Genomic DNA, 112689 nt, shown 5'->3' with positions numbered 1-112689 from the left:
AACTCCAACAGCGCGTTGCCGTGGTACTACAAATTCAGCGCCGTGTGGGGCGCCCACGAAGGTTCGTTGCTGCTCTGGGCACTGATCCTCGGTGGCTGGACCTTCGCCGTGTCGGTGTTCTCCCGGCAGTTGCCGCAAGTGATGCTGGCGCGGGTGCTGGCGGTGATGGGCATGATCAGCATTGGTTTCCTGCTGTTCCTGATCCTCACCTCTAACCCGTTCGAACGCATCCTGCCGCAGATTCCGGCGGACGGTCGCGACCTTAACCCGCTGCTGCAGGACATCGGCCTGATCGTGCACCCGCCGATGCTCTACATGGGCTATGTCGGTTTCTCCGTGGCCTTCGCCTTCGCCATCGCCGCGCTGCTGGGCGGTCGCCTCGATGCGGCGTGGGCGCGCTGGTCGCGTCCGTGGACCATCGTCGCCTGGGCCTTCCTCGGTATCGGTATCACCCTCGGCTCGTGGTGGGCCTACTACGAACTCGGCTGGGGCGGCTGGTGGTTCTGGGACCCGGTGGAAAACGCTTCCTTCATGCCTTGGCTGGTGGGCACTGCGCTGATTCACTCGCTGGCGGTCACGGAAAAACGTGGCGTGTTCAAGAGCTGGACCGTGTTGTTGGCCATTGCTGCGTTCTCGTTGAGCTTGCTGGGGACTTTCCTCGTGCGCTCCGGCGTACTGACGTCGGTTCACGCCTTTGCTTCCGATCCCGAGCGCGGCGTGTTCATCCTGATTTTCCTGCTGTTCGTGGTCGGCGGTTCGCTGACGCTGTTCGCCCTGCGTGCGCCGGTGGTCAAGAGCCAGGTCGGCTTCAACCTCTGGTCCCGGGAAACCCTGCTACTGGGCAACAACCTGGTGCTGGTGGTGGCGGCTTCGATGATTCTGCTCGGCACCTTGTACCCGCTGATTCTGGATGCGATGACCGGCGCCAAGCTGTCGGTCGGCCCGCCATACTTCAACGCGCTGTTCATTCCGTTGATGGCGTTGCTGATGCTGGTGATGGCGGTCGGCGTGATCGTGCGCTGGAAAGACACCCCGGTTAAGTGGCTGCTGAGCATGCTGACGCCGGTACTGCTCGGCAGTGCTGCGCTGGCGGTGGTGGCCGGTGTCGCTTACGGCGATTTCAACTGGGCGGTGCTGGCGACCTTCATGCTCGCGGCCTGGGTGTTGCTGGCCGGTGTGCGAGACATCTTCGACAAGACTCGCCACAAAGGCCTGATCAAAGGGTTGCCGACCCTGACCCGCAGTTACTGGGGTATGCAGGTCGCGCACCTGGGCATCGCGGTCTGCGCCCTGGGCGTGGTGCTGTCGAGCCAGAACAGTGCCGAGCGCGATCTGCGCCTGGCACCGGGCGAATCCATGGCGTTGGGCGGTTATCAGTTCGTGTTCGAAGGCGCCAAACACTTCGAAGGCCCGAACTTCACGTCCGACAAGGGGACCGTGCGAGTGATCAAGGACGGCCAGGAAGTCAGCGTGCTGCACCCGGAAAAACGCCTCTACACCGTGCAGAACTCGGTGATGACCGAAGCCGGGATCGACGCCGGTTTTACCCGTGACCTCTATGTCGCCCTGGGTGAACCGCTGGGCGATGGTGCCTGGGCGGTGCGCGTTCACGTCAAGCCGTTCGTGCGCTGGATCTGGTTCGGCGGCTTGCTGACCGGACTCGGCGGATTGCTGGCAGCGCTGGACCGGCGTTATCGGGTCAAGGTGAAGAGCCGCGTGCGTGAGGCGCTGGGCATGTCGGGAGCTACTGCATGAGACGTTGGTTGATGCTGTTGCCACTGGCGATTTTCCTGGTGGTCGCTGTTTTCCTGTATCGCGGTCTGTACCTGGACCCGGCCGAGTTGCCTTCGGCGATGATCGGCAAGCCATTCCCGGAGTTTTCCCTGCCGGCGGTGCAGGGCGACAAGACCCTGACCCGCGCCGATATCCTTGGCAAACCGGCGCTGGTCAACGTCTGGGGCACCTGGTGCATTTCCTGCCGGGTCGAGCACCCGGTGCTGAACAAACTGGCCGAGAAGGGCGTGGTGATCTACGGCATCAACTACAAGGACGTCAACGCCGACGCCTTGAAGTGGCTGAAGGATTTCCACAACCCGTATCAACTGGACATCCGCGACGATGAAGGCTCCCTGGGCCTGAACCTCGGTGTATACGGCGCGCCGGAAACCTTCTTCATCGACGCCAAGGGTGTCATCCGCGACAAGTTCGTCGGGGTGATCGACGAGCAGGTCTGGCGTGAAAAACTGGCGGCCAAGTATCAGGCGCTGGTCGACGAGGCCAAGCCATGAAGCGCTGGATCGCCGCTGTCGTTCTGGGCTTGAGCATGGCCGGGGTGGCTCACGCCGCCATCGACACCTATGAGTTTGCCAAGGAAGGGGATCGCGAGCGTTTTCGCGAGTTGACCAAAGAGCTGCGTTGCCCCAAGTGCCAGAACCAGGACATCGCCGACTCCAACGCACCGATCGCCGCCGACTTGCGCAAAGAGATCTTCCGCATGCTCGGCGAGGGCAAGGACAACCAGCAGATCATCGACTTCATGGTCGATCGCTATGGTGATTTCGTCCGCTACAAACCGGCCCTGAACGCCAAGACCGCACTGCTCTGGTTCGGCCCCGCCGGCCTGTTGCTCGGTGGTGTTGTGATCATCGCGGTGATTGTCCGCCGTCGGCGCGTGCAACGCACCGCCACCAAGGATGAGCTTTCTGCCGAGGAGCGCGAGCGCCTCGACCACCTGTTGGATAAAACCAAGAATGATTGATTTCTGGCTTGCTGCTGGTCTGCTGCTTCTGGTGGCCCTGAGTTTTCTGCTGATCCCCATTCTGCGCAGTCGTCGTGCCCAGCTCGAAGAGGATCGGACCGCCCTGAACGTGGCGCTGTATCAAGAGCGCGTGGCTGAGTTGCAGGCTCAGCAGGAGGAAGGCGTTCTCGATGCCGCACAAATGGACGCCGGTCGTGCCGAAGCCGCCCGGGAGTTGCTCGCCGATACCGAAGGCGTTGCCGCGCCACGGGTATCGCGCCTGGGCAAACCGGCGCCGTTGCTGGCGGCGATCCTGGTCCCGGTCCTGGGTCTCGGGTTGTACCTGCATTTCGGTGCCAGCGACAAAGTCGAGCTGACGCGGGAGTTCTCCCAGGCGCCACAGTCGATGGAAGAGATGACCCGGCGTCTGGAGCGCGCGGTCGCGGCGCAGCCGGATTCCGCCGAGGCGTTGTATTTCCTTGGCCGCACCTACATGACTCAGGATCGTCCGGGCGATGCGGCGAAAATTTTTGAACGCACCGTCGCCGTGGCCGGTCGCCAGCCTGAACTGTTGGGGCAATGGGCACAGGCCCAGTACTTTGCCGATGGCAAGAAATGGTCGGACAAGATTCAGGCGCTGACCGACGAAGCGTTGAAAGCCGATCCGAAGGAAGTCACCAGCCTAGGCCTGCTGGGCATCGCGGCGTTCGAAGGCCAGCGTTATCAGGAGGCCATCGATTACTGGAATCGTCTGCTGGAACAATTGCCGCCGGAAGATCAATCCCGCATCGCCCTGCAGGGCGGTATTGACCGCGCCACCGAGAAGCTGGTGGCCAGCGGTGGCAAGGTGGCGGTGGCTCCGGTGGTCAAGACTGCCGCATTGCTCAAGGTCCGGGTGGATCTGGCGGCTGACCTGAAAGCCAAGGTCCAGCCGGGTGACAGCGTGTTCATTTTCGCCCGCGCCACTTCCGGTCCACCTGCGCCGCTGGCGGCCAAGCGTCTGACCGTGGCCGACTTGCCGGCAACCGTTGAACTGGGCGATGCCGACGCAATGATGCCGCAGTTGAAACTGTCGAACTTCCCTGAAGTCCAACTGGTTGCGCGCATCTCCCGTGCCGGCAAACCAACGGCCGGTGAGTGGATCGGCCGCAGCCAGCCTCTGGCCAGCAGCACCACCGCGCCGCAAAAACTGACCATCGACAGCCCGGACAAATAACAGGAAATGCCTCTATGACCGCCATCGCTCGTATCACTCTGCTCAGTATGGTTTTAGGGTTGAGCGCTTGTGCGGTCCAACGGCCCGAGCCGACGCCACTGCCACCGATCCCGCCGTCGCAGCCAAAGCCTACGCCGTCTACCTCACCGACGCCGAGCAAACCGAGCATTCCAGCCAAGCCCGCCAAACCGTTGCCGCGTACCTCCGCCAGCTTCGCGCCACCGCCGGGGGGCAATAGCCATTGGGATCCGAAACTGGGTGTGTATGTGCTTGATGACCAGCCCAATACCTTTTATCGGCAGCGTACTTACTACCGCTGGGATAATGGCTGGAGCCGGTCGATCAGTCCGAAAGGGCCTTGGGAAGAGACGGATATCCATGGGGTGCCGGGTGGGTTGGGACGGCAATTCGGGCAGTAGTGCAAGAGGCGACCTTCGGGTCGCCTTTTTCTTGGGTGCAGAAATGTGTTTGCTGTGCCACCGCCGAATACTGTGGGAGCTGGCTTGCCAGCGAAGGCGGCCTGACAGCCGACCTATATTTTGTTGACTGCGTACATATCCATTCCTGCGGTAACGGCCACCTATGGTTTCGCCCTTACGGCGAGTCCCTTTTGGCAAACGCCGGAGTGCCGGCCCAGCCCAAAGGAACCAAAAGGTCTCGCCCCGGCGTCCGGCCCCTCGCTAAGGCTCGGCGTTCCTTCGCTCCGGCATTAATCCTTCCGAAGGGGCGGGTGAATCAAGATCAAAAACCAAAGCCAAAGCAGTGCCCCTGTGGGAGCGAGCCTGCTCGGGAAAAACCCCGGACAACGCGTTGATTCAGACAGGGCGCGTTATCGTTGACGTCCTTCGCGAGCAGGCTCGCTCCCACAGGATTCCCCACAGGTTCTCCATCGCTCCCAGCCGCTCAACCTTTCACAAAACCTTCATCAAATAGTTAATCCAGCGACATGTGCGAGTCATAGGGCTGACATGCCCCGTGCCTAAAGTCGGTTGAACTCAAATACGGCCATGGACGGCTGTTCAACCAGACAGAGAAGCCCATGAACGCAGCTATCCATGTCGATCATCTGAACAAGACCTTTGCGCGCAAGACCGCACTGGTCGACCTCGAACTGACCATCGCGGCCGGTGAGATGGTCGCGCTGATCGGCGCGTCCGGCTCCGGCAAGTCCACTTTGTTGCGCCACCTCGCGGGCCTGGCCTGTTGCGATCGCAATAACGGCGGCAGCATTAAGGTGCTGGGGCGGGAAGTGCAGGCCAGCGGACGGCTCAATGGCAAGGTGCGGCGCCTGCGGGCCGATATCGGTTACATCTTTCAGCAGTTCAACCTGGTCAATCGCCTGAGCGTGCTCGACAACGTGCTGCTCGGTTGCCTGGGTCGCATGCCGCGCTGGCGTGGCAATTTGTGCCTGTTCAATGCCGAGGAGAAACAGTTCGCCCTGGAGTCCCTGGACCGTGTCGGCCTGGCCGATCTGGCTTTGCAGCGGGCCTCGACCCTTTCCGGCGGTCAGCAGCAGCGCGTGGCGATTGCCCGGGCCCTGACCCAGCGTGCTGAAGTGATCCTGGCGGATGAGCCGATTGCCTCGCTCGATCCCGAATCCGCACGCAAGGTCATGGAGATCCTCGCCGACATCAACCGTCGTGACGGCAAGACCGTGGTCGTGACCCTGCATCAAGTCGATTACGCCACGCGCTATTGCCCGCGTGCCGTGGCGCTCAAGGGCGGGCGGATTCATTTCGATGGCCGCGCGGCCGAGCTGAGCAGCCAGTTCCTCAACGATTTGTACGGTGCCGACATCGACACCAGCCTGATGTGTTCCGATCAGATTCGCCCCGTTGAAGCCGCGCCCCGGCTGGTGCTGGCGCGTGCGTGATGACCTCGAATTTCCCAACCGTTCACCCTCAGGAAACCTTTCCATGTTGAACCGTATCGGTCGCGTTTTTGCTGGCGCAGCACTGCTCGCCGGCTGTGTGCTGGGCACCGCCCAGGCTGAAGAAAAAGCCATCAACTTCGGCATCATGTCCACCGAGTCGTCGCAGAACCTCAAGAGCATCTGGCAGCCGTTTCTCGATGACATGCAGAAGCAGACCGGCCTGAAGATCAACGCCACCTTCGCCTCCGACTATGCCGGCCTGATCCAGGGCATGCGCTTCAACAAGGTCGACGTCGCCTGGCTGGGCAACAAGGCCGCCATCGAAGCGGTGGACCGTTCCAACGGCGAAATCTTCGCCCAGACCGCTGCTGCCAGCGGCGCCGCCGGTTACTGGAGCGTGTTGATCGCGCGCAAGGACAGCCCGATCAACTCCGTCGACGACATGCTGAAAAATGCCAAGACCCTGACCTTCGGCAACGGCGACCCGAACTCCACCTCGGGCTACCTGGTGCCTGGCTACTACGTGTTCGCCAAGAACAACGTCGATGCGGCCACCGCGTTCAAACGCACCCTCAACTCCAGCCATGAGGTCAACGCTCTGAGTGTGGCCAAGGGGCAACTGGACGTGGCGACCTTCAACACCGAAAGCTGGGATCGCCTGGAAGTCACCCAGCCTGACAAGGCTGCACTGCTGAAAGTGATCTGGAAGTCGCCGCTGATCCCGGCTGATCCATTGGTGTGGAGCAAGGCTCTGAGCGACAGCGAGAAAGCCAAGATCCGCGATTTCATCTTCAGCTACGGCGACACCGACTCCGAGAAAGCGGTGCTGGCGGGCATGCAGTTGGGCAAGTTCCTGAAATCCAGCGACGACCAGTTGTTGCCGATCCGCCAGCTGGAACTGTTCAAGCAGCGCACCACGATCAGTGCCGACACCAAGCTCGAAGCGGCGGACAAGGCCAGGAAACTCGCCGAGATCGATGCCGAACTGGCCAAGCTGCAAGAGCGCATCACCTTGCTCGAGAAGACCGACAAAAAGACTGCCAACGCTGGTTGATCCACCGCAACTCAGCTGTGGGAGCGAGCCTGCTCGCGAATGGCGCTGTGTCGGTCGACATCGATGGTGTATGTGCTGCCGTCTTCGCGAGCAGGCTCGCTCCCACAGGTTTGGTATCAGGAATGCATCAGGAAAATTTTAGAGAACCCTTATGACCACACTGCACGCTGAAGCTGTCGGCAAGCGCACCTGGCCGCAATACGCCGGTTGGGGCCTGTTCCTGGTCCTGCTGGCCTGGGCCTGGCACGGCGCCGAAATGAATCCGATGGCGCTGTACCGCGACTCGGGAAACATGGCGACCTTCGCCGCGGATTTCTTCCCGCCGGACTTCCATGAATGGCGGGCTTATCTCAAGGAAATGATCGTCACCGTGCAGATCGCCCTCTGGGGCACTGTGTTGGCGATTGTCTGCTCGGTGCCGCTGGGCATTCTCTGCTCGGAAAACATCACCCCCTGGTGGATTCACCAGCCACTGCGCCGGGTGATGGATGCCTTCCGATCGATCAACGAAATGGTCTTTGCGATGTTGTTCGTCGTGGCAGTCGGGCTCGGACCGTTTGCCGGTGTGCTGGCGCTGTGGATCAGCACCACGGGGGTACTCGCCAAGCTGTTCGCCGAGGCGGTGGAAGCGATTGATCCAGGTCCGGTTGAAGGCGTTCGCGCCACCGGAGCCAGTGCCTTGCAGGAGGTGATCTACGGCGTGATTCCGCAAGTGATGCCGCTCTGGGTTTCCTATGCGCTGTACCGCTTCGAGGCCAATGTGCGTTCGGCGACGGTGGTGGGGATGGTCGGTGCCGGCGGGATCGGCGTGATCCTGTGGGAGAACATCCGCGCCTTCCAGTTTGTGCAGACCTGCGCCGTGCTGCTGGTGATCATCGTCGTGGTCAGCCTGATCGACATCCTCTCGCAACGCCTGCGCAAGCAGTTCATCTGATTTTCGGAGGGGTGCCCTTGGGCGCTTTTTTTAAGCATGCAGTTGTCTAGACAAGATGAGCCGGTGTACCGCGAGTTGGCCGACATCCTGCGCCGCGAGTTGGCTGACTACCGCGCCGGAGACTTCCTGCCCGCCGAGGTGCAGTTGGCCGAACGCTTCGGCGTCAACCGCCATACCCTGCGTCGCGCCATCGATGAGCTGGTGTTCGAAGGCAGCCTGTTGCGCCGCCAGGGCAAGGGCACCCAAGTGCTGGAGCGACCGCTGATTTACCCGATGGCCGCCGACAGTGCCTACAGCCAGTCGTTGTCGGCCCAGGGTTTGGGGGTCGAAGCGGTGCTGCTCAAGCGCCGTTACTGCTTCGCCAGTCGTGAAGAGGCGCAGCATCTGGGCCTCGTCGAAATGGCACCGATGATCGAATTGCAGACCTTGCGCAAGCTCGACGGGCAACCGGTCAGCCTGATTCGCCATCGCTACTGTGCCAGTCACGCGCCACTGCTGGCGGACTACACCGGCGGCTCCCTGCGCCAGTACCTGAGCGAGCGCGATCTGCCGCTGACCCGTACCCAGAGCCTGATCGGCGCCCGTTTGCCTAATCGCGAAGAGGCGGCTTTGCTGATGATGCCCCGGCACTTGCCGGCGCTGAGTGTGTTCACCCTTTCCCGTGATCGCGATGGCCGTGCGGTGGAGCTGGCGCAGTCCACCAGCCGTTCGGATCGCTTTCAGTACCAGGTCGTCACCTGATGGAGAACCAACCGATGAACTCTGCTTCTCACACCGCCCGGCAGCACTGGATCGGCGTGCTGGCCCGCGCCCGTCGCAGCGAACTGCAGCCCCATGAAGACGCGCTGCGCGACGTTGAGTACCAGCTGATACGCGCCCCGGAAATCGGCATGACCCTGGTCCGTGGCCGCATGGGGGGCAACGGCGCGCCGTTCAACGTCGGCGAAATGAGCGTGACCCGTTGCGTGGTGCGCCTGGCTGATGGCCGTACCGGCTACAGCTACCTGGCGGGGCGCGACAAGGTGCATGCCGAATTGGCCGCGCTCGCCGACGCGCACTTGCAAGGCACGCAGCAGCGCCATTGGCTCGACCAGTTGATCTCGCCGCTGGCCAACGCCCAGGCCGAACGCCGCGCGCGGAAAGAGGCGGAAACCGCCGCCACCAAAGTCGAATTCTTCACCCTCGTGCGAGGAGAAAACTGATGAGCGCACAGCTGTTGCAACCGGCGTTCGCCGACCCGGTGCTGGATGCCCAACGCGGGTTTCGCGCGGCACTCAAGGCGCTGGCCGGCCCCGGTCTGATCCAGACCCTGCACGCCACGCCGAGCCTCGAGGGCCTTATGCCTGCGACCTACGCGCTGTGCCTGGCGTTGCTGGATGTCGACACACCGCTGTGGCTGGCGCCGTCCTTCGACACGCCGCTGATCCGCGCCAACCTGGCGTTCCACTGCGGTTGCCCGCTGACCGCGAATCGTGAAGACGCACGCTTTGCCTTGCTCGCCGCCGAGGATCTGCTCGACCTGAGCGGCTTCGATCACGGCAACGACCGTTACCCCGATCAGTCCTGCACCTTGCTCGTTCAACTGCCGAGTCTCGATGGCGGGGCAGGGCTGTGCTGGCGCGGGCCGGGGATCGAAAGCGAACACGGCGTTGCGTTGCCGGTGGCCGATGGCTTCTGGCGCGAGCGTGAACGGCGCAATGAATTCCCCCGTGGACTGGACCTGTTTTTCACCGCCGGCCACGGCCTGATCGGCCTGCCGCGCAGTACCCGCATTGCACAGGAGTGTGTCTGATGTACGTAGCCGTCAAGGGTGGCGAACAGGCCATCGACAATGCCCACCGTCTGCTGGCGAAAAAGCGCCGGGGTGATACCTCGGTTACTGAATTGAGCGTCGAGCAAATCCGTCAGCAACTGCCGCTGGCGGTGGCGCGGGTCATGAGTGAAGGCTCGCTGTACGACGAAGAACTGGCGGCGTTGGCAATCAAGCAAGCGGCGGGGGATCTGGTCGAAGCGATCTTCCTGCTACGCGCCTACCGCACCACGTTGCCGCGCTTCAGCCCGAGCCTGCCGATCGACACCTCGACCATGCAGCTGAGCCGACGTCTATCCGCCACCTTCAAGGACGTGCCGGGTGGGCAGTTGCTGGGGCCGACGTTCGATTACACCCATCGACTGCTCGACTTCGCGCTGCTGGCTGAAGGCGATTATCCGGGGCCGCAAACGACCCCTGACGCCAGCCTTGAAGCGTGCCCCCGGGTCCTGGGTTTGTTGGCCAGGGAAGGCTTGATCAAGAACGAGTCCGACAATGGCGACAGCGTCGCCGACATCACCCGCGATCCGCTGGAGTTGCCCGCCAGCCGCGCCGAGCGCCTGCAGGCCCTGGCCCGTGGAGATGAAGGGTTTCTGCTGGCGCTGGGCTACTCGACCCAACGCGGCTATGGCCGCAACCACCCGTTCGCCGGGGAAATCCGCATCGGTGAAGTCGAGGTGTGGATCGACCCCGAAGAGCTGGGCTTCCCGATCAATCCGGGCAGCATCGAAGTCACCGAGTGCGAGATGGTCAACCAGTTCGTCGGCTCGGCCACCGAACTGGCGCAGTTCACCCGTGGCTATGGCCTGGCCTTCGGACATGCCGAGCGCAAGGCCATGGGCATGGCGCTGGTCGACCGCGCCTTGCGTGCCAAGGAGTTCAACGAAGAGATCGAGTCCCCGGCGCAGCAGGAAGAGTTTGTGCTGATGCACTGCGACAACGTCGAGGCCGCCGGTTTCGTCTCGCACCTCAAACTGCCTCACTACGTGGACTTCCAGGCCGAGCTGGAACTGATCCGCAAACTGCGAAAGCCTGCCGAGGGCAGCACCCATGAATGACTTGAGCCAGGTACCCGTGCGCGACGCGGCGTACAACTTCGCCTACCTCGATGAACAGACCAAACGCATGATCCGCCGCGCCTTGCTCAAGGCCGTGGCGATCCCCGGTTATCAGGTGCCATTCGGTGGCCGCGAGATGCCGTTGCCTTATGGCTGGGGCACCGGCGGCATGCAACTGACCGCGGCGATTCTTGGCGACGATGACGTGCTCAAGGTCATCGACCAAGGCGCTGATGACACTACCAATGCCGTGTCGATCCGCCGTTTCTTCGCTCGCACCGCCGGCGTCGCCACCACCGAAATCACCCCGGACGCGACGGTGATCCAGACCCGTCACCGCATTCCGGAAACGCCGTTGCACGCCGATCAGATCATGGTCTACCAGGTGCCGATCCCTGAGCCGCTGCGCTTTATCGAACCGTCGGAAACCGAGACCCGGACCATGCACGCCCTCAACGATTACGGGGTAATGCACGTCAAGCTCTACGAAGACATCGCCACCTTCGGCCACATCGCCACCGCCTACGCTTACCCGGTGATGGTCGACGAGCGCTACGTGATGGACCCGTCGCCGATTCCCAAATTCGACAACCCGAAACTCGACATGAGTCCGGCGCTGATGTTGTTCGGTGCCGGTCGCGAGAAGCGTCTGTACGCGGTACCGCCGTACACCAGAGTCACCAGTCTCGACTTCGAGGATCACCCCTTCGAAGCACAGCAATGGGACGCGTGCTGCGCCATTTGTGGCAGCCATGAGTCGTTCCTCGACGAGCTGATCATCGACGATGCCGGCACCCAGAGCTTCGTCTGTTCCGACACCTATTACTGCGCCCAGCGCGTCAGCCAGCAGGAGCAGGGCCAATGAACCAGGCGCTGAAAAACGAACTGTCGGTGTCCACCGAGCCCTTGCTGCAAGTGCGTGACCTTTCGCTGTTGTACGGCCCGGAAAAGGGCTGTCAGGACGTCAGCTTCGACCTGTATCCCGGTGAAGTGCTGGGGATTGTCGGTGAGTCCGGTTCCGGTAAATCGACTTTGCTTTCACTGCTCAGTGGAAGGCTGCCGCCGCAAAAAGGTCTTATCGGTTATCGCGACAAGCAGGGCCAATGGCTGGACCTGTACAGCGCCAGCGAAGCCGAACGCCGCACCTTGCTGCGCACCGAATGGGGCTTTGTCGAGCAGAACCCGCGTGACGGTTTGCGCATGGGTGTGTCGGCCGGGGCCAACATCGGTGAACGGTTGATGGCGCAAGGCGTGCGCAATTACCAGCAGCTGCGTGGGGCGGGGCTGGACTGGCTGAGCCAGGTGGAAATCGATCCGCAGCGCATCGACGACTTGCCCCGCACGTTCTCTGGCGGCATGCAACAGCGCCTGCAGATCGCCCGCAACCTGGTGTCGAGTCCGCGCCTGGTGTTCATGGACGAGCCCACTGGCGGCCTCGACGTCTCGGTGCAGGCGCGGTTGCTCGACCTGCTACGCGGTCTGGTACGTGAACTGGATCTGGCGGTGGTGATCGTCACGCACGATCTGGCGGTGGCGCGGTTGCTGGCCGATCGCCTGATGGTGATGCGTCGCTCGCGGGTGGTGGAAACAGGTCTTACCGATCAGATCCTCGACGACCCGCAGCACCCTTACTCTCAACTGTTGGTGTCTTCGGTGTTGCAGCCATGATGAATACCTTGATCGAGGTCCGTGACCTCTCGAAAACCTTCACCCTGCACCAGCAGAACGGTGTGGTCCTCAATGTGCTGCGCGGGGTGGATTTCAGTGTGGCGGGCGGCGAATGCCTGGTGCTGCACGGCCAGTCCGGTGCCGGTAAAAGCACCTTGCTGCGCACCCTGTATGGCAATTACCTGCCGGCGGGCGGCAGCATCCGCGTGCAGCACGACGGGCAGTGGCTGGAGCTGGTGGACGCCGAGCCCCGGGACATTCTCCAGGTGCGTCAGCGCACCTTGGGTTATGTCAGCCAGTTTCTGCGGGTCATTCCACGGGTGGCCTGCCTGGACGTGGTGATGGAGCCGGCGTTGGCCCGTGGCTGGTCGAAACATCTGGCGCAATCCCGTGCCGAGTTGCTGCTCAGCCGCCTGAACATTCCGCCACGCCTGTGGCAACTGGCGCCCGGTACCTTCTCCGGTGGCGAGCAGCAGCGGGTCAACATCGCCCGGGGTTTTATGGTGGCGTGGCCGGTGATGTTGCTCGATGAACCCACGGCTTCCCTGGATGACAGCAATCGCCAAGTGGTGCTGGAACTGATGAACGAAGCCAAGCAAGCCGGTGCCGCGTTGATCGGCATCTTCCACGACCGCGTCGCCCGCGAAGCGGTTGCCGATCGTCATCTCGACATGACCCCAGCAGCGAATCAAGAGGAATACGCCGATGCCCGTTGAACAGATCCTCAGCAATGCCCAACTGGTCACCGCTGACCGCGTGTTCTATGGCACCGTGCTATTACGCGACGGCTTGATCGCCGACGTGGCCGAAGGCCCGAGCCGCTTGCCCCAGGCCCAGGACCTCAATGGCGATTACCTGCTGCCCGGCCTGGTGGAACTGCACACCGACAACCTGGAAAAACACATGACCCCGCGCCCCGGCGTGGACTGGCCGTCGCGCCCGGCGGTGCTCAGCCACGATGCGCAGATCATCGCGGCCGGCATCACCACGGTGTTCGACGCGGTGTCCATCGGTGACGTGAATCCCAAGGGCAACCGCATGCAGAAACTGCCGGCGATGCTGGAAGCGATCTCCAGCGCGTCCGACGCCGGGCTGACCCGTGCCGAGCATCGCCTGCACCTGCGCTGTGAGCTGTGTCACCCCGACACGCTGAGCGTGTTCCGCGATCTGGTGGAGCATCCGCTGGTGCAACTGGTGTCGGTGATGGACCATTCGCCGGGTCAGCGCCAATTCGTGCTGGAGTCCAAGTACCGTGAGTACTACATGGGCAAGTACCACCTGACAACGACGCAAATGGATGAATTCATCACGTTACAGATGGCCAATTCCCGCGAGTACAGCGACCGCTATCGCGCGGCGATTGTCGAGCACTGCCTGGCTCGCGGCCTGTCGGTGGCCAGCCATGACGACGCAACCCTGGCCCACGTCGAGGAGTCGGCACGCTACGGGATGACCATCGCCGAGTTCCCGACCACCGTCGAAGCGGCGCGTGGTTGCCGGCAGCAAAACATGAAAGTGTTGATGGGCGCACCGAACATCGTGCGCGGCGGTTCGCACTCGGGTAACGTGGCCGCCGCTGACCTGGCGGATGAAGGGCTGCTGGATATTCTGTCCAGCGATTACTACCCGGCGAGCCTGTTGCAAGCAGCGTTTGCACTGGCGGCGCAGAGCGAGCGGATCGATCTGGCCGCAGCGATGCGCATGGTCAGCCTGGCCCCGGCCCGCGCCGCAGGGTTGAGCGATCGCGGCGAAATCGCCCCGGGCCTGCGCGCCGATCTGGTACAGGCACGCAGTCAGGACGGTTTGCCGGTGGTCCAGCAAGTATGGCGACAAGCGAAGAGGGTGTTTTGATGTCCGGCAGGTTGATCTATCTCATCGGGCCTTCAGGTTCGGGCAAGGACAGCCTGCTGGATGCCGCACGAACGCGGTTGGCCGAACGCGGCTGTCGTATCGTGCGGCGAGTCATCACCCGTTCGGCGGAAGCCGTGGGCGAGGCGGCGCTGGGCGTCAGCATGCAGCAGTTCACCGAGATGCAGGCCCGGGGCGCATTTGCCCTGAGCTGGCAGGCCAATGACCTGGCCTATGGCATCCCGCGGGAAATCGATGATTGGCTGGCGGTGGGGGACGACGTGCTGGTCAACGGTTCACGCGGGCATCTACCGCAAACCCGTGAGCGCTATCCGGATGTGTTGGCGGTGCTGCTGACCGTGGACCAGACAGTATTGCGCCAGCGCCTGCTGGCGCGCGGGCGTGAGTCCGTGGCCGAGATCGATCTGCGACTGGCGCGCAATGCCCGGTTCAATGAGCGTCTGTTGGCCGATGACCCCAAAGTGCATGTACTCGACAACTCCGGACCGCTGGAGCGCACTGTCGAGTACCTGCTCGCCTGCATCGATGAGCCTGCCGCATGCGCCTGACCCTGCTGGGCACCGGTGATGCCCGACAGGTGCCGGTCTATGGTTGCGAATGTCAGGCCTGTGTTCGTGCGCGTTTCGATGAACGCTTGCACCGTCGACCGTGCTGTGCGTTGATCGAATGCGGCGACCAGCGCTGGCTGATCGACAGCGGCCTGCCGGACTTGACCGAACGCTTTCCGCCACGCAGTTTCAACGGCGTCCTCCAGACCCATTACCACGCCGATCATGCCCAAGGGCTGCTGCATCTGCGTTGGGGCCAGGGCCTGGTGATTCCGGTGCACGGTCCGGTTGACCCGGAAGGCCTGGCGGACCTCTACAAACATCCGGGCATTCTCGATTTCAACCAGCCGTTCGAAGCTTTTGAAACCCGATCCTTCGGCACGCTCAACGTTACCGCGCTGCCATTGCTGCACTCCAAACCAACGCTCGGTTACCTGCTCGAAGGCGAAGGACGTCGCATCGCCTACCTGACCGACACCGTAGGCCTGCCACCGGCCACCACGGCGTGGCTGCAACGTCAGCCGCTGGACGTGCTGGTGCTTGACTGCTCGATGCCACCGCAACCGCAGGCACCGCGCAATCACAACGACCTGAACCTGGCTATGCAATGCATTGACGAATTACAACCTGAGACGGCGGTGTTGACCCATGTCGGGCATACGTTTGACGCATGGTTGATTGAGCATCTCGGTGAGCTGCCGGGCAATGTCAGTGTGGGGTGGGATGGGTGTGTGTTGTAGGAGGGACTGACTTGCCCACCCTATATTGGCCCGAAAGGCGAGTCGGGGTTTATGGATACACCCGATCACCTTGTGGGAGCTGGATACGATCTTTTGATCTTGATTGGGAGGGCGTTCAGACGTCCTTTAACAACCCCCGCACATACTCCACAAACGCCCGAGCCTTGGCGCTGACCATCCTGCCCGTAGGAAAAACCGCCCACAGGTCCTGGTTCGGCAACGTCCAGTCGGTCATCACTTCCCTGACCGAACCGTCGGCCAGCTCCGGTGCAAACATCCATTCCGAGGCCATGGTCAGCCCCTGATGGGCCAGTACCGCAGCCCGCAGACCCTCGGCGGCGTTGACTCGGATGCGGCCGCTAATGACGACGGATTGTTCTACGTCAGCCCTCTTGAGCGACCAGTTGGCACCGCCACTCAGGGTGTAGACGACCGCCTGGTGCTTGCTCAGGTCAGCGGGGCAGGTGGGCTCACCGTGTTGTTCGAAATACGTCGGCGTACCCAGCACCACGCGCCGGCATTCGGCGATCTTGCGGGCGGTGAGGCCCGAGTCGCTCAAGGCGCCCATGCGCAGGGCAACATCGACGCCTTCTTCCACCAGGTTGACGTTGCGATCGTCGAGCATCAGGTCGATGTTCAGTTCCGGGTTCTGTTCGAGAAACGGCCCCAGGTGCGGGACGATGTGCAGCCGGCCGAAGGTCACGGCGGTGCAGATACGCAGGTTACCGGTCAGTCCACTTGCCGCGCCGCGAGCGGCGTTGTCCGCCTCGTCGGCTTCTTCAATGGCGCGCTTGGCCCGTTCGAAAAAGGCCAGGCCTGCTTCGGTGGGTGTCAGGCCACGGGTTGAGCGCAACAACAACCGCACCGCCAGACGCGATTCGAGCTGTGCGATGGTTTTCGATACCGCCGGCTGACCGATATTCAGGCGTCGTGCGGCGGCGGAAAACGAGCCGGTTTCTACCACGTAGACGAAAGTTTCCATTGCGGCGAGACGGTCCATCGTGGGTCCTTGTACAAATGACACTGTGGGAGCGAGCCTGCTCGCGAAGGCGTCAGGTCAGTCAGCATCCATGTTGAATGTTACGCCGTCTTCGCGAGCAGGCTCGCTCCCACAAAGGGCAGTATTCAATCACACCCGGTAAAACAACCGAACGTCGAGTTGCAGGTTTTTGTGCTTGAGTAAAGATAACTCTGGAGTTACTTTTATTCATGCCGGAGCAAGGAGGCGGATGGTGCAGAGCAGGCTACTGATCAAGGAGTTGATGGAGGCAGGTTGGACATTGGATCGGATCACTGGAAGTCATCAAATCTTCACCCACCGTTACAACCCATACACGATTCCCGTTCCCCATCCGAAAAAGAATTTGCCGGTCGGGACGGTCAAGAGCATCAGGAGGCGAGCCGGGCTTTTTTGCCCGCTGGCCAGTTACGCAGGAGATCCATAATGCAATATCCAATCTGTATCGAGTGGGGCGATGAGAACACCGCCATCGGTATCCAGATCCCCGATATTCCAGGCGCGGTAACCGCCGGGGATAGCTTTGAAGATGCCTACAACGCGGCGGTCGAGATTGCCCACATCCTGCTTCAGGAGATCGCGGCGGACGGGGGGACGATTCCGATGCCGACTTGCGCAGCCGAGCACCGTGGCAATCCGGTGTTTGCCGATATGGGGTGGGGGATGCTGGAGCTGGATATCTCGCCGTATCTGGGCAAGACCGAGAAGGTCAACGTGACGCTGCCGGGCTATGTCATCCAGCGAATTGACCGCTATGTGCGTGAACACAACGTCAAAAGCCGTTCGTCGTTTCTGGCGGATGCGGCGATGGAGAAGCTGGTTCGGTATTGAGTGGTGTCAGTTACATCGCTATCGCGGGCAAGCCACGCTCCCACAGGTTATTCACTAACCCTGTGGGAGCGTGGCTTGCCCGCGAAGCTTTTGAGGGGTTACGCGGTAGCCAGCGAACGCTTCTCCGAAACACTCAAAAACCGCACCAGCGCCACCAACGGAAACGCACTGCCGACAATCACGATCCAGAACCAGCCGCCATGTTCATACACTGCGCTGGCCACAGAGGAACCAAACGCACCGCCGATAAAGATGCTGGTCATGTACAGCGCATTCAGGCGGCTGCGGCTTTTGGCGTCGAGGGCGTAGACCGCGCGTTGGCCGAGGACCATGTTCATCTGCACGCAGAAATCCAGCACCACCCCGGTCACGGCCAGGCCGATGACGCTGTAGACCGGATGAATAAAGGCCGGCAGGAAGCTCAGGCTGGCAAACAACAGCGCCAGCAACGACGCGATGCGGGTGTGGCCGGCATCGGCCAGGCGACCGGCGATGGGCGCAGCGATGGCACCAATGGCACCGACCAGGGCGAAAATCGCGATCTGCGATTGCGACAAGCCATGATTGCGCGCCAGCTCCAGCGGCACCGCGGTCCAGAACAGGCTGAACGTGGCGAACATGCAGCCTTGGTAAAACGCGCGCTGACGCAGAACCGGTTGCTGGCGCAACAGTGTCCAGAGCGAGCCGAGCAACTGGCCATACGACGCACTGTGATCAGGTTGGCGCTTGGGAATGGTCACGGCCAGCACGATACTGATCGCCGCCATCAGCAGCGCCGCGATCACAAACATCGCCCGCCAGCCGAGGTGGTCAGCGACCACGCTGGACACCGGTCTCGCCAACAGAATCCCCAGCAGCAAACCACCCATGATCCCGCCGACCACGCGACCGCGAGATTCTTCAGGTGCCAGATGCGCGGCCAGCGGAATCAGGATCTGTACCGACACCGAACTGAAGCCCACCAGCAGCGAAATCAACAAAAAGACATTCGGCTGATCGGTGAATGCAGCGCCCAACAGACTGGCAATCGCCACCACCGTGGTGATGATCATCAAGCGGCGGTTCTCCAGCAAATCCCCCAACGGCACCAGAAAGAACAGGCCAAGCGCATAACCGATCTGGGTCAGCGAAACGATGAAGCTGGCCAGGGTGCTGGTCAGGCCGACGTCCGGCGCGATCAGGCCGATGATCGGCTGCGCGTAGTAGATGTTGGCCACGATCGCGCCGCAACAGAAGGCGAACAGCAGCACCATGCCTCGGGTCATTGTGGCGGTGCCGTGGGGCACCTGAGTCGCTGGATTCATAACGTATCTCGCTGAACAAAAGGGAATGCGCGCAGGCTAATGGCCTGATCAAAACGGCGGAAGAGAGATTGGAGTGATAGCAGTCATTCCGTTGCGGAATGAGTGACGAGCGAGCGTGCCGTTCGCCGATGTCCGTCGAATCAAAATATCAGGGGCTGATGATACATTCACTTACATCTTTTTCGATAGCATGCTTATTTTCTCGCACATCACAAGCGACCGACCATCCGAAGAAATACCGGCTTTTGGGAGATAGCTAAAATCTACAGGGGGATCACTTCAACGCGTCCTTACAAAGCGGGAGTATCACGATGAAAATCGTATCTTCGCTGGCGTTGGTGGTAGCGGCTGGGACGATCTCCGGGTGTTCGACAGTGCCTGATCGCCAGGTCACCAACGTTCCCTTGAACGCTACTTCCATCAATGCCGGGAATATCGCCCGGCCAATCATGATGCCCGACGGGCAAACAACCGTGTTCTGGTTTGCTGTCAGTGGAGAATCCATGGGTAGCGCATTACCAGGTCGTTTGCAGGCCTACATCTACCCGGGAAGCTGTGGAAGTCTGGGTGCCAAACCCGCCTACGACATGAATGACGGCCCGAATGCGCGGTTCTATTCGCAAGCGTCCATGCAATATTTCTGGAAAAGCGCACCCGTACCGGTCGAGACTTTTCGAGCGGGGGGCTATGCGTTGGTGGTGCGTGAAAGCCCGGCCGATGGTCACCAGGCGATTTTCTGCGGGAATCTGAGCTGAAAACCTACCGAACCGGTCATTGCGTAGCGATTGCTGCATCCCAAAAAAGGCGACTCCAAGGTCGCCTTTTTCATCGAATAAAAAAAACGCCATCAATGTAGGACGCTTTTTTCAAGCTGCACGTTCTTTGAGGTTTTTTTCCATCGGCAGAACTCTGGTTTCCGACTTGATTGCAGGAACCGTCCGTCAATACAGCTTGAGTGGTCTGTTCTAGATTCAGCTCTCAGCAGGAGGGCACAAGCCGTACTCCCGAACCCGGCGGTCGTCTGTGTTTTCGAGCGTTGATTCTCACACAGGCTTATCAAGGAAAGAATTAACGATGAGGCTTTTCAAAACCTTTGCAGTGTTCAGCCTGACGCTAGGGATTGCGGGTTGTACCTTCACACAACAGAAAACCCTCAGCCACAGTGACTACATTGAACGGATGGCGACTGCCAGCGCAGTGTCCTGGCCTGAATTGGCGACGCTGGAAGAAATGAAAGAACAGACCGGGTTCTTTGCTGATCTTCAAGTGCTTGTTTACGACGGTGTCAATGCCTGGCTGGTAGATGCAAAGGGTTATCGTGCAATCGCGCCGGAGCCGGTCGAGGCACTGGGCTTGCCATCGGACTTCGGAAAATACGAGAAGCTTTCGTGGAATGGGCGCCCAACTGTCTACATGGGGATAGGGACAGCTTTACCGGAGGTGGAAATGCAAAAGCTGATCACGCAACCGGCGGCAGTCCCTGAATTGTTTTTATTGGCAACCCATGAGGCGTTTCATTTTTATGGCCAGCAAAACTGGCCAATGAATGACGGGTCGCGTGCCGAGCGTTTTCCAATCCAGATACCCCCCCGGCAGTATCGCAAGCATTTAATTGAAGCCTTGCATGCTGCCGTGAGGGGTGGGGTCGAGGAATTAGGCAAGGCCCGCTACTGGTATGACCGTTGGCGGACTGAGTATGCGCGAGAGGCGGTGGAGATTCACGATAACGACATCATTGAAGGAAGCGCCAAGTACGTTGAAGTGCTTGCCGAGATGGTCGCTACCGGCGCTGTTGATCAATCTCAGGCCTGGAATACCGCTGTCATGGCGCGTTCTCCCAATGCTGCAGATACTCCGGCTGATGGCGAAAGCTACCTGATAGGCGCTTTGGCAGGTTACTTGCTGGACCGGCAAGGTACGCAGTGGTGGCAACGTGTCACGCAGGGGGATACACCATTACAACTGTTACTGGAGCCAATGGCAGCGATTGTCGATATTCCTGACCCTGAGTTGAATCAACGTATAACCCAAGCGTTGAACGATCGTAATCAGAGTCTGGAAACCATCATTGGCCCGTTTATCGGACAACTGAGGCATCCTGATACAGTGCGTTTGCTGGTGCCTTCCGTTTCGGCTGCGGGTTCCCTTTCAACGAGTGGTCTTTACCGTGTAGAGGATCTATCGGGAGAAATCCTCACCCACTATTCCCAGCAGTTCTCACCTGCGATGGGGCGCATCACGATGGATAACGTAGTTGCCGCAGCGATTATCAGCGAGTCCTGCGGCGAGATTGGCGGTTTTATAATGGTGCCGATCACGGCCCGGGAACTTGCGGAGGCGCGGGCGGAGCGTCTGCGGATAAACAGAGAAGGAGTGGAAATTGACGTACCTTTTCCCGTCAAGGGCGCTGGCAATGACTGGTGCGTGCGTGACAAGGTAACGACGTAAAAGCCTTGAGTAAGGTAAGGCTGTTCACTTAAGTGTGACACTGAACCCGTGGCGAGGGAGCTTGCTCCCGCTGGACTGCATAGCAGTCCCCATTTTTGGGGCCGCTGCGCGACCCTGCGGGAGCAAGCTCCCTCGCCACGGGCATTTCATTCGTCTCGAAGTTTTCTTGAGTGAACAGCATTACCTGAGTAAGGGGCTTTTACAGTTGCGGTTACTGCCCGCTATAGATCTGGTCAAACACCCCGCCATCGTTGAAGTGGGTTTTCTGCACGGTGCGCCAGTCACCGAAGGTCTTCTCGACCGACAGGAAGTCCACTTTCGGGAAGCGGTCGGTGTACTTGGCCAGCACTGCCGGATCACGCGGGCGCAGGTAGTTGGCGGCGGCGATTTCCTGGCCTTCCGGCGACCACAGGTACTTCAGGTATTCCTCGGCGGCGGCGCGGGTGCCTTTCTTGTCGACCGATTTGTCGACCACCGACACCGGTGGCTCGGCTTCGGCGGAGACGCTTGGGTAGATCACTTCGAACTGGTCGCGACCAAACTCGCGGGCAATCATTTCCGCTTCGTTTTCGAAGGTCACCAGCACGTCGCCGATCTGGTTGGTCATGAAGGTGGTGGTGGCGGCGCGGCCACCGGTATCGAGCACCGGTGCTTGCTTGAACAGCTTGCCGACGAAATCTTTGGCCTTGTTCTCGTCGCCGCCATTCTTCAGCACGTAGCCCCAGGCCGACAGATAGGTGTAGCGACCGTTACCCGAGGTTTTCGGGTTCGGCACGATGACTTGTACACCGTCCTTGAGCAGGTCAGGCCAATCTTTCAAGGCTTTCGGGTTGCCCTTGCGCACGATGAACACGGTGGCCGAGGTGAAGGGCGCACTGTTGTTCGGCAGGCGCGTGACCCAGTTGTCCGGGACCAGTTTGCCGTTGTCCGCCAGGGCATTGATGTCAGTGGCCATGTTCATGGTGATGACATCAGCCGGCAAGCCGTCGATGACCGAACGCGCTTGTTTGCTGGAACCGCCAAAGGACATCTGCAAGGTGATGTTTTCGTTGTGCTGGGCTTGCCAGTGTTTCTGGAACGCAGTGTTGTAGTCCTTGTAGAAATCGCGCATCACGTCGTAGGACACGTTGAGCAGGGTCGGTGCGGCTTGAGCCACGCTGGTCAGGGCCAGGCCAGCGGCCAGGAGTGAGGCGCCAAAGAGTTTTTTCACTGCGCATTCCTTGTTCGAGACATTTTTATTTAAAGATTGAGGCAATTTGCCAGCGACTATAGCCGGGCTCGCATAGGCCTTTAAAGATTAAAAAGCTCTTTGCTTATTCCAGTTTCTTGAACAGTGCATTGCCGCAACGAGAACAGAACGCAGCGCCATGTTCATGGTTGTTTTTCCGGCACACCGGGCAGTCGTGTTGCAGCTGTTCGCCGCGCATGGCATTGGCCAGTTCAGCGGTGAAAATCCCGGTGGGCACGGCGATGATCGAATAACCGGTGATCATCACCAGCGACGAAATCACCTGGCCCAGCGGGGTTTTCGGCACGATGTCGCCAAATCCCACGGTGGTCAGGGTCACGATCGCCCAATAGATGCCTTTGGGAATGCTGGTGAAACCGTGCTCCGGGCCTTCGATCACATACATCAGGGTGCCGAACACCGTCACCAGGGTGCAGACGCTGACCAGAAACACCACGATCTTCTGCTTGCTGCCGCGCAGCGCCGACATCAGGTAGTTGGCTTGCTTGAGGTAAGGGCTGAGTTTGAGCACGCGGAAAATCCGCAGCATCCTGATGATCCGGATAATCAGCAGGTACTGCGCATCGGCGTAATACAGCGCAAGGATGCCGGGCACGATGGCCAGCAAATCCACCAGGCCATAAAAACTGAAGGCATAACGCAGCGGTTTGGGCGAGCAATACAGGCGCAGGATGTACTCGCCGAGGAAGATAACCGTGAAGCCCCACTCGATGTAGGCCAGAACATCGGCGTAGTTCTGGTGGATGGTGTCGATGCTGTCGAGCATCACGATCACCAGGCTGGCGAGGATGATCAACAGTAAAATACCGTCGAAGCGCCGGCCGGCCTTGGTGTCGCTCTGGAAAATCATGACGTAAAGCTGTTCACGCCAGTCTTTGCTGCTGTCCATGGATAACGCCCGACTCAATGATCAGCGCAGCCTAGGTTGATTGTCCCCGTGAGCGCAAGACGCGCTGTCGACAGTGGTTTTGCCGAGCATCTGAATACCGGCGCGGATCAGCCAGCAGGCGAGAATAAAGGGTGCGGTGAGCGTGGCCAGTCCGGCGGCGGCAAAGATTGGCGTCAGCAACAGCGCCAATACGATGCCCAGCAGTGGCAGCCAGGGTTGCTGGCGTTGTGCGCTGAAGGCGAGGGCGGCCAGCACGGCGTTGTAGCCGCCCAGGCCGAGCAGGGCGGTGTCGGTCTCGTGGTGCAGCAGACTGGAACCGAGGCCGAGGATCGAGGCCATCAGCGCCCAGCAGAACGCTCGGCGATCGGCGATCAGCAAACCGGCGGCAATCATCGCCCCCGCCAGTGGATGGTCGAGGAACATCACCTGGCCAATACCTTTTAGCAAAGCGGCAAGCAGGTTCGGTGTGTTCAGTTCGATCAGGGGTGTCGGTATCGACGGTGTGGCGAAACACAGCAGCAACCAGCTCAGGCCCACGAAGGGCGCGGTGTAGGCGGGTACGTACTGGTTGACGCGGGTACGCTTGAGCCATTGTTGAGTGATCATCGCACTCAAGCCGCCGGCAGCCAGAATCAGTGGCGGCATCATCGCCGACCACGGGAAGTACAGGCTCAGTAACAGGCCAATCAATACGCCGTTGTAGCTGAACAATCCCGCCTGGCGATCGGCCTTTGCATAGTTGCGCCGTTGCGCCGTGAGCAAGCCGGCGACGCCCCCTAGCAACGCCCCGCCAAGCAGCGCAGGCGCAGTGAACAGGATGGCGCAAAGGCACAGCAAGCCGCAGAGCGGATGGCGCTGAAGGAATATTTGACTGAAGCCGTTGAGCAAAGCCTCGGCCCAGTCGGGGCAGTGGGTGTTGAAGTGGTTGGCAGGCATGGCAGTTCTAAAAAGTCAGTTAAACCGTGTCGCCGCCTTCGCGAGCAGGCTCGCTCCCACATTGAATCTTTGTTCGGTCATTGAGTTTGTGGCGTACACAAATCAACTGTGGGAGCGAGCCTGCTCGCGAAGGGGCCGGTATGGGCGCTCTAGATCAACGTCTCGATACGCAGAGAATTAGTCGACCCCGGCTGCCCAAACGGCACACCCGCCGTGATCAATAGCGTGTCGCCACGCTGCGCCATGCCTTGGGCCTGGGCGATTTCCAGCGCCGTCGAGCACACTTCATCCACCTGGCGCAGACGATCATTGACCACCGAATGCACCCCCCACGCCACGGTCAAGCGGCGCGCGGTCGAAAGGTTCGGCGTCAGGTTGAGGATCGGTACGGTTGGCCGTTCCCGCGCCGCCCGCAGGCTCGACGTGCCCGACTCGCTGTAGTTCACCAGCACCGCCACCGGCAGCACGTTGCTGATCCGGCGGATCGCGCAGCTGATTGCATCGGAAACCGTGGCTTCGGCTTTCGGTCGGCTGACGTCGAGCTGGGCTTGATAGTCCGGACCGTTTTCCACCTGGCGGATGATCTTGCTCATCATCTGCACGGCTTCCAGAGGGTACTCGCCGGACGCGGTTTCCGCCGACAGCATCACCGCGTCAGCCCCTTCGGCCACGGCGTTGGCGACATCGGTGACTTCGGCGCGGGTCGGTGCCGGGGAGAAGCGCATCGATTCGAGCATCTGCGTCGCCACCACCACCGGTTTGCCGAGCTGGCGGCAGGTACTGATGATGTTCTTCTGAATTTGCGGCACGCTTTCGGCCGGTACTTCCACGCCCAGATCGCCGCGAGCGACCATGATCGCGTCGCTCAGCTCGGCGATTTCCCGCAGCTGGGTCACCGCCGAGGGCTTCTCGATCTTGGCCATCAAAAACGCTTTGTCGCCGATCAGTGCGCGGGCTTCGCGAATGTCATCCGGACGCTGCACGAACGACAGTGCCACCCAGTCCACACCCAGTTCCAGGCCGAAGCTCAAGTCACGGCGATCCTTGGCGGTCAGCGGGCTCAGGTCGAGTACGGCTTGCGGCACGTTCACGCCTTTGCGATCCGACAGTTCGCCGCCGTTGAGCACCGTGGTGTCGATGGCGTCGGCGTACTTGGTGACTACCCGCAGGCGCAGCTTGCCGTCATCGAGCAGCAAGTCCATGCCCGGCTCCAGCGCGGCGATGATTTCCGGGTGCGGCAGGTTGACCCGGCGTTCATCGCCCGGCGTGGCATCCAGGTCCAGACGCAGGGCCTGACCGCGCACCAGTTGCACCTTGCCCTCGGCGAACTTGCCGACCCGCAGTTTCGGGCCCTGCAGGTCCATCAAAATGCCCAGCGGATAATTCAACTGGCGCTCGACTTCGCGAATCCACTGATAGCGCTGGGCGTGATCGGCGTGATCACCGTGGCTGAAATTCAGGCGAAAGATGTTGACCCCGGCCAGCACCAGTTCACGGATGTCGTCGATCCCGCCGATGGCAGGCCCCAGGGTGGCGAGGATTTTGACCTTCTTATCAGGCGTCATGTTTAGGGTTCTCGAGAATCAGGATGGCGCGGAAGTCATTGACGTTGGTACGGGTCGGCTCGGTGACGATCAGTGCGTCCAGCGCCTCGAAGTAGCCATAGCCGTTGTTGTTGTCCAGCTCATCGCTGGCGCTCAGGCCCAGTGCGGCGGCGCGGGCGTAGCTGTCCGGGGTCATGATCGCGCCGGCGTTGTCTTCGGAGCCGTCGATGCCATCGGTATCGCCGGCCAGGGCGTAGACGCCCGGCAAGCCCTTGAGGCTGTCGGTCAGGCTCAGCAGGAATTCGGCGTTGCGTCCGCCTCGGCCATTACCGCGCACGGTGACGGTGGTTTCGCCGCCGGAGAGAATCACGCAGGGCGCCGCCAACGGTTGACCGTGCTGCACCACCTGACGGGCGATGCCGGCGTGGACTTTCGCCACTTCGCGGGATTCGCCTTCCAGGTCGCCGAGGATCAGCGGGCTGAAACCGGCCTGACGGCATTTCACCGCCGCCGCTTCCAGCGATTGCTGCGGACGGGCGATCAACTGGAAGTGACTGCGGGCCAGGCTCGGGTCGCCGGGTTTGACGGTTTCCGATTCCGGGCTTTGCAACCAGGTACGCACCGAGGCGGGTACTTCAATGTCGTAGCGCTTGAGGATCGCCAAGGCTTCGGCCGAGGTACTTGGGTCGGCCACGGTGGGGCCGGAAGCGATGACCGTGGCGAGGTCGCCCGGTACATCGGAAATCGCATAGGTGTACACGGTTGCCGGCCAGCAGGCCTTGCCCAGACGTCCGCCCTTGATCGCCGAGAGGTGCTTGCGCACGCAATTCATCTCACCGATGGAGGCGCCGGATTTGAGCAGGGCTTTGTTGATCGACTGCTTGTCGGCCAGGGTGATGCCGGCGGCCGGAAGTGCGAGCAGCGCCGAACCGCCACCGGACAGCAGGAAGATCACTCGGTCTTTTTCGCTCAGGTCGCTGACCAGTTCGAATACCCGTTTGGCGACGGCTTGTCCCGCGGCGTCCGGGACCGGATGCGCAGCTTCGACCACTTCGATTTTTTCGCACGGCGCGCCGTGTCCGTAGCGCGTCACCACCAGACCGTACACTTCTCCCTGCCAGCAACGCTCGACCACCTGGGCCATGGCGGCCGCGGCTTTACCGGCACCGATGACGATCACCCGACCGCTGCGATCGGCGGGCAGGTGGGCTTCGAGGACTTGTTGAGGATGGGCCGCGTCGATGGCTGTGGCGAACAGCTCGCGCAGGAATTGTTGCGGATCGACCGACATGGCGGGCTCCCGGAATTCTTGTTATTTGAAGGGAAGACAACTCAATCCTGTGGGAGCTGGCTTGCCAGCGATTCAGGCACTGCGGTCGTTCAGGCAGACCGCGTCGATGCCATCGCGGGCAAGCCCGCTCCCACAGAGAGCGAGCCAGGCAGGGCTTACTTCTTATCGCGAATCGAGAAGTTCGCCATGTGTTCCAGGCCTTTGATCAGCGCCGAGTGATCCCAGTTGCTGCCACCGATGGCCGCGCAGGTGCTGAACACTTGCTGGGCGTTGGCGGTGTTCGGCAGGTTGATGTTCAGTTCCTTGGCACCTTGCAGGGCCAGATTCAGGTCCTTCTGGTGCAGGCTGATGCGGAAGCCCGGATCGAAGGTGCCTTTGATCATGCGCTCGCCGTGCACTTCGAGGATCTTCGACGAAGCGAAACCGCCCATCAGCGCTTCACGCACCTTGGCGGGATCGGCGCCGTTTTTCGAGGCGAACAACAGGGCTTCAGCCACCGCCTGGATGTTCAGCGCAACGATGATCTGGTTGGCCACTTTCGCGGTCTGACCGTCGCCATTGCCACCGACCAGGGTGATGTTCTTGCCCATGGCCTGGAACAGCGGCAGGGCGCGTTCGAAGGCATCGGCGTCGCCGCCGACCATGATGCTCAGCGTCGCGGCCTTGGCGCCGACTTCACCACCGGACACTGGCGCGTCGAGGTACTGCGCGCCTTTTTCGTTGATTTTGGCAGCGAAGGCTTTGGTGGCGGTTGGCGAGATCGAGCTCATGTCGATCACGATTTTGCCTTTGCCGATACCCGCGGCAACACCGTCAGCGCGGAACAGCACGTCATCGACTTGCGGGGTATCCGGGACCATGACGATGATGAATTCGGCTTCTTGCGCGACTTCTTTCGGGTTCGCCAGGGCAACGGCGCCAGCGGCGACCAGGTCGGCAGGCGCGGCGTCGTGGTGCGCCGACAGGAACAGGCTGTGACCGGCTTTCTGCAGGTTCGCCGCCATTGGGTGGCCCATGATGCCGGTGCCGATAAATCCGATTTTAGCCATGAGAAAATCCTCTTGTTTTTATTGCTGCTTCAAGCAAATAGGGGAGTGCTTCTATGTGGGAGCGAGCCTGCTCGCGAATGCGATAGAACATTCAATATCCGTGTTGACTGAACCACCGCATTCGCGAGCAGGCTCGCTCCCACAGGTATCGCGTTAAATCGCGTTATGGGTTTTCAACCAGCCCAGACCCGCTTCAGTAGTGGTCAGCGGCTTGTATTCACAGCCGACCCAACCCTGATACCCGATGCGGTCCAGGTGTTCGAACAGGAAGCGGTAATTGATTTCACCGGTGCCCGGTTCATTGCGCCCCGGGTTGTCGGCGAGCTGCACATGGTTGATCTCGCCCAGGTGCGATTGCAGGGTGCGGGCCAGATCGCCTTCCATGATTTGCATGTGATAGATGTCGTATTGCAGGAACAGATTGGCGCTGCCGACCTGTTCGCGAATCGACAGGGCTTGCGCCGTGTTGTTCAGGTAGAAGCCCGGGATGTCGCGGGTGTTGATCGCTTCCATCACCAGTTTGATGCCCGCCGCTTGCAGCTTGTCGGCTGCGTACTTGAGGTTGGCGACGAAGGTTTTTTCCACGGTGGCATCGTCGACGCCTTGTGGGCGGATGCCGGCCAGGCAGTTGACCTGGGTATTGCCCAGCACCTGCGCGTAAGCGATGGCCAGGTCGACCCCGGCGCGGAACTCATCAACGCGGTCGGGCAGGCAGGCGATACCGCGCTCGCCCTTGCCCCAGTCACCGGCCGGCAGGTTGAACAGCACTTGGGTCAGACCGTTGGCGTCGAGCTTGGCCTTGATTTCGGCAGAGCTGAAGTCGTACGGGAACAGGTATTCGACACCCGTGAAGCCGGCCTTGGCGGCCGCTTCGAAACGGGCGAGGAAATCCTGTTCGGTGAACAGCATGGACAGGTTGGCTGCGAAACGCGGCATGGTGGTCTCCCGTAAATATGTGATGACCCCTTGTGGGAGCAGGCTTGTCGTGGCGAGGGAGCTTGCTCCCGCTGGGTCGCGAAGCGGCCCCAAAAGCTTTGCGACTGCTTCGCAGCCGAGCGGGAGCAAGCTCCCTCGCCACACAGGCTCGCTCCCACAAGGGGAACGATCAATCGAGCAACGAAATCGCAGTCGGTGCGTCGTTGCCGACCAGCGCCAGGTCTTCGAATTCGTTGACGGCGTTGATCTCGGTGCCCATGGAAATGTTGGTCACGCGCTCCAGGATAATCTCGACGATCACCGGAACCTTGAACTCTTCGATCATCTCCTCGGCCTTGCGCAGGGCAGGGGCGATGTCAGCCGGCTCGAACACACGCAGTGCCTTGCAGCCCAGGCCTTCGGCAACCGCGACGTGATCGACGCCATAACCGTTGAGTTCCGGTGCGTTCAGGTTATCGAAGGACAGCTGCACGCAGTAGTCCATCTCGAAACCGCGCTGTGCCTGACGGATCAGACCCAGGTACGAGTTGTTCACTACCACATGAATGTACGGCAGCTTGAACTGCGCGCCCACCGCCAATTCTTCGATCATGAACTGGAAGTCATAGTCGCCAGACAGCGCGACAACCTTACGCGTCGGATCAGCCTTGACCACGCCCAGCGCCGCGGGAATGGTCCAGCCCAACGGACCTGCCTGACCGCAGTTGATCCAGTGACGCGGCTTGTAGACGTGCAGGAACTGCGCGCCGGCAATCTGCGACAGACCGATGGTGCTGACGTAGCAAGTGTCTTTGCCGAACACCTGGTTCATCTCTTCGTAAACCCGCTGCGGCTTGACCGGCACGTTGTCAAAGTGAGTCTTGCGCTGCAGGCTGGATTTGCGTTGCTGGCAGTCTTGCAGCCAGGCGCTGCGGTTTTTCAGTTTGCCGGCGGCTTGCCATTCGCGAGCGACTTCGATGAACACGGTCAGCGCAGCAGCGGCGTCGGACACAATGCCCAGGTCCGGGGTGAACACGCGGCCGATCTGGGTGCCTTCGATGTCGACGTGAATGAACTTGCGGCCTTCGGTGTACACATCGACCGAACCGGTGTGACGGTTGGCCCAGCGGTTACCGATGCCCAGCACCACGTCAGACTTGAGCAGGGTGGCGTTGCCGTAGCGGTGCGAAGTCTGCAGGCCGACCATGCCGACCATCAGCGGGTGGTCGTCGGGGATGGTGCCCCAGCCCATCAGGGTCGGGATGACCGGAATCCCGGTCAGCTCGGCGAATTCCACCAACAGGTCGCTGGCATCGGCATTGATGATGCCGCCACCGGCCACCAGCAACGGACGTTCGGCCTGATCCAGCAGCGCCAGGGCTTTTTCTACCTGAATGCGGGTCGCGCTCGGTTTGGCCAGTGGCAGCGGCTGGTAGGCGTCGATGTCGAATTCGATTTCCGCCATTTGCACGTCGAACGGCAGGTCGATCAGCACCGGGCCTGGGCGGCCGGAGCGCATTTCATAGAACGCCTTCTGGAACGCGTAAGGCACCTGGCCCGGTTCCAGGACGGTGGTCGCCCACTTGGTCACCGGCTTGACGATGCTGGTGATGTCGACAGCCTGGAAGTCTTCCTTGTGCATACGGGCGCGGGGTGCCTGGCCGGTAATGCAAAGGATCGGAATCGAGTCGGCCGAGGCGCTGTACAGCCCGGTGACCATGTCGGTACCGGCAGGACCGGAGGTGCCGATGCACACGCCGATGTTGCCGGCCTTGGTGCGGGTGTAGCCCTCGGCCATGTGCGACGCGCCTTCAACGTGGCGAGCGAGGACGTGATCGATGCCGCCGACCTTTTGCAGGGCGGAGTACAGCGGGTTGATGGCGGCACCCGGGATGCCAAAAGCGGTATCAACCCCTTCACGGCGCATCACCAGAACGGCGGCTTCGATTGCTCTCATTTTGCTCATGGTTTTGTGCCTCTTTACGTTTTGTAATTGTATACAAGTGGCTTTGCGCAGAGTGTATTCACGGTGGACGGCGCAGGTCAATCCATTTTCTCAAGCGGTCGTTTCATTCGTCGGAAGCCCGATTCACTGTGGCTTTTCGTCGCATGTGGCGCTTTTCGATAATTATTGTATACAAAAAAATAATTCATTGTGTTCTATTTGTTGCATCGGACTGCGGCACACACGCGCAGTCCATCGGCTTTCCGAAAAACAAAATGAGGACGGCACCATGAGCGCTTTAACCTTGAAAGTCGCAGTCAACCTGGTCAACGAAGCCATTAACGCCGGGCGGGCAATCTCCGCCGCCCCCCTGACCATCGCGGTGCTGGATGCCGGCGGGCACCTGATCACCCTGCAACGCGAAGACGGCGCCAGCCTGCTGCGTCCGCAAGTCGCCATCGGCAAAGCCTGGGGCGCCATTGCCCTGGGCAAAGGCTCACGCCTGCTGGCGCTGGACGCTCAACAACGCCCGGCGTTCATCGCCGCCTTGAACAGCCTGGGGCAGGGCAGCGTCGTACCGGCACCGGGCGGTGTGCTGATTCGCGATCAGGGCGGGAACGTACTGGGAGCGGTGGGGATCAGCGGGGATCTGTCGGATGTTGATGAACAGTGTGCGATCAATGCGATCGAGGCGTTGGGGTTGAGGGCGGATGCGGGGGTTGCTGCTTGATCAGCTGCGCCTGAGTGAATGCCATCGCGGGCAAGCCCGCTCCCACAAGGATTGGCGGTGTAAGTATATTTTGCATACACCAGAAGACCCTGTGGGAGCTGGCTTGCCAGCGATTGCTATCTGCCAGACACATCCTGCTAAAAGTCTGCATTATCATCCAGCATTTCCAGGTCTAGCCTTTCATGAGTTCATCATGAAAGAGGCAAAGGAATGCCCGATATACCCGCTTCACATCGCCTGCGAACGGGTCGCTATGCCGATCCCAATCGAATCTATTTGCTGACTACCAATACCCTTCATCGAGAGCCGGTTTTCGCCGATTTTGCTTTGGGCAGATTGGTTGTTGGCCAATTTCGCCGGGCGCAAAATCTCGGGCTGGCGAACTCTCTGGCCTGGGTGGTCATGCCTGATCATTTTCACTGGCTCGTCGAGCTGGAAAACTGCTCCTTGCGCAGATTGATGCGCGAGACCAAGTCCCTGATTACTCGAGAGGTGAACCATTGCAGTGGCAGGCGCGGACCACTATGGCAGCAGGGTTATCACGACCGGGCACTGCGTCGAGAGGAGGATTTGGTGAAATTGGCGCGGTATGTGGTGGCCAATCCATTGCGGGCGGGTCTGGTGGAAAAGCTCGGCGACTATCCACTGTGGGATGCAGTTTGGATCTGACAACTTTGAACCGTGTTGCCTTCATCGCTGGCAAGCCAGCTCCCACAAGAATTTGTGTCGTTCACAGAGTCTGAATTCGACACAGAAACCTGTGGGAGCTGGCTTGCCAGCGATGCAGTCAGCGCGGTCTACCGATCCGGCTCACACCCCTTGAGCACCAACCGGATGATCGTCTGCGCCGCCGCTTCATAGTCCTCTTCATCCAGCCTGGCCTTGCCGGTGATGGCGGTGATTTGCCAGTCGAAGTCGGCGTAGGTCTGGGTCGCCGCCCAGATGCTGAACATCAGGTGGTTGGGGTCGATGGGGGCGATCTGGCCGCGGTCGATCCAGGTCTGGATGCAGTCGATATTGTGTTTGGCCTGGCTGTTGAGCTGTTCGACCAGATCGGCGCTCAGGTGTGGGGCACCGTGCATGATTTCGCTGGCGAACACCTTGGATGCAAACGGCAGATCGCGGGAGATACGGATTTTCGAGCGAATGTAGCCACTCAGGACTTCGCTGGGCACGCCCTCAGGGTTGAACGGGGTCGAGGCCTGGAGGATCGGCTCGATGATGCTTTCCAGCACCTCGCGGTAGAGGTTTTCCTTGGATTTGAAGTAGTAGTAGACGTTGGGCTTGGGCAATCCCGCCTTGGCTGCGATGTCGCTGGTTTTGGTCGCAGCGAAGCCCTTGTCGGCAAATTCCTCACTGGCGGCACGCAGGATCAGTTGTTTGTTGCGCTCGCGGATAGTGCTCATAAACCAGGTGGTTCCTTGCCTGTTCTGGCGGTTGCGCATGGTAGCACCGGCCTTTGGCGGCGCTCAAGAATGCTCCGTGCGGCGCCGGGCCGCGCTATGCTGCACGGCATTCATTGCAGAAGGAAACCCGATTCATGGCAGGAAGCAGTTTGCTGTTGCTGATCGACGACATCGCCGCCGTGCTGGACGATGTGGCGTTGATGACCAAAATGGCCGCCAAGAAGACGGCCGGCGTGCTCGGCGACGATCTGGCACTCAATGCCCAGCAGGTCAGCGGCGTACGTGCCGAACGGGAAATCCCCGTGGTATGGGCCGTTGCCAAGGGCTCGTTCATCAACAAGCTGATCCTGGTGCCGTCGGCATTGGCCATCAGTGCGTTCATTCCGTGGCTGGTCATACCGTTGTTGATGGTTGGTGGCGCATACCTGTGCTACGAGGGTTTCGAGAAGCTCGCCCACAAGTTTCTGCACAGCAAGGCTGAGGATCAGGCTGAACATGCCGAACTGGTCGAGGCGGTGGCAGACCCTTCAGTCGATCTGGTGGCGTTCGAAAAGGACAAGATCAAGGGTGCGATCCGCACCGACTTTATTCTTTCGGCGGAAATCATCGCCATCACCCTGGGCGTCGTGGCCGACTCGGCGCTGACCCAGCAAATCGTCGTGCTCTCGGGCATCGCCATCGTCATGACTGTCGGCGTCTACGGGTTGGTGGCGGGTATCGTCAAACTCGATGACCTGGGTCTGTGGCTGACCCAGAAGCCGGGTCAGCTCGCCAAAAGCATTGGCGCAGGAATTCTGCGAGCGGCACCGTACATGATGAAAAGCCTGTCGGTGATCGGCACGGCGGCGATGTTCCTGGTCGGTGGCGGCATCCTCACCCATGGTGTGCCCGTGGTGCATCACTGGATCGAGAGTGTCAGCGCGGGGGCGGGTGGTGCCGGGTTTATCGTGCCGACGTTGCTTAATGGGCTGGCAGGGATTGTGGCGGGCGCGGTGGTGTTGGTGGGGGTGATGGCTGTCAGCAAAATCTGGAAAGTGTTGAAGGGCTGAACCTGGCAGTACGATCCAATGTGGGAGCGGGCTTGCCCGCTCCCACAGTGTTTTGTGTTCGCAGGATTACTCGGCAATCTGCAACTTGCGCGACTCGGTGTACACGTAACGCACCTTCTCATACTCGAACGGCGAGTTTAGCTGGCCATAACGGAAGCTGGTCTGATAGCGCTTGTCGACGCCACGCAGAATCCACACCTCGGGATGGTTGGAGCTGACTTCGGCAACGTTGAGGAAGTTGATGGCTGATTCGGCGCTGAAGTCGACCACCAGCCCGCCCGTGTCACGCAGGTTCGACGGACCGAGGATCGGCAGTACGAAATAGGCGCCGCCTGGAACACCGTAGAAGCCCAGGGTCTGGCCAAAGTCTTCGTTCTGGCGTGGCAAGCCCATGGCGGTGGCCGGGTCCCACAGGCCGGCGATGCCGATGGTGGTGTTGAGCAGCAGGCGCCCGGTAATTTCCATCGAGCGCTGGCCCTTGAACTGCAGCAGACTGTTGAGCAGGTTCGGCACGTCGCCGATGTTGTTGAAGAAGTTGCTGACACCGGTGCGCAAGAAGCTTGGCGTGATGTAGCGATAGCCATCGACCACCGGCAAAAACACCCATTGGTCGAAGCGATAGTTGAAGTGGTAGACGCGGCGGTTCCACTCTTCCAGCGGGTCGTAGACGTTCAGTGCGCTGAGCGTCGAGCGCTCGAACTCGCGCTGATCCAGACCCGGGTTGAACTTGAGTTTGCTCAGTGGTTCCTTGAAGCCGTCACTGTCGACGACCACGGGGGCGTTGGCTTTACTGTTGTCGGCATTGGCAGCGGTTGCGCAGAGTAACGCGGCGATAAGCAGGAGGTATTTAGCCACGGAAGAACTCCAGCATGGCGTCGCTGTTGACGCGGTAGTTAAGGTTGCCGCAGTGGCCGCCCAGCGGGTAAACGGTCAGGCGATCACCAAAGGTCTTGCGCAGGAAGCCGAGGTCCCCGGGGCCGAGGATTACGTCGTCGGCGTTGTGCATGACGGCAATTTTCGGGCTGTCGTGCAGGTAGTCCTTCAGCGCATACAGACTCACCTGGTCGATCAGTTGCAGCAGGCTGCCGCCGTCGGTGCGGGCGCGCCACATCGGGATGACCTGCTCGGTGATGTAGCAGTCGAAGTCACATTGCAGCGCACGCTTGAGGTACGGCGTCATGCTGGTGCCTTCGGTGATCGGCGTTTTCGGTGGGGTGATGAGGCCGCGGCGGTTGATCAGGTCCGACGTGAAGGCGATGTCGGCCGCCGAGAAACGGAACGACGTGCCGATGAGCATGGCCATCTGTTCATTGGTCAGATGCTGCTTGGACTGTTGGAAGTCGTAGAGCAGTGCATCGTTGAGATCGATGTAGCCTTTCTGCTGGAAGTAACGGGTCAGTTTATTCAGCACCAGCTCGTAGAAGGTGGTCGTATTGGTGATGCCCTTGACTTCGGTTTGTACAAGCTTGTCCAGGTTGGTGATCGAGGTGTACAGGTTGACCGGAGGATTGAGCAGCAACACTTTCTTGAAATTGAAACTGCGGCGGGTTTCGTCCAGATGGGCCACGAATGCCGCATCCAGCGCGCCGAGGCTATAGCCTGTCAGGTAGTACTCAGTGACCGGCAGCTTCGGGTTCTGCGCGCGCACCGCCTGCATCACCCGGTACATGTCTTCGGCGTCGTCCTTGGTGATACCGGGGGTGGCAAAGCGTGAGGCGGCGCTCATGAAGTCGAAGCTGGTGGGCGATGACAATTGCACCACGTGATAGCCGGCCTTGTAGTAAAGCTTTTTCAGGTATTCGTTCAGGCTGCTGTCATAGCGCGCGCCGGTGCCGGCGATCAGAAAGATCAGCGGTGCGGCTTTGTCTTGCGTGGCGATGCGATAGGTGAGTTTCTTGACCGGCCAGAAGTTGTCTGGAAGCTCGAATTGACGCTCCGGGCGCAAGGTGAGGCTGCGGTCCGACTGATCGATGTCATCGTCCAGCGGCAGGTCCGGGCGCAGATCCGGAGGCGTCGTGGCGATGGTCGCCTCGAACGGGTTGGTCAGTGGATAGCCATAACTGGCGGCATCGATATCCACCGCCAGCGCGGACGCACTCAAGATAAGGCCGCCAAACAGGGCGGCGAAGCGCAAGGAACGGAGCATGACTGGATCCCTTAAAGGAAGGTGCCGAATGAAGTTCGCAGGCTATGACCACTGGATTTGCGCCAAAGTGCCACGCATCGGCACCAAACAGGCCTAATTCGAAGTAATAGTAGCTGGACGATACACTTTGCAGCGATTGCATGACCAGTTAACAGTTGTTAGTGCTTGCGTAAGGCGGCCGTCCGATTAAGCTGGCCGCCGTTTTCGTTTTATTGGAGTGTTTCATGTCCCGCCGTCTGCCCGTGATTTTGCTGCTTGTTTTGCTGCCGTTGTGGCTGGCCGCCAGTTATGGCGCGCGTTATGGCTTCATGGAAGATGCGCAATGGGTGGGTATCTGCGTGGATGAGGCGAACCGTTGGGAATGTCAGGTTCGTTCGAACCTGGGGCTGATGATTCACTTCGCGATTTTGGGCTGGACTGCGTTGATCGCTGCGTTGATCGGCTTTGTGATGCCAGGGCGGGCAGGGTGGTGGCTGGCGGTGCTGGCGCTGGTACTCGGTTTCCCGGCGCTGGCGTTGTACAACACGACGTTGGCGGTGTTTGCGGTGGTGATTGCGGGGTTGCGATTGGTCAGGGCATCCCGTAGCGCCTGATAATCAGTTTTCGCGAGCAGGCTCGCTCCCACATTGGATTTTGGCCATACACAAATAATGTGTTCGATGGAGATCACTGTGGGAGCGAGCCTGCTCGCGAAGGGGCCGGCAAACTCGCTGAAAGATTAAGCCTTGCGAACCCGCAAGCTGCGCCACAACGCCATCACCATCAACCCGCTCACCAGCGCCCATCCCCAGGCCTGCTGGTTCTCCAGCCCCTCACGGTACAACTGCGGCGCAATGCCCGCGCCGATGATGAAGGTCAGCAGCGCAATCTCCCGGCGCGGTACGCTCACCGGACGGCACAGATAGACCAGCGCCGGCACGATGAACGCCACGCTCGGGAAGCTGCGATAACGCGGATCGAACACCAGTTCCAGCATCATCACCGCCGCCGCAAAACCTGTTATCGCCAACAACCAGCCTGATCGACGTTCGAGCGCATTGAATGCCCATCCACGCCACCCGGTGCGTGGGCTCAATGTCAGTGCGGCGTGAGCCAGTATCAACAGGTTCAGCGCCGTCAGCAGCGCGACCCACAGCCATTCACTGGCAAAACGCGTGGTGACGCGGGCCAGATCACCCCAGGCGCCAATCGCGCAAGCCGCCAGGGCGCCCAGCAACGGCAGCACCAGCGCCGCGCGAGTACTGCGCATGCGGCCGCCGAGGATCAGCGTACCGAGGAAGATCAAGCCGCCCACCATCAGCCACTGGGACCAGTAAGGTACGTTCGACACTGGCCCGGCCAGCACACCTTTGTCCTGACGGTCGGCATCGAACAGCCCCCAGTAACCACCGACCGCACCCTCGCTGGCACGTTTCCACGGTTGGTCGAAGGCTTCGATCAGGTTGTAGTGCCAGCCTTGCTGTTCGGCCAGGGCGACAAAACCACGAATGAATTTGGCTTCGTTGACCCGGCTCGGCAGGGCGGTTTCACGCTGGCGGCCTTCGCTTGGCCAGCCGGTTTCACCGATCATCACGTCCTTGGGCGCAAACTTGTTGCCGAACACCTGACGCACTTGCGCCACATGTTGCAGGGCGGCGTCGATGTTCGAGGGATCGTCTTCCCAGTACGGCAGCAAATGGATGGTCAGGAAATCCACCGCCGGCGCGATTTCCGGGTGCTTGAGCCAGAACTCCCAGACGTCGGCATAAGTGACGGGCTGCTTGACCTGGCTTTTGACCTTGGTGATCAACCTGGCCAACTGCGCGCCGGTGACTTCCTTACGCAGCAGGGTTTCGTTGCCGACGATCACCGCAGTCACCACGTCGGCATTGGCGTTGGCCGAGGCGATCAGCAAGTCGACTTCTTTCTCGGTGTCCACCGGATTGCTGTTGACCCAGGCGCCGATCATCAGCTTCAACCCATGCTTGCGCGCCAGATCGGGCAAGGCGTCGAGACCGGTCATGGAGTAGGTGCGGATACATTCGAAGCTTTTGGCCAGCAGCGCGAGGTCGGCGTCCATGCGCTCGGGGCGCAAGTTGAACGGCACATCGAACGGCGACTGGTCTTTGTCGAACGGGGTATAGGAGGCGCATTGCAGCTTGTGCGTCGGGGTGGCGGCGTCCGGCAGGATCACCGGTTTGCCCAGGCCGTACCAAAAGCCGCCAAAGGCAAAAAGCCCCAGCAGGCAGGCGAAAAGATAGGCAAAAAAAGGAAAGCGGGATGTCGCGGGCATGGTCAGGCCGTCTGGGAGCAAAGCGGCGCATGTTACCTGCATTTTCCGCGTGCTTGGTGACCTGCATGATTTTGACATGCAAAGTTCGAGCGGATTGCCCGAAGCGTTTGTCTGGCGCGGGTTTAATGGCGTTCTGATGTCGTTTCTCGATGCCTTGAGGTCGCTGGCAGAGCAGGTCGCAATGACTGTCAGGTTGATTATCGAAGGCGTCAGTACTCCGCTGATGATCGAAAGAGTTTGCGGTGGGCGTGATGGGGGCGCTGTGCACCATAACAATACGTTGAAGCGACTCGGCACCCGTCGAGCGCAGCACTTTCGGGGAAGTAACGATGAAGATGCGACGACTTTTAGGCGCAGGTGCCGCTCTGGCGCTTGCGATGGGCTCCACATTTGCCAGCGCAGCAACCCAGACCCTGAGCATCGGTTACGTTGACGGCTGGTCCGACAGCGTCGCGACCACTCACGTAGCGGCTGAAGTGATCAAGCAGAAACTCGGTTATGACGTGAAGCTGCAAGCGGTCGCCACCGGAATCATGTGGCAAGGCGTGGCTACAGGCAAACTCGACGCCATGCTGTCGGCCTGGCTGCCGGTGACCCACGGCGATTACTGGACCAAGAACAAGGACCAGGTCGTCGACTACGGTCCGAACTTCAAGGACGCCAAGATCGGCTTGATCGTGCCGGAGTACGTCAAGGCCCAGTCGCTTGATGATCTGAAGACCGACGATACCTTCAAGAAGCGCATCGTCGGCATCGACGCCGGTTCGGGCGTGATGCTCAAGACCGAGCAGGCGATCAAGGACTACGACCTGACCGGTTATCAACTCAAGGCCAGTTCCGGCGCCGGCATGATTGCCGAGCTGACTCGCGCCGAGAAGAAAAACGAATCCATTGCCGTGACCGGTTGGGTGCCGCACTGGATGTTCGCCAAGTGGAAACTGCGCTTCCTCGAAGACCCGAAAGGCGTGTATGGCGCGGCCGAAACCGTGAACAGCATCGGCAGCAAAGAACTGGCAACCAAGGCGCCGGAAGTGGCCAAGTTCCTGAAGAACTTCCAGTGGGCCTCGAAAGACGAAATCGGTGAAGTCATGCTGGCGATCCAGGAAGGCGCCAAGCCTGATGCAGCAGCGAAGGATTGGGTGGCCAAACACCCTGAGCGCGTGGCTGACTGGACTAAATAAACTTCTATTTAGCACTGCTCGCTTTTCCCTGTGGGAGCGAGCCTGCTCGCGAATGCGGTGAATCGGTCGACTGAAATGTTGACTGACACGACGCTTTCGCGAGCAGGCTCGCTCCCACAGTTATTTATGGTGTGCTGGTAAATGGCGAAAACGTCGTGTGGTTCTAAGACTAAGGTCGTCTGGAACCTGTCCTTGAGCCGAATAGAGTGGCTACGTTCCAACTAAATCTGTGCTGCGAGGATAAAAACAATGAACGACAGCATTTACCTCTCGATTCAAAACAGCCCGCGATTCAAGGAGCTGGTTAGCAAGAGGGAACGATTCGCCTGGATTCTTTCGGCGATCATGCTAGGGCTTTACTCCGGATTCATCCTTTTGATTGCCTACGGGCCGCATGTACTGGGGGCGAAACTCAGCCCTGAGTCCTCGATTACCTGGGGCATACCGATCGGTGTCGGGCTGATTGTTTCGGCCTTCATCCTGACCGGTATTTACGTACGACGCGCCAATGGCGAGTTCGACGACCTGAACAATGCGATTCTCAAGGAGGCTCAGCAATGATCCGGCGTCTAATGGCTCTTTTGAGCATCGCAGCCTTCGCACCGGGCGCCTGGGCGGCTGACGCCCTGACCGGCGCCGTGCAGAAGCAACCACTGAACACCGCCGCGATCCTGATGTTCGTGGCGTTTGTTGGCGCGACTTTGTATATCACTTACTGGGCTTCCAAGAAAAACAACTCGGCGGCCGACTACTATGCGGCGGGCGGCAAGATCACCGGTTTCCAGAACGGTCTGGCAATCGCCGGTGACTACATGTCGGCGGCGTCCTTCCTGGGTATTTCCGCCCTGGTGTTCACCTCCGGCTACGACGGCCTGATCTATTCGATCGGCTTCCTGGTGGGTTGGCCGATCATTCTGTTCCTGATCGCCGAGCGCCTGCGTAACCTGGGTAAATACACCTTTGCCGACGTGGCGTCCTATCGCCTGGGGCAAACCCAGATCCGTTCGCTGTCCGCGTGCGGTTCGCTGGTCGTGGTGGCGTTCTACCTGATCGCGCAAATGGTTGGTGCCGGCAAGCTGATCCAGCTGCTGTTCGGCCTTGATTACCATGTTGCGGTGATCCTCGTCGGTATCCTGATGTGCGCCTACGTACTGTTCGGCGGCATGTTGGCGACCACCTGGGTGCAGATCATCAAGGCGGTCCTGCTGCTGTCCGGTGCGTCCTTCATGGCGCTGATGGTGATGAAGCACGTCAACTTCGACTTCAACATGCTGTTCTCCGAAGCCATCAAGGTTCACCCGAAAGCTGAAGCGATCATGAGCCCGGGCGGCCTGGTGAAAGACCCGATCTCGGCGTTCTCCCTCGGTCTGGCGCTGATGTTCGGTACCGCTGGCCTGCCACACATCCTGATGCGCTTCTTCACCGTGAGTGACGCGAAAGAAGCCCGTAAGAGCGTGTTGTACGCAACCGGTTTCATTGGCTACTTCTATATCCTGACCTTCATCATCGGCTTCGGCGCGATCCTGCTGGTCAGCACCAACCCGGCCTTCAAAGATGCTGCCGGCGCGTTGCTGGGCGGTAACAACATGGCGGCGGTGCACCTGTCCAATGCGGTCGGTGGCAGTATCTTCCTGGGCTTCATTTCGGCGGTAGCGTTTGCAACCATTCTGGCAGTGGTTGCCGGTCTGACCCTGGCCGGTGCATCGGCGGTGTCTCACGACCTGTACGCCAGCGTGATCAAGAAGGGCAAGGCCAACGAGAAGGATGAAATCCGCGTTTCGAAAATCACTACCATCGCCTTGGCGGTGCTGGCGATCGCGCTGGGTATCCTGTTCGAAAGCCAGAACATCGCGTTCATGGTGGGCCTGGCGTTCTCCATCGCGGCGAGCTGCAACTTCCCTGTGCTGCTGCTTTCCATGTACTGGAAAAAGCTGACCACCCGCGGTGCGATGATCGGCGGCTGGATGGGCCTGGTGAGTGCCGTGGGCCTGATGGTGCTTGGCCCGACCATCTGGGTGCAGATCCTGCATCATGAGAAGGCGATCTTCCCGTACGAGTACCCGGCGCTGTTCTCGATGATCATTGCCTTTATCGGTATCTGGTTCTTCTCGGTTACCGACAAGTCGACTGCGGCTGACAATGAGCGGGCGCTGTTCTTCCCGCAATTCGTACGCTCGCAGACTGGTTTGGGAGCGAGTGGGGCGGTTTCGCACTAAGGTTTGATGCTTATATATAAGTAACGCAGCTGTACGAGATGCCCTGGTCGAGAGATCGGGGCATTTTTTATTGGGCGGTTATCGGACGTTTTAGAGGTGGGGCTTGTCTGCTGAGGTGGCCTTAGAGCCGACCCAGATGGTGTTGGGCGAGTACATATCCATTCCTGCGGTAACGGCGACTTATGGTTTCGCCCTTACGGCGACTCACTTTTTTACAAGCGCCTAAAAAAAGTAAGCAAAAAAACGCTCGGTATGACTCATCTACATGCAGCGTGTTCGACTGCGTCGAGCGGCGCCGATGGAGGTCGTCACAGGTTGACGGACAGGCTCAGGGCGTGGAGGGGCGGGCAAATCAAAAGCAGCCAGGCGAGCTGACACTCGACCTCACTGCTGTTCGCGTTCCCCTGTGGGAGCGAGCCTGCTCGCGAAAGCGGTGTGTCAGCCAACACGGATTTCGGATGTCATGCCGTCTTCGCGAGCAGGCTCGCTCCCACAGTGAGGTCGCGGGTCAAACAAAAACGGCCTCTATATAAATAGAGGCCGTTTCCGGTGCAACCAAGACGTTATCGCAAGACAGGTCTTATTTGCGGTCTTCCAGTTTGGTGATGTCACGCGACTCGTAGCCGGTGTACAACTGGCGCGGGCGGCCGATCTTGTACGGGCTGGAGAGCATTTCTTTCCAGTGGGAGATCCAGCCGACGGTCCGCGCCAGGGCGAAGATCACGGTGAACATGCTGGTTGGAATGCCGATCGCCTTGAGGATGATCCCCGAGTAGAAGTCGACGTTCGGGTACAGCGAGCGTTCGATAAAGTACGGGTCGGTCAGGGCGATCTCTTCCAGGCGCATGGCCAGTTCGAGTTGCGGATCGTTGGTGATGCCCAGTTCCTTCAGCACTTCGTCGCAAGTCTGCTTCATGACGGTGGCGCGTGGGTCGCGGTTTTTGTAAACGCGGTGACCGAAGCCCATCAGTTTGAACGGATCGTTCTTGTCCTTGGCCTTGGCGATGTACTTGTCGATGTTCGAGACATCGCCGATTTCATCGAGCATGGTCAGTACGGCTTCGTTGGCACCGCCGTGGGCAGGGCCCCACAGTGCAGCGATACCGGCGGCGATACAGGCGAACGGGTTGGCGCCCGAAGAGCCCGCCAGACGTACGGTGGAAGTCGACGCGTTCTGCTCGTGGTCGGCGTGGAGGATGAAGATCCGGTCCATGGCCTTGGCGAGTACCGGGCTGATCGGTTTGATCTCGCACGGGGTGTTGAACATCATGTGCAGGAAGTTTTCCGCGTACGACAGGTCGTTGCGCGGGTACATCATGGGTTGGCCCATGGAGTACTTGTAAACCATCGCTGCCAGGGTCGGCATCTTGGCAACCAGGCGGATCGCGGAGATTTCGCGATGCTGCGGGTTATTGATGTCCAGGGAGTCGTGGTAGAAGGCCGAGAGGGCGCCGACTACGCCGCACATGACGGCCATCGGGTGGGCATCGCGACGGAAGCCGTTGAAGAAGGTCTTCAGCTGCTCGTGAACCATGGTGTGGTTCTTGACGGTGCCGACGAACTGGGCCTTCTGTTCTGCAGTCGGCAATTCGCCGTTGAGCAGCAGATAGCAGGTTTCCAGGTAATCCGACTTTTCAGCCAGCTGTTCGATCGGGTAGCCGCGGTGCAACAGAATGCCGTTGTCGCCGTCGATATAGGTGATCTTCGACTCGCAGGAAGCGGTCGACATGAAACCAGGGTCAAAGGTAAAGCGGCCCGTGGCCGTCAGACCCCGAACATCGATAACATCGGGACCAACGGTGCCGGTTAAAATGGGCAGCTCGACGGGGGCTGCGCCCTCGATGATCAACTGCGCTTTTTTGTCAGCCATGTGGCCTCCTATTTATGCTTGAAATCATCAGACAGACCCCCCACGCAGGGCCCGCACCACTATAGTGAGATAAATTCGAATGTCAATTTGCCTAAAGTCTTGCTCCAGAAGGCTTTAACCCGACTTTTTTCTCGAAATTGCCTGCCATTTACGCCTTTTATACGCGTTGTGCAATCAGCTATTTGGGCTAGGTGTTTGCGTTGTCATTAGTAGCCTAACTGTCTATACTCGGCCACCGACCGCCAAGGGCTTTTGGGCCTGCTTTATTGGGGGTCGCATCCCTGGGTGGTGGTTACCTGACCAGTGCACTCCCCAACAACTTTGCCCTGATTGTTAGGGGCTCTTCAGTGTGAAAAAAAGCCGTGAAAAGCCAACGACCTGTAAACCTAGACCTAAGGACCATCAAACTCCCCATCACCGGCGTTACGTCGTTTCTTCACCGTGTTTCCGGCATCATCCTCTTCCTGGGCCTGGGCTTCATGCTTTATGCATTGGGCAAATCCCTGGGTTCCGAGGAAGGTTTTGCCGACGTGAAGGCAACCTTGACCAGCCCTCTGGCCAAGTTCGTAGCATGGGGCCTCCTGTCCGCTCTCCTGTATCACCTGGTAGCCGGTGTGCGCCACATGATTATGGACATGGGCATCGGTGAGACGCTGGAAGGCGGCACGCTGGGCTCGAAAATCATTATCGCCGTGTCTGCGGTGCTGATCATTCTGGCGGGAGTTTGGATATGGTAACCAGCGTTACGAACCTGTCGCGTTCGGGCCTCTATGACTGGATGGCACAACGTGTGTCTGCGGTTGTTCTCGCGGCTTATTTCATCTTCCTGATCGGATACATCGCTGCGAACCCGGGCATTGGCTACGACCAATGGCATGCCCTGTTCGACCACAACGGGATGCGTATCTTCAGTCTGCTGGCCCTCGTTGCCCTGGGTGTTCACGCCTGGGTTGGGATGTGGACCGTCGCGACCGACTACCTGACGCCGATGGCGCTGGGCAAGTCCGCGACCGCAGTACGTTTCCTTTTCCAGTCGGTATGCGGCGTTGCGATGTTCGCTTACTTCGTCTGGGGTGTGCAGATTCTCTGGGGTATCTGATTCATGGCTAACATTCCAACGATTTCTTTCGACGCCATCATTATTGGTGGCGGCGGTGCCGGCATGCGCGCAGCGCTGCAACTGGCGCAAGGCGGCCACAAGACTGCCGTGATCACCAAGGTGTTCCCGACCCGTTCGCACACTGTGTCGGCACAGGGCGGCATCACCTGCGCCATCGCGTCGGCCGACCCGAACGATGACTGGCGCTGGCACATGTACGATACCGTCAAGGGTTCCGACTACATCGGTGACCAGGACGCTATCGAATACATGTGTCAGGAAGGCCCGGCTGCCGTTTTCGAGCTGGACCACATGGGCCTGCCGTTCTCGCGTACCGAAACCGGCCGTATCTACCAGCGTCCGTTCGGCGGTCAGTCCAAGGATTACGGTAAAGGCGGGCAGGCTGCCCGTACTTGCGCCGCTTCCGACCGTACCGGTCACGCGCTGCTGCACACCCTTTATCAGGGCAACCTGAAAGCCGGTACCACGTTCCTGAACGAGTACTACGCTGTCGATCTGGTGAAGAACCAGGAAGGCGAGTTTGTCGGTGTGATCGCGATCTGCATCGAAACCGGCGAAACCACCTACATCCGCGCGAAAGCCACTGTGCTGGCGACCGGCGGTGCAGGTCGTATCTACGCTTCGACCACCAACGCCCTGATCAACACCGGTGACGGCGTCGGCATGGCTCTGCGTGCAGGCGTACCGGTACAAGATATCGAAATGTGGCAGTTCCACCCGACCGGCATCGCCGGCGCCGGTGTACTGGTGACCGAAGGTTGCCGTGGTGAAGGTGGTTACCTGATCAACAAGCACGGCGAGCGTTTCATGGAGCGTTATGCTCCGAACGCCAAAGACCTTGCCGGTCGTGACGTTGTTGCCCGTTCGATGGTTAAAGAGATCATTGCCGGCAACGGCTGCGGTCCGAACGGCGACCACGTAATGCTCAAGCTCGACCATCTGGGCGAGGAAGTGCTGCACAGCCGTCTGCCAGGCATCTGCGAACTGTCGAAAACCTTCGCTCACGTTGACCCGGTTGTTGCACCTGTTCCGGTTGTTCCGACTTGCCACTATATGATGGGCGGCGTTGCCACCAACATTCATGGCCAGGCAATCACTCAGGATGCCGACGGCGTCGACACCATCATCCCTGGTCTGTTCGCAGTGGGTGAAGTGGCTTGCGTATCGGTTCATGGTGCCAACCGTCTGGGCGGCAACTCGTTGCTCGACCTGGTGGTCTTCGGTCGTGCTGCCGGCCTGCACCTGGAAAAGGCACTGACCGACGGTATCGAATACGACGACGCGACTGAAGCCGATATCGAAGCTGCTCTGGCGCGCCTGAACGCGCTGAACAGCCGTACCGATGGCGAAGACGTAGCAACCCTGCGTCGCGAGCTGCAAAGCTGCATGCAGAACTACTTCGGTGTATTCCGTACCGGCGAATACATGCAGAAGGGTATTGCCCAGCTGGCTGATCTGCGTACCCGTATCGCCAACGTCAAGATCAATGACAAGTCGCAGGCGTTCAACACGGCGCGTATCGAAGCGCTGGAGCTGCAAAACCTGCTGGAAGTGGCTGAAGCGACCGCCATCGCTGCAGAAGTGCGCAAAGAGTCCCGCGGCGCTCACGCTCGTGAAGACTTCGAAGACCGTGACGACGAAAACTGGCTGTGCCACACCCTGTACTTCCCGGGTGAGAAGCGCGTTGCCAAGCGTGCAGTGAACTTCTCGCCGAAGACTGTTCCGACTTTTGAACCTAAGATTCGGACTTATTAAGGGTGGCCGCCATGTTGCAAGTCAGTGTTTATCGTTACAACCCTGATCAGGACGCTGCGCCGTTCATGCAGGAATTCCAGGTCGATACCGGTGGTAAAGACCTGATGGTGCTGGACGTGCTGGCGCTGATCAAAGAGCAGGACGAAGGTTTCTCCTATCGTCGCTCCTGCCGTGAAGGCGTTTGCGGCTCCGACGGCATGAACATCAACGGCAAGAACGGCCTGGCGTGCATCACGCCACTGTCCGCCGTTGTAAAAGGTAACAAGTTGATCGTTCGTCCTCTGCCAGGTTTGCCGGTTATCCGTGACCTGGTTGTCGATATGAGCATCTTCTACAAGCAATACGAGAAGGTTAAGCCATTCCTGCAGAACGACACGCCGGCTCCGGCCATCGAGCGTCTGCAGTCCCCTGAAGAGCGCGAAAAGCTCGACGGTCTGTACGAGTGCATCCTGTGCGCTTGCTGCTCGACCTCTTGCCCGTCCTTCTGGTGGAACCCGGACAAGTTCCTGGGTCCAGCTGCCCTGCTGCAAGCGTACCGCTTCCTGGCAGACAGCCGCGACACCAAGACGGCCGAGCGTCTGGCTTCGCTGGATGACCCGTTCAGCGTATTCCGCTGCCGCGGGATCATGAACTGCGTCAACGTATGTCCGAAAGGCCTGAACCCGACTAAGGCCATCGGTCACATCCGTCACATGCTGCTCTCCAGCGGCGTGTGATTCAGCTGCTGTAACCCAGCTGTTGTAAACGTAGTGCCGCTGTAAACGTAGAGGCTAAGGCGCGGGCTTCAACCCGCGTCCTGGCTATAACCAGAGCGGCAGCTTAAAAGGCTGCGGCTCTTACTTTGAAGAAATGAGACAAGCAGGGGCATCCGGGCTGGTACCCGGACTATCAGTGTGATCCTAGTGGCTTGTTTTGGTCGCTGCATTTGGACTTCTGCAAGTTTGCTCGGTGTCGACACCGGTGGTGTTCCCCTAACCGAGGGTGACCAAGCATGCAAGAAAGCGTGATGCAGCGCATGTGGAACAGCGCCTACCTATCCGGTAGTAACGCTGCCTATGTGGAAGAGCTCTACGAGCTCTACCTGCACGACCCTAACGCTGTGCCAGAAGAGTGGCGCACCTACTTCCAGAAGTTGCCTGCCGACGGCAACTCTGCCACCGATGTTTCGCACTCCACAATTCGCGATCATTTCGTCTTGCTGGCAAAGAACCAGCGCCGCGCCCAACCGGTTTCCGCCGGCAGCGTGAGCAGTGAGCACGAGAAGAAGCAAGTTGAAGTGCTGCGATTGATCCAGGCCTACCGTATGCGTGGCCACCAGGCAGCCCAGCTTGACCCGCTGGGGCTGTGGCAGCGTACTGCACCTGCAGACCTGTCGATCAATCATTACGGCTTGACCAATGCCGATCTTGATACGACCTTCCGTGCCGGCGACCTGTTCATCGGCAAAGAGGAAGCGAGCCTACGCGAAATTCACGAAGCGTTGCAGCAGACATATTGCCGCACCATCGGCGCTGAATTCACGCATATCACCGATTCCCAGCAGCGCCAGTGGTTCCAGCAGCGTCTGGAAAGCGTGCGTGGCCGTCCGACGTACTCTGCCGACATCAAGAGCCACCTGCTCGAGCGCGTCACTGCCGGCGAAGGCCTGGAAAAATACCTGGGTACCAAATACCCAGGCACCAAGCGTTTCGGTCTGGAAGGCGGCGAGAGCCTGATTCCGATGCTCGACGAGCTGATCCAGCGGTCCGGTTCCTACGGCACCAAGGAAATCGTCATCGGCATGGCCCACCGTGGCCGTCTGAACGTGCTGGTCAACACCTTCGGCAAGAACCCGCGCGAGCTGTTCGACGAGTTCGAAGGCAAGAAAAAGGTCGAGCTGGGTTCCGGTGACGTTAAATACCACCAGGGCTTCTCGTCCAACGTGATGACCACCGGCGGTGAAGTTCACCTGGCCATGGCGTTCAACCCGTCCCACCTGGAAATCGTATCTCCAGTGGTCGAGGGTTCCGTTCGCGCCCGTCAGGATCGTCGCAACGACCCTACCGGTGAGAAGGTTCTGCCGATCTCCATCCACGGTGACGCGGCATTCGCCGGTCAAGGCGTGGTGATGGAAACCTTCCAGATGTCGCAGACCCGCGGTTTCAAGACCGGCGGCACCGTGCACATCGTGATCAACAACCAGGTCGGTTTCACCATCAGCAACCCGCTGGACTCGCGCTCCACCGAGTACGCTACCGACGTCGCGAAAATGATCCAGGCGCCGATCCTCCATGTGAATGGTGATGATCCGGAAGCCGTATTGTTCGTGACCCAGCTGGCCATCGACTACCGCATGCAGTTCAAGCGTGACGTGGTGATCGATCTGGTCTGCTACCGTCGTCGCGGCCACAACGAGGCTGACGAACCTAGCGGCACCCAGCCACTGATGTATCAGCAGATCACCAAGCAGCGCACCACTCGTGAGCTGTATGCCGATCGTCTGACCCAGAGCGGTGTGATGGACGCGGAACGCGTTCAGGCGAAAGTCGACGAATACCGCAACGCGCTGGACAACGGTCTGCACGTGGTGAAAAGCCTGGTCAAAGAGCCGAATAAAGAGCTATTCGTGGATTGGCGTCCGTATCTGGGCCACGCCTGGACCGCGCGTCATGACACTCGCTTCGACCTGAAGACCCTGCAGGAACTGTCCGCCAAGCTGCTGGAAATTCCGGAAGGCTTCGTGGTTCAGCGCCAGGTTGCCAAGATCTACGAAGACCGTCAGAAGATGCAAGCCGGCGGCCTGCCGATCAACTGGGGTTACGCCGAAACCATGGCGTACGCGACCCTGGCGTTCGAAGGTCACCCGATCCGCATGACCGGCCAGGACATCGGCCGCGGTACGTTCTCGCACCGTCATGCCGTGTTGCACAACCAGAAGGATGCGGGCACTTACGTGCCGTTGCAGAACCTGTACGACGGTCAGCCACGCTTCGACCTGTACGACTCGTTCCTGTCCGAAGAGGCCGTGCTGGCGTTCGAATACGGTTATTCGACCACCACGCCAAACGCACTGGTTATCTGGGAAGCCCAGTTCGGCGACTTCGCCAACGGTGCCCAGGTGGTTATCGACCAGTTCATCACCAGTGGCGAGCACAAGTGGGGCCGCCTGTGCGGTCTGACCATGCTGCTGCCGCACGGTTATGAAGGTCAGGGGCCGGAGCACTCCTCGGCTCGTCTGGAGCGTTACCTGCAACTGTGCGCCGAGCACAACATTCAGGTGTGCATGCCGACGACGCCGGCTCAGATCTATCACTTGCTGCGCCGTCAGGTGATTCGCCCGCTGCGCAAACCATTGGTAGTCCTGACTCCGAAGTCGCTGCTGCGTCACAAGTTGGCCATCTCGACGCTTGAAGATCTGGCCGAAGGTTCGTTCCAGACCGTTATCCCGGAAATCGATGCCCTGGACCCGAAAAAGGTCGAGCGCATTGTTCTGTGCAGCGGCAAGGTCTACTACGACCTGCTGGAAAAACGCCGTGCCGAAGGCCGTGACGATATCGCCATCGTGCGTATCGAGCAGCTGTACCCATTCCCTGAGGACGACTTGAACGAAGTCCTGGCTCCTTACACCAACGCCAAACATGCCGTCTGGTGCCAGGAAGAGCCGATGAACCAGGGCGCGTGGTACAGCAGCCAGCACCACATGCGTCGCAGCATCAGCAACCTCAACAAGTCTCTCGTACTCGAGTACGCGGGCCGTGAGGCTTCTGCTGCACCGGCATGCGGTTACGCATCGATGCACGCCGAGCAGCAGGAACAACTGCTGCAAGACGCCTTTACCGTTTAATGCCTTCGCGCACCTGAAACCGAATTTAAGGAACCACAGATAATGGCTATCGAGATCAAAGCCCCCACTTTCCCGGAATCGGTTGCCGATGGCACCGTTGCCACCTGGCACAAACAACCGGGCGACGCCGTCAAGCGTGACGAACTGATCGTCGACATCGAAACCGACAAAGTCGTACTGGAAGTTCTGGCTACTGCTGATGGCGTGCTGGGCGCTATCGTGAAGAACGAAGGCGACACCGTTCTGTCCGACGAAGTGCTGGGCTCGATCGTTGAAGGTGGTGCTGCCGCCGCTGCTCCAGCTGCTGCCCCGGCCGCCGCTGCTCAAGCCGCTGCTCCGGCTGCCGAAGGCGAAGATGATCCTGTTGCTGCCCCGGCTGCTCGCAAGCTGGCTGAAGAAAACGGTATCAACATCGCTTCCGTTGCCGGTACCGGCAAAGGCGGTCGTGTGACCAAGGAAGACGTGGTTGCAGCCGTTGCCGCCAAGAAAGCCGCTCCGGCTGCTGCGCCTGCCAAGGCTGCCGCACCTGCCGCTGCTGCCCCGGTATTCGCTGCCGGTGACCGCGTTGAAAAACGCGTTCCGATGACCCGTCTGCGTGCCAAGGTTGCCGAGCGTCTGGTTGAAGCTCAATCGAACATGGCGATGCTGACCACTTTCAACGAAGTCGACATGACCGAAGTCATGGCCCTGCGTTCGAAGTACAAGGATCTGTTCGAGAAGTCCCACAACGGCGTGCGCCTGGGCTTCATGTCGTTCTTCGTGAAAGCCGCTACCGAAGCGCTGAAACGCTTCCCGGCTGTCAACGCGTCGATCGACGGTGCGGACATCGTTTACCACGGCTACGCTGACGTCGGTGTTGCTGTTTCCAGCGACCGCGGCCTGGTTGTACCGGTTCTGCGTAACGCCGAGCTGATGAGCCTGGCTGAAATCGAAGGCGGCATCGCTACTTTCGGCAAGAAAGCCCGTGACGGCAAACTGTCGATGGAAGAAATGACTGGCGGTACGTTCACCATCACCAACGGCGGTACCTTCGGTTCGATGATGTCGACCCCGATCGTCAACCCGCCGCAGGCTGCGATTCTGGGCATGCACAACATCATCCAGCGTCCTATGGCGATCAACGGCCAGGTCGTTATCCGTCCGATGATGTACCTGGCGCTGTCCTACGATCACCGTCTGATCGATGGCAAAGAAGCTGTGACCTTCCTGGTGACCATCAAGAACCTGCTGGAAGACCCGGCTCGTCTGTTGCTGGATATCTGATAGAAGCAGTCGCGAGCTGCAAGCTACAAGCTGCCAGTAAAGGCAGTTTGGCTTGTGGCTTGCGGCTTGAAGCTTTTCGCTCAAGAGGATTTTTTGAATGTCGCAGAAATTTGACGTAGTAGTGATCGGTGCGGGCCCTGGCGGCTATGTTGCTGCCATCAAGGCCGCGCAACTGGGTCTCACCACGGCCTGCATCGAGAAGTACACCGACAAGGAAGGCAAACTGGCGCTGGGCGGTACCTGCCTGAACGTCGGCTGCATTCCGTCGAAAGCCCTGCTGGACAGCTCGTGGAAATTCCACGAAGCGCAGGATGGCTTCGCGATCCACGGCATCAACCACGCTGGCGTGACCATGGACGTGCCAGCGATGGTCGGCCGCAAGGCCAACATCGTCAAAGGTCTGACCTCCGGCGTTGCAACCCTGTTCAAGGCCAACGGCGTTACTTCGATCCAGGGCCACGGCAAGCTGCTGGCCGGCAAGAAAGTCGAAGTCACCAAGCCTGACGGTTCGGTTGAAGTCATCGAAGCCGAAAACGTGATCCTGGCTCCAGGTTCGCGTCCGATCGACATTCCACCGGCTCCGGTCGACCAGAATGTAATCGTCGACTCCACCGGCGCACTGGAATTCCAATCCGTTCCCAAGCGTCTGGGCGTGATCGGCGCTGGCGTGATCGGTCTGGAACTGGGTTCGGTCTGGTCCCGCCTGGGTGCTGAAGTGACTGTCCTGGAAGCCCTGGACACCTTCCTGATGGCAGCCGACACGGCCGTTTCCAAGGAAGCGCTGAAAACCCTGACCAAGCAGGGCCTGGACATCAAGCTGGGCGCTCGCGTGACCGGTTCGAAAGTGAACGGCGACGAAGTCGTTGTGAACTACACCGATGCCAACGGCGAACAGAACATTACTTTCGACAAGCTGATCGTAGCCGTTGGTCGCCGTCCGGTGACCACTGATCTGCTGGCCGCCGACTGCGGCGTGACCCTCGACGAGCGCGGTTTCGTGCACGTTGACGATCACTGCGCTACCACCGTACCGGGCGTTTACGCCATCGGTGACGTGGTTCGCGGCATGATGCTGGCGCACAAGGCGTCGGAAGAGGGCATCATGGTTGTCGAGCGCATCAAGGGCCACAAGGCCCAGATGAACTATGATCTGATCCCTTCGGTTATTTATACTCACCCGGAAATCGCGTGGGTCGGTAAAACCGAGCAGGCCTTGAAAGCTGAAGGCGTAGACGTTAACGTCGGCACCTTCCCGTTCGCAGCCTCTGGCCGTGCCATGGCTGCCAACGATACCGGCGGTTTCGTCAAGGTCATCGCAGATGCCAAGACAGACCGCGTATTGGGCGTCCACGTGATTGGCCCAAGCGCTGCCGAACTGGTTCAGCAGGGCGCGATCGGTATGGAATTCGGCACCAGCGCTGAAGACCTGGGCATGATGGTTTTCTCCCATCCGACCCTGTCTGAAGCCTTGCACGAAGCTGCTTTGGCAGTGAATGGCGGCGCCATCCACATCGCCAACCGCAAGAAGCGTTAAGACAATAAGAAACCACGGCGGTATCGGCCCGTCGTGAGCCTTGCGTGCAAGACTCACCGCGGAATGTCCGCCGGACGCAGTCTTGCGTAGCTGCACCGGGTATCCGGAAAGGCTACGCAAGCAGCAGTCACAGGTGGTGCGGCACTTGAACAAGTGCAGCACCGAATGCGCAGTACCTAACGAAGACGGTAATAAGCATGAATCTTCACGAGTATCAGGGTAAGCAGCTGTTCGCTGAGTACGGCCTGCCAGTATCCACCGGTTACGCGGTAGACACCCCGGAAGCAGCAGCAGAAGCTTGCGACAAAATCGGCGGCAGCGAGTGGGTTGTCAAAGCCCAGGTCCACGCCGGTGGTCGCGGTAAAGCGGGCGGCGTAAAGCTGGTTCGCAACAAAGAAGACGCCAAAGCCTTCGCACAGCAGTGGCTGGGCAAGCGTCTGGTGACTTACCAGACTGACGCCAACGGTCAGCCAGTCACCAAGATCCTGGTTGAATCGTGCACTGATATCGCTAAAGAGCTGTACCTGGGCGCTGTCGTTGACCGTTCGAGCCGTCGCATCGTGTTCATGGCTTCCACCGAAGGTGGCGTGGACATCGAGAAAATCGCTCACGACACTCCAGAAAAAATTCTGAAAGCCACTATCGACCCACTGGTTGGCGCTCAGCCATTCCAGGGTCGCGAGCTGGCATTCCAGCTGGGTCTGGAAGGCAAGCAAGTTGCCCAGTTCGCCAAGATCTTCGTTGGTCTGGCCAAACTGTTCCAGGATCACGATCTGGCCCTGCTGGAAGTGAACCCGCTGGTGATCAAGGCTGACGGCGATCTGCACTGCCTGGACGCCAAGATCAACATCGACGCCAATGCCATGTACCGTCAGCCTAAGCTGAAGACTTTCCACGATCCGTCGCAAGACGATCCGCGCGAAGCGCACGCTGCCAAGTTCGAACTGAACTACGTAGCGCTGGAAGGCAACATCGGTTGCATGGTCAACGGTGCCGGCCTGGCCATGGGTACCATGGACATCGTCAACCTGCACGGCGGCAAGCCAGCCAACTTCCTCGACGTGGGCGGCGGTGCTACCAAAGAACGCGTAACCGAAGCCTTCAAGATCATCCTGTCCGACACCAACGTCGCTGCAGTACTGGTCAACATCTTCGGCGGCATCGTTCGTTGCGACATGATTGCCGAAGGCATCATCGGTGCAGTGAAAGAAGTCGGCGTGAAAATCCCGGTTGTTGTTCGCCTTGAAGGCAACAACGCTGAGCTGGGCGCTAAAGTACTGGCAGAAAGCGGTTTGAACATCATCGCTGCTACCAGCCTGACCGACGCTGCTCAACAAGTTGTCAAAGCTGCGGAGGGCAAATAATGAGCGTCCTGATCAATAAAGACACCAAAGTTATCTGCCAGGGTATTACCGGTTCGCAAGGTAGTTTCCACACCCAGCAAGCCATCGAGTACGGCACCAAGATGGTGGGTGGTGTAACTCCAGGCAAAGGCGGCACCGAGCACCTGGGTCTGCCAGTGTTCAACACCGTGAAAGACGCCGTAGCGGCCACTGGCGCTACCGCCAGCGTGATCTACGTTCCGGCTCCTTTCTGCAAGGACTCGATCCTGGAAGCTGCTTTCGGCGGCATCAAGCTGATCGTTTGCATCACCGAAGGCATTCCTACCCTGGACATGCTGGACGCTAAAGTTAAGTGCGACGAGCTGGGTGTTACTCTGATCGGCCCTAACTGCCCAGGCGTGATCACTCCAGGCGAATGCAAGATCGGCATCATGCCAGGTCACATTCACTTGCCAGGCAAGGTCGGTATCGTTTCCCGTTCCGGCACCCTGACCTACGAAGCTGTGAAGCAGACTACTGACGCCGGTTTCGGTCAGTCGACTTGCGTCGGCATCGGTGGTGACCCGATCCCGGGTTCGAACTTCATCGACATCCTGAAGCTGTTCCAGGAAGACCCGAAGACCGAAGCGATCGTGATGATCGGTGAGATCGGCGGTTCGGCTGAAGAAGAAGCGGCTGCCTACATCAAGGCACACGTGACCAAGCCGGTTGTTTCCTACATCGCTGGTGTGACTGCTCCTCCGGGCAAGCGCATGGGCCATGCTGGCGCAATCATCTCTGGCGGCAAAGGCACTGCAGACGAGAAATTCGCTGCTCTGCAAGACGCAGGCGTTAAAACCGTGCGTTCGCTGGCAGACATCGGCAAGGCCCTGGCCGAGCTGACTGGTTGGGCAGTCAAGTAAGCCTCGCGCTTAACTGACGCTTCACCAAACAAAGGCCACCTTCGGGTGGCCTTTGTCGTTTTCGGGATATGAGAAATGTGCAGGGCTTTTTGTGGCGAGGGGATTTAGCGAAACGTCGCACCGCCCCGTTCGGCTGCGCAGCAGCCGTAAATCCAGCAATGCGAGTGTGCCTGATTTACTGCATAGGGTGATTCTGGGGCCGGGGGCCGCTTCGCGACCCAACGGGGATAAATCCCCTCGCCACAGAGGTCGAGGTGAAATTTAGATACGTAAACGCGACACGAAAATGTCGTAGATCGGAATGTTCGCCCTCTAACAGTGCGTTTTACGGCCAAATTCGTTAGGCTAGCCGCCATTTTTGCGTCCGCCGCCCACAAGGCAGCTACGCGCTAAACGGGTCAGTCCCATACGGACCGACTGCATTTCCCTCATCCATAAGGGAAACCCCTCTCTAAATTCCGATTCAGTAGTGTGGTATTTCCTTAATGAAAGTGTTGAAAGGTCAGGACATCCTGGCACTTGGTTTTATGACGTTTGCCCTGTTCGTCGGGGCCGGCAACATCATCTTCCCGCCTATCGTCGGTTTGCAGTCCGGGCCTAACGTCTGGATGGCGGCGCTGGGCTTTCTGGTCACGGCGGTAGGTCTGCCGGTGATCACCGTTGTCGCGCTGGCCAAGGTCGGTGGCGCGATGGACGCGTTGAGCAGCCCGATCGGTAAGCTGGCCGGTGGCCTGCTGGCGGCTGCGTGCTACCTGGCCGTTGGTCCACTGTTTGCCACGCCGCGTACCGCTACCGTGTCGTTCGAAGTGGGCCTGGCACCGCTGACCGGCGAAAGTCCGCTGGCGCTGTTCCTCTACAGCTCGGTGTATTTCCTGCTGGTGTTCTTCATCTCGCTCTATCCAGGCCGTCTGCTGGATACCGTGGGTCGTTTCCTCGCACCCTTGAAGATCATCGCTCTGGCGGTACTGGGCATTGCGGCATTCGCCTTGCCGGCGGGTGATATTGGTCAGGCAACGCCTGAATACGTTGCAGCTCCGTTCTCCCAGGGTTTCATCAACGGTTACCTGACGATGGATACCTTGGGTGCGCTGGTGTTCGGCATCGTTATCGTCAACGCCATCCGCTCCCGCGGCGTCGAATCGCCGGCGCTGATTACCCGTTACGCGATCATTGCCGGCCTGATCGCCGGCGTGGGCCTGGCGCTGGTGTATGTCAGCCTGTTCCGGCTCGGTTCCGGCAGCCATGAAGTGGCCGCCGGCGCGACCAACGGTGCGGCGGTGTTGCATGCCTACGTACAACACACCTTCGGCTCCCTGGGCAGCGGCTTCCTGGCGGTGCTGATTTCCCTGGCGTGCCTGGTGACGGCCGTGGGCCTGACCTGCGCCTGCGCGGAGTACTTCAGCCGTGTACTGCCACTGTCCTACAAGACCCTGGTGATCATCCTCGCGGCGTTTTCGTTGCTGGTGTCCAACCTGGGCCTCACCAAGCTGATCGCCTTCTCGATCCCGGTACTGACCGCGATCTACCCGCCATGCATCGCCCTGGTGGCCTTGAGCTTCTGCAAGGACTTCTGGCATGAGCAGGGCCGCATTGTCGGTCCGGTGATGCTGGTGTCTTTCATCTTCGGCTTGATCGATGCCCTCAAGGGCGCGGGCCTGGCAGACTGGATGCCGACTCAGCTGGCTCACTTGCCGCTCAGCGAACAGGGCCTGGCGTGGCTGGTGCCTTCGGTAATGACCCTGGTGGTCGCCGTGGCTTGCGATCGCTTGCTGGGCAAGCGCGAAGAAGCGCTGGCTTAATCTTCACTGGCCCGTCACGAGCGGGCTTGTACGCAAAACAGAAATGCCCCGTATCAATCGATACGGGGCATTTTTTTTGTGAGGGATGCGGTGTCTTTTCCGTTGAGCTAACGTCGAACCACTGCAACGCCTTGTGGGAGCGAGCCTGCTCGCGAAAGCGGTAGATCAATCAACATTTGCGTTGAATGAAGCGACGTCTTCGCGAGCAGGCTCGCTCCCACAAGGTTTGAATGTTCCGTTACTACATCACAAGGACCTGCATGTCGTTCATCCAAGCCAACCTGATCCACATCCTCGCCGCGCTCTGGTTCATCATCTGCTGGGGCGGATACACCCGCTATGCCACATGGAAGGGCCGCGACACTGCTTGCCTGGCCAGCGTTCTGCATCTTTACCGCGAAGACTGGATGCGTCGCATGCTGCTGCGTGACAACCGCATCGCCGACGCCAGCGTGATCGGCAACCTGGAGCGCAATGCCTCGTTCTTTGCCTCCAGCACACTTATTATCCTGGCCGGTATTCTTACCGTACTTGGCGCCTCGGAAAGGGCCGTCTCGTTGCTGGCGGACATCCCGATGGTGCAACAGGCTTCCCAGGGCATGTCGGAAATCAAGTTGCTGTGCCTGGCACTGGTGTTCGTCTACGCGTTCTTCACGTTCAGCTGGTGCATGCGTCAGTACAACTTCGCGGCGATTCTCGTGGGTTCGGCGCCGATGGTCGGTGAGCGCCATGTCTCCGAACAGGAGCGCAAAGCCTTCGCCACCCGTGCAGCCCGTGTCATCTCCATGGCCGCCAACCAGTTCAACTTCGGCCTGCGTTCTTATTACTTCGGCATGACGATGCTGGCCTGGTTCGTCAGCCCCTGGTTGTTCATGTTGATGAGTGGCGGCGTCGTGTTCGTGTTGTATCGCCGCGAGTTTCACTCCGACGTTCTCGACGTGATGGTCTATACCCCTACAGAGGCGCCATTGCCCGAGGTGAGTAAAGAGGTCGCTTGATGAGTATTCCGTTCTGGTGTGTGTTTATCAGTGCCGTGCTGATTTACGTGGCGCGCATGCCCGTGACAACGGCCATGAAAGAGCAGGGTGGTTACAACAATCACCTGCCGCGCCAACAGCAGGCACAACTCACCGGTTTGGGTGCCCGGGCGGTGGCGGCACACCAGAATAGTTTCGAGGCCTTCATATTATTCGCGGTGGGTGTGTTGATGGCGCATACCACGCAAACGGCAGGATGGCTCATCGACTTGCTGGCGATCATCTTCGTGATCACGCGAGTGATCTACTTGGTGTGTTACTGGAAAGACTTGGCGTGGCAGCGCAGCCTGATTTGGCTGGTGGGTTTAATCTGTTCGTTATTGCTGATGATTAGTCCGACTTTTCGAACGATTTTGCTCTAGCGCTCAGCGCATTCAAAACTGCAGGCAAAAGAAAACCCGCACTTGGCGGGTTTTCTTTTGTCACGCTAAAAACCGGATTAGTTCTTAGGTGCTTCCGGCGCGGCTTCTTTTGCCGCTGCTTCGTTCGATTCAGCCTGAGCTTTGGCGGCTTCGGCGTTTTCTTTCGCCGCCTCGTTCACTTTATCCTGAGCCTCGCTCATTTTTTCCTGGGCTTGTTCAGCATGTTGGGTAGCGTCTTGAGCTTTGTCCTCGGATTTTTTATCGCAAGCAGCGAGACCGAGGGAAGCGGTCAACATCAAGGCAATAGCTAAAGTCTTACGCATGGGGTGTTTCTCCTGATGGAAAGTATCTTACTGCCCTTTCGAGCGCAGACATCAGGGTTAAGTTCCTCACGTCGTTCAGATATATAAGTTTGATCTAACGTGGAACTTTTTCCAGGGGTGTTAATGCGTTGCCAGACTAATAAACAAGAGTTTTTATCAAATGGCTGAAAATCCCCTTTTTGATCGCGCTTCGCGATTTCTGTCAGCGCTGCGCCACTGTCAGGTCCTCGGGCTGTACGTTCACAGCGCCAGCAGTGAAGGACTCACAGTGGTTCTGCCATACAGCCCGCAGATCGTCGGCAACCCGCAGACCGGCGTGATCCACGGCGGCGCATTGACCACGCTGATGGATACCGCTTGCGGCATGTCCACGCTCTGCGTGCTGCCGGAATTCGAAGTCTGCCCGACCCTCGATCTGCGCATCGACTACATGCATGCCGCTGAACCCCATAAAGATGTCTATGGCTTCGCCCAATGTTACCGGGTGACCACCGACGTGATTTTCGCCCGCGGCTTTGCCTATCAGGATGACCCTGAACAACCGATAGCCCATGTGGTGGGCACCTTCATGCGCATGGGCAAGGGCATAAAGGGCACCAAAGGCTTTGGTGGTGCCATCGCTGGAGACAAGAAATGACCGACACGTTCCAGGAACAACTGCAACAGGCCCATGCCCAGGGGGATTACGCCTCGCTGCTGCAACGGATTCCCTACGCCACGCTGATCGGGGTGGAATGCTCACGGGTGGGGGATGAATTGCTGTTTCGCCTGCCTGCCAACAAGGACAACATCGGCAACCCTTTATTGCCTGCGATCCACGGCGGTGTAATTGCCGGTTTCATGGAGCTGGCTGCGGCGATGCACCTGCTGATCGCTACCGGCTCGCCGGGCGTGCCGAAGATTATCGACTTTTCCCTCGATTATCTTCGTACCGGGCAGTTCCGCGATACCTGGGCCCGATGCCAGGTGTGCCGCCAGGGACGCCGGGTGGCCAACGTGGCGGTTACGGCCTGGCAAACCACCGAAGGTGAGGCCATCGCCACGGCCCGGGCACATTTCAAACTGGAGGAGCCCTTGAAATCCTGAACGGAGCCCCCAACTCAGATGACAACCCGCCGCCGACCCTCAAAGTCGCGGCTTATGCCATCTGATTGGAGTTTGATGACCATGAGTGTGGAAACTCAAAAGGAAACCCTGGGCTTCCAGACCGAGGTAAAGCAGCTGCTGCACCTCATGATCCATTCGCTGTATTCCAACAAGGAAATTTTCCTTCGCGAACTGATCTCGAACGCCTCTGACGCTGTAGACAAATTACGTTTCGAAGCGTTGGCCAAGCCTGAATTGCTGGAAGGTGGCGCTGAGCTGAAAATCCGTGTGAGCTTCGACAAGGACGCCAAGACCGTCACGCTCGAAGACAACGGTATCGGCATGAGCCGCGAAGATGTGATCACCCATCTGGGCACCATCGCCAAATCCGGCACCGCCGATTTCATGAAAAACCTGTCGGGCGATCAGAAGAAAGACTCGCACCTGATCGGTCAGTTCGGTGTGGGTTTCTATTCTGCGTTCATCGTCGCCGACAAGGTCGACGTGTTCAGCCGTCGTGCCGGCAGCCCGGCCAGCGAAGGCGTGCATTGGTCGTCCAAGGGTGAAGGCGAGTTCGAAGTCGCCACCATCGACAAGGCCGAGCGCGGTACCCGCATCGTGCTGCACCTGAAGTCCGGCGAAGACGAGTTCGCCGACGGCTGGCGCCTGCGTAACATCATCAAGAAGTACTCCGACCACATCGCCTTGCCGATCGAGTTGCCGAAAGAAGTGGCAGCTGCCGAAGGTGAAGAGAAACCGGCCGTTGAATGGGAAACCGTCAACCGCGCCAGCGCCCTGTGGACTCGCCCTCGCACTGAAGTGAAGGATGAGGAATACCAGGAGTTCTACAAGCACATCGCTCACGACTTCGAAAACCCGCTGAGCTGGAGCCACAACAAGGTGGAAGGCAAGCTGGAATACAGCTCGCTGCTGTATGTGCCGGCTCGTGCGCCGTTCGACCTGTACCAGCGTGAAGCGCCGAAAGGCCTGAAGCTGTACGTGCAGCGTGTGTTTGTCATGGATCAGGCCGAGTCGTTCCTGCCGCTGTACCTGCGCTTCATCAAGGGCGTGGTCGATTCCAACGACCTGTCGCTGAACGTGTCGCGGGAAATTCTGCAGAAAGACCCGATCATCGACTCCATGAAGTCGGCGCTGACCAAGCGCGTGCTGGATATGCTGGAAAAACTGGCGAAGAACGAGCCTGAGCAATACAAAGGCTTCTGGAAGAACTTCGGTCAGGTCATGAAAGAAGGCCCGGCAGAAGATTTCGCCAACAAAGAAAAAATCGCCGGCCTGCTGCGTTTCGCCTCGACCAGCGGTGATGACGGTGAGCAGGTAGTCGGCCTGGCCGAATACCTGGCACGCGCCAAGGAAGGTCAGGACAAGATTTACTACCTGACCGGCGAAACCTACGCCCAGGTCAAGAACAGCCCGCACCTGGAAGTCTTCCGCAAGAAAGGCATCGAAGTGCTGCTGCTGACCGACCGTATCGACGAGTGGCTGATGAGCTACCTCAGCGACTTCGACGGCAAGAGCTTTGTCGATGTGGCGCGTGGTGACCTGGACCTAGGCAACCTGGACTCGGAAGAGGACAAGAAGGCTGCGCAAGAAGTCGCCAAGTCCAAGGAAGGTCTGGTCGAGCGTCTCAAGACCGCTTTGGGCGAATCCGTTGCTGAAGTGCGGGTGTCCCATCGCCTGACCGATTCCCCGGCGATCCTGGCCATCGGTGAGCAGGATCTTGGCCTGCAAATGCGTCAGATCCTGGAAGCCAGCGGTCAGAAGGTTCCGGATTCGAAGCCGATCTTTGAGTTCAACCCGGCTCACCCGCTGATCGAGAAGCTCGATAACGAGCAGAGTGACGAGCGCTTCGGCGACCTGTCGCACATCCTCTTCGATCAGGCAGCCCTGGCGGCCGGCGACAGCTTGAAAGATCCGGCGGCGTATGTGCGTCGTCTCAACAAGCTGCTGGTTGAACTGTCGGTTTAACTGCGTTGTAGAAAAACCCGCTTCGGCGGGTTTTTTCATTCTGGTGTTCAAAAATCAGGAGTCAGAAATGAGTCAAATCACTGTACGTTCCGTTGCCTACCAGATTGACGGGCAGGCTTACGAGAGCCGCCTGGCTTTCGACGCCGATCATAAAGGTGTGCGCCCTGGTCTGCTGATGGCGCCGAACTGGATGGGCGTCGGTGCCGGCGCCGAGGAGATTGCCAAGTCGGTGGCGGCCAAGGGCTACGTGGTGCTGATCGCGGACCTCTACGGCCAGTCGGTTCGTCCAACCAACAACGACGAGGCGGGCGCGGCGATGATGCCGCTGAAAAATGACCGGGCACTGCTGCGTAAGCGCATGCAAGTGGCTTTTGAACAGTTGCAACAGCAGGGCGAGGCGCAGGTCGATACGTCGAAACTGGCGACCTTCGGTTTCTGCTTCGGTGGTTGCTGCGCCCTGGAGTTTGCCCGTACCGGTGCACCGGTGAAGGCGGCGGTGTCGTTCCACGGCACCCTCGATACGCCGGACGTCAACGATGCGAAAAATATCAAGGGCTCGGTATTGGTGCTGCACGGCGCTTCCGATCCATTGGTGCCGAAAGAGCAATTGCCCGCCTTCGAAGAAGAAATGAACGCTGCTGGTGTGGATTGGCAGTTGCTGAGCTACGGTGGGGCTTTCCACTCGTTCACCGACCCGCATGCCAAGGTGCCGGGCATGATGATGTACGACGCGAAGATCGCCGCCCGTGCATTCGCTTCGATGCACAATCTGCTGGATGAAGTGTTCAAGGGTTGACCACTTTTTTGCCGCTATCGGGTCGGTGTTAGCGCCGGCCTCTTCGTCGGAACGCCGCCCGGAGCAGACTCGCTTCCACAGGGGAACACATTCCATTGTGGGAGCGAGCCTGCTCGCGAAGGCGGTGTGATTCACACCAAAGACAATTACAAGGGAGTGGGCTCGCTTCGCTGTTTTGGCAATTCGATCCGCTCAACTTCCCCCGGCACCGTCGGCCAATCCCCGGCCGCCCAGCGACGGCGCGCTTCGTCGATCAGCGCTGGATCGCTCGCCACAAAATTCCAGTTGATCCGCCGCGGACCGTCCAGCGGTGCTCCGCCAAACAGCACGGCATGACAATCGCTCTCGGCGAACAGCGTCATCTCTTCACCGACGGGCAGCACCACCAGCGAATGCGGTTCTATCAATTCGCCTTCCAGTTGTACCTCGCCGCTCAACACATAGAGCGCACGTTCTTCATGTTCGGTGGGAATCAGCAAGGACGTCGCCGTTTGCAGGTGCAATTCGGCATACAGCGTAGGAGAAAGCACCGGCACCGGCGATTGCAGGCAAAAGCCTGACCCGGCAATCATGCGGATCTTCACGCCAAGGTTTTCACTGACCGGCAGGGTAGACGCGGGGTGGTGGCTGTAATGGCCCGGACCCTGTTCATGGTCCTTGGGCGAGGCCAGCCAGATTTGCAAGCCGTGCATCGTGAAACCACGTTCTTTCAGGGCGTCGGGCGTGCGCTCGACGTGGGCGATGGCGCTGCCGGCGGTCATCCAGCTGACATCCCCGGCGTTGACCACTTGATCCGAACCGAGGCTGTCCTTGTGCTGGAGTTGCCCCTCAAACAGGTAGGTGAGCGTGGACAGGCCAATGTGCGGATGCTGTCGGATGTTCATGCCGTCTCCCGCAGCGTAGCGGGTTTGCAGCATGTGGTCGAAAAATACGAAAGGCCCGACATTGCGGCATTTGGCGGATGGCAACGGGCGAAGAATCGGCTGGCCTTCGACATCTTCGGCGCGGGGGCGGATCACGAGCGGAGTGTTCATGGTGCGTTCCAGACTGAGCGGGTGATGCGGACGAGCATAACCCGCTTGCGCAACCCTTGCCGCTATTGGCTGAACGCGCCTTCGGACAAATGAGTTTCGATGCTGACTTCACTGCTGGTCATCAGCTTGTGGATCGGGCAGCGATCGGCCACGCGGTGCAGCTCGTCACGCTGTGCGTCGGTCAGCACGCCCTTGAGGGTCAGTTTGACGTGCAGCGCGTATTTGCCCTTTTGCTCTTCACTGTTGTCGCGTTTGACCTCGACGCCGACACCGGTCAGCGGGATGCCCTTCTTCCTGGCATACAGCTTGAGGGTCAGGGCTTTGCAGGCACCCAGTGCGGCATCGAAGTAATCGTGGGGTTCCGGCGCCGAGCCTTCACCTCCTGCGGATACAGGAACATCGGCAAAGAGTTCGTGGTCATCGATCTGAACGGTATGGCGAAAACCTTCGGCGCAGACGGTATTGACGGTAACAGTCATGGGAAACCTCGCAGGCAACAGGATGCGTCATTCGATCAAAAAAGACCTTGAAGGTATAGAGCATTCCTCTTGAGGCGCGTTCCGCTTTCTTTGCCGAATGCCAGGCGAAAAAAAAGCCCCGCGAGTGCGGGGCTTCGTCGTGTCGGTAGCTCAACTGCCTTTGACAGTCTTGCCGTTGACCTTGCCGTCCAGGAGCATGATGTTGTACTCCTTGCCGTCGGTTTCAACCTGTTGCAGGCGGACCAGCAGGTAGTCCCAATCCTTGGCGAACCAGAGCACGGTGATGCGCTTGCTTTGTGTCGGGTCGCGCACGCGCTCGACCTTGATCGCTTCGATCTGGCCGGCTTTTGTGTCGACCTTTTCCGAACCCAGCACGCGGAAGTCATAGGTGTCGACTTCGCCATCGTCTACCACTTGATAGCTCATGCTTTTCTTGCCGGCGGCCACGTCGTGCTGCAGCGCCAGCTGGTAGGTGGATTTGTCGACCATGCCGCGGTTGAGCGGAATGTTGACAGGGTCACCGCGGTCGGTGCCGGTGACTTTTTTGGCGGCCCAGTCGAAGTCCAGATCAGCCTTCTTGGCCTTGCCCAGGCCACCTCGTTCGAAGTGGTAGGACTGTGGCAGCAGGGTGTCCTTGTCGACGGTCAGGGTGCTTTCTTCGGACAGGCTGGCGATCATCATCGAAGCCTTGAAGCTGAGCCTCCAGACGCCGTTGGCTTCCTTGGTCAGGCTGCGCTCGGCGGTGCCGCTCATGGGCAGCTGCTTCCAGTCGGCGGTGTAGCTGGCGGAGAAAGGTTGAAGGTCTGCAGCCTGTGCGAAGGGCAAGGCGAACAGAGCGCAAGCGAAGAGCAGGGCACGACGCATAAAATCTCCTAGGTTCGAATCAAGTGGCCGCTGGCCGCGAGTAACTGTCCATCCAGTAAAGCACCTTGATCGCCAAGTGATAGCCGGCCCTCGGCAAACCAGCGAACGGCCATCGGGTAGATCAGGTGTTCCTGAACGTGGACCCGCTGCGCCAGACTCTGCGGCGAGTCGTGCAACTCTACCGGTATTACTGCCTGTACGACCAGTGGTCCGCCATCGAGTTCCTCGGTGACGAAGTGCACGGAGCAGCCGTGCTCGGCGTCGCCAGCCTCCAGCGCGCGCTGATGAGTGTGTAACCCTTTGTATTTGGGCAGCAGCGAAGGATGGATGTTGAGCAGGCGACCCTGGTAATGGCGCACGAAGTCCGCGCTGAGAATGCGCATGAAACCGGCCAGTACCACGAGTTTGGGGTGGAAGGCGTCGATCAGTTCGATCAGCGCGGCATCGAAGGCCTCGCGGCCGTCGAAAGCCTTGTGATCCAGGGTGCGGGTATCGATACCCGCATCCCTGGCGCGTTGCAGGCCGAAGGCGTCGGCACGGTTGGAAATCACCGCAGCGATGCGGACCGGGCTGTCGCCGGTCCGCGTGCTGTCGATCAAGGCCTGCAAGTTACTGCCGGTGCCGGACAACAGCACCACCACATCACAGGTCTGGGACATCAATGAGCCTTGAGGTTCTTCAGTTCAACCTGAGCCGCGCCTTCGGCAGCGGTGGAGATCTGACCGATGACCCAAGGCTGCTCGCCGGCTTCGCGCAGAACGTTCAGGGCGGTTTCAACGTGCTCTTGCGCCACGCAGATGACCATGCCCACGCCGCAGTTCAGCACGCGGTGCATTTCGTTCTCGTCGACGTTGCCTTTCTCTTGCAGCCAGTCGAACACGGCCGGGCGGGTCCAGCTCGCCACGTCAACCACGGCTTGTGCGCCTTTTGGCAGCACGCGCGGAATGTTGTCCAGCAGGCCGCCACCGGTGATGTGGGCCATGGCCTTGACGGCGCCGGTTTCCTTGATCAGCTTGAGCAACGGCTTCACGTAGATACGGGTCGGGGCCATCAGCAGGTCGGTCAGCGGTTTGCCGTCGAGCTGGGTGTTTTCGATGTCGGCACCGGAGACTTCGATGATCTTGCGGATCAGCGAGTAACCGTTGGAGTGCGGGCCGGACGATGGCAGGGCGAGCAGGGCGTCGCCGGTAGCGACTTTGGAGCCGTCGATGATTTCGGATTTTTCCACGACGCCGACACAGAAGCCGGCCAGGTCGTAGTCTTCGCCTTCGTACATGCCAGGCATCTCAGCGGTTTCGCCGCCGACCAGGGAGCAGCCGGACAGCTCGCAGCCTGCGCCGATGCCGGTCACGACCTGAGCGGCGGTGTCGACGTTCAGTTTGCCGGTGGCGTAGTAGTCAAGGAAGAACAGCGGCTCGGCGCCGCACACCACCAAGTCGTTGACGCACATGGCAACCAGGTCGATGCCGATGCTGTCGTGCTTGTTCAGGTTCAGTGCCAGGCGCAGTTTGGTGCCGACGCCGTCAGTGCCGGAAACCAGCACGGGCTGCTTGTAGCCGGCCGGGATTTCGCAGAGGGCGCCAAAACCGCCCAGGCCGCCCATGACTTCCGGGCGCGCAGTGCGCTTGGCGACGCTCTTGATGCGTTCGACCAATGCTTCACCGGCGTCGATGTCTACACCGGCGTCCTTGTAGCTCAGGGAGGGTTGCTTGCTCATGATCCAGGCCTTTAGGGGGGATTTCTGGGTAACGACCGAGTTCAGCGGGGGCGCCGAAATCGACGGGGGCGATTGCCTCACGCGAATTTCGATAGTGCCCGGCTGTTGCCGGTCTGCGAAGGCGCGCGATTTTATCAGGCTTGAAGGGCAGCGGCCATCCTCAGGCCGACGGCAGGGGCATATCGGCATAAAAAAACCATCATTACAGCGTGATGGTGGCATCCTTCAGGCCTGGGAAGGGTATCGGCATTTACCGTCTATCGTTATGACAGTGCGAAAACTTACCCGGGGCGTGTGAATGTTTTGCGCCAGGCGATGGTCACAGCCTTGCCCGATCATGTTCATGCGGCCTGTTCCAGCTGCTCTTGTCCTCAGGAATCTTCCATGCGTTTTTGCAAATTCTTGTTTGTGGGCTGTTTGTCACTGTTCAGCCTGGTCAGTCATGGCGAAACCGTCAAAGGCCTTTACCAGGTGCGCGAACCCGTCAGCGGCCAGTCGCCGCAGGAGCGGGACCAGGCGACTCAACGCGCCCTCGATACCCTTGTCTTGCGTCTGACCGGCGACCCCAAGGCAGCGCAAAGTCCGGGGCTGGCAGCGATCCGCAAGGACCCGCAGCAAATCATCAGTCAGTTCGGTTATGACGCCGGGCCACCGGAAGTCCTGAAAGTCGATTTCGATCCGGGCACCACTGAACAGGCCATGCGCCGTGCCGGGTTGGCCATGTGGGGCGCCAATCGACCCTCCATCCTCGGGTGGTGGCTGAACGACTACAGCGATGGTTCAAGCCTGGTGGGGGATGGTCAGGCCAGTGCGGCCCCGCTGCGCCGCGCGGCACAGCACCGTGGCTTGCCGTTGCGCTTGCCCCTGGCGGATTTGAATGAACAGATCGTCGCCACCGCGCCCAATCTGGAAAGTGCTGATCCGGCGCCGCTGCGCAACGCATCGGAAAGGTACAATGCCGACGCCTTGCTGGCAGTACACGCCCGCGAAGAGGGTGGGCAGTGGCAAGCCAAATGGCGTTTGTGGCTGGGGGATCAGAAAGAGGCGGGCACTGCCCAGGGGGCTGATCAAGCCGCTTTGGCGGACGCGGTGATGCTGGCGGTCAATGAGCGTCTGGCACCGCGCTTTGTCGCCAGGCCAGGGGCTGCAACTCAACAGTTGCTGGAAGTGCAGGGCATGAATCTTGAGCGCTATGCGACCCTTGGGCGTTTGCTGGAGCCTTTTTCCGGGCGCCCGCAAAGTGTCAATGGCGACCGGATCCTCTATCGGGTCAATGGCAGTACCGATCAGCTGCGGGCGCAGTTGTCGCTGGCGAAATTGCAGGAAGTTACAACGGCACCCGCACCTGCTCCCGTCGCGCCTGTTGCACCGGTGGCTGACGGTTCGGTTCCTGTCGCGACACCCGCCCCGGCACCGACACCGCAGTTACGATTTCGCTGGTAGTTTTTCTTTCTTTATATAGAAGCAATGGAGTGGTTCATGGCCGATACGCGGCGTTGGTTCTGGTTGGGTGGGGTGGTTCTGCTCTGCGCGTTTATCTGGCTGTTGCACCCGATTCTGACGCCGTTCCTGGTGGCGTTGCTGTTGGCTTATCTGTTTGACCCACTGGTGGACAGGATGGAAAAAGCCGGGCTGTCGCGAACCTTGGGCGTGGTCGCTGTATTCGCGCTGTTTACCTTGATCTTCACAGCGCTGTTGCTGGTGTTGGTGCCGATGCTCGCCAAGCAGTTGTTGCGTTTATATGAGCTGGCACCGCAGATGCTCGATTGGTTGCAGCACACCGCGCTGCCGTGGGCGCAGTCCAAGTTCGGTTTGTCGGAGGGGTTCTGGAAGTTCGACAAACTCAAGGCCGCCATTAGTGAGCACATGGGGCAGACCACCGACATCGTCGGGGTGGTGCTGAGTCAGGCGACGGCTTCCGGTCTGGCTTTGATTGGCTGGCTGGCGAATCTGGTGCTGATACCGGTGGTGAGTTTCTACTTGCTGCGGGATTGGGATTTGATGATGGCAAAGATCCGTGGTCTGCTGCCCCGGGATCGCGAGGAGCGCGCAGTATTACTCGCTGGTGAGTGTCATGAAGTGCTCGGGGCGTTTGTGCGCGGGCAGTTGCTGGTGATGGTGGCCTTGGGCGTGATCTATGCCGCGGGCCTGATGTTGGTCGGGCTGGAATTGGGTCTGTTGATCGGTCTGATTGCCGGTTTGGCGGCGATTGTCCCGTACATGGGGTTTGTCATCGGTATTGGCGCGGCATTGATTGCCGGTCTGTTCCAGTTTGGCGGCGATCTGTACCCGATGATCGGCATCGTGGCGGTGTTCATGGTCGGTCAGGCGCTGGAGGGCATGGTACTGACGCCGTTGCTGGTGGGAGACCGCATTGGCCTGCACCCGGTGGCAGTGATCTTCGCGATACTGGCCGGTGGTGAACTGTTCGGTTTTACCGGGGTTCTGCTGGCGTTGCCGGTGGCGGCGGTGATCATGGTGCTGGTGCGCCATGTGCATGATTTATATAAAGATTCTGATATTTACGGTGGGGTTGACGAGCCAGGGTCTCAGGCTTCTTCAAAGGCAGCCCAGATCGATGCAGGGTTGTTGCCTGCAGCGCCAAAGAAACTGTCATGAAACCGGTGCGTCAACGCAAACCTTTGATTTTGCTTGTGGTCTGTCGCATTGTGCGGTCGGCCTCACGGGTATAAACTTCGCAAACTTTACACAGAGGCCACTAACGGTTCCTTTGGAACTGTTCAGTCAGCATGAAACCGATTCAGCTGCCCCTAGGTGTGCGTCTGCGTGACGACGCCACCTTCATCAACTACTACCCAGGCGCCAATGCCGCTGCACTCGGCTATGTCGAGCGGCTGTGCGAAGCCGACGCCGGGTGGACCGAAAGCCTGATTTACCTCTGGGGCAAGCACGGGGTAGGGCGTACGCATTTGTTGCAGGCAGCCTGCCTGCGTTTCGAGCAAATGGGCGAGCCGGCGGTGTATCTGCCGCTGGCCGAGTTGATGGATCGCGGCATCGAGATTCTCGACAACCTCGAACAGTACGAACTGGTCTGTCTGGATGATCTGCAGGCCGTTGCCGGCAAGGCGGATTGGGAAGAGGCGCTGTTCCATCTGTTCAATCGTCTGCGTGACAGCGGTCGGCGCCTGCTGATTGCCGCGTCGACGTCCCCGCGCGAGTTGCCGGTGAAGCTGGCGGACCTCAAATCCCGCCTGACCCTGGCACTGATCTTCCAGATGCGCCCGCTCTCCGACGAAGACAAGCTGCGTGCCCTGCAACTGCGTGCATCCCGTCGCGGCCTGCACCTGACCGATGAAGTCGGGCATTTTATCCTGACCCGCGGTACCCGAAGCATGAGCGCGCTGTTCGAGTTGCTTGAGCGTCTCGATCAGGCCTCCCTTCAAGCCCAGCGCAAGCTGACTATTCCGTTCCTGAAAGAAACGCTGGGCTGGTAACAAGCCCGGTAAAGCCAATGCCTACAGCAGTTTTGGCAAGTTTCAGGCGCCAGAAAACACGCTTTCCTACAACTAGTAGTCTGCGCAAACGATCAAATAGGGCTTAAGCGCTTAGATGTAAACGAGAAACCGAGAAGTCACAAAAAGTTCGATTGAATTTGCAAATGGGTTTGATAGCGGGCATAGTCTCGGCTTCTTTAAAACTATCAGCCACGGTCGTGCCCATGCTAAAGCGCTTTGCACCCCTCGTGCCCCTCGCACTCGTTACCCTGTTGTTCGGTTGCGCTGCCCACACTCCGGTGTCGCAGCAAGCGCAACAACAGCAGGTTCAAGACACTGTTACTGCCTCTTCCGTTCGTTATCAGGATTCTCTTTTCCAGGACGAAGTAGCGACTGAAAAAGAACTGGCCGCCTTCGCCGACGGCAAGTCTTATCAACTTCCAGTTCTGGCCGACAGTATCCTCGAACGCGGCATGTCCCTGATCGGTACCCGTTACCGTTTTGGCGGTACCTCTGAAGCCGGTTTTGATTGCAGCGGTTTCATCGGTTATCTGTTCCGCGAAGAGGCGGGCATGAACCTGCCACGCTCCACCCGCGAAATGATCAACGTGGATGCGCCGCTGGTGTCTCGCAACAAACTTGAACCAGGCGACCTGCTGTTCTTCGCCACCAATGGCCGTCGCGGTCGCGTCAGTCACGCCGGGATCTACCTGGGCGACAATCAGTTTATTCATTCCAGCAGCCGCAAAAGCGGTGGTGTGCGGATCGATAGCCTGGGCGACAGCTACTGGAGCAAAACCTTCATCGAAGCCAAGCGCGCCCTCGCGATGGCTCCTGCGGCAAGCCCGATCGTCACGGCTCGCAAGTAAGCGGACAGTTTGTAAGGCGAACTTAAAGTCTTACTTGAAGTTTGCCGCATAAGCGCTAGAATCTGATCTATGAATGATGGCAAACCGCCTGCGTACTGCGCAGGCGGTTTTCTTTTCTGCGTCTCTGCAGAAAAAAAGCCGCAGCCAGATCAGGATGCTCTGCCTATGTCGACGTCGGCCCGCCTCGCAATCATGCTTTTCGCAGCGCTGCTCAGCGCCTGCGCCAGTCGCACACCGCCGCCAGCGCCGGTGGTTCGCGCGCCCATCGTTTTCGGTCCCTCCCAAGCCTTTTCGCCTGAAGCTGAAGACGTGCTGTTCCGCGCGTTGGGCCTGGTGGGCACGCCTTATCGCTGGGGCGGCAATACGCCGGATTCCGGTTTCGATTGCAGCGGGTTGATCGGTTACGTGTACCGTGATGTCACCGGGATTTCCTTGCCGCGCACCACCCGTGAAATGATCACCATGCAAGCGGCCAACGTGGGCAAGGAAGGGCTGCAAACAGGTGATCTGGTTTTCTTCGCCACCAATGGCAGTTCCCAGGTCAACCATGCCGGCATCTACGTCGGCGAAGGCCGGTTCGTCCACGCGCCTGCCACGGGTGGCACGGTCAAGCTCGACAGCTTGTCCAAGGTGTATTGGCAGAAAGCCTACCTGAGCGCCAAGCGCGTCCTGCAACCGGAGCACCTGGCGCGCAATCCGTAACCGCCGGAGGTTGTGGTCATGACCGCTCGCACGCTCAATCTCGACGATTCGCTCTATCAGTACCTGCTGGACGTGTCCCTGCGTGAAACGCAGCTGCTCAAGCGTTTGCGCGACGAGACCCAGGCGCTGCCCATGGCGCGTTGGCAAGTGGCGCCCGAGCAGGGGCAGTTTCTCGCGTTGCTGGTGAAACTCATCGGCGCCAGGCGTGTTTTGGAAGTCGGCACTTTCACCGGTTACAGCGCCCTGTGCATGGCAGCGGCATTGCCGCAAGACGGCTCGCTGATCTGCTGTGACATTCCCGGCGATTACAACGCTACGGCGCACCGTTACTGGCAGGAAGCCGGTTTGTCCGGGCGAATCGATCTGCGTCTGGCGCCTGCGCTGCAAACCCTGAGTACGCTGGACCAGCCCGGGCAGTTCGATCTTGTTTTCATCGATGCTGACAAGGCCAACTATCCCGTCTATCTGGAGCATGCGTTGCGTCTGTTGCGCACCGGCGGTCTGGCCGTGTTCGATAACACGCTGTGGAGTGGCCGGGTGCTTGAGGCTGATCCGGAAAGTGAAGACACCCGCGCCATCCAGGCGCTCAATCGTGCCTTGAAGGATGATTCGCGGGTGGATTTATCGTTGTTGCCGTTGGGGGATGGGCTTACGCTCTGCCGTAAACGCTAAACACTGAGTCTCTGTGGGAGCGAGCCTGCTCGCGAATGCGGCACGACAGGTAACATTGATGTTGAATGTGCTGGCCTATTCGCGAGCAGGCTCGCTCCCACAGTGTTATGTGGTGTTATTTGGTCGCGGACACCCGCCAAACCTTGTTCCCCACATCATCCGCCACCAGCAAGCCACCTTGCTGATCGATCACTACCCCCACCGGCCGGCCCATGGCTTTTTCGTCGTCATTGAGAAACCCCGTGAGCACATCCACCGGCTGCCCGTTCGGTTTGCCGGCGCTGAAGGGCACGAAAATCACTTTGTAGCCACTGTGCGGCTTGCGGTTCCATGAACCGTGCTGGCCGATAAAGGCGCCTTCCCTGAATTGCGCCGGCAACTTGTTGCCCTCGGCAAACGTCAGGCCCAGTGACGCGGTATGCGGACCCACCGCGTAGTCCGGTGCAATCGCCTTGGCCACCCACTCGGGTTTTTGCGGCTCGACGCGAACGTCGACGTGCTGGCCGTAATAGCTGTAAGGCCAACCATAGAACCCGCCGTCCTTCACGGAGGTGATGTAATCGGGCACCAGGTCGCTGCCGATTTCATCCCGCTCATTGACCGCAGTCCACAAAGCACCGCTGGTGGGTTCCCAGGCCAGTCCGTTCGGATTGCGAATCCCCGAAGCAAAGATCCGGTGGTTGCCGGTGGCGCGATCCACTTCCCAGATCGCTGCACGTCCTTCCTCCTGATCCATGCCGTTTTCGCCGACGTTGCTATTCGAACCCACCGTGACGTACAGCTTGCTGCCGTCCTTGCTGGCGATGACGTTTTTGGTCCAGTGGTGATTCAGGGCGCCGCCCGGCAAATCCACCACTTTGATCGGCTGCGACTTGATCACCGTCTCGCCGTTTTCATAGTGAAAGCGCAGCAGGCGATCGGTATCGGCAATGTATAGATCATTGCCGACCAGGGTCATGCCGAAAGGCGAGTTGAGATTTTCCAGGAAGACCGTGCGGGTCTCGGCAATGCCATCGTGATCCGAATCTCGCAGCAAGGTGATGCGGTTCGGGCTCGGCACGCCAGCCCCGGCACGGCCCATGACTTTTTTCATGACCCAGCCACGAATGCCTTGACCGCCATCGGGTTTTGGCGGGGCGTTGGTTTCGGCGACCAGCACGTCGCCATTGGGCAGCACGTAAAGCCAGCGCGGGTGATCAAGGCCTTCGGCGAACGCGGCCACTTGCGTGCCGGCGGCAGCGACGGGTTTCGCGCCGTCCGGCCAGCCGATGGCCGGCGCGATGTTCACAGTCGGGATCAGTGTTTTGTTCGGTTCTGGCAGCTTGGGCGACGGGCCGGTGCCGTCGGAGACTTGCAGCCTGGAGGTTTCACCGCAGGCGGCGAGCCCTCCGGCGAGGGCGATGACAAAAGCGAGTTGAGGTGTGCGCATTGCTGATCTTCCCTATGAATGCCTTGATCTAATCATAGAGAAGTCTGGACGCTGGATGGTTCAACCCTCAGCCGCGAGCCTCTTTCAGCAGCACGGCGATGCCGGGGTGATAGTGGCCCGCTTCGTTGTGCAACTTGCGATAGGCGTAGGGGAAATACCAGGCCACGGCGCAGGTGTGCTCCTTTTGCAGGTCGTCGACCATGTCTTGCAGTTCTTCCGGAGTGGCGCCGTGCTGGGCTTTTTGTGGGGCGACGAACAGGCAACCGAGCTTCAGGTCGCTCGCGTAGCTGATTTGCCTGGCGTTGCTGGTGATGTCGTGCAGGGCCTGGGTCAGGTTCAGGTTGTTGACCCGTGGCCAGCGTTGCGTGGCCTGCAGCCAGGCGCGGGCCTCGGGGGTGGCGATAAACAGGTCGGCGCGGCCATTGCGTTCGCCTTCTTCGATCTGTTTGCGGGTGGGCGATTGTTGCAGCGTGACCGTCTCCGCCATCCATGCCGCAGCTGAGAGCAGGCCGAGATTGGCCTTTTCGTCGAGCCAGTACGGTGTTTCATTATCTCCACGCACAGCGTTGTAGCGGTCAATACACTCGAACCAGCGCTCCAGCACCGGTCGCAGGAATTCCAGCTTCGGATTGCTGATGATCATGCCTTGCATGGGGCTCACCCTTTTTATTGTGTTGTGGGGTTGTGGCTCTTTGATATCACTGCTGAGAGTGTGGCACAAGATTGGCGTCAATTTGTGGATGGGCGGCTGTTATTCACTGATACGGCCCGTCTTCAATTGACGCTCCACCCCCAACCCTCTAACCTTCGCGGCTTGTTTCAGGTGCTCTGTGGCTTGGGTCGACAGAGTGAAACAGGGAAGCCGGTGAGTGGTCACTTCAAAGCACGAAGGTCTGCAATTCCGGCGCTGCCCCCGCAACGGTAAATGAGTGAAAGCTGCGTCTTGAGCCACTGTGTCAAAAGACATGGGAAGGCGCGCAGTCAGGCCAACGCCGCTCATGAGCCCGGAGACCGGCCTGATCCATCCAAGCGGCATCACGGTGGGCGATGCCAGGCTTCTTGCCGTCTATTCTTGTGCCTGCCCGCCGTTATCCAGCCTCAACGGAGAGCTCCCCCATGACTGATACCCCTGATCGTGACGAACGTCATCTGGCGCGCATGCTGCGCAAAAAAGCCGTGATCGACGAACGCATCGCCAATTCCCCGAACGAATGCGGCCTGTTGCTGGTGCTGACCGGCAACGGCAAAGGCAAGAGCAGCTCGGCGTTCGGCATGCTCGCCCGGTCGCTGGGCCACGGCATGCAGTGCGGCGTGGTGCAGTTCATCAAGGGGCGCAACAGCACGGGCGAGGAGTTGTTCTTCCGGCGCTTCCCCGAGCAGGTGCGCTTTCATGTGATGGGCGAGGGCTTTACCTGGGAAACCCAGGACCGTCAGCGTGATATCGCCGCCGCAGAAGCGGCCTGGGCGGTGTCGCAGCAATTGCTGCGCGATCCATCCATCGGCCTGGTGGTGCTGGATGAATTGAACATCGCGCTCAAGCACGGCTACCTCGATCTCGATCAGGTGCTCAGTGATTTACAGGCACGTCCGCCGATGCAGCACGTGGTGGTCACCGGTCGCGGTGCCAAGCCGGAGATGATCGAACTGGCCGACACCGTCACAGAGATGGGCATGATCAAGCACGCGTTCCAGGCCGGGATCAAAGCGCAAAAAGGCGTTGAGCTGTGAGTCAACCCCGTCGTTGCCCCGCGGTACTGATTGCCGCGCCGGCCTCCGGTCAGGGCAAGACCACTGTCACCGCCGCGCTGGCCCGATTGCATCGCAATCAGGGGCGCAAGGTTCGCGTGTTCAAATGTGGCCCCGACTTTCTCGACCCGATGATTCTCGAGCGCGCCAGCGGTGCGCCGGTGTATCAACTGGACATGTGGATGGTCGGCGAGCAGGAAAGTCGCCGCTTGTTGTGGGAAGCCGCAGGCGACGCCGACCTGATCCTGATCGAAGGCGTGATGGGGCTGTTCGACGGCACACCGTCCAGCGCTGATCTGGCACGGCACTTCGGTGTGCCGGTGCTGGGCGTGATCGACGGCACCGCCATGGCCCAGACCTTTGGCGCACTGGCATTGGGGCTGGCGCGCTATCAGCCGGACTTGCCGTTCGCCGGGGTCCTGGCCAATCGTGTCGGCACCTTGCGTCATGCACAACTGCTCGAAGGCAGCCTGACCGAAGGCCTGCGTTGGTATGGTGCGTTGTCCCGGGAAACCGGGATCGAATTGCCGAGTCGACACCTCGGCCTTGTCCAGGCCAGCGAGTTGAACGACCTCGATGTGCGTCTCGATGCGGCAGCCGATGCCTTGGCCGGCAGTTGCGAGGTTGCGCTGCCGCCGGCGGTTGAATTCGCCGCGCCGGATGTGATTGCCGCCGAGCCACTGCTGGCCGGCGTGCGCATTGCCGTGGCCCGAGACGAAGCGTTCGCCTTCACCTACGGCGCCAGCCTTGATTTGCTGCGGGCGATGGGCGCCGAGCTGCGGTTTTTCTCGCCGATCCGTGATGCGGATTTGCCGGAGGCAGACAGCCTGTATCTACCGGGTGGCTATCCGGAATTGCACCATGTGGCCCTGGCACAAAACACGTCGATGCTGAGCGCTATCCGTGCGCACCACGCAGCGGGCAAACCGTTGCTGGCCGAATGTGGCGGCATGCTTTATCTGCTCGATTCGCTGACCGATGTCGAAGGCACTCGCGCAGAACTGGTCGGCTTGCTGAGCGGCGATGCGGTGATGCAAAAGCGCCTCGCCGCGCTGGCCTTGCAAGCGGTTGAACTGCCGGAAGGTTCGCTGCGCGGCCACACCTATCATCATTCGCTGACCACCACCGAACTGACGCCGATTGCCCGGGGCTTGAGCCCTAACGGCGGGCGTGGGGCGGAGGCAGTTTATCGTCAGGGGCGGATGACGGCCTCGTATGTGCATTTTTATTTTCCGTCCAATCCAACCGCGGTCGCCGCGCTGTTTGCGCCTGACCGAGGGGATGCCTTCGCGAGCAGGCTCGCGCCCACCAATGATCACCTGAATCCTGTGGGAGCGAGCCTGCTCGCGAAGAGGCCATGACTGACAACGCATTCAGTCCGGCCGAACGCGAAGCGGTTTATCGCGCCATCGCCGAACGCCGCGACATGCGCCACTTCAGTGGTGGCACCGTCGAGCCCGAGCTCTTGCGGCGCCTGCTCGAAGCCGCGCACCAGGCGCCGAGTGTCGGCCTGATGCAGCCTTGGCGTTTCATTCGCATCAGCGACCGCGCCTTGCGCGGCAAGATCCAGGCGCTGGTGGAAGAAGAACGCATCCGCACCGCCGAAGCCCTGGGTGAGCGCACCGACGAATTCATGCAACTCAAGGTTGAAGGCATCAACGATTGCGCCGAAGTGCTGGTCGCGGCGCTGATGGATGATCGCGAACGGCATATCTTCGGTCGGCGCACCTTGCCGGAAATGGACCTGGCCTCGTTGTCCTGCGCGATCCAGAACCTGTGGCTGGCGTCCCGCGCCGAAGGGTTGGGCATGGGTTGGGTCTCGCTGTTCGAACCACAAGCGCTGGCAGACCTGTTGGGTCTGCCGTCAGGCGCCAAGCCGTTGGCCATTTTGTGCCTGGGACCGGTCAAGGAATTTTATCCGGCACCGATGCTGGTGCTGGAGGGCTGGGCGCAGGCGCGTCCGCTCAGTGAATTGTTATACGAGAATTATTGGGGAGTGCGTCCATGAGTGTGGCGTTGTTGAGTGTCGCCGCCGTGGCGCTGGATGCGCTGCTGGGCGAACCCAAACGCTGGCATCCGCTGGTGGCGTTCGGCCGTTTTGCCGAGCGCATCGAGCAACGTTTCAACGGCGGTGGTCGCGGCTGGCGCAGCCATGGCGTGACCGCGTGGGTGATCGCCGTGTTGCCGCTGACGTTGTTGGCCACGGCGTTTTCCTGGGCGCCATATGTGGGTTGGGTCGTCGAGATTCTCGCACTGTATTGCGCCCTGGGCATGCGCAGCCTCGGTGAGCATGTCGAACCGGTGGCCAAGGCTCTGCGCAGCGATGATCTGGACGAGGCGCGCACGCGGGTGGGTTACCTGGTCAGCCGTCAGACCAGTGAGCTCGACAAAACCGCAGTCGCCCGCGCCGCCACCGAGTCGGTGCTGGAGAACGGCAGCGATGCGGTGTTCGCCGCTTTGTTCTGGTTTGCCGTGGCCGGTGCGCCTGGCGTGGTGCTCTACCGTTTGAGCAACACCCTGGATGCGATGTGGGGCTATCGCAACGAACGCTTCGAGCGATTTGGCTGGGCCGCGGCGAAGATCGACGATGTACTCAACTACATTCCCGCGCGGTTGGTGGCGTTGACCTACGCGCTGCTGGGCAAGACTCGGTTGGCCTTGAAATGTTGGCGTACCCAGGGCCCGACCTGGGACAGTCCGAATGCCGGTCCGGTGATGGCGGCGGGTGCTGGTGCCCTGGGCGTCGAGTTGGGTGGGCCGGCGATTTATCACGGCGAACTGCATGAGCGTCCGACACTGGGCGAAGGCCTGCCGGCGGACGCCGACTCCATTGACCGCGGCTGGCAATTGGTCCAGCGCGGGGTATGGTTATGGCTGCTGATTCTCTGCGTGGGGGCTGAATTTTATGCTTGAACACGGTGGACGGTTGCGCAAGGCGGCGCTCGAATACGGCATCGCGCAAGCCGATTGGCTTGACCTGTCCAGCGGCCTGGCGCCCTGGCCGTTCCCGGTGCCGCAGATCCCGCTGCGGGCCTGGGCACGCTTGCCGGAAACCGATGACGGCCTGGAGCAGGCCGCCTGCGACTACTACGGCACCTTGCAAGCACTGCCGGTGGCCGGTTCGCAAATGGCCATCCAGTTGCTGCCGCGATTGCGCCGGGCGGGCAAGGTCGGCGTGCTGTCGCCGTGTTACGCCGAACATGCCGAAGCCTGGCGTCGTAATGGCTACATCGTGCGCGAGGTGCTGGAGCAGGAAGTCGATTTCTTTGTCGACAGTCTCGATGTGCTGGTGGTGGTCAACCCGAACAATCCCACCGGCCTGAGCCTGACGCCTGCGCGATTGCTCGATTGGCATTCGCGGCTGGCCCAGCGCGGTGGCTGGCTGGTGGTGGACGAAGCGTTCATGGATAACACGCCGCACCTGAGTGTGGCGCCGTTTGCTCATCAGGTCGGACTGATTGTGCTGCGTTCGTTCGGCAAGTTTTTCGGCCTGGCCGGGGTGCGTCTGGGGTTTGTCCTGGCCGAGCGCAAATTGCTCAAGTTGCTCGCCGAACAGGTCGGACCCTGGGCGGTGAGCGGCCCGACCCGGGTGCTGGGCCAGGCTTGCCTGCGCGATACCGAAGGGCATGTGCGGCAACGGGTGCGAGCCGAGGAGGCCAGCGAACGGTTGGCGTCGTTGCTTGAGCAGCACGGTTTCAAACCCCAGGGCGGTTGCGCCTTGTTCCAATGGCTGATCACCGAACGCGCCGAAGAGCTCCATGAATTCATGGCCCGGCGTGGCATTCTGCTGCGATTGTTCACGCTGAACAGCAGCCTGCGTTTTGGCTTGCCGGCCGATGAAGCCGACTGGACACGCCTCGCCGCCGCATTTGAAGACTTTGCCAAGGAAGCCTCATGACCACCTTGATGGTGCAGGGCACCACATCGGACGCCGGCAAAAGCACGCTGGTGACGGCGCTGTGCCGTTGGGTCACGCGTCAGGGTGTAGACGTGGTGCCATTCAAGCCGCAGAACATGGCGCTCAACAGCGCGGTGACGGCCGACGGTGGCGAGATCGGTCGCGCACAAGCGGTGCAGGCCCAGGCCGCGTATCTCGAACCGCACACGGACATGAACCCGGTGCTGCTCAAACCCAACAGCGACACCGGCGCCCAGGTGATCATCCACGGTCGTGCAGTCACGACCATGAATGCCGTGGCTTATCACGACTACAAAGCCATCGCCATGCAAGCGGTGTTGGCCTCCCATGCCCGGTTGAGCGCGGCCTATCCGCTGGTGATGGTCGAAGGTGCCGGTTCGCCTGCCGAGATCAATCTGCGTGCCGGCGACATTGCCAACATGGGCTTCGCCGAAGCGGTGGATTGTCCGGTGGTGCTGATCGCCGACATCAATCGAGGCGGAGTGTTCGCCCATCTGGTGGGCACGCTGGAGCTGCTGTCGCCCAGCGAACAGGCGCGGGTCAAGGGCTTCATCATCAACCGTTTTCGTGGCGATATCGCTTTGCTGCAACCGGGCCTGGACTGGCTGGAGCAACGCACCGGCAAACCGGTGATCGGCGTGTTGCCATACGTAATGGACCTGCATCTGGAAGCCGAGGACGGTATCGATCAGCGCCAGACCGACAAGGCTGAGCAGGTGTTGAAAGTGGTGGTGCCGGTGCTGCCGCGCATCAGTAATCACACCGACTTCGACCCGTTGCGCCTGCATCCGCAAGTGGACCTGCAATTCATCGGCCCCGGCCAGGCGATTCCACCGGCCGATCTGATCATTCTTCCCGGCTCGAAAAGCGTGCGCAGTGATCTCGCTTATCTGCGGGCCAACGGCTGGGACACCGCGATCTCTCGACATCTGCGCTATGGCGGGAAAGTGCTGGGCATCTGCGGCGGCCTGCAAATGCTCGGTGAGCAGGTACACGATCCGCTGGGCCTTGAAGGCGCGCCGGGTTCCAGCATCGGCCTGGGGTTGCTGGCGTTCGAAACCCGGCTCGAAGCACAGAAGCAACTGCGCAATGTGCGTGGGCGCCTGGCGCTGGAGAATGCTGAAGTCAGCGGCTATGAAATCCATGCCGGCGTGACTACCGGAGCGGCGTTGGAAAACACCGCGGTGCAGCTCGATGATGGTCGTTGTGACGGTGCGCAAAGTATCGACGGGCAGATTCTCGGCACCTACCTGCACGGCTTGTTTGAATCACCGGCGGCCTGCAGTGCGTTGTTGCGCTGGGCCGGTTTGCAGGCTGTGCAGGATGTGGATTACCACGGGTTGCGCGAGCGGGATATCGAGCGCTTGGCGGATTTGGTGGACCAGCATCTCGATACCGCGCTGTTGCGTGAGCTCTGCGGGATTTGAGGTGTTCTTTAGGGCGCCTTCGCGAGCAGGCTCGCTCCCACAGTTGACCGCGTTCCAATGTGGGAGCGAGCCTGCTCGCGAAGGCGCCAGTCGTTACACCGCCAATTAGAAGGTTGATAACCATGCTCCAACTGATCCTCGGCGGCGCCCGCTCTGGCAAAAGCCGCCTGGCCGAAAAACTGGCAACAGACAGTCAGCTCCAGGTGACCTACATCGCCACCAGCCAACCCCTGGACGGCGAAATGAGCCAGCGGGTCGCCCATCATCGCGCCCGTCGTCCGGCCGAATGGTCGTTGATCGAAGAACCTCTGGAACTGGCTCGTGTCCTGCGCGAAAACGCTCGCGCCGATCATTGCCTGTTGGTCGATTGCCTGACCCTGTGGCTGACCAATCTGCTGATGCAGGACGATGCCGAGCGCCTGAACGCCGAGCGAGAAGCCTTGCTGGAGTGCCTGGCGTCACTGCCGGGGGAAATCATTTTTGTCAGCAACGAGACCGGAATGGGTGTCGTGCCGCTGGGCGAGTTGACTCGCCGCTATGTCGATGAAGCCGGTTGGCTGCATCAAGCTCTGGCCGAGCGTTGTCAGCGAGTTGTCCTGACCGTCGCCGGCCTGCCCCTGACTTTGAAAGGAACTGCGTTATGAACCCATCCTGGTGGCTGAACCCGTGCCAAGTGATCGACGCCCAGGCGGTCGAGCAGGCGCTAGCCCGCCAACAGCAACTGACCAAGCCGGCCGGATCTCTCGGTCAACTTGAGTCGGTGGCGGTGCAACTGGCGGGATTGCAGGGGCGGGTCAAGCCGAGTCTGGAGCAGGTGTCGATCGCAATTTTTGCCGGTGATCACGGCGTGGTGGCCGAAGGGGTGTCGGCGTTTCCCCAGGAAGTCACCGGGCAGATGCTGCATAACTTCGTCAACGGCGGTGCGGCGATCAGCGTATTGGCGCGGCAGCTGGGGGCTTGCCTCGAAGTGGTGGATCTGGGAACGGTCACGCCATCGTTGAACCTGCCGGGGGTGCGTCACCTGAACGTCGGCCCGGGCACGGCGAATTTCGCGCAGGGTCCGGCGATGACCGCGGCTCAAGGCGAACTCGCTCTGCAGGCCGGTCGTGACAGCGTATGGCGGGCGAAAGCGGGCGGTGCGCAGTTGTTCATCGGTGGCGAGATGGGCATCGGCAACACCACTGCCGCCAGCGCGCTGGCCTGTGCCTTGCTCGAATGCCCGGTGGTGCATCTGGCCGGGCCGGGCACCGGTTTGAATGCGGCGGGTGTCAGCCACAAGGCCGAGGTGATTGAACGCGCATTGGCCTTGCATGGCGCTCAACGTGGCGATGCCTTGCAAACCCTGTTCAATCTGGGCGGCTTCGAAATCGCAGCACTGGTTGGCGCTTATCTGGCCTGTGCCCAGGAAGGTGTTGCAGTGTTGGTGGACGGCTTCATCTGCAGCGTTGCCGCGTTGGTCGCGGTCCGCCTGAATCCTGAATGCCGTCAGTGGCTGTTGTTTGGTCATCGTGGCGCCGAGCCCGGGCATCGGCATGTGCTGGAAACCCTGGGCGCCGAGCCGTTGCTCGACCTCGGTTTGCGTCTGGGCGAAGGCAGCGGCGCGGCACTGGCCGTGCCGTTGTTGCGGCTTGCGTGTGACCTGCACGGGCAAATGGCGACGTTCGCTGAAGCGGCGGTCGCGGATCGTCCGGCATGATTTTGCGCCTGGATCTGCTGCGTCATGGCGAAACCGAACTCGGCGGCGGCTTGCGTGGCAGTCTCGACGATGCGCTGACCGAAAAGGGTTGGCAGCAGATGCGCGCGGCCGTGATAAAGCAGGGGCCTTGGGATCGTGTGATCAGCTCACCGTTGCAGCGTTGTGCGCGCTTCGCTGAGGAACTCGCCGGGCAAATGGGCTTACCGGTAGCGTTCGATCAGAACCTGCAGGAACTGCACTTTGGTCGTTGGGAAGGGCAGAGCGCCGCGGCGTTGATGGAAACCGATGCCGAAGCCCTGGGGTTGTTTTGGGCGGATCCTTATTCATTCACCCCGCCTCAGGGAGAGCCGGTGGCCGAATTTTCTGTGCGGGTGCGGGCGGCAGTGGCGCGTTTGCAAGCGGCGTACGCCGGCGAGCGTGTGTTGCTGATCAGCCATGGCGGGGTCATGCGTTTGTTGCTGGCTCAAGCCCGAGGTTTGCCTCGTGAGCAGTTGCTCAACGTCGAAGTGGGTCATGGAGCACTGTTCTCGCTATCGGTTGATGCCGATGGCTTGTTGAGGGAAGTGCATTGATCATGTTGCCGTTCTGGATCGCCCTGCAATTTCTCAGCAGCCTGCCGATACGATTGTCGGGCATGCCGGCGCCGCAAGAGCTGGGGCGATCGCTGCTGTTTTATCCGCTGGTGGGCTTGTTGTTCGGCGGGATTCTATGGGCATTGAACTGGCTGTTGCTGGGCGCACCCTTGTTGTTGCACGCAGCGCTGTTGCTGACGGTTTGGGTGTTGCTCAGCGGGGCGTTGCACCTGGACGGTCTGGCCGACAGCGCCGACGCCTGGCTCGGTGGATATGGCGACCGTGAGCGCACACTGACGATCATGAAAGACCCGCGCAGCGGACCGATCGCAGTGGTTACGCTGGTCTTGGTGCTGCTGCTGAAATTTGCCGCGTTGCTGGCGTTGATCGAACAGCAGCACGCCGTGGCGCTGATCATCGTTCCGTTGCTGGGGCGCAGCGCGTTGCTGGGGTTATTCCTGACCACGCCCTATGTGCGTCCTGGCGGTCTGGGGCAGGCACTGGCCGATCATCTTCCGCGGTCGGCGGGCAAGCAGGTGTTGGCACTCAGCGCTTTGGTTTGTCTGCTGATCGCGGGTATTCAGGGCGTGTTCGCCGTGTTGTTGGGCGTTGCGCTGTTCGTCTGGTTAAGGCAAGTGATGTTGCGGCGACTGGGCGGGACGACAGGGGATACGGCCGGCGCGTTGCTGGAGTTGCTGGAAGTGGCGGTGCTAGTAGGGCTTGCGCTAGTCCTGTAGGAGCGAGCTCGCATCACGATGCATTCGAGACCGCCGCGTTTATTCAGAAAGCACGCATTATCGTTGACGCCCATCGCGAGCAAGCTCGCTCCTACAGGGGTTCGGTGTAACATAAATTTGCAATCATTCAACCACGGGTATATACACGCACCATGCTCGACTCCCAATGTTTATGTATCAACCTGCGTCGCGCCGCCCGTGGCGTCAGCAGGCACTACGACGGCGCTCTCGATGGCTTCGGGATCAACGTTGCGCAGTATTCTTTGCTGTGCAATCTGCAGCGTCTGGATCAACCGAGCATTTCCACGTTGGCCGAAGCCATGGGGCTGGATCGCAGCACCCTGGGGCGTAATCTTCGGGTACTGGAAGGCGAAGGCCTGGTGACGCTGGTGGAAGGCGAGGACATGCGCAATCGTATCGTCCTGCTGACCGAGGCCGGAGCCGAGCGGCTAAAAGCAGCCTTGCCGGCCTGGGAGGCGGCGCAGCAGCGATTGGTTGATCGTCTGGGCGCCGAAAAGCGTGAAACGTTGTTGAAGTTGCTGGACGAACTGGCTTGATGCCGGTTTGTTTGATCTTAAGCGGGTATATACCCGCGACCGGAGAACAAGAATGACATCGATGTGGCGTACGTGCGGTTGGGTTCTGTTGGGGAGTGCGCTGATTCTTGCGTTGTCTCTGGGCGTTCGACATGGCTTCGGCTTGTTCCTCGCGCCGATGAGTGCCGAATTCGGCTGGGGGCGGGAAGTCTTTGCCTTCGCCATCGCCCTGCAAAACCTGATCTGGGGCCTGGCGCAACCGTTCACCGGCGCGCTGGCCGATCGCTTTGGCGCGGCGAAAGTGGTGCTCATCGGTGGCGTTCTGTATGCCCTGGGCCTGGTGTTCATGGGCCTGTCCGACTCGGCGGTGACTTTGTCGCTAAGTGCCGGCCTGTTGATCGGCATCGGTCTGTCCGGCACCTCGTTTTCGGTGATCCTCGGCGTGGTCGGGCGGGCAGTGCCGCCGGAGAAACGCAGCATGGGCATGGGGATCGCCAGCGCCGCCGGTTCCTTCGGTCAGTTCGCCATGCTGCCCGGCACGCTCGGGTTGATCGGCTGGCTCGGCTGGTCCGCGGCCTTGCTGGCGTTGGGGTTGCTGGTGGCCCTGATCGTGCCGCTGGTGGGCATGCTCAAGGACAAACCCTTGCCGGTGCTAGGGCATGAACAAACCCTGTCCGAAGCCTTGCGTGAAGCCTGTTCCCATTCGGGATTCTGGCTGCTGGCGTTCGGCTTTTTTGTCTGCGGCTTCCAGGTGGTGTTCATCGGCGTGCACCTGCCGGCGTACCTGGTGGATCAACATCTTCCGGCCACCGTCGGCACCACGGTGTTGGCGCTGATCGGTCTGTTCAATATCTTCGGCACCTACACCGCAGGCTGGCTGGGCGGGCGCATGTCCAAGCCGCGGTTGCTCACGGGTCTGTACTTGTTGCGGGCTGTGGTGATTGCGCTGTTCCTCTGGGCGCCGGTGACCACGACAACAGCCTATCTATTCGGCATGGCCATGGGCTTCCTGTGGCTGTCGACGGTGCCCTTGACCAACGGCACGGTCGCGACCTTGTTTGGCGTACGAAACCTGTCCATGCTCGGTGGGATTGTTTTCCTGTTTCATCAGCTCGGCTCGTTCCTCGGCGGCTGGTTGGGCGGGGTGGTGTACGATCGAACCGGAAGCTATGACTTGATCTGGCAAGTCGCGATTCTCTTGAGCCTGATGGCGGCGGCCCTGAACTGGCCGGTGCGTGAACGGCCGGTGGCGCGCCTGCAAACCCAAATGAGTGCGACATGAACAGTCTCTGGCCGCGAGTCACCCTTTTGGCAGTCTGTGCCTTGCTGTTGGCCCTGGCGTGGTGGGGCTGGCATCAGGGCGGGCTGGCGCTGATGCAGTTGGGCATGAGTGTGTGCTAGAGGGAGGCTTGCTAGCAGGATGTCAGGGCGAGTAACTTCGATCCTGACGATTCCTCACACGGAGGCACCGATATGCTGATGCGCTGGTTTGCAGTTCCCGCGTTACTGGTAGCGTTTAGCGGATTGGCTCAAGCGGCAGAGTGCCCGGCGCTGTTGCAGGGCTCATTGCCCAAGTTGCGCGCCAATGAGTCCATCGATTTGTGTCAGCGCTTTGCCGGCAAGCCGTTGGTGGTGGTCAACACTGCCAGTTTCTGTGGCTTCGCGCCGCAGTTCAAAAGCCTTGAGGCGTTGAATCAGCGTTACAAGGAGCAGGGGCTGGAAGTGATCGGCGTACCATCCAATGACTTCAAGCAGGAAGCCAAGGACGGTGCCGAGACCGCCAAGGTCTGTTACGTGAATTATGGCGTGACCTTCACCATGACCGAACCGCAGAAAGTCCGCGGCGACGATGCCACGCACCTGTTCAAGGTGCTTGCCAGTCAGAGCAGCGCGCCCAATTGGAATTTCTACAAGTACGTGGTCGATCGCCAGGGCAAGGTGATCGCCAGTTTTTCCAGCCTGACCAAGCCCGATGACCCTGAGTTCATCGCCGCTGTGGAGAAAGCCCTGGCCTCGCCGCCGCTGGCTGCCGTTCCCTGACTGTGGGAGCGAGCCTGCTCGCGAATTTCGAGGGCGCCACGTTTATCCTGCTGGTGCACGTCATCGTTGACGTCCATCGCGAGCAAGCTCGCTCCTACAGCCCACAAAAAAGCCCCGCGTTCTGCAGAAGAGCGCGGGGCTTTTTCGATTCGGGCGGCGAGTCGTTCAGGCTCGCCGACGATCATCAGAAGCGGTAGGTCGCACCGACACCGAAGCCGTTCGCCCAGTTTTCATACTTGGCGCTGTAGCTCTGGTTGCGAGGAGCACCGTTGCTGTTGTTGACATGGACCGCTTCTTCCTTCAGGTACGAATACGCCACGTCAATGGTCAGGTCGTCGGTCGGGCTCCAGCCAGCACCCAGGCTGAAAATCGTGCGATCGCCAGTCGGGATACGTGGCGAGCGGTTTTCGTTGTTGGTTGGCGCCTGGTCGACGGACAGACCGGTACGCAGTACCCACTGTTTGTTCAGCTGGTAGGAAGCACCAATGGCGTGCGCCCAGGTGTCGTGCCAGTTCTGCTCTTCAGTAATGGTGCCAAACCCGCGTGCGGCCAACGCTGCAGGTACGCCTTCGTTCTCGACGGAGATTTCCTTGAGGCGGCTCCAGCGAGTCCAGGTGCTGCCTGCGTAGAGGGTCCACTGGTCGTTCAGCTGGTGAGTCACGGAGAAGTCAACCGACTCAGGCGTCGTGATGTCGAGCGAAGCGTCGTACTTCTGGCTCGGGTTTTGGCCCAGTGCGCTAAGCAGGCCGTAGTTGACCTTGGTGTCACCCTCGATCTTGTACTTCACTTTCGAATGGTAGGTCAGGCCGACGCGAGTGCTGTCGGTGGCTTGCACCAGAATACCGATGTTGTAACCCAGTGCGGTGTCGTCACCCTTGATCTTGACTTCACCGTCCGGTGCCAGCGGGTTCAGGGAGACGTTCGATTCCAGCTTGCCGTCGATGCGGTTGATGGTCGGACCAAAACCGATCGACACCTTGTCGTTGAAGGCATAGCTGACGGTTGGCTGCAGGGTCACGATTTTGACTTCGCTCTTGCTGCCGAAGTAACGGCCGGCAAAGCCGTTCTCGTAATCGGTTACCAGGCCGAACGGCGCGTAGACGCCGAAACCGACCGCCCACTGGTCATCGATTGGCTTGACGTAGTAGCCCATCGGCACGCCCATGAAAGGGACCATGTCACCTTTGTTGGTGCCGCCGTTCGGACGGGAGCTGGCATCGCTGATATCGGTGTGCGCGTCAATAAATGCAACACCGCCAGTCACTTGTTCGCGCTTGAGGCGAGACATGCCGGCAGGGTTGCCAAAAATGGTGGATGCGTCGTCGGCAGAGGAAGATCGCCCGGCAAAACCTGTACCCATCCCGCTGATGCTTTGTTCGTTGAGGGCAAAGCCACTTGCAAAGATCTGGGTGGATGCCAAGGCAACGGCGAGGCTAATGGTGGTTTTGAGCATTACTTTTTTCATTATTAGAACTCCTGGTGATCACCGGGGCGCAAATTACCAACATTTTTGTCCGGGCGCTATAGGCTGTATCGCTTGATTTAGAGCGGTTTTGTAGGACAATCCGACCAGATTCGCGACCTGTTGTGCGATCTTTGGATCCAAGCGGGGATCAGCAGGCTGCCTGATTCAGCGGTGAAACACAGGTTTGCCAGGCGGAGGTGAAGTCTCTCAGGCGTCCTTGGGGCTGGAAGGTCTGGCGCCAGATTCGGGCCATGCCCAGCAGGTCGTCTGCTTCGGGGAGAGGGGTGTTCTGTTCTTCGACCAGCAGCCAGGCAATGGCTGTGGCGTAACGCAGGTTGACGGTCAATTCCAGGTGCGGGCCACTGAGAAAGGCATGCTGGCTGGCCAGGCCGCGGACCAGGCTGGCACGTTCGGGATCGAGGGCCAGGTAGTGGTCCCAGAGGGCCTGATGGCGGGGTTCGGCGATTCGATACAGGCCGTGTCCACGGCGGTCGTGCAGGGCGGAACCAAGGGCTGACTGGCTGGCGGCGATACCCAGCAGCAGGGATTCGGCGGTTGCGCTATGGCGTCCAAGGTAGATCAATGTCGGGCGGATCACATAGCGGCACAGTTCGCTGGCAGCGATACCCATAAAACCCTCGAAACACTAAATGGTCGGCGAAACCTGAAGGGAGCGTTGGCAGCGGTGAATCGACTCAGGCTCGCCGGAAGCGGATCAAGCCGCTTGAGTTGAAGTGTAGTGTCATATTCACTGCGTAAAGGTCTGTTTTTAAAATATTTCCGGCTTCCAGTTATAACCGTTATATCGCTTGGTGCTTAGCCGGAGGACCTGCAACATGAAATGCCAGGCAACAAAAAGCCCCGCTTTTTGAGCGGGGCTTCTGGTGTTTCAGCCTTGCTGGCGTCTCAGGCAACCAGTGCCTGACGGGTACGCTCGATCACAGCCTGCAGCGGTTCGGCGCTGGAGTATTGATCGGGGTACAGGCGCTCGCTGTGACGTGCGATGCCGTGTTCGTTGACCAGGGTAAAGCTGAAGCAGCCTTTGCGAGCGGCCATGATCAGGCAGTTCATTGGTGCAAAAGCGTTGGTTAGGGTGCGGATGGCATCCTGTGCATGGATTTGAGTAGACATAGTCATGGGTGTTCCTACAAGCGACACGGATAAGAGCCGTGCAAAATTAAAACGTTCCAGTAACGACGACCACCGTTGGTCGAACGAAGAACCCGACTGGAACAAAGCAGCCAGTTTGAAGCGCTGATAATTGGCGCGCTTGGGCTGGCAGGTAGGTACTTAGGAGGGCAGGCAACACATCGAGGGCAAAGGTTCTGGGCCCGGGGTGAAGATCCTGATCAATTTGCAGGTTGGTTCGTTCAGAGTAAGTGAGCCTGGCAACACCCTTTGCTTTCGATTCAAAGGCTGTGTTGACACAAGATTTACCTGGAAACCATCGAGGTGGCCGATCCCGCTTGTTCGGTGTAAGGCTTCCTGTGGGAAGGCTGACCGGGGGGATTTGTTCGACCAGAATTGACTTTCAGCTTGGTACTAACGGCGCGGATAGTATCGGATTGAAACGGCGATGGGAAGTGTGTTAGCCAAAAAAGCCGGCCAGTCGTCTCATTCTGCGGCTACGTAAAGTCCTTTGCCGAAGGTCATGAACCGAAGCAGCGCCCTGTAATGGTCCGTAATCCGACCGGCGGTCGTGGTGAATCGACCAGTGGCGAACTGCCTGGATCACGGGTTTGCAGGGTTTTATCCCCAGACAAGGAGAAAAAATGCGCGAAAAAAGCGCAGCGATATAACCGTCCCGAAGGTACTTGTGCACATTATTTGCGCGCGCTGTCACCTCGCTGTCATCTAGCCTTCAAGCGCAGTGGGTGCCTGTAACCAAAATTTAAGTCAATGAAAAACATCGCTTTTTTTAACTGGTGAAAAAATCGTCAGTTTGACTGCAGGCCCCATTCCACAGGGCTTTGCGAGACTTCAGGGGCGGTTGTCCACTGAGTTATCCACAGCTTCTGTGGATTGTCCCGAGCGCTTGCTCTAGGACGGGCGTGCCCGGATTTTTTCACCTTTACCTGTAAGAAAAAAAGAGTAGAGTGGCGCGCCTTCCGATCTGCCCACAGTGTTTTATGAAGTTTCGTACGCCATCCGCTTCATCCACTTCCAAAACGCCCATTGTTGCCCCACCCAAGCGCTTTTCGATGCGGGTGGCCGAATGGCTGCTGGACAGCCCGCGCCTGGGCGAAAACACCAACGTCAAACACATAGCCGGGCGTTTGCTCAAGCAACCGGCCCGTGAGGGCGTCGTGGCTGCGCAAAGCCGCCTCGGCCAGTTGATGTGCCGCGAGTGCGGCAATGCCAGGGACCGTCGCATCGGCCAGGATCTCCTGCGCCAGGCAGCGCGGGCAGGGGACTTGCGTGCGCAACAGGAACTGGGCCTGCTCGAAGACTGAGCTGTCCAAGACCTGACGCCTTGGTTAACCTTCAAGCTTTATTTCAATGGCAGGAATGGCTATGGCTATGGACTTGACCAGCGCGTTGCTGGGGCTCGGGGGCGCTGCTCTGCCGCTACTGGTATTGGCCTGGCAACTTCAACGCAGGGCAAGCTTGGCGCAAGCCCAGGTCGCGTTGCTGGAAGAGCGACTGGCTACGGCGCATCTGGCGCAGGATGGCCTGAACGCGCAACTCGAAGCCTGTCGTGATGAAATAGCCGATCTCGGTCAGGCCAATGCCGCCCGGCAAGCTGACCTTGCCGCTGTGCGCCGTGAAGTCGAGTTGCTGCAAATCGAACGGGATGATGCCCGCGACGCCTCCCACGCCTGGAATATCGAACGCGCAGGCAAAGATGCCGAGTTGCGTCGCCTGGACGCCCAGGCGGCATCGCTCAACGCCGAATTGCGTGAGCAGCAGGAAAGCCACCAGCAGCGCCTCAACGACCTGCAGGGTTCAAGAGATGAGCTGCGTGCGCAGTTCGCCGAACTGGCGGGGAAGATTTTCGATGAGCGAGAGCAGCGTTTTGCAGAGACCAGCCAGCAGCGCCTGGGACAGCTGCTCGATCCGTTAAAGGAGCGCATCCAGTCGTTTGAAAAACGCGTCGAGGAAAGCTATCAGGCTGAAGCCCGGGAACGCTTTTCGCTGGCCAAGGAACTGGAGCGCCTGCAACAGTTGAACCTGCGCCTGAGTGATGAAGCCACCAACCTGACCCGTGCCTTGAAGGGGCAGAAAACCCAGGGTAACTGGGGTGAACTGATTCTGGAGCGAGTGCTTGAGCATGCCGGGCTGGAGAAGGGCCGCGAATATCAGACCCAGGTCAATCTCAAAGGCCCGGATGGCGAGCGTTTCCAACCTGACGTGATCATTTATCTGCCTGGCGACAAGCAGGTGGTGGTCGACTCCAAGGTCAGCCTCACGGCTTATCAGCAATACGTGGCGGCCGAAGACGAAGGCATCAGCCAGATCGCTATCAAGCAGCACGTCCTGTCCCTGCGCAATCATGTCAAAGGTCTGGCCGGCAAGGACTACAAGCGGCTCGACGGTTTGCACAGCCTGGATTTCGTCCTGCTGTTCGTACCGATCGAAGCGGCATTTTCCGCTGCGTTGCAGGCCGAACCGACACTGTTCCAGGAGGCGTTCGACCGCAATATCGTGATCGTCAGCCCGACCACCTTGCTGGCGACCCTGCGTGTCATCGACAGCCTGTGGAAGCAGGAGCGGCAAAGCCAGAACGCCCGGGAAATCGCCGAGCGGGCCGGGTGGCTGTACGACAAGTTCGTGTTGTTCATTCAGGATCTGGATGAAGTCGGCAATCGCCTGCAGCAACTGGACAAAGCCTACAGCGCTGCGCGCAACAAGCTGACAGAAGGCCGCGGCAATCTGGTCAGCCGCAGTGAACAACTCAAGTTGCTCGGGGCGAGGGCCAGCAAAAGCCTGCCGGCGGATCTGCTGGAGCGGGCGATGACGGATGTGGATGGCTTGGTCGAGTTGCCGGAATAAAACGCGGTCGTCTGTAGGAGCGAGCTTGCTCGCGATGAACTAGAGAACACCGCGGGGGATCAGATTTCCCGCGTCATTGTTGGCGCCCATCGCGAGCAATCGAGCGTCGACCGGCTGCTCCTACAGCGGCAGATGCCGACTCAACAACGCCCGCAATGCCGCCGGTTTCACCGGTTTGGCCAAGTAATCCAGCCCCGCCGCATGCACCTGGGCTACCGTTTCCGGCCGGCCGTCGGCGCTGATCACCACACCGGGTACCGGTTCGCCCAATCGGGTCCGCAACCAGGCCATCAAATCGGTGCCTGTTTCGCCATTGTCCAGATGGTAATCCACCAAGGCCAATTGCGGCCGTACCCCATCACCAAGCAGCGCCGAGCATTCCTCGCGGTTGCGCGCGGTCCAGACCTGGCAACCCCAGCGGGTCAACAAGCTGTTCATGCCGATCAGGATGCTGTCCTCGTTATCAATGCACAGCACCTGCGCACCACTGAGCAGTTTGCCGTTGAGTTCGGCCACCTTGGCCGGCAACGCCGCTTGCGCTCGTGCCAGCGGTACGCTGACGCTGAACACGCTGCCGCGTCCCGGCCATGAGCGTACGCGCAGGGTATGCCCCAGCACGCGGCACAAGCCGTCGGCAATCGCCAGGCCCAGCCCCAGGCCTTTCTCGGCACGTGTTTGATGGCTGTCGAGGCGTTTGAATTCTTCGAAAATCACCTGCTGCTTATCTTCGGGAATACCCGGCCCGCGGTCCCAGACCTCCAGGCACAGCTCGCCCTTGCGGCGACGAACCCCCAGCAGCACAGGGCCTTTGGCGTAACGGAAGGCGTTGGTCAGGAAATTCTGCAGGATCCGGCGCAGCAATTTGATGTCGCTTTCGATGCGCAGCGTACTGCCCCGGACACGGAACGCCAGGCCCTGTTCCCGCGCCAGCGCCTTGAATTCGGCGCCAAGGGTGTCGAACAGCTCATTGAGTGCGAAGGGTTTGGCATCGGGATTGATTTTGCCGTTTTCCAGGCGGGAAATATCCAGCAAATCGCTGATCAGGTCTTCGGCTGAACGCAGTGAGCTGTCCAGGTGCTGCACCAGCTTTTGCGCCTCACCGGACAAGCCGTCCTCCTGATGAGTCAGGGCGGCGGAGAACAGTCGCGCAGCGTTCAAAGGCTGCATCAAGTCATGACTCACCGCTGCCAGGAAGCGGGTTTTCGACTGGTTCGCCGCCTCGGCGGTGCCTTTGGCTTCGGTCAAGGCCACATTGAGCTGCGACAGTTCGTGGGTACGTTCGGTCACGCGCTGTTCAAGGCTTTCGTTGGCTTCGGTCAGCGCCTGTTCGGCTTCGCGGAACGGGGTGATGTCGGTGAAACTCATGACGAAACCGCCGCCGGGCATCGGGTTGCCGATCAGTTCGATCACCCGGCCATTGGGGAACAACCGCTCGGAGGTATGCGCCCGACCCTGGCGCATCCAGTGCAGACGGCGGGCGACGTGCACTTCGGCTTCGCCGGGACCGCACAGGCCGCGCTCGGCGTTGTGGCGAATGATGTCGGCAATCGGCCGGCCGACACTGATCAAGCCATCCGGATAGTTGAACAGCTCCAGGTAGCGACGGTTCCAGGCCACCAGTTTCAGCGACTGGTCGACCACGCTGATGCCCTGGGTGATGTTTTCGATCGCCCCTTGCAGCAGTGCACGGTTGAATTGCAGGACTTCGGAGGCTTCGTCGGCGATGCGCACAACGTCCTCCAGTTGCATCTCCCGACCCTCGATGGCGGCTTTTACCACCGCACGCGTCGACGAGGCGCCCAACACACCGGCCAGCAATCGTTCGGTATGGGCAATCCATTCACTGTCGGCGTTCTGGTTCGGGTTGAAGCCTTTGCCCTGGCGGTAGGCAAAGCGGATAAAGCTCTGCCGGGCGCGCTCCTCGCCGACGAAGCGTGCCGCCAATTGCAGCAGATCGTCGATCTGCACCGCCAGCATCGAACGCGCGCTGGGGCGGGCGCTGATTTCCTGGCCGATGAAACGACCGGCCTGCCAGTGTTCCGATACCCGCGTACGCGACAGCACCGAGACCCAGGCGAACAGCGTGAAGTTGCCGGCAAGGGACAGGACCACGCCTTGGGTCAGTGGCGTGATCGGCAGGTTCAACGGGTTGCTGTGCAGCCAGGCCAGGCCCGGGAAACTGTTCAGGGAAACCCCGAGACTGTGGGCGGCGATCGGCAGGACCAAGGTGTAGAACCAAAGGAACGTGCCGGCGGCGAGACCGGCGAATACGCCGCGACGGTTAGCCTGTTTCCAGTACAGCGCACCGAGCATGGCCGGCGCCAGTTGGGTCACGGCGGCGAAGGCGATCTGGCCGATGGTCGCCAGGCTCGCGGTCGAGCCCAGCAGGCGATAACTGACATAGGCCAGCAACAGAATCACCACGATGCTCACGCGACGCACCGACAGCATCCATTGGCGGAACACCTCGAACGGGCGCTCGGCGTTGTTGCGGCGCAGCAACCAAGGCAACAGCATGTCGTTGGAGACCATGGTCGACAACGCGACGCTGGCCACGATCACCATGCCGGTGGCCGCCGAAGCGCCACCGATAAAAGCCAGCAACGCCAGGGCAGGGTGGGCCTGGGCCAGCGGCAGGCTGATGACGAATGAGTCCGGCAGCACCGAACTTGGCAGCATCATCTGGCCGGCGAGGGCGATCGGTACCACGAACAAGGCCGCCAGGGCGAGGTAGGCTGGAAACACCCATTTGGCCAGGTTCAAGTCCTGAGGGTCGATGTTTTCCACCACCGTCACATGGAACTGTCGCGGCAGGCAGATGATCGCCATCATCGCCACCCCGGTCTGCACCACCATCGATGGCCAGTTGATGGTTTCCTTCCAGTACTCCTCCAGGCGCGGGGCGAGCATGGCTTGGTCGAACAGGTCATCAAAACCGTCATACAGCCCGAACGTCACATAGGCACCGACCGCCAGAAACGCGAACAGCTTCACCAGCGATTCGAAGGCAATGGCCAGGACCATGCCGCGGTGGTGCTCCGTGGCATCGAGGTTGCGGGTACCGAAGACAATGGTGAACAACGCCAGTACCAATGACACCACCAATGCCGTGTCCTGCGCACGAACCCCCATGGCATCGGCGCCTGCACCGATCAACAGGTTCACACCGAGTACGATGCCTTTGAGCTGCAAGGCAATATAAGGCAATACGCCCACCAGGCAGATCAGCGCCACCACCACGGCCAGTGACTGGGATTTGCCATAGCGTGCGGCGATGAAGTCGGCGATGGAGGTGATGTTCTCCTGTTTGCTGATCATCACCATTTTTTGCAGCACCCACGGCGCGCCTATCAGCAGCAGGATCGGCCCGAGGTAAATCGGCAGGAACGACCAGAGCTGTTCGGCGGCCTGGCCGACCGCGCCGAAGAATGTCCAGCTGGTGCAATAAACGGCCAGCGACAGGCTGTACACCCAGGCACGCACCCGCGGCGGCAAGGGCGCGCTGCGACGATCACCGTAAAAGGCGATGGCGAACATGATGGCCATATAGGCCAGGGCGACGGCGGCAATCAGCCCGCTGGACAACGACATGGGAACTCCAGGTAACCAAAGACACCCGGGCCTCCCGCCCGGATAGACAGTCTCGCACGATGGCAGGGGTTAGTCAGTGTCGACCAAGGTCGTGGCGTGGCGGGGTGTCGCAGGTGGGGTGTCAGTCAGATCGATGGTGACTGCGCGGGCCTCTTCGCGAGCAGGCTCGCTCCCACATCGGACCGGGGTAAACACAGATCAACTGTGGGAGCGAGCCCGCTCGCGAATGGCATTGTCACTGACGAAGGGCAATCTCGATCAACCGATGCAACTCCTCGACGTCCAGCGGCGTCTCGGAAAACAGAATTCGAAACACGATAGGCGCCGCCACCATATTGATCAGCCGATCGACACTGGGCTTGGGCGCATCCGGATAGCGATCCAGGATAACCTGCAACTGCCCGCCAATGATCGTCGCGCAATAGCTCGGCTTGAGGCTCGCTTGCACGTCACGCAGCATATTGCGGCCGGGCGCTGAACTCATTTCATCCAGATACTGTTCGGCCCAGGCCAGCACGTCACCTTGCAAGCTGCCGGTCCTGGCCGACTCCGTTTCCGGTTGCATGCGCGCAAGCGCAACGTCCGCCAGCAACGCCGACAAATCACCCCAGCGCCGATAAATGGTCGAAGGCGTAACACCCGCCCTTGCGGCGATCTGCGGCACGGTCACGGTAGCGCGATCCTGCTCTTCGAGCAGTTCGCGCACGGCAGTATGAATCGATTCCTGGACCCGGGCGCTGCGGCCACCGGGACGTAAAGCGGGAGTAGTCATTGCGTGTTTCCTGTCTAGCGCCGGAGTCTGGTGCGAGATGACACCGGTTCTGAAAAGCCATGCATCGGACCTTAACACAAAGAATTTGCTTTAAGCGCAAGCCGGTAGCACACTCCGCAAAAGCAAAAAATTAGCTTTTGCGGAGCGATCTCATGTCCAGTTCTCATTCAAACCGTGCCAGCCTGTGGTTCCTGGCAATCACTTTACTCAGTTTTCTCGCGGCTTCCACGGCACCGACGCCGTTGTACCACTTGTATCAACAACAGTTGCAGTTCTCGGACGCTGTACTGACGCTGATTTTTGCCGTGTATGCCTTGAGTCTGCTGGCAGCGCTGCTGACAGTCGGTTCGCTCTCGGATTACCTGGGGCGCAAACCGGTGATTTTTACGGCCGTGGCGCTGAATATTCTGGCGATGTTGTTGTTTATTTGCGCCGACAATGTCGCCTGGCTGATCGGCGCCCGGGTACTGCAAGGCTTTGCCACCGGCATGGCCACCGCCGTATTGAGTGCAACCCTGCTCGACACCGACCGCCAACAGGGACCGCTGATCAACAGCGTGGCCCCGTTGCTTGGCATGGCCCTGGGCGGGATGGGGTGTGGTTTGCTGGCCGAGTTTGCACCGGCTCCCTTGCACTTGACCTACTGGCTGCTGCTGACCTTATTTTTGATGCAGGCCGTGTATGTGTGGCGTTTACCGGAAAGTGTCTCGCCGCAGTCGGGCGCATGGGCGTCATTGCGGCCGACCTTGCACGTGCCGGTCCAGGCGCGCTCCACCTTGTGGCGCGTGTTGCCGCTTAACGTTTCGACCTGGGCACTCGGCGGTTTCTACGCCTCACTGGCGCCTTCATTGGTGCGGGCGGCCACCGGCTCGACGTCGAACCTGATTGGCGGGGGCACCGTGGCAACCTTGACGGTGACTGGTGCCTTGATGATTTTCACCCTGCGCAATCGATCGGCCGCCTTGGCGTTGCGATTAGGCGCCAGTTCGCTGCCAGCAGGCATTGTCCTGATTTTGCTGGGCGTACACAGCGCGAGTCTGCCCTTGTTTTTCCTCGGCACGCTGGTCGCCGGCTGTGGTTTTGGTGCCGGCTTCCTGGGGGCCGTGCGCAGTCTGTTCCCCCTGGCCTTGCCCCACGAGAGGGCCGGGTTGATGTCGGCGTATTACGTGCTCAGTTATCTGGCGTTCTGCCTGCCGTCGTTGCTGGCCGGCAACCTCACCCGTACCTTTGGTTTAGTCGCCACTACCGATGGTTATTGCGCGGTGTTGATCCTCCTTTCGTTGAGCGCACTGTTCGCTTTGACCCGTCAGCGCACTATTAGCGCTTGCAGCGCAGCGGGTCAGCCATAAAGTGATGCGGTGCCCGCTCAGTCTTCGCGACAACGGTTTAATGTATTTATCTGCAAAATAGATAACAGTTAGAGATATTACCCGTTATATCGATATTCTATTCGGATCTATGATGGGCCCTACCTCACCAGAGGAAGGAGCCCACCATGACATGCCCCCATACCGCCCAACCCTGTATCAAACCTTTTCGCCAGCTGCAGCACCCGCGTGAGGTCATCCGCCAGTTCACCCCAAACTGGTTCGCCGCCACCATGGGCACCGGTGTGCTGGCCCTGGCGCTGGCGCAATTGCCCATCGCCCATCCGGTTTTGCACAGCGTTGCCGAAGCCCTGTGGCAACTGAATATCGTGCTGTTCCTGTTGTTCACCGCGCTGTATGCGGCACGCTGGGTGTTGTTTTTTGACGAGGCGCGGCGGATTTTCGGCCATTCCACGGTTTCGATGTTTTTCGGCACCATTCCCATGGGCCTGGCGACCATCATCAACGGCTTTCTGCTGTTTGGGTTGCCGCGATGGGGCGATGGCGTGGTTCCGCTGGCCGAAGCGTTGTGGTGGCTGGATGTGGCGATGTCGGTGGCGTGCGGGGTGTTGATTCCCTACATGATGTTTACCCGCCAGGAACACAGTATCGACCAGATGACCGCTGTTTGGTTGTTGCCGGTGGTGGCGGCGGAAGTGGCGGCTGCCAGCGGTGGCCTGCTGGCGCCGCACTTGGCCGATGCCCATTCGCAACTGGTGGTGCTGGTGACCAGCTACGTGCTCTGGGCATTTTCCCTGCCGGTGGCGTTCAGCATTCTGACCATTCTGCTGCTGCGCATGGCGCTGCATAAACTGCCCCACGAAAACATGGCCGCCTCCAGTTGGCTGGCGCTTGGACCGATTGGCACGGGCGCGCTGGGCATGTTGCTGTTGGGTGCCGACGCTCCGGCGATATTCGCCGCCAATGGTATGCCGGGTGTCGGTGACATCGCGGCCGGCCTGGGCCTGGTCGCCGGCATCACGCTGTGGGGCTTCGGTCTGTGGTGGATGTTGATGGCGGTGCTGATCACGCTGCGCTATCTGCGCGCCGGCATTCCTTTCAACCTCGGCTGGTGGGGGTTCACCTTCCCGCTAGGTGTCTATTCTCTGGCGACGTTGAAACTGGCCAGCACGCTGCACCTGATGTTTTTCAGTGTCTTCGGCTGTGTGCTGGTGGCACTGCTTGCAATGATGTGGCTGATTGTCGGCAAACGTACGGTGCTGGGTGCGTGGCGCGGTGAGCTGTTTGTCTCGCCGTGCATAGCGGGATTGAAGAAATGAACGGCAAAGTTTAGGTAAGGTGTGGCCTGGATCGACGTGCGACATTCCAATCACTGTATCCACGCTTCTCTTTACCTGATCAGGGACACATGGAAGATGAGTCACCCTTCGCAATTCACCTTGCTGCGCACCCGGCGTTTCCTGCCGTTCTTCGTGACACAGTCTCTCGGGGCGTTCAACGACAACATTTTCAAGCAGTCGTTGATCCTCGCCATTCTGTACAAGCTGTCGATCGAAGGTGACCGTTCAATCTGGGTCAACCTGTGTGCGCTGCTGTTCATCCTGCCGTTCTTTCTGTTCTCGGCGCTGGCCGGTCAGTTCGGGGAGAAATTCGCCAAGGACGCGCTGATCCGCCTGATCAAACTCGGGGAAATCGCCATCATGGCGGTCGGTGCGATCGGTTTCATGTTCGATCATCTGTGGTTGATGCTGGTGGCGCTGTTCGCCATGGGCACGCACTCGGCGCTGTTCGGGCCGGTGAAATACTCGATCCTGCCCCAGGCCCTGCGCGAAGATGAGCTGGTCGGTGGCAACGGCCTGGTGGAAATGGGCACCTTCCTGGCGATTCTGGCCGGAACCATCGGCGCCGGGATCATGATGTCGTCCAGTGATTACGCACCGGTCGTTTCCATCGCGATCATCGGTATTGCCGTGCTCGGTTACCTGGCCAGCCGTGGTATCCCGCGGGCGGCCGCCGCTTCACCGCAATTGCGCCTGAACTGGAATATTTTCAGCCAGTCCTGGGCCACGCTGAAGCTCGGCCTGGGGCAAACCCCGGCGGTGTCGCGCTCGATTGTCGGTAACTCGTGGTTCTGGTTTGTCGGGGCGATTTATCTGACGCAGATCCCGGCGTATGCCAAGGAATGGATGCACGGCGACGAAACCGTGGTGACACTGATTCTTACGGTGTTCTCGGTCGGTATCGCCGTGGGTTCGATGCTCTGCGAAAAACTGTCCGGGCGCAAAGTCGAGATCGGCCTGGTGCCATTCGGCTCGTTCGGCCTGACTGTGTTCGGTTTGCTGCTGTGGTGGCATTCCGGGGGAATACCTGACAGCGTCGAAGGGCATGGCTGGATCGAGATACTCGGCTTTGGCCACACCTGGCTGGTGTTGATCGACATCCTTGGCCTGGGGGTGTTCGGTGGTTTTTACATCGTGCCGCTGTACGCGTTGATCCAGTCACGCACCGTCGAGAACGAGCGGGCCCGGGTCATTGCCGCCAACAACATTCTCAACGCGTTGTTCATGGTGGTATCGGCGATTGTCTCGATCATCCTGTTGAGCATGGCCGAACTGTCGATCCCGCAGTTGTTCCTGGTGGTGTCGTTGCTGAACATCGGTGTCAACGCCTACATCTTCAAAATCGTCCCCGAGTTCACCATGCGTTTCATGATCTGGCTGCTCAGCCATTCCATGTACCGCGTGGAGCATCGCAATCTTGATCTGATTCCCGATGAAGGCGCGGCGCTGCTGGTGTGCAACCACGTGTCGTTCGTCGATGCCTTGCTGATTGGCGGTGCGGTCCGTCGGCCGATTCGCTTTGTGATGTACTACAAGATCTACAACCTGCCGGTGCTGAACTTTATCTTCCGCACGGCCGGGACGATTCCGATTGCGGGGCGTCAGGAAGACATCCGGATCTACGAACAAGCCTTCACGCGCATTGCCCGGTATCTGAAGGACGGCGAGTTGGTGTGCATCTTTCCCGAAGGAAAACTGACCGCCGATGGCGAGATCAATGAGTTCAAGGGCGGATTGACGCGGATTCTCGAAGAAACGCCGGTGCCGGTGATTCCGTTGGCCTTGCAGGGGTTGTGGGGGAGTTTCTTCAGCCGCGATCCGGGCAAGGGACTGTTTCGCCGGTTGTGGTCGCGGGTGACATTGGTGGCGGGACCGGCGGTGGCGGTTGAGGTGGCGGAGCCGGCGAGATTGCAGCAGATGGTGGGGGATTTGCGCGGGCCCGTAAGATAGTCGTCGCTTGTACAGGCCCCTTCGCGAGCAGGCTCGCTCCCACTATGAAATGCGATCAAATGTGGGAGTGAGCCTGCTCGCGAAAGCGGAAGTGGCCTAAGCGCTAACCTTGAGCCCAACCAAACCGGTCACGATCAACGCCACACTGGCCAACCGCACCAGCGCCATCGATTCCCCAAACAGAATGATCCCGGCAATCACCGTACCCACGGCACCCACACCGGTCCAGATCGCATAGGCCGTGCCCAGTGGCAGTTCCTTCATGGCAAGGCCCAGCAAGCCAAGGCTGACAGCCATGGCCGCGACGGTGAGGGCGGTGGGGAGCGGACGGGTGAAACCGTCGGTGTACTTCAGGCCGACGGCCCAGCCGACTTCGAACAGGCCGGCGAAAAACAGAATGATCCAGGACATCAAAGACCTCCATCGATTGACGGGGTCGTCCCCAGATTAATGACTCGATCGAGCCGCAGGGTCGTCCCCGCGTTTCGCAATAGAGTGCACAGCATTAATCCGGGGATCAAGTTTTTGGATCAAGATCGCGGATCAGTCGGTGGCCTGCTGGTCGCCGATTTTGCGATCTTCTTTCTCGCTCATACGGCGGAAATACGTCGACAGCAGGGCTCCGGAAATATTGTGCCAGACGCTGAACAACGCGCTGGGTACCGCCGCCAATGGCGAAAAGTGCGCACTGGCCAACGCAGCACCCAACCCGGAGTTTTGCATGCCGACTTCCAGGGCCAGGGATTTGCGCTGGGCCAATGGCAGCTTGAACAGACGCCCGGTGAAGTAGCCCAACAGATAACCAAAGCTGTTGTGCAACATGACCACGGCCATGATCAGCAGGCCGGACTCGGCAATCTTCGCCTGGCTGGCGGCAACCACGGCGGTGACGATGATCACGATGCTCACCACCGACACCAAGGGCAATACGTCTACCGCGTGGCGAACCCGGTCACCGAGCAAGCGTTGGGCCACGACGCCCAGCACGATCGGTAGCAGCACCACTTGCAGGATCGACCAGAACAGCTCCATGAACGAGACCGGCAGCCAGGCCGAAGCCAGGAGCCAAATCAACGCCGGTGTCAGCAGCGGAGCGAGGAGGGTGGTCACGGCGGCGATAGCCACCGACAATGCCAGATCGCCGCGTGCCAGCCAGGTCATCACGTTCGAGGAGGTGCCGCTTGGGCAGCAGCCAACCAGGATCACGCCGACGGCGATCTCCGGTGGCAAATGGAACACCTGGCAGAGTAACCAGGCCACGCCGGGCATGATCACGAAATGGGCAACTACGCCCAGGGCCACGCGCCACGGATGGCGGGCGACTTCGGCGAAGTCTTCGAGCTTGAGGGTCAGGCCCATGCCGAACATCACCAACCCCAGCAGCGGCACGATGGCGCCCTTGAGACCGATGAACCATGCCGGTTGCAGGAACGCCACGACGGCGAAAATCAGTACCCAGTAGGCGAAGGTGTTGCCGACAAAACGACTCAATGCAGCCAGTGCGCGCATGGCCTGATCCTTAATTTTGAGTAACACCGCAAAAAGAAATGTGGGAGCGAGCCTGCTCGCGAAGGCGTCATTTCAGACAACATTTTTGTCGACTGACAGACCGCTTTCGCGAGCAGGCTCGCTCCCACAGGAGAACCGGTAGGCTTTAGATCCCCTGTGGAGTCTCTTCCCCGCCCAACGCTTCAACCAGTGCCGGCAGGAAGTCGCCAAAGGTCAGCATCATCAAGGTAAAGCTGGCATCCAGCTGGCCGAGGGCTTCATCGCCACCGTCCTGTTCCGCCTGGTCTTGCAGCAGGTCTTCGAACTTCAGGCGCTTGACCACCATTTTGTCGTCGAGGACAAAGGACAACTTGTCTTGCCAGGCCAGCGACAGCTGAGTGACCACTTTGCCAGTGCTCAGGTGCAGCTGGATTTCTTCACTGGTCAGGTCCTGACGCTTGCAACGCACGATACCGCCGTCTTCGTGGGTGTCGCGTAGTTCGCACTCGTCCAGCACAAAGAAATCGTCCGCGGCTTTCTGGGTGGTGACCCATTCGGTCATGGTCGCGGTCGGCGACATCTTCACGGTTAGCGGGCGCACCGGCAGCGTACCAATCACTTCGCGCAGGGTGGACAGCAGGTCTTCGGCGCGCTTCGGGCTGGCCGAGTTGACCAGGATCAGGCCCTGTTTCGGCGCGATGGCGGCGAAGGTCGACGAGCGACGGATAAAGGCGCGCGGCAGGAAGGCCTGGATGATTTCATCCTTGATCTGGTCGCGTTCTTTTTTATAGACCTTGCGCATTTGCTCGGCCTCGATCTCTTCGACCTTTTCCTTCACCGCGTCACGGACGACGCTGCCCGGTAAGATGCGTTCTTCCTTGCGCGCGCTGATCAGCAGGAAGTCGCCGCTGACGTGTACCAAAGGCGCATCTTCGCCTTTGCCGAACGGTGCGACGAAACCGTAGGTGGTCAACTCCTGGCTTGCACAGGGGCGCGCCAGTTTGGTGGCCAGTGCAGTTTCCAACGCCTCGGCATCAACAGGCAGATCTTGGGTTAGGCGATAGATAAGCAGGTTTTTGAACCACATGGGGTGAGTCTCTCCTTTATACAAAGGCGGGCATTATTGTCCTCCGTGTGCCATAGGCCAACCCTTCTCTAAGCCTTTGGAAGGCATGAAAAAATTAATTAAAAAAGTGCTTGCCAGAGGTAGGGTCGCTCCGTAGAATGCGCGCCACACCGAACGTGAAGGGTGATTAGCTCAGCTGGGAGAGCGTCTGCCTTACAAGCAGAATGTCGGCGGTTCGATCCCGTCATCACCCACCATTCGCATTCAGTGTTACGCGCAGCGGTAGTTCAGTCGGTTAGAATACCGGCCTGTCACGCCGGGGGTCGCGGGTTCGAGTCCCGTCCGCTGCGCCATATTCGGTAACCTGGAACACTGAACGCCAGGTCACCACGGAAAAGCCCGCTGATGCGGGCTTTTTTCTGCCTGAAGTTTGACTTTGGTTCCTGCAGGACGTGTCGTTTCACCGGTTTTCAGATTTTTTTGAAAAATTTATCAATTAAATCAACACTTTATGAAAATCTGTGGCACAATGCGCCCCGCAACGAAGGTAAAGGGTGATTAGCTCAGCTGGGAGAGCGTCTGCCTTACAAGCAGAATGTCGGCGGTTCGATCCCGTCATCACCCACCACTTTCAACGCTACGCGCAGCGGTAGTTCAGTCGGTTAGAATACCGGCCTGTCACGCCGGGGGTCGCGGGTTCGAGTCCCGTCCGCTGCGCCATATTCGGTAACCTGGAACACTGAACGCCAGGTCACCACACAGAAAGCCCGCTTGATGCGGGCTTTTTGCTGTCTGGCGTTTGGCTTTTCCCGTCGCGTTTTCTGTAGGAGCGAGCCTGCTCGCGATGGTCGTCAACGATAACGCGGGAAATCTGACGCCCCGTGGTGCTCTCGGGTTTTTCGCGAGCAGGCTCGCTCCTACAGTGTGGATATCGAATTATTGCCCGGCATTGCGGGCATGTCGGTAATCGCTGACGGCCTCGTAGACAGCTTTGCGCAAGCGGTTGATGCCGCCAATGGGGCGATGGGCCTCAAGGCCGAACCAGGGATTGAAGGATTGGTTATCGCATTGCAGGTTCAGCGCAGGCGTGTCGAAGTCCTGGGCTGGCACTTTAATCCGCGCTACGGTCTGGAAGGGTGAATCGCTCTCGCGCCACTCAATGCTGGTGTCTTCGATCGGCATGTACTTGTTTGCGTCCTGACGCTGAATCTGCAAGACGAAGCACGCCGGCACCCGGTCTGTGGATAATTGCTGGTTCAGCGCGCTGCGCAGGAAGTTCGGCAGCTTCTGATTTTGTGCTGGCAAGCTGTAGTCCGGACAGCTTTCAGGGTCGGGCATCACACGAAACTTGGCATTGGCCTCACCGTATTTGTAGGGTGAAACCGAAAAATAGGTCGTCTGGGTCGGGCTGGGTGGGGCAGGGGACAGCGTCGCCAGGGCGATAAACAGATGACGCACCTGCCAGGTGCGCGGGTCCCAGCCTGGAAAAAACGCCATCATTTTTTTGCCGTCTGCCTGAGCAGCGACATTCTGACGATACTCGGCGACATCGCTGACAAAGAAATTCGGATGGCTGAACATCACGAAGTCCTGTTCGCCTCGTGGCTGCTGACTGCTCAGCAGTTGTTTGCCCGGCACCTCGTGCAGTTTGATGGCCATGCCCCGGGCATCGCGGATGCTGTCGAACTGCGGGTAGGCGTTGCCATTGGACAGGCGCATGGTCGCCTTCCAGTTCTTGCCGGGTTCGCTGAACACACCCTGGCGCAGGTCACTGGCCAGATCCGGTAACACCTGGACTTCAGCCTCCACGCAGCCGTGAGCCTTGGCGTGGGCATCGCGCAGATAGCGAGTGCTTTCGCGGTGTTGATCGACGATGCGCACGGCGGTCTGGATGATGTCCTGAGTCATCGCCGCTTCGCCGTCCGGGATCAGTTCCTGCGCCGATACCGGCCCGCGGTGTTGCCAGGCAAACCACGCCGTGGCCAGCGCCCAGCCAAGCAGCCCAAGCCCCAACAGCCAGAGCAGCGTCTTGCCGAGAAACGCGCCCAAGCGCAGCCAGAGAGTCTTCAGCATGGGGAGTTCCTTTTGATCATGGCAATTGCGACTCCAGCGGGCCGCCCAGCACTTTCAGGTACTCCATCAGCGCCCAGCGCTCTTGCGGTTGCAGCAGACGGCCAATTACACCGTTGCCGAGCTTGCCGGAGCGGAATTCATGACCACTGTTGTGGTTGCCGGTAATGCGCGTGTCGAACAGGAAACCATTGGTGAAGGCTTCGGTGCGATAGCCCAGGTGTTTCGGGTCGTACTCGAACGTGCCTTTGTAAAAGGTCGTTGCGCGTTCATCCTGCGGCGAGAGCAGTTGATAAATGCTCGGCACCGAGCCGTTGTGCAGAAACGGCGCGGTCGCCCACACGCCTGCCAACGGGCGAGCCTTATAGGCCCGTAGTTCACGTACGCCGATAGGCAGGCCGAAGCCGTCCATTTGCGGTCGTTCGGCCGGGGTGATACTGGCGTCGCGATAAGCGCGGTTTTCAACGAAAGCGGTGACATAGGCCAACCCCTTGGCCACCGACATCTGGCTCAGATCAAGGGGCTCGGTGGGCTTGGGTTCGACGTCCAGTTGCTCCAGCTCCTTCTGGTTCCATTGCAGCGCCGTGAGGTCGAAGCGGTGGTCGGCGATGTTGTTGGCAGCGCCAGGGTCGGTGCCGATGAATTCCACCGCAAGCATTTTCAAGTGCTGCACGTATCGCCCTTCGCCCTGGGTGACCCGGGGTACGTGGCAGCCGGCGCAGTTTTCGCTGAACAGGGCACGACCTTTGGCGGCCAGGGGTTTATCGATTGTCCCCAGCAACGCTTCCGGCCAGGCGGGTGGTTCCAGCCGTTGCAGGGTTTCTTCGATCAAATGCAAATCGCGCACGCGAACGCTGGAGGGGTAACGGTCATCCCCCATCAGTGGCTGCCGGTTGTTGTCGAAGAAGTTCAGCGTGGCGCCTACGCCCAGGGCTTCACCGATATTGCGCGCCATGGGCTGCTGCGCCGAGCCATTCCATTGCACCCAGTCGAAGGTCCACATGTCCCACAGTTGCGGATAGTCGACAGGGGCGTTGGCCACCCGGTAGTTGGCGGGAGAAATCGCATCGCCGAAGCTGGCGTTGGCGATGCGCCCGAAGGCGTCGGTGCGTCCCGGACCTTCTTCGGTCGGGTAGAGCCCGCGATGGGTGTCGTTCCACGCTACTTTCAGGAAGGTATCGAGGGACTTCTTGAACTCTTTGCGCAGTTGTTCGTGCCCCGTCTCATAGTCGGTACCCAGGACCTTGCGTGCGAAATTTTCGAACTTCCACGGGTTGTAGTAAGTCGCGAACAGGCTCGCCACCAGTGCTTGTCCGAAACTGCCCCCTTTCAATGTGGGAACACTGGAGGGCAAAACATGCTGCGCCGATCCGCCGTCGATACGCACGGCCTGACCGTTGAAGCGCAGTTCGCCGGTGTGGCAGGCAGCGCAGGTAATATCCAGAAACGTATCCGTGCTGCCGGGATTCTGATGCCGGGCGAAGCCCACCGGCAGCTTGTCGGGGTTGGCCGGTGTGGGTTTCTGGTCGGGGTCGATCAGGAAACCGAAGCGCGCGAGGTATTCGGGGGCGGCGAAGCGCTGTTTTGAGAAGGGCAGTTCGAGAGCGTTGAACCACTCGTAACGCAGACCTTTGACCTGGGTGCCCTGGGGCGTGAAGTAATAGGCTTCGCGGTCGGCGGCGCTCCATTGCTCCAGGTAATGCACCTTCTGCGCGGGCGTCCAGAGCGGTAGTTTCGGATTGACGACGTAGTACAAGACGACGGCCAAGCCTACTAACAACAGGACCACGATCAGAGCCAGCAAGCGGAATAAGAGGCGCAAGATAAACTTCCTTGTCGATTTGTTCTTCCGTTATGCCTGAGCGCCAGGTGCGCGGCAAGTGGCCATTACGCCAGATGTGGTGGGAGGCGGAATTTGCTTGTGTGGGAACCAGATGACAGAAGTTTCATCATCTACACTCCGAAAAGCGTTTAAACACCTGAACTTATCAGAAATCTCCGGCTCTCATGCCGGTAGCCATTGGTCGTGGCCGCCTGATAAGCTCGCGGCTTTACTCGATTGCCCTTTAGGCGCATGAACAAGGAAATAGCATGAAACAGCATCGGTTGGCGGCGGCGGTGGCCCTGGTAAGCCTGGTACTCGCGGGTTGCGACTCGCAGACCAGCGTAGAGCTGAAAACCCCGGCGCAAAAAGCTTCCTACGGGATTGGCCTGAACATGGGCAAGAGCCTGGCTCAGGAAGGCATGGATGACCTGGATTCCAAAGCCGTAGCCCAAGGCATCGAAGATGCCATCGGCAAGAAAGAACAGAAACTCAAGGACGAAGAGTTGGTTGAAGCCTTCGCTGCACTGCAAAAGCGTGCCGAAGAGCGTATGGCCAAGATGAGCGAAGAGTCGGCAGCCGCCGGCAAGAAGTTCCTTGAAGAAAACGCCAAGAAAGCTGGCGTCGTGACGACCGCTTCGGGCTTGCAGTACGAAGTGGAAAAGAAAGCCGATGGCGCTCAGCCAAAGCCGACTGACGTAGTGACCGTTCACTACACCGGCAAGCTGACCAATGGCACCGTTTTCGACAGTTCCGTTGAGCGCGGCAGCCCGATCGATCTGCCGGTCAGCGGCGTGATTCCAGGTTGGGTCGAAGGCCTGCAACTGATGCACGTTGGCGAGAAGTACAAACTGTACATTCCTAGCGAACTGGCTTACGGCGCGCAAAGCCCAAGCCCGGCGATCCCTGCCAACTCGGTACTGGTCTTCGACCTGGAACTGCTGGCAATCAAGGATCCAGCCAAAGAAGACGCTGCCAAGTAATCCGCGTCTGCTTTGAAAACAACGCCCCGTTATGCGGGGCGTTGTTGCATCTGGTGTCCGGCACGGGTACACAAAGCGAACCGATGCTGTAGGCTGGAGTCATAGCCTGTGTAGGGCCGGCGGTATCTGCGTCAGACCGCCAAGTCAATGAATTATTGGGTTTTTTTCGATGAGTAAAAAACGCCCGATCTAAGCTCAGCCCTTGTACAGCGGGGCTTTCAGCCGTGAAAAGCAGCTCTGTTCACAAGGTTATCCACAATTTGTGTGGATAACATTTCCGTGGGAGTCATCATGAAAACACCCTGGAATTTTGCTCGTTTCCTGCCGCTCGCCGGACGTCTGCTCGCACGTGGGCGGTTACCGACCTTGTTGTTTGCGGTGGCCAGTAAAGGTGCCAGTCAGGGCAATCGGCTGGGCAAACTTAAAGACGATCTGCGCCTGCTGCAGGCACTTTGCCTGGCGTACTGGCGCGGTGAGTATCGCGCCATCAGTCCCAAGGCCGTGATATCGGTGGTGGCAGGGCTGATGTACTTTCTCAGCCCGCTGGATGCGATCCCGGATTTCCTTCCCATGTTCGGCATGCTCGATGACATCGCGGTGCTGGGTTGGCTGATGAAAGTTCTCGACGATGAACTCAATGCCTTCCGCGCCTGGCGCAAACGTCAGGCGCCGGAAAAGCTCGCGGTGGTTGAGCGCCTGCCTGATACCCCTGAGCAACTTCAACTTCAGGGGCCGAAAAAACGCTGAGTCAATCAAGTCTCATCCACAGATAGATCCCCCCCGCGACCTTAGCCGCTGTTAGGATTACACTTCTAGGGAAAAGTGCCGACTCGCTAAGTGTTGTTGTCCTACGGGGTAGTCATGGATATTCAGATAATTACACGCGAAGGCGAACCAGAATATGCGGTTCTGCCGTGGGCTCAGTATCAGGCTCTACTGAAAGCAGCAGGCATCAACGAAGCACCGTCGCAGCCGGCCCCGGCGCCGCTGGCGACAACCCAGGACCCGATTCTTCCAGGTCTTGATCAACTACGCAGTTTGCGCGAAGGGAAGGGCATCGCCATCGAGGCGCTCGCCCGCACGGTAGGCATCAGCCCGTCTTATCTGGCCATGATCGAAAGTGGCGAGCGTCAGCCCGACGCTGCGATTCGCCGCAGTCTGGCCTGGGAGTTGACGGTGCCAGGGTGGAGGGATGAATCGTGAGCGTACGCATCAGTCGTCAACATTGGGACGGACTGCTGGGCGAGCTGGATCAGGCGCGCCGTCAGCGTCATCTCCTGACTTATCGGGCGTTGTTGGAGCGTTTGCAGCTTCCCACGCCCGCCATGCAAACCCTGACCGCCGCGCTTGAACATCTGGCGGCGCTGGATGCCAAGGCCGAGCAGCCCTTGCGCAGTTCGCTGGTGATCAGCCAGGGGGCCAGCCGTTTGCCGCGCACCGGTTTCTTTGAGTGTGTCGAGCGTCTCGGGCGATTTTCCGGGCCGTCCGACGGCGTTGCCGCTGCGTCCTGGCATGCCTCGGAAGTGGTGCGGGTGTTCGAATACGAGTACCCCGAATCGGCGGAGGCTTGAGTGTTTTTACGACTCAAGGCGCGGGTCGGTTACTGGCTGGCGCGCAGGCTGTTTCACTGGCCGTGGATTGTACGCAACCCCCGTGGCTGGAGCTGGCTTGAAGGTCAGTTCGCCCGTATGGCGAACCTGGGCGATGTCGGTGCCCAGAGCTTCTATGGCCACATCCTGACCTTTAGGGGCGTCGGTCTGGGGGCACGTGAAGAGGGTGTCCGCCTGCTGCGTCTGGCGGCGCTGGCCGGTGATGGCAAAGCGGCTTATCAGGTGGGTGTGATCAGCCTCGCCGGGAGCGCGAGCAAGGCGCCGGATCCGGCTGAAGCGGCGCGGTTCTGGGGGATTGCCGCGAAGGCCGGGCATCCTCTGGCGCAGATCAAACTCCAGGAACTGGCTTCACGCAATTCCACGAAGTAACCGATTTTTCTGACAGAGCCAAGTGGCGCAGGAGGAGACTTCTGCGCCATTTTTTATGGGTGAAGAGGTTTTAGCGAAACGCCCTACATCAACATCATCCTTGCCTGACTTCTTTCCCCGCTGATCCCCCGCACAGTCCCTCGCGCCCTACTTTCTGCGCGAGAGATTGTTCATGTTCGACCCGGTTCTTCACTCGGCTTTTTGCCTGTCGGTGGGCTGATGGATCACATCGCCCGGATCGAACAGGAGCTCGAGCATTTTCCCGACACCCTGACCCTCTATCGCCAACAGCTTGCGCACTGGTTCAACCAGAGCGCTGACCGGCTCAGCCATGTCGCGGACATGCCCTCACTGTTTGGCATGGAGCGGGTGATCAAGTTTGGCAATACCACCACTGTGGTCAGCAGCGGCGATGACGACTTTATCTCGACGGTTACTCAGTGTTCGACAGGCGGACCACTGCAGATCGAGAGTCAGTTCGAGTCGGTGTATGACGTGCCGCTGGGGAACATTCAGGTCGACGTGATTGCGCTGGGCAGCGGCAAATCGACGCCGATCACTCTCGATGAAAACGGCAAGGGGCAGTTCAGTTGCTTATCCGGTGAGTCTTACCGCTTGCGGGTGCAAAACGAGGTCACACCGGAGCAGCTGGATGAGCTTTTCCGATCCTACGACGGGCTGACGCAGACGCTGGAAACCTGGCTGCGCAGCGAATGGAGTGCCTTCAAACCACAGTGGTCGCAGTCGACTTTGCTGGCCGTGGGCAACGGGATGTTGGCCGGCAGTTGGGCGGCCATCGAGGGGGTGTGGGACAGCATCCAGCTGCTGTCGGACATTTTGCAGGATCCTGGCCAGTTTGCTGATCGACTCGGCCACGGTGTCGAGCAACTGAAGAAACTGGCGCAAGACACGCCGCAAGCGATGGCAAACCTGCAACTGCTGGCCAGTGACGAGGCAGTGCTGTGTCTGCTGTTGCGTGCTGCCAGCCTCTGGCTGGAAATGCTGCCACCTAGCGTGATCGCCGGTGAAATCGCCAAGGCCGTGTCGATGCGGATGGTGGAGTTGCTGATCGACATCCTTATCGCCATCGTCCTGACCTGCGCTACGGCTGGGGGCGGGATTGCCTACCTGAAAATGCGTCTGGCCCGACGCGGCGCGCAATTGATCAACGCGGTAATGCGGCTCGTCGAGGCGCTGTTCTCGATCCTCAATACCTTCATGGGTTTTGTGGAGCACTACAAAAAAATCGCCGCCCGGGGTGTCACAGCGGGGCTGAAAAAAGGCCGGATGCAGCTGCGCTGGAAGGCGCGCAACAACACTAGGGTAAAAAAAGACGAAGCCCACGACGATGCTTCGAAACAAGCGAAAAACCCCAACGGCGACAGCGCCGATACCGCCGCCCACACCGCCACCCACGGTTGCCCGCTGTCGCTGGTCAGCGGCGAGGAACTGCTGACCCTCAGCGACGGCACCCTCGACGGCATCTTGCCCTTTGAGTTCACCCGCCTCTATCGCACCAGCGCCGTGGAGCTCGACAGCGGCCTCGGTTTCGGCTGGAGCCATTCGCTGAGCCAGCGCCTGGAGCTCGACGGCGACACGGTGCTGTGGATCGACGCCGAAAACCGCCGCACGCCGTTTCCGCTACCGAGCCTGGCGCGCCCGGCGATCCACAACAGCCTGTCGCGGGCGGCGATCTACCTGGGGGACGATCCTGAAGAGCTGATCCTGGCGCTGGCCGGCGAGTCGCCGCGTTTTTATCACTTTCACGACGGCCGCTTGAGCGCGATCAGCGACGCCTACGGCAACCGCTTGAGCGTGCAGCGCGATCTGGCCGAGCGCATCCAGCGCCTGGACAACGGCGCCGGGCGCTGCTTGCTGTTGCGCTACGACCGCCGTCATTTGATCGCCATCGACTACCAGCGCTTTGACCTCGGCGACGACCAGCCACCGGCCTGGGTGACGCAACAGACGCTGGTCAGCTACCGCTACGACGCCCGCGGCCGGCTGATCGAAGCGACCAATG

At 59.9% G+C, this 112689-nt stretch carries 108 protein-coding genes, 4 tRNA genes, 2 pseudogenes and 1 riboswitch (1 of these 115 only partly in view); of the genes and pseudogenes, 81 read left to right on the top strand and 33 right to left on the bottom strand.

What is annotated here, in order from left to right; genetic code table 11:
- The 18 genes from CKW21_RS20225 to phnP form a co-directional block, all read left to right on the top strand.
- Window positions 1-1755: the 3' portion of a heme lyase CcmF/NrfE family subunit gene (locus CKW21_RS20225; RefSeq protein ID WP_095195813.1), read on the top strand. The gene continues 249 nt to the left of window position 1, outside the view; the window shows 1755 of its 2004 coding nt (coding positions 250-2004); its start codon lies beyond the left edge, outside the window; the stop codon is at window positions 1753-1755.
- Window positions 1752-2288, top strand: a complete 537-nt coding sequence (locus CKW21_RS20220; protein ID WP_095195693.1) for a DsbE family thiol:disulfide interchange protein — start codon at window positions 1752-1754, stop codon at window positions 2286-2288. Before CKW21_RS20225 ends, CKW21_RS20220 begins: the two co-directional genes overlap by 4 nt.
- On the top strand, window positions 2285-2758 hold the full coding sequence (locus tag CKW21_RS20215; protein WP_095195692.1) for a cytochrome c-type biogenesis protein: 474 nt from the start codon (window positions 2285-2287) through the stop codon (window positions 2756-2758). Before CKW21_RS20220 ends, CKW21_RS20215 begins: the two co-directional genes overlap by 4 nt.
- The gene (ccmI, locus tag CKW21_RS20210; RefSeq protein WP_095195691.1) at window positions 2751-3953 is read left to right on the top strand and encodes a c-type cytochrome biogenesis protein CcmI; all 1203 of its coding nucleotides are present in this window, start codon (window positions 2751-2753) and stop codon (window positions 3951-3953) included. Before CKW21_RS20215 ends, ccmI begins: the two co-directional genes overlap by 8 nt.
- A gap of 14 nt (window positions 3954-3967) precedes the next feature.
- Window positions 3968-4372 carry a hypothetical protein gene (locus CKW21_RS20205; RefSeq protein ID WP_095195690.1) on the top strand — a complete coding sequence of 135 codons (405 nt, stop codon included), beginning with the start codon at window positions 3968-3970 and terminating at the stop codon, window positions 4370-4372.
- A 620-nt stretch (window positions 4373-4992) separates the two neighbouring features.
- Window positions 4993-5826 (top strand): phosphonate ABC transporter ATP-binding protein, encoded by an 834-nt coding sequence (gene phnC / locus CKW21_RS20200; protein ID WP_095195689.1) that lies wholly within the window; start codon window positions 4993-4995, stop codon window positions 5824-5826.
- A gap of 43 nt (window positions 5827-5869) precedes the next feature.
- The gene (gene phnD, locus CKW21_RS20195; RefSeq protein WP_095195688.1) at window positions 5870-6880 is read left to right on the top strand and encodes a phosphonate ABC transporter substrate-binding protein; all 1011 of its coding nucleotides are present in this window, start codon (window positions 5870-5872) and stop codon (window positions 6878-6880) included.
- 151 nt (window positions 6881-7031) lie between these two features.
- Window positions 7032-7814: a phosphonate ABC transporter, permease protein PhnE gene (gene phnE / locus CKW21_RS20190; RefSeq protein ID WP_034146313.1), complete on the top strand. Its 783-nt coding sequence runs from the start codon at window positions 7032-7034 to the stop codon at window positions 7812-7814.
- Between the two features lie 36 nt (window positions 7815-7850).
- Window positions 7851-8555 carry a phosphonate metabolism transcriptional regulator PhnF gene (gene phnF / locus CKW21_RS20185; RefSeq protein WP_095195687.1) on the top strand — a complete coding sequence of 235 codons (705 nt, stop codon included), beginning with the start codon at window positions 7851-7853 and terminating at the stop codon, window positions 8553-8555.
- A gap of 14 nt (window positions 8556-8569) precedes the next feature.
- Window positions 8570-9016 carry a phosphonate C-P lyase system protein PhnG gene (gene phnG / locus CKW21_RS20180; RefSeq protein WP_095195686.1) on the top strand — a complete coding sequence of 149 codons (447 nt, stop codon included), beginning with the start codon at window positions 8570-8572 and terminating at the stop codon, window positions 9014-9016.
- The gene (gene phnH, locus CKW21_RS20175; RefSeq protein ID WP_095195685.1) at window positions 9016-9606 is read left to right on the top strand and encodes a phosphonate C-P lyase system protein PhnH; all 591 of its coding nucleotides are present in this window, start codon (window positions 9016-9018) and stop codon (window positions 9604-9606) included. Before phnG ends, phnH begins: the two co-directional genes overlap by 1 nt.
- Window positions 9606-10682: a carbon-phosphorus lyase complex subunit PhnI gene (locus tag CKW21_RS20170; protein ID WP_095195684.1), complete on the top strand. Its 1077-nt coding sequence runs from the start codon at window positions 9606-9608 to the stop codon at window positions 10680-10682. The genes phnH and CKW21_RS20170 overlap by 1 nt, the downstream gene beginning before the upstream one ends.
- Entirely contained in the window at window positions 10675-11547 is an 873-nt protein-coding gene (locus CKW21_RS20165; RefSeq protein ID WP_095195683.1) for an alpha-D-ribose 1-methylphosphonate 5-phosphate C-P-lyase PhnJ, read from the top strand. Before CKW21_RS20170 ends, CKW21_RS20165 begins: the two co-directional genes overlap by 8 nt.
- Window positions 11544-12350, top strand: coding sequence for a phosphonate C-P lyase system protein PhnK (phnK, locus tag CKW21_RS20160; protein WP_095195682.1), 807 nt, complete (start codon window positions 11544-11546; stop codon window positions 12348-12350). Before CKW21_RS20165 ends, phnK begins: the two co-directional genes overlap by 4 nt.
- Window positions 12350-13066 (top strand): phosphonate C-P lyase system protein PhnL, encoded by a 717-nt coding sequence (gene phnL, locus CKW21_RS20155; RefSeq protein ID WP_095195812.1) that lies wholly within the window; start codon window positions 12350-12352, stop codon window positions 13064-13066. Before phnK ends, phnL begins: the two co-directional genes overlap by 1 nt.
- Complete coding sequence (locus CKW21_RS20150; protein WP_095195681.1) at window positions 13056-14201, top strand: alpha-D-ribose 1-methylphosphonate 5-triphosphate diphosphatase; 1146 nt, start codon at window positions 13056-13058, stop codon at window positions 14199-14201. Before phnL ends, CKW21_RS20150 begins: the two co-directional genes overlap by 11 nt.
- Window positions 14201-14767, top strand: coding sequence for a phosphonate metabolism protein/1,5-bisphosphokinase (PRPP-forming) PhnN (gene phnN / locus CKW21_RS20145; protein ID WP_095195680.1), 567 nt, complete (start codon window positions 14201-14203; stop codon window positions 14765-14767). Before CKW21_RS20150 ends, phnN begins: the two co-directional genes overlap by 1 nt.
- Complete coding sequence (gene phnP / locus CKW21_RS20140; protein ID WP_095195679.1) at window positions 14758-15507, top strand: phosphonate metabolism protein PhnP; 750 nt, start codon at window positions 14758-14760, stop codon at window positions 15505-15507. The genes phnN and phnP overlap by 10 nt, the downstream gene beginning before the upstream one ends.
- Window positions 15508-15622: 115 nt before the next feature.
- Here phnP and CKW21_RS20135 read toward each other — a convergent pair whose 3' ends face one another.
- The gene (locus CKW21_RS20135; protein ID WP_095195678.1) at window positions 15623-16507 is read right to left on the bottom strand and encodes a LysR family transcriptional regulator; all 885 of its coding nucleotides are present in this window, start codon (window positions 16505-16507) and stop codon (window positions 15623-15625) included.
- Window positions 16508-16739: 232 nt separating this feature from the next.
- Here CKW21_RS20135 and CKW21_RS20130 point away from each other — a divergent pair, with 232 nt between their 5' ends.
- Both CKW21_RS20130 and CKW21_RS20125 read left to right on the top strand, forming a co-directional pair.
- A complete protein-coding gene (locus CKW21_RS20130) occupies window positions 16740-16952 on the top strand; it encodes a type II toxin-antitoxin system HicA family toxin (protein ID WP_095195811.1) in 213 nt (70 codons plus the stop codon).
- Window positions 16952-17356, top strand: a complete 405-nt coding sequence (locus CKW21_RS20125) for a type II toxin-antitoxin system HicB family antitoxin (RefSeq protein WP_095195677.1) — start codon at window positions 16952-16954, stop codon at window positions 17354-17356. The genes CKW21_RS20130 and CKW21_RS20125 overlap by 1 nt, the downstream gene beginning before the upstream one ends.
- A 98-nt stretch (window positions 17357-17454) precedes the next feature.
- Here the strand turns inward: CKW21_RS20125 and CKW21_RS20120 are convergent, their stop codons facing one another.
- On the bottom strand, window positions 17455-18660 hold the full coding sequence (locus CKW21_RS20120; RefSeq protein ID WP_095195676.1) for an MFS transporter: 1206 nt from the start codon (window positions 18658-18660) through the stop codon (window positions 17455-17457).
- A gap of 311 nt (window positions 18661-18971) precedes the next feature.
- Between CKW21_RS20120 and CKW21_RS20115 the strand changes: the two genes are divergently transcribed.
- Both CKW21_RS20115 and CKW21_RS20110 read left to right on the top strand, forming a co-directional pair.
- Window positions 18972-19415 (top strand): hypothetical protein, encoded by a 444-nt coding sequence (locus CKW21_RS20115; protein WP_095195675.1) that lies wholly within the window; start codon window positions 18972-18974, stop codon window positions 19413-19415.
- A 319-nt stretch (window positions 19416-19734) separates the two neighbouring features.
- Window positions 19735-21108 carry a hypothetical protein gene (locus tag CKW21_RS20110; protein WP_095195674.1) on the top strand — a complete coding sequence of 458 codons (1374 nt, stop codon included), beginning with the start codon at window positions 19735-19737 and terminating at the stop codon, window positions 21106-21108.
- A 211-nt stretch (window positions 21109-21319) separates the two neighbouring features.
- Here CKW21_RS20110 and CKW21_RS20105 read toward each other — a convergent pair whose 3' ends face one another.
- From CKW21_RS20105 to gcl, 8 genes are all read right to left on the bottom strand, one after another.
- A complete protein-coding gene (locus CKW21_RS20105) occupies window positions 21320-22318 on the bottom strand; it encodes a sulfate ABC transporter substrate-binding protein (protein WP_095195673.1) in 999 nt (332 codons plus the stop codon).
- Window positions 22319-22421: 103 nt separating this feature from the next.
- Window positions 22422-23246: an ion transporter gene (locus CKW21_RS20100; RefSeq protein ID WP_095195672.1), complete on the bottom strand. Its 825-nt coding sequence runs from the start codon at window positions 23244-23246 to the stop codon at window positions 22422-22424.
- A 21-nt stretch (window positions 23247-23267) separates the two neighbouring features.
- Entirely contained in the window at window positions 23268-24182 is a 915-nt protein-coding gene (locus CKW21_RS20095) for an urea transporter (protein ID WP_095195671.1), read from the bottom strand.
- 149 nt (window positions 24183-24331) lie between these two features.
- Window positions 24332-25747 carry a pyruvate kinase gene (gene pyk / locus CKW21_RS20090; protein ID WP_095195670.1) on the bottom strand — a complete coding sequence of 472 codons (1416 nt, stop codon included), beginning with the start codon at window positions 25745-25747 and terminating at the stop codon, window positions 24332-24334.
- On the bottom strand, window positions 25737-27017 hold the full coding sequence (locus CKW21_RS20085; RefSeq protein WP_095195669.1) for a glycerate kinase: 1281 nt from the start codon (window positions 27015-27017) through the stop codon (window positions 25737-25739). Before CKW21_RS20085 ends, pyk begins: the two co-directional genes overlap by 11 nt.
- Before the next feature lie 155 nt (window positions 27018-27172).
- Entirely contained in the window at window positions 27173-28066 is an 894-nt protein-coding gene (locus CKW21_RS20080) for a 2-hydroxy-3-oxopropionate reductase (protein WP_095195668.1), read from the bottom strand.
- Window positions 28067-28219: 153 nt separating this feature from the next.
- Entirely contained in the window at window positions 28220-29002 is a 783-nt protein-coding gene (gene hyi / locus CKW21_RS20075) for a hydroxypyruvate isomerase (protein ID WP_095195667.1), read from the bottom strand.
- Window positions 29003-29171: 169 nt separating this feature from the next.
- Entirely contained in the window at window positions 29172-30947 is a 1776-nt protein-coding gene (gene gcl, locus CKW21_RS20070) for a glyoxylate carboligase (RefSeq protein ID WP_095195666.1), read from the bottom strand.
- 268 nt (window positions 30948-31215) lie between these two features.
- On the opposite strand from gcl, the gene CKW21_RS20065 reads away from it, so the two are divergent.
- Both CKW21_RS20065 and CKW21_RS20060 read left to right on the top strand, forming a co-directional pair.
- On the top strand, window positions 31216-31656 hold the full coding sequence (locus CKW21_RS20065) for a heme-binding protein (protein ID WP_095195665.1): 441 nt from the start codon (window positions 31216-31218) through the stop codon (window positions 31654-31656).
- A 210-nt stretch (window positions 31657-31866) separates the two neighbouring features.
- Window positions 31867-32325, top strand: coding sequence for a transposase (locus CKW21_RS20060; protein ID WP_095195664.1), 459 nt, complete (start codon window positions 31867-31869; stop codon window positions 32323-32325).
- A 128-nt stretch (window positions 32326-32453) separates the two neighbouring features.
- On the opposite strand, the gene CKW21_RS20055 is transcribed toward CKW21_RS20060, so the two are convergent.
- Window positions 32454-33062 carry a TetR/AcrR family transcriptional regulator gene (locus tag CKW21_RS20055; RefSeq protein ID WP_095195663.1) on the bottom strand — a complete coding sequence of 203 codons (609 nt, stop codon included), beginning with the start codon at window positions 33060-33062 and terminating at the stop codon, window positions 32454-32456.
- Window positions 33063-33196: 134 nt separating this feature from the next.
- Here CKW21_RS20055 and CKW21_RS20050 point away from each other — a divergent pair, with 134 nt between their 5' ends.
- The gene (locus CKW21_RS20050; RefSeq protein ID WP_095195662.1) at window positions 33197-34111 is read left to right on the top strand and encodes a DUF808 domain-containing protein; all 915 of its coding nucleotides are present in this window, start codon (window positions 33197-33199) and stop codon (window positions 34109-34111) included.
- A 66-nt stretch (window positions 34112-34177) separates the two neighbouring features.
- Here CKW21_RS20050 and CKW21_RS20045 read toward each other — a convergent pair whose 3' ends face one another.
- Window positions 34178-34966 carry a VacJ family lipoprotein gene (locus tag CKW21_RS20045; protein ID WP_095195661.1) on the bottom strand — a complete coding sequence of 263 codons (789 nt, stop codon included), beginning with the start codon at window positions 34964-34966 and terminating at the stop codon, window positions 34178-34180.
- Window positions 34959-36257, bottom strand: coding sequence for a serine/threonine protein kinase (locus CKW21_RS20040; RefSeq protein WP_095195660.1), 1299 nt, complete (start codon window positions 36255-36257; stop codon window positions 34959-34961). Before CKW21_RS20040 ends, CKW21_RS20045 begins: the two co-directional genes overlap by 8 nt.
- 224 nt (window positions 36258-36481) lie before the next feature.
- Between CKW21_RS20040 and CKW21_RS20035 the strand changes: the two genes are divergently transcribed.
- Window positions 36482-36850: a hypothetical protein gene (locus CKW21_RS20035; protein ID WP_095195659.1), complete on the top strand. Its 369-nt coding sequence runs from the start codon at window positions 36482-36484 to the stop codon at window positions 36848-36850.
- 125 nt (window positions 36851-36975) lie between these two features.
- On the opposite strand, the gene CKW21_RS20030 is transcribed toward CKW21_RS20035, so the two are convergent.
- A complete protein-coding gene (locus CKW21_RS20030) occupies window positions 36976-38571 on the bottom strand; it encodes a beta (1-6) glucans synthase (protein WP_095195658.1) in 1596 nt (531 codons plus the stop codon).
- Between the two features lie 287 nt (window positions 38572-38858).
- Between CKW21_RS20030 and CKW21_RS20020 the strand changes: the two genes are divergently transcribed.
- The 3 genes from CKW21_RS20020 (at window position 38859) to CKW21_RS20010 (ending at window position 41926) form a co-directional block, all read left to right on the top strand.
- Window positions 38859-39710, top strand: coding sequence for a glycine betaine ABC transporter substrate-binding protein (locus tag CKW21_RS20020; protein ID WP_095195657.1), 852 nt, complete (start codon window positions 38859-38861; stop codon window positions 39708-39710).
- A 249-nt stretch (window positions 39711-39959) separates the two neighbouring features.
- Window positions 39960-40271: a DUF485 domain-containing protein gene (locus tag CKW21_RS20015; protein WP_060539902.1), complete on the top strand. Its 312-nt coding sequence runs from the start codon at window positions 39960-39962 to the stop codon at window positions 40269-40271.
- On the top strand, window positions 40268-41926 hold the full coding sequence (locus tag CKW21_RS20010) for a cation acetate symporter (protein ID WP_095195656.1): 1659 nt from the start codon (window positions 40268-40270) through the stop codon (window positions 41924-41926). The genes CKW21_RS20015 and CKW21_RS20010 overlap by 4 nt, the downstream gene beginning before the upstream one ends.
- 580 nt (window positions 41927-42506) lie before the next feature.
- On the opposite strand, the gene gltA is transcribed toward CKW21_RS20010, so the two are convergent.
- Complete coding sequence (gene gltA, locus CKW21_RS20005) at window positions 42507-43796, bottom strand: citrate synthase (RefSeq protein WP_007936034.1); 1290 nt, start codon at window positions 43794-43796, stop codon at window positions 42507-42509.
- Window positions 43797-44158: 362 nt separating this feature from the next.
- Here gltA and sdhC point away from each other — a divergent pair, with 362 nt between their 5' ends.
- The 12 genes from sdhC (at window position 44159) to CKW21_RS19945 (ending at window position 58734) form a co-directional block, all read left to right on the top strand.
- Window positions 44159-44533 (top strand): succinate dehydrogenase, cytochrome b556 subunit, encoded by a 375-nt coding sequence (sdhC, locus tag CKW21_RS20000; RefSeq protein WP_083348457.1) that lies wholly within the window; start codon window positions 44159-44161, stop codon window positions 44531-44533.
- Window positions 44527-44895, top strand: coding sequence for a succinate dehydrogenase, hydrophobic membrane anchor protein (sdhD, locus tag CKW21_RS19995; RefSeq protein ID WP_095195655.1), 369 nt, complete (start codon window positions 44527-44529; stop codon window positions 44893-44895). The genes sdhC and sdhD overlap by 7 nt, the downstream gene beginning before the upstream one ends.
- A gap of 3 nt (window positions 44896-44898) precedes the next feature.
- Window positions 44899-46671 (top strand): succinate dehydrogenase flavoprotein subunit, encoded by a 1773-nt coding sequence (sdhA, locus tag CKW21_RS19990; protein ID WP_095195654.1) that lies wholly within the window; start codon window positions 44899-44901, stop codon window positions 46669-46671.
- Between the two features lie 11 nt (window positions 46672-46682).
- The gene (locus CKW21_RS19985) at window positions 46683-47387 is read left to right on the top strand and encodes a succinate dehydrogenase iron-sulfur subunit (protein ID WP_095195653.1); all 705 of its coding nucleotides are present in this window, start codon (window positions 46683-46685) and stop codon (window positions 47385-47387) included.
- Window positions 47388-47662: 275 nt separating this feature from the next.
- Window positions 47663-50494, top strand: coding sequence for a 2-oxoglutarate dehydrogenase E1 component (locus CKW21_RS19980; RefSeq protein ID WP_095195652.1), 2832 nt, complete (start codon window positions 47663-47665; stop codon window positions 50492-50494).
- 42 nt (window positions 50495-50536) lie between these two features.
- Window positions 50537-51757: a 2-oxoglutarate dehydrogenase complex dihydrolipoyllysine-residue succinyltransferase gene (gene odhB, locus CKW21_RS19975; RefSeq protein ID WP_095195651.1), complete on the top strand. Its 1221-nt coding sequence runs from the start codon at window positions 50537-50539 to the stop codon at window positions 51755-51757.
- 97 nt (window positions 51758-51854) lie between these two features.
- The gene (gene lpdA / locus CKW21_RS19970; RefSeq protein WP_095195650.1) at window positions 51855-53291 is read left to right on the top strand and encodes a dihydrolipoyl dehydrogenase; all 1437 of its coding nucleotides are present in this window, start codon (window positions 51855-51857) and stop codon (window positions 53289-53291) included.
- A gap of 197 nt (window positions 53292-53488) precedes the next feature.
- Complete coding sequence (sucC, locus tag CKW21_RS19965; RefSeq protein ID WP_003223015.1) at window positions 53489-54655, top strand: ADP-forming succinate--CoA ligase subunit beta; 1167 nt, start codon at window positions 53489-53491, stop codon at window positions 54653-54655.
- Window positions 54655-55536, top strand: coding sequence for a succinate--CoA ligase subunit alpha (gene sucD / locus CKW21_RS19960; protein ID WP_003223019.1), 882 nt, complete (start codon window positions 54655-54657; stop codon window positions 55534-55536). Before sucC ends, sucD begins: the two co-directional genes overlap by 1 nt.
- Window positions 55537-56021: 485 nt before the next feature.
- Complete coding sequence (gene brnQ / locus CKW21_RS19955; RefSeq protein WP_095195649.1) at window positions 56022-57335, top strand: branched-chain amino acid transport system II carrier protein; 1314 nt, start codon at window positions 56022-56024, stop codon at window positions 57333-57335.
- A gap of 260 nt (window positions 57336-57595) precedes the next feature.
- Window positions 57596-58333 carry a DUF599 domain-containing protein gene (locus tag CKW21_RS19950; RefSeq protein ID WP_095195648.1) on the top strand — a complete coding sequence of 246 codons (738 nt, stop codon included), beginning with the start codon at window positions 57596-57598 and terminating at the stop codon, window positions 58331-58333.
- A complete protein-coding gene (locus CKW21_RS19945; RefSeq protein WP_095195647.1) occupies window positions 58333-58734 on the top strand; it encodes an MAPEG family protein in 402 nt (133 codons plus the stop codon). Before CKW21_RS19950 ends, CKW21_RS19945 begins: the two co-directional genes overlap by 1 nt.
- Before the next feature lie 77 nt (window positions 58735-58811).
- On the opposite strand, the gene CKW21_RS19940 is transcribed toward CKW21_RS19945, so the two are convergent.
- A complete protein-coding gene (locus tag CKW21_RS19940) occupies window positions 58812-59057 on the bottom strand; it encodes a hypothetical protein (protein ID WP_095195646.1) in 246 nt (81 codons plus the stop codon).
- A 160-nt stretch (window positions 59058-59217) separates the two neighbouring features.
- On the opposite strand from CKW21_RS19940, the gene CKW21_RS19935 reads away from it, so the two are divergent.
- The 4 genes from CKW21_RS19935 to CKW21_RS19920 all read left to right on the top strand — a co-directional run bounded on the left by CKW21_RS19935 (window position 59218) and on the right by CKW21_RS19920 (window position 62925).
- Entirely contained in the window at window positions 59218-59694 is a 477-nt protein-coding gene (locus CKW21_RS19935; RefSeq protein ID WP_095195645.1) for a PaaI family thioesterase, read from the top strand.
- Complete coding sequence (locus tag CKW21_RS19930; RefSeq protein WP_095195644.1) at window positions 59691-60143, top strand: PaaI family thioesterase; 453 nt, start codon at window positions 59691-59693, stop codon at window positions 60141-60143. The genes CKW21_RS19935 and CKW21_RS19930 overlap by 4 nt, the downstream gene beginning before the upstream one ends.
- A gap of 81 nt (window positions 60144-60224) precedes the next feature.
- A complete protein-coding gene (gene htpG / locus CKW21_RS19925) occupies window positions 60225-62129 on the top strand; it encodes a molecular chaperone HtpG (RefSeq protein WP_095195810.1) in 1905 nt (634 codons plus the stop codon).
- A gap of 67 nt (window positions 62130-62196) precedes the next feature.
- Window positions 62197-62925, top strand: a complete 729-nt coding sequence (locus tag CKW21_RS19920) for a dienelactone hydrolase family protein (RefSeq protein WP_095195643.1) — start codon at window positions 62197-62199, stop codon at window positions 62923-62925.
- Between the two features lie 146 nt (window positions 62926-63071).
- On the opposite strand, the gene CKW21_RS19915 is transcribed toward CKW21_RS19920, so the two are convergent.
- The 5 genes from CKW21_RS19915 to purM all read right to left on the bottom strand — a co-directional run bounded on the left by CKW21_RS19915 (window position 63072) and on the right by purM (window position 67019).
- Complete coding sequence (locus CKW21_RS19915; RefSeq protein WP_095195642.1) at window positions 63072-63959, bottom strand: pirin family protein; 888 nt, start codon at window positions 63957-63959, stop codon at window positions 63072-63074.
- A gap of 62 nt (window positions 63960-64021) precedes the next feature.
- Window positions 64022-64438 carry an OsmC family protein gene (locus tag CKW21_RS19910; protein ID WP_095195641.1) on the bottom strand — a complete coding sequence of 139 codons (417 nt, stop codon included), beginning with the start codon at window positions 64436-64438 and terminating at the stop codon, window positions 64022-64024.
- Window positions 64439-64588: 150 nt separating this feature from the next.
- Window positions 64589-65302 (bottom strand): DUF3108 domain-containing protein, encoded by a 714-nt coding sequence (locus CKW21_RS19905; protein ID WP_095195640.1) that lies wholly within the window; start codon window positions 65300-65302, stop codon window positions 64589-64591.
- Between the two features lie 8 nt (window positions 65303-65310).
- Window positions 65311-65961, bottom strand: coding sequence for a phosphoribosylglycinamide formyltransferase (purN, locus tag CKW21_RS19900; protein WP_095195639.1), 651 nt, complete (start codon window positions 65959-65961; stop codon window positions 65311-65313).
- Window positions 65961-67019 (bottom strand): phosphoribosylformylglycinamidine cyclo-ligase, encoded by a 1059-nt coding sequence (gene purM / locus CKW21_RS19895; RefSeq protein WP_095195638.1) that lies wholly within the window; start codon window positions 67017-67019, stop codon window positions 65961-65963. Before purM ends, purN begins: the two co-directional genes overlap by 1 nt.
- Before the next feature lie 384 nt (window positions 67020-67403).
- Between purM and CKW21_RS19885 the strand changes: the two genes are divergently transcribed.
- The 6 genes and pseudogenes from CKW21_RS19885 to CKW21_RS19860 all read left to right on the top strand — a co-directional run bounded on the left by CKW21_RS19885 (window position 67404) and on the right by CKW21_RS19860 (window position 72717).
- Window positions 67404-68462 (top strand): DUF2066 domain-containing protein, encoded by a 1059-nt coding sequence (locus tag CKW21_RS19885; protein WP_095195636.1) that lies wholly within the window; start codon window positions 67404-67406, stop codon window positions 68460-68462.
- 36 nt (window positions 68463-68498) lie between these two features.
- Window positions 68499-69563: pseudogene (locus CKW21_RS19880) on the top strand (AI-2E family transporter); the annotation flags it as partial.
- A 206-nt stretch (window positions 69564-69769) separates the two neighbouring features.
- Complete coding sequence (gene hda / locus CKW21_RS19875) at window positions 69770-70474, top strand: DnaA regulatory inactivator Hda (protein ID WP_007936072.1); 705 nt, start codon at window positions 69770-69772, stop codon at window positions 70472-70474.
- A gap of 224 nt (window positions 70475-70698) precedes the next feature.
- Window positions 70699-71343 (top strand): C40 family peptidase, encoded by a 645-nt coding sequence (locus CKW21_RS19870; RefSeq protein ID WP_095195635.1) that lies wholly within the window; start codon window positions 70699-70701, stop codon window positions 71341-71343.
- A 165-nt stretch (window positions 71344-71508) separates the two neighbouring features.
- Complete coding sequence (locus tag CKW21_RS19865) at window positions 71509-72045, top strand: C40 family peptidase (protein ID WP_095195634.1); 537 nt, start codon at window positions 71509-71511, stop codon at window positions 72043-72045.
- 18 nt (window positions 72046-72063) lie between these two features.
- Window positions 72064-72717, top strand: a complete 654-nt coding sequence (locus CKW21_RS19860; protein ID WP_095195633.1) for an O-methyltransferase — start codon at window positions 72064-72066, stop codon at window positions 72715-72717.
- Between the two features lie 115 nt (window positions 72718-72832).
- Here CKW21_RS19860 and CKW21_RS19855 read toward each other — a convergent pair whose 3' ends face one another.
- Window positions 72833-74146 carry a sorbosone dehydrogenase family protein gene (locus CKW21_RS19855; protein ID WP_095195632.1) on the bottom strand — a complete coding sequence of 438 codons (1314 nt, stop codon included), beginning with the start codon at window positions 74144-74146 and terminating at the stop codon, window positions 72833-72835.
- A 67-nt stretch (window positions 74147-74213) separates the two neighbouring features.
- Window positions 74214-74798, bottom strand: a complete 585-nt coding sequence (locus CKW21_RS19850; RefSeq protein WP_095195631.1) for a hypothetical protein — start codon at window positions 74796-74798, stop codon at window positions 74214-74216.
- Window positions 74799-74950: 152 nt separating this feature from the next.
- A riboswitch (cobalamin riboswitch) is annotated at window positions 74951-75181 on the top strand.
- 81 nt (window positions 75182-75262) lie between these two features.
- Between CKW21_RS19850 and cobO the strand changes: the two genes are divergently transcribed.
- The 14 genes from cobO to CKW21_RS19785 all read left to right on the top strand — a co-directional run bounded on the left by cobO (window position 75263) and on the right by CKW21_RS19785 (window position 86819).
- Window positions 75263-75874 carry a cob(I)yrinic acid a,c-diamide adenosyltransferase gene (gene cobO, locus CKW21_RS19845; protein ID WP_095195630.1) on the top strand — a complete coding sequence of 204 codons (612 nt, stop codon included), beginning with the start codon at window positions 75263-75265 and terminating at the stop codon, window positions 75872-75874.
- Window positions 75871-77253 (top strand): cobyrinate a,c-diamide synthase, encoded by a 1383-nt coding sequence (locus CKW21_RS19840; protein ID WP_095195629.1) that lies wholly within the window; start codon window positions 75871-75873, stop codon window positions 77251-77253. Before cobO ends, CKW21_RS19840 begins: the two co-directional genes overlap by 4 nt.
- A complete protein-coding gene (bluB, locus tag CKW21_RS19835; protein WP_095195628.1) occupies window positions 77250-77900 on the top strand; it encodes a 5,6-dimethylbenzimidazole synthase in 651 nt (216 codons plus the stop codon). The genes CKW21_RS19840 and bluB overlap by 4 nt, the downstream gene beginning before the upstream one ends.
- Complete coding sequence (gene cbiB, locus CKW21_RS19830; protein ID WP_095195627.1) at window positions 77897-78805, top strand: adenosylcobinamide-phosphate synthase CbiB; 909 nt, start codon at window positions 77897-77899, stop codon at window positions 78803-78805. The genes bluB and cbiB overlap by 4 nt, the downstream gene beginning before the upstream one ends.
- Window positions 78798-79790 carry a threonine-phosphate decarboxylase CobD gene (cobD, locus tag CKW21_RS19825; RefSeq protein WP_095195626.1) on the top strand — a complete coding sequence of 331 codons (993 nt, stop codon included), beginning with the start codon at window positions 78798-78800 and terminating at the stop codon, window positions 79788-79790. The genes cbiB and cobD overlap by 8 nt, the downstream gene beginning before the upstream one ends.
- Window positions 79787-81238 (top strand): cobyric acid synthase, encoded by a 1452-nt coding sequence (locus CKW21_RS19820; RefSeq protein WP_095195625.1) that lies wholly within the window; start codon window positions 79787-79789, stop codon window positions 81236-81238. The genes cobD and CKW21_RS19820 overlap by 4 nt, the downstream gene beginning before the upstream one ends.
- A gap of 122 nt (window positions 81239-81360) precedes the next feature.
- A complete protein-coding gene (gene cobU, locus CKW21_RS19815) occupies window positions 81361-81882 on the top strand; it encodes a bifunctional adenosylcobinamide kinase/adenosylcobinamide-phosphate guanylyltransferase (RefSeq protein ID WP_095195624.1) in 522 nt (173 codons plus the stop codon).
- Window positions 81879-82934 (top strand): nicotinate-nucleotide--dimethylbenzimidazole phosphoribosyltransferase, encoded by a 1056-nt coding sequence (gene cobT / locus CKW21_RS19810; protein WP_095195623.1) that lies wholly within the window; start codon window positions 81879-81881, stop codon window positions 82932-82934. Before cobU ends, cobT begins: the two co-directional genes overlap by 4 nt.
- Window positions 82931-83506, top strand: coding sequence for an alpha-ribazole phosphatase family protein (cobC, locus tag CKW21_RS19805; protein ID WP_095195622.1), 576 nt, complete (start codon window positions 82931-82933; stop codon window positions 83504-83506). The genes cobT and cobC overlap by 4 nt, the downstream gene beginning before the upstream one ends.
- A 2-nt stretch (window positions 83507-83508) precedes the next feature.
- Window positions 83509-84243: an adenosylcobinamide-GDP ribazoletransferase gene (locus CKW21_RS19800; protein WP_095195621.1), complete on the top strand. Its 735-nt coding sequence runs from the start codon at window positions 83509-83511 to the stop codon at window positions 84241-84243.
- Between the two features lie 152 nt (window positions 84244-84395).
- The gene (locus tag CKW21_RS19795) at window positions 84396-84800 is read left to right on the top strand and encodes a MarR family winged helix-turn-helix transcriptional regulator (RefSeq protein ID WP_008065263.1); all 405 of its coding nucleotides are present in this window, start codon (window positions 84396-84398) and stop codon (window positions 84798-84800) included.
- Between the two features lie 52 nt (window positions 84801-84852).
- Complete coding sequence (locus CKW21_RS19790; RefSeq protein ID WP_095195620.1) at window positions 84853-86061, top strand: MFS transporter; 1209 nt, start codon at window positions 84853-84855, stop codon at window positions 86059-86061.
- Complete coding sequence (locus tag CKW21_RS31890; protein ID WP_256590291.1) at window positions 86058-86180, top strand: hypothetical protein; 123 nt, start codon at window positions 86058-86060, stop codon at window positions 86178-86180. The genes CKW21_RS19790 and CKW21_RS31890 overlap by 4 nt, the downstream gene beginning before the upstream one ends.
- A 72-nt stretch (window positions 86181-86252) precedes the next feature.
- On the top strand, window positions 86253-86819 hold the full coding sequence (locus tag CKW21_RS19785; protein ID WP_095195619.1) for a glutathione peroxidase: 567 nt from the start codon (window positions 86253-86255) through the stop codon (window positions 86817-86819).
- A gap of 184 nt (window positions 86820-87003) precedes the next feature.
- On the opposite strand, the gene CKW21_RS19775 is transcribed toward CKW21_RS19785, so the two are convergent.
- The 3 genes from CKW21_RS19775 to CKW21_RS19765 all read right to left on the bottom strand — a co-directional run bounded on the left by CKW21_RS19775 (window position 87004) and on the right by CKW21_RS19765 (window position 89415).
- Window positions 87004-88284 carry an OmpP1/FadL family transporter gene (locus CKW21_RS19775; RefSeq protein WP_095195617.1) on the bottom strand — a complete coding sequence of 427 codons (1281 nt, stop codon included), beginning with the start codon at window positions 88282-88284 and terminating at the stop codon, window positions 87004-87006.
- 148 nt (window positions 88285-88432) lie between these two features.
- Complete coding sequence (locus tag CKW21_RS19770) at window positions 88433-88915, bottom strand: hypothetical protein (RefSeq protein ID WP_095195616.1); 483 nt, start codon at window positions 88913-88915, stop codon at window positions 88433-88435.
- Window positions 88916-89190: 275 nt separating this feature from the next.
- Window positions 89191-89415 (bottom strand): hypothetical protein, encoded by a 225-nt coding sequence (locus CKW21_RS19765; protein WP_003204606.1) that lies wholly within the window; start codon window positions 89413-89415, stop codon window positions 89191-89193.
- 998 nt (window positions 89416-90413) lie between these two features.
- Here CKW21_RS19765 and CKW21_RS19755 point away from each other — a divergent pair.
- Together CKW21_RS19755 and rmuC are read left to right on the top strand one after the other, a co-directional pair.
- A complete protein-coding gene (locus CKW21_RS19755) occupies window positions 90414-90737 on the top strand; it encodes a hypothetical protein (protein WP_095195615.1) in 324 nt (107 codons plus the stop codon).
- Between the two features lie 175 nt (window positions 90738-90912).
- Complete coding sequence (gene rmuC / locus CKW21_RS19750; protein WP_170948698.1) at window positions 90913-92277, top strand: DNA recombination protein RmuC; 1365 nt, start codon at window positions 90913-90915, stop codon at window positions 92275-92277.
- Between the two features lie 120 nt (window positions 92278-92397).
- Here rmuC and CKW21_RS19745 read toward each other — a convergent pair whose 3' ends face one another.
- Both CKW21_RS19745 and CKW21_RS19740 read right to left on the bottom strand, forming a co-directional pair.
- Window positions 92398-95868: a PAS domain-containing hybrid sensor histidine kinase/response regulator gene (locus CKW21_RS19745; RefSeq protein ID WP_095195613.1), complete on the bottom strand. Its 3471-nt coding sequence runs from the start codon at window positions 95866-95868 to the stop codon at window positions 92398-92400.
- A gap of 235 nt (window positions 95869-96103) precedes the next feature.
- On the bottom strand, window positions 96104-96640 hold the full coding sequence (locus CKW21_RS19740) for a TetR/AcrR family transcriptional regulator (RefSeq protein ID WP_095195612.1): 537 nt from the start codon (window positions 96638-96640) through the stop codon (window positions 96104-96106).
- Between the two features lie 152 nt (window positions 96641-96792).
- Here CKW21_RS19740 and CKW21_RS19735 point away from each other — a divergent pair, with 152 nt between their 5' ends.
- The 3 genes from CKW21_RS19735 to CKW21_RS19725 all read left to right on the top strand — a co-directional run bounded on the left by CKW21_RS19735 (window position 96793) and on the right by CKW21_RS19725 (window position 101258).
- Window positions 96793-97989 carry an MFS transporter gene (locus CKW21_RS19735; RefSeq protein ID WP_095195611.1) on the top strand — a complete coding sequence of 399 codons (1197 nt, stop codon included), beginning with the start codon at window positions 96793-96795 and terminating at the stop codon, window positions 97987-97989.
- A gap of 146 nt (window positions 97990-98135) precedes the next feature.
- Window positions 98136-99287, top strand: a complete 1152-nt coding sequence (locus CKW21_RS19730) for a TDT family transporter (protein WP_095195610.1) — start codon at window positions 98136-98138, stop codon at window positions 99285-99287.
- Between the two features lie 96 nt (window positions 99288-99383).
- Window positions 99384-101258 carry an MFS transporter gene (locus CKW21_RS19725; RefSeq protein WP_095195609.1) on the top strand — a complete coding sequence of 625 codons (1875 nt, stop codon included), beginning with the start codon at window positions 99384-99386 and terminating at the stop codon, window positions 101256-101258.
- 96 nt (window positions 101259-101354) lie between these two features.
- Here CKW21_RS19725 and sugE read toward each other — a convergent pair whose 3' ends face one another.
- The 3 genes from sugE to rdgC all read right to left on the bottom strand — a co-directional run bounded on the left by sugE (window position 101355) and on the right by rdgC (window position 103833).
- Complete coding sequence (sugE, locus tag CKW21_RS19720) at window positions 101355-101669, bottom strand: quaternary ammonium compound efflux SMR transporter SugE (RefSeq protein WP_095195608.1); 315 nt, start codon at window positions 101667-101669, stop codon at window positions 101355-101357.
- Between the two features lie 132 nt (window positions 101670-101801).
- Window positions 101802-102767 (bottom strand): bile acid:sodium symporter family protein, encoded by a 966-nt coding sequence (locus CKW21_RS19715; protein ID WP_095195607.1) that lies wholly within the window; start codon window positions 102765-102767, stop codon window positions 101802-101804.
- Window positions 102768-102912: 145 nt separating this feature from the next.
- The gene (rdgC, locus tag CKW21_RS19710) at window positions 102913-103833 is read right to left on the bottom strand and encodes a recombination-associated protein RdgC (RefSeq protein ID WP_008060875.1); all 921 of its coding nucleotides are present in this window, start codon (window positions 103831-103833) and stop codon (window positions 102913-102915) included.
- Window positions 103834-103993: 160 nt separating this feature from the next.
- Between rdgC and CKW21_RS19705 the strand changes: the two genes are divergently transcribed.
- The 5 genes and pseudogenes from CKW21_RS19705 to CKW21_RS31885 form a co-directional block, all read left to right on the top strand.
- Window positions 103994-104069, top strand: a tRNA-Val gene (locus tag CKW21_RS19705).
- A gap of 19 nt (window positions 104070-104088) precedes the next feature.
- Window positions 104089-104165, top strand: a tRNA-Asp gene (locus tag CKW21_RS19700).
- A 199-nt stretch (window positions 104166-104364) separates the two neighbouring features.
- Window positions 104365-104440, top strand: a tRNA-Val gene (locus CKW21_RS19695).
- Between the two features lie 15 nt (window positions 104441-104455).
- A tRNA-Asp gene (locus tag CKW21_RS19690) sits at window positions 104456-104532 on the top strand.
- Window positions 104533-104656: 124 nt separating this feature from the next.
- Window positions 104657-104740: pseudogene (locus tag CKW21_RS31885) on the top strand (outer membrane lipoprotein carrier protein LolA); the annotation flags it as partial.
- 8 nt (window positions 104741-104748) lie between these two features.
- Here CKW21_RS31885 and CKW21_RS19685 read toward each other — a convergent pair.
- Together CKW21_RS19685 and CKW21_RS19680 are read right to left on the bottom strand one after the other, a co-directional pair.
- Entirely contained in the window at window positions 104749-105885 is a 1137-nt protein-coding gene (locus CKW21_RS19685; RefSeq protein WP_095195606.1) for a catalase family protein, read from the bottom strand.
- Between the two features lie 16 nt (window positions 105886-105901).
- A complete protein-coding gene (locus CKW21_RS19680; RefSeq protein ID WP_095195605.1) occupies window positions 105902-107704 on the bottom strand; it encodes a di-heme-cytochrome C peroxidase in 1803 nt (600 codons plus the stop codon).
- Window positions 107705-107973: 269 nt separating this feature from the next.
- Between CKW21_RS19680 and CKW21_RS19675 the strand changes: the two genes are divergently transcribed.
- The 6 genes from CKW21_RS19675 to CKW21_RS19650 all read left to right on the top strand — a co-directional run.
- Complete coding sequence (locus CKW21_RS19675) at window positions 107974-108687, top strand: FKBP-type peptidyl-prolyl cis-trans isomerase (protein WP_095195604.1); 714 nt, start codon at window positions 107974-107976, stop codon at window positions 108685-108687.
- 291 nt (window positions 108688-108978) lie between these two features.
- Window positions 108979-109434: a YkvA family protein gene (locus tag CKW21_RS19670; protein WP_095195603.1), complete on the top strand. Its 456-nt coding sequence runs from the start codon at window positions 108979-108981 to the stop codon at window positions 109432-109434.
- A gap of 114 nt (window positions 109435-109548) precedes the next feature.
- Window positions 109549-109890, top strand: a complete 342-nt coding sequence (locus CKW21_RS19665; protein ID WP_095195602.1) for a helix-turn-helix domain-containing protein — start codon at window positions 109549-109551, stop codon at window positions 109888-109890.
- Window positions 109887-110258: a hypothetical protein gene (locus CKW21_RS19660; RefSeq protein ID WP_003223109.1), complete on the top strand. Its 372-nt coding sequence runs from the start codon at window positions 109887-109889 to the stop codon at window positions 110256-110258. The genes CKW21_RS19665 and CKW21_RS19660 overlap by 4 nt, the downstream gene beginning before the upstream one ends.
- A complete protein-coding gene (locus CKW21_RS19655; protein ID WP_095195601.1) occupies window positions 110259-110666 on the top strand; it encodes a sel1 repeat family protein in 408 nt (135 codons plus the stop codon). It begins immediately after the preceding gene.
- Window positions 110667-110885: 219 nt separating this feature from the next.
- A partial coding sequence (locus tag CKW21_RS19650) for a DUF6531 domain-containing protein (protein ID WP_256590290.1) occupies window positions 110886-112689 on the top strand: 1804 nt, incomplete at its 3' end.

This window comes from Pseudomonas sp. Irchel 3A7, from assembly GCF_900187565.1.
GTDB lineage: Bacteria > Pseudomonadota > Gammaproteobacteria > Pseudomonadales > Pseudomonadaceae > Aquipseudomonas.
This window is presented reverse-complemented; position numbering and strand designations above follow the sequence as displayed.

Bases quoted from the DNA above. Each gene is read 5' to 3' on its own strand.
- CKW21_RS20220 (WP_095195693.1), top strand. From the start codon at position 1,752: ATGAGACGTTGGTTGATGCTGTTGCCACTGGCGATTTTCCTGGTGGTC.
- CKW21_RS20055 (WP_095195663.1), bottom strand. From the start codon at position 33,062: ATGAGCACTATCCGCGAGCGCAACAAACAACTGATCCTGCGTGCCGCC.
- CKW21_RS19755 (WP_095195615.1), top strand. From the start codon at position 90,414: ATGAAGTTTCGTACGCCATCCGCTTCATCCACTTCCAAAACGCCCATT.
- CKW21_RS19665 (WP_095195602.1), top strand. From the start codon at position 109,549: ATGGATATTCAGATAATTACACGCGAAGGCGAACCAGAATATGCGGTT.
- CKW21_RS20015 (WP_060539902.1), top strand. From the start codon at position 39,960: ATGAACGACAGCATTTACCTCTCGATTCAAAACAGCCCGCGATTCAAG.
- cobD (WP_095195626.1), top strand. From the start codon at position 78,798: ATGCTTGAACACGGTGGACGGTTGCGCAAGGCGGCGCTCGAATACGGC.
- phnK (WP_095195682.1), top strand. From the start codon at position 11,544: ATGAACCAGGCGCTGAAAAACGAACTGTCGGTGTCCACCGAGCCCTTG.
- CKW21_RS19860 (WP_095195633.1), top strand. From the start codon at position 72,064: ATGACCGCTCGCACGCTCAATCTCGACGATTCGCTCTATCAGTACCTG.
- phnP (WP_095195679.1), top strand. From the start codon at position 14,758: ATGCGCCTGACCCTGCTGGGCACCGGTGATGCCCGACAGGTGCCGGTC.
- lpdA (WP_095195650.1), top strand. From the start codon at position 51,855: ATGTCGCAGAAATTTGACGTAGTAGTGATCGGTGCGGGCCCTGGCGGC.
- CKW21_RS19850 (WP_095195631.1), bottom strand. From the start codon at position 74,798: ATGCAAGGCATGATCATCAGCAATCCGAAGCTGGAATTCCTGCGACCG.
- sucD (WP_003223019.1), top strand. From the start codon at position 54,655: ATGAGCGTCCTGATCAATAAAGACACCAAAGTTATCTGCCAGGGTATT.
- CKW21_RS20110 (WP_095195674.1), top strand. From the start codon at position 19,735: ATGAGGCTTTTCAAAACCTTTGCAGTGTTCAGCCTGACGCTAGGGATT.
- CKW21_RS19745 (WP_095195613.1), bottom strand. From the start codon at position 95,868: ATGTCGTTGTCCAGCGGGCTGATTGCCGCCGTCGCCCTGGCCTATATG.
- cbiB (WP_095195627.1), top strand. From the start codon at position 77,897: ATGAGTGTGGCGTTGTTGAGTGTCGCCGCCGTGGCGCTGGATGCGCTG.
- CKW21_RS20170 (WP_095195684.1), top strand. From the start codon at position 9,606: ATGTACGTAGCCGTCAAGGGTGGCGAACAGGCCATCGACAATGCCCAC.
- phnF (WP_095195687.1), top strand. From the start codon at position 7,851: ATGCAGTTGTCTAGACAAGATGAGCCGGTGTACCGCGAGTTGGCCGAC.
- cobC (WP_095195622.1), top strand. From the start codon at position 82,931: ATGATTTTGCGCCTGGATCTGCTGCGTCATGGCGAAACCGAACTCGGC.
- CKW21_RS19725 (WP_095195609.1), top strand. From the start codon at position 99,384: ATGAGTCACCCTTCGCAATTCACCTTGCTGCGCACCCGGCGTTTCCTG.
- CKW21_RS19730 (WP_095195610.1), top strand. From the start codon at position 98,136: ATGACATGCCCCCATACCGCCCAACCCTGTATCAAACCTTTTCGCCAG.
- brnQ (WP_095195649.1), top strand. From the start codon at position 56,022: ATGAAAGTGTTGAAAGGTCAGGACATCCTGGCACTTGGTTTTATGACG.
- sdhA (WP_095195654.1), top strand. From the start codon at position 44,899: ATGGCTAACATTCCAACGATTTCTTTCGACGCCATCATTATTGGTGGC.
- CKW21_RS19945 (WP_095195647.1), top strand. From the start codon at position 58,333: ATGAGTATTCCGTTCTGGTGTGTGTTTATCAGTGCCGTGCTGATTTAC.
- pyk (WP_095195670.1), bottom strand. From the start codon at position 25,747: ATGACGCCTGATAAGAAGGTCAAAATCCTCGCCACCCTGGGGCCTGCC.
- CKW21_RS19905 (WP_095195640.1), bottom strand. From the start codon at position 65,302: ATGCGTCGTGCCCTGCTCTTCGCTTGCGCTCTGTTCGCCTTGCCCTTC.
- CKW21_RS19795 (WP_008065263.1), top strand. From the start codon at position 84,396: ATGCTCGACTCCCAATGTTTATGTATCAACCTGCGTCGCGCCGCCCGT.
- CKW21_RS19740 (WP_095195612.1), bottom strand. From the start codon at position 96,640: ATGACTACTCCCGCTTTACGTCCCGGTGGCCGCAGCGCCCGGGTCCAG.
- CKW21_RS20120 (WP_095195676.1), bottom strand. From the start codon at position 18,660: ATGAATCCAGCGACTCAGGTGCCCCACGGCACCGCCACAATGACCCGA.
- CKW21_RS19735 (WP_095195611.1), top strand. From the start codon at position 96,793: ATGTCCAGTTCTCATTCAAACCGTGCCAGCCTGTGGTTCCTGGCAATC.
- CKW21_RS19820 (WP_095195625.1), top strand. From the start codon at position 79,787: ATGACCACCTTGATGGTGCAGGGCACCACATCGGACGCCGGCAAAAGC.
- CKW21_RS20165 (WP_095195683.1), top strand. From the start codon at position 10,675: ATGAATGACTTGAGCCAGGTACCCGTGCGCGACGCGGCGTACAACTTC.
- CKW21_RS20095 (WP_095195671.1), bottom strand. From the start codon at position 24,182: ATGCCTGCCAACCACTTCAACACCCACTGCCCCGACTGGGCCGAGGCT.
- CKW21_RS20060 (WP_095195664.1), top strand. From the start codon at position 31,867: ATGCCCGATATACCCGCTTCACATCGCCTGCGAACGGGTCGCTATGCC.
- CKW21_RS19865 (WP_095195634.1), top strand. From the start codon at position 71,509: ATGTCGACGTCGGCCCGCCTCGCAATCATGCTTTTCGCAGCGCTGCTC.
- CKW21_RS20085 (WP_095195669.1), bottom strand. From the start codon at position 27,017: ATGTCGGTCGATCCGCAACAATTCCTGCGCGAGCTGTTCGCCACAGCC.
- CKW21_RS19940 (WP_095195646.1), bottom strand. From the start codon at position 59,057: ATGCGTAAGACTTTAGCTATTGCCTTGATGTTGACCGCTTCCCTCGGT.
- phnC (WP_095195689.1), top strand. From the start codon at position 4,993: ATGAACGCAGCTATCCATGTCGATCATCTGAACAAGACCTTTGCGCGC.
- CKW21_RS19765 (WP_003204606.1), bottom strand. From the start codon at position 89,415: ATGTCTACTCAAATCCATGCACAGGATGCCATCCGCACCCTAACCAAC.
- CKW21_RS19920 (WP_095195643.1), top strand. From the start codon at position 62,197: ATGAGTCAAATCACTGTACGTTCCGTTGCCTACCAGATTGACGGGCAG.
- CKW21_RS19885 (WP_095195636.1), top strand. From the start codon at position 67,404: ATGCGTTTTTGCAAATTCTTGTTTGTGGGCTGTTTGTCACTGTTCAGC.
- CKW21_RS20100 (WP_095195672.1), bottom strand. From the start codon at position 23,246: ATGGACAGCAGCAAAGACTGGCGTGAACAGCTTTACGTCATGATTTTC.
- phnL (WP_095195812.1), top strand. From the start codon at position 12,350: ATGAATACCTTGATCGAGGTCCGTGACCTCTCGAAAACCTTCACCCTG.
- CKW21_RS20080 (WP_095195668.1), bottom strand. From the start codon at position 28,066: ATGGCTAAAATCGGATTTATCGGCACCGGCATCATGGGCCACCCAATG.
- sdhD (WP_095195655.1), top strand. From the start codon at position 44,527: ATGGTAACCAGCGTTACGAACCTGTCGCGTTCGGGCCTCTATGACTGG.
- purN (WP_095195639.1), bottom strand. From the start codon at position 65,961: ATGTCCCAGACCTGTGATGTGGTGGTGCTGTTGTCCGGCACCGGCAGT.
- odhB (WP_095195651.1), top strand. From the start codon at position 50,537: ATGGCTATCGAGATCAAAGCCCCCACTTTCCCGGAATCGGTTGCCGAT.
- CKW21_RS20030 (WP_095195658.1), bottom strand. From the start codon at position 38,571: ATGCAGGTAACATGCGCCGCTTTGCTCCCAGACGGCCTGACCATGCCC.
- phnE (WP_034146313.1), top strand. From the start codon at position 7,032: ATGACCACACTGCACGCTGAAGCTGTCGGCAAGCGCACCTGGCCGCAA.
- CKW21_RS19770 (WP_095195616.1), bottom strand. From the start codon at position 88,915: ATGGGTATCGCTGCCAGCGAACTGTGCCGCTATGTGATCCGCCCGACA.
- htpG (WP_095195810.1), top strand. From the start codon at position 60,225: ATGAGTGTGGAAACTCAAAAGGAAACCCTGGGCTTCCAGACCGAGGTA.
- CKW21_RS20020 (WP_095195657.1), top strand. From the start codon at position 38,859: ATGAAGATGCGACGACTTTTAGGCGCAGGTGCCGCTCTGGCGCTTGCG.
- sugE (WP_095195608.1), bottom strand. From the start codon at position 101,669: ATGTCCTGGATCATTCTGTTTTTCGCCGGCCTGTTCGAAGTCGGCTGG.
- phnN (WP_095195680.1), top strand. From the start codon at position 14,201: ATGTCCGGCAGGTTGATCTATCTCATCGGGCCTTCAGGTTCGGGCAAG.
- CKW21_RS19985 (WP_095195653.1), top strand. From the start codon at position 46,683: ATGTTGCAAGTCAGTGTTTATCGTTACAACCCTGATCAGGACGCTGCG.
- CKW21_RS19785 (WP_095195619.1), top strand. From the start codon at position 86,253: ATGCTGATGCGCTGGTTTGCAGTTCCCGCGTTACTGGTAGCGTTTAGC.
- CKW21_RS20010 (WP_095195656.1), top strand. From the start codon at position 40,268: ATGATCCGGCGTCTAATGGCTCTTTTGAGCATCGCAGCCTTCGCACCG.
- sucC (WP_003223015.1), top strand. From the start codon at position 53,489: ATGAATCTTCACGAGTATCAGGGTAAGCAGCTGTTCGCTGAGTACGGC.
- CKW21_RS19675 (WP_095195604.1), top strand. From the start codon at position 107,974: ATGAAACAGCATCGGTTGGCGGCGGCGGTGGCCCTGGTAAGCCTGGTA.
- hda (WP_007936072.1), top strand. From the start codon at position 69,770: ATGAAACCGATTCAGCTGCCCCTAGGTGTGCGTCTGCGTGACGACGCC.
- CKW21_RS19910 (WP_095195641.1), bottom strand. From the start codon at position 64,438: ATGACTGTTACCGTCAATACCGTCTGCGCCGAAGGTTTTCGCCATACC.
- phnH (WP_095195685.1), top strand. From the start codon at position 9,016: ATGAGCGCACAGCTGTTGCAACCGGCGTTCGCCGACCCGGTGCTGGAT.
- CKW21_RS19855 (WP_095195632.1), bottom strand. From the start codon at position 74,146: ATGCGCACACCTCAACTCGCTTTTGTCATCGCCCTCGCCGGAGGGCTC.
- CKW21_RS20150 (WP_095195681.1), top strand. From the start codon at position 13,056: ATGCCCGTTGAACAGATCCTCAGCAATGCCCAACTGGTCACCGCTGAC.
- hyi (WP_095195667.1), bottom strand. From the start codon at position 29,002: ATGCCGCGTTTCGCAGCCAACCTGTCCATGCTGTTCACCGAACAGGAT.
- cobO (WP_095195630.1), top strand. From the start codon at position 75,263: ATGACTGATACCCCTGATCGTGACGAACGTCATCTGGCGCGCATGCTG.
- CKW21_RS19685 (WP_095195606.1), bottom strand. From the start codon at position 105,885: ATGCTGAAGACTCTCTGGCTGCGCTTGGGCGCGTTTCTCGGCAAGACG.
- CKW21_RS19915 (WP_095195642.1), bottom strand. From the start codon at position 63,959: ATGAACACTCCGCTCGTGATCCGCCCCCGCGCCGAAGATGTCGAAGGC.
- CKW21_RS19950 (WP_095195648.1), top strand. From the start codon at position 57,596: ATGTCGTTCATCCAAGCCAACCTGATCCACATCCTCGCCGCGCTCTGG.
- cobT (WP_095195623.1), top strand. From the start codon at position 81,879: ATGAACCCATCCTGGTGGCTGAACCCGTGCCAAGTGATCGACGCCCAG.
- rdgC (WP_008060875.1), bottom strand. From the start codon at position 103,833: ATGTGGTTCAAAAACCTGCTTATCTATCGCCTAACCCAAGATCTGCCT.
- CKW21_RS20205 (WP_095195690.1), top strand. From the start codon at position 3,968: ATGACCGCCATCGCTCGTATCACTCTGCTCAGTATGGTTTTAGGGTTG.
- CKW21_RS19790 (WP_095195620.1), top strand. From the start codon at position 84,853: ATGACATCGATGTGGCGTACGTGCGGTTGGGTTCTGTTGGGGAGTGCG.
- CKW21_RS19935 (WP_095195645.1), top strand. From the start codon at position 59,218: ATGGCTGAAAATCCCCTTTTTGATCGCGCTTCGCGATTTCTGTCAGCG.
- CKW21_RS20115 (WP_095195675.1), top strand. From the start codon at position 18,972: ATGAAAATCGTATCTTCGCTGGCGTTGGTGGTAGCGGCTGGGACGATC.
- CKW21_RS20135 (WP_095195678.1), bottom strand. From the start codon at position 16,507: ATGGACCGTCTCGCCGCAATGGAAACTTTCGTCTACGTGGTAGAAACC.
- CKW21_RS19870 (WP_095195635.1), top strand. From the start codon at position 70,699: ATGCTAAAGCGCTTTGCACCCCTCGTGCCCCTCGCACTCGTTACCCTG.
- CKW21_RS19930 (WP_095195644.1), top strand. From the start codon at position 59,691: ATGACCGACACGTTCCAGGAACAACTGCAACAGGCCCATGCCCAGGGG.
- CKW21_RS20035 (WP_095195659.1), top strand. From the start codon at position 36,482: ATGTCCCGCCGTCTGCCCGTGATTTTGCTGCTTGTTTTGCTGCCGTTG.
- bluB (WP_095195628.1), top strand. From the start codon at position 77,250: ATGACTGACAACGCATTCAGTCCGGCCGAACGCGAAGCGGTTTATCGC.
- CKW21_RS20040 (WP_095195660.1), bottom strand. From the start codon at position 36,257: ATGCTCCGTTCCTTGCGCTTCGCCGCCCTGTTTGGCGGCCTTATCTTG.
- CKW21_RS19715 (WP_095195607.1), bottom strand. From the start codon at position 102,767: ATGCGCGCACTGGCTGCATTGAGTCGTTTTGTCGGCAACACCTTCGCC.
- cobU (WP_095195624.1), top strand. From the start codon at position 81,361: ATGCTCCAACTGATCCTCGGCGGCGCCCGCTCTGGCAAAAGCCGCCTG.
- CKW21_RS19980 (WP_095195652.1), top strand. From the start codon at position 47,663: ATGCAAGAAAGCGTGATGCAGCGCATGTGGAACAGCGCCTACCTATCC.
- CKW21_RS20050 (WP_095195662.1), top strand. From the start codon at position 33,197: ATGGCAGGAAGCAGTTTGCTGTTGCTGATCGACGACATCGCCGCCGTG.
- purM (WP_095195638.1), bottom strand. From the start codon at position 67,019: ATGAGCAAGCAACCCTCCCTGAGCTACAAGGACGCCGGTGTAGACATC.
- ccmI (WP_095195691.1), top strand. From the start codon at position 2,751: ATGATTGATTTCTGGCTTGCTGCTGGTCTGCTGCTTCTGGTGGCCCTG.
- gcl (WP_095195666.1), bottom strand. From the start codon at position 30,947: ATGAGCAAAATGAGAGCAATCGAAGCCGCCGTTCTGGTGATGCGCCGT.
- CKW21_RS20125 (WP_095195677.1), top strand. From the start codon at position 16,952: ATGCAATATCCAATCTGTATCGAGTGGGGCGATGAGAACACCGCCATC.
- phnD (WP_095195688.1), top strand. From the start codon at position 5,870: ATGTTGAACCGTATCGGTCGCGTTTTTGCTGGCGCAGCACTGCTCGCC.
- gltA (WP_007936034.1), bottom strand. From the start codon at position 43,796: ATGGCTGACAAAAAAGCGCAGTTGATCATCGAGGGCGCAGCCCCCGTC.
- CKW21_RS19775 (WP_095195617.1), bottom strand. From the start codon at position 88,284: ATGAAAAAAGTAATGCTCAAAACCACCATTAGCCTCGCCGTTGCCTTG.
- phnG (WP_095195686.1), top strand. From the start codon at position 8,570: ATGAACTCTGCTTCTCACACCGCCCGGCAGCACTGGATCGGCGTGCTG.
- CKW21_RS19670 (WP_095195603.1), top strand. From the start codon at position 108,979: ATGAAAACACCCTGGAATTTTGCTCGTTTCCTGCCGCTCGCCGGACGT.
- CKW21_RS19800 (WP_095195621.1), top strand. From the start codon at position 83,509: ATGTTGCCGTTCTGGATCGCCCTGCAATTTCTCAGCAGCCTGCCGATA.
- CKW21_RS31890 (WP_256590291.1), top strand. From the start codon at position 86,058: ATGAACAGTCTCTGGCCGCGAGTCACCCTTTTGGCAGTCTGTGCCTTG.
- CKW21_RS20215 (WP_095195692.1), top strand. From the start codon at position 2,285: ATGAAGCGCTGGATCGCCGCTGTCGTTCTGGGCTTGAGCATGGCCGGG.
- CKW21_RS20065 (WP_095195665.1), top strand. From the start codon at position 31,216: ATGAGCGCTTTAACCTTGAAAGTCGCAGTCAACCTGGTCAACGAAGCC.